Source organism: Oceaniradius stylonematis, assembly GCF_003149475.2.
Lineage (GTDB): Bacteria > Pseudomonadota > Alphaproteobacteria > Rhizobiales > Rhizobiaceae > Roseitalea > Roseitalea stylonematis.
In genome coordinates, this window is sequence record NZ_QFWV02000004.1 from 676,488 (window position 1) to 789,649 (window position 113,162).

Here is a 113,162-nt window from a genome sequence, read left to right on the forward strand (position 1 = left end):
GCGTCCATGATCGACCGCCAGGCGCCGGCGGCCATGCCGTCCTGCACCCAGACGCCGTCAATATCGGGATAGGTGGCGAGAAGGTTCTGCATCGCCTGCTGACCCTGCGCCTGATCCCAGTTGGCGTTGACCTCATTGACGATCTCGATGCCGTCATATTCGCCGAAAACCTCCGTGTAGCCTTCAACGCGCATCTGGTTGGCCGGATGGCCGGCGACGCCGTTGATGGCGACCACCGTACCCTCACCGCCCAGCGTCTCGGCCAGCCATCGGGCGCTCGCCTCGGCCCAGCCCTTCTGATCGATGCCGACATAGATGGCGTCCTGGGAGGACACTTCGGCGTCGGTCGAGATCACCAGGATCCCGGCACTGGCGGCCTGCGCGAAGACCGGATCGAAAGCGGTCGGGCTGTTGGGGTTGATGATGATGGCATCGACGCCCTGACTGATGAAGTTGCGCACATGCGCGATCTGGCCGGGCACATCGACGTTCGAGCTTTGGACGACCACCTCGACATCGACGCCGCGCTCACCCCACGCCGCGGCGGCGGCCTGCGCTTCCTCGATCATCTGGGTGCGCCATTCCGAACCGACCCAGCCATTGGTCAGGCCGATGGTAAAGTCGTCCGCAAGCGTGGCACCGGTGGCTGCTGCCAGAACCGAGACCGTTGCGAGCGCCTTCTTCATGAAATGTGACATCACTTTCCTCCCTTGGTGACGGATTTGGGAAGTTAAACTGAGAATGAAATCGATTTCAACGAGATTCTGCACTTTGTCGGATTGCATTGTCCCGGTCCGAACGACTTGAGTTGCGCTGATATGGTTTGCGACGGCCGACATTGGCCGTTCCGTCGGTCGCGCAGATCGCTGTCTCGCACAATCCCTGCCCTTAGGACATGACGTCCCGGTCGCCGTCACCGGTACCTTCCAGCAAGTCCGCGACCCGTTGCCGATGGACCCCGAGGCCGTTTTGCGGCCCGGTTCAGCCGATCGTCTCCTTCAGGACCCGCAACCAGTTGCCGTGACAAACCGCTTCGATCTGTGCCGCATTCAGGCCGCCGGCTTCCATCCGACGGACCAATGAGGGCAGGGCGCTGCAGTCGGCCAAATCGCGGGCGACAGGGCCGCCGTCGAAATCAGAGCCCAACGCTGCGGCCTCGATGCCGGCGACATTGATGACGTGGCGGATGTGGTCGACGAACGACGACAGGTCGGTATCGGGATCGGCCCGCCCGTCGCGGCGGATGAAATCGGTGTTCAACACGATGCCGACCAGTCCGCCGGAGTGGGCGATGGTTCGCAGTTGATCATCGGTGTGGTTTCGAGACGCGGGGCAGATGGCATGCACGCCCGCATGGCTGGATACGAACGGAGTTTCCGCAACGGACGCCACATCGGCAACACCAGCCGCATTCATGTGGGCGACATCGACGAGGATACCCATTTGCTGGCATATCTCGATCAGTTCGAACCCGGCGGCGGTAAGGCCGGGTCCCGTGTCCGGATCGCAAGGGTAACGGAACGGCACGCCGTGACCGAACCTGTTCGGCCGTGACCAGACTGGCCCGATGGAGCGGACGCCCAGATCGTAGAGCTCCGGCAATTGCGCCCGGGGATCGTCGATCATTTCCAGCCCCTCGACATGGAGCACGCAGGCCACCGCGCCATCGGACATGGCCTGCCCGATCTGGCCGGTGGATGAGCAAATGCGGAGCGCATCGGGCCGCGCCGCACTCATACGGCGGACGATCGCAATCTGCTCATGACAGATGGCAGAAGCATGTGTCAGGCCGATCGGCTCGATATCGTCCATGGAAAGGGGCATGGCCGAGGCATCGGTCGATGCGAGGGTCTGCTCGAACTCCGGGCTGTCGGCAAACACCGCAAAAAGGCCGCCTGAAAAGCCGCCGATGCGTGCCCGTTCCAGATCGATATGGCCTTGCCCATCGCTTGTCAGAAACGCCGCGCCATCCCGGTCCCCGGTTTCCCATAACCGATACAGCAGATCATTGTGGCCGTCGAAAACGCGCATGGCGCATCGTCATATCCCGGGGCCTACATCGCTTCCTTCGCCGTTTGCCGAAATGAACTTCGCAAACGCTCCATTAAGGTGCCGCTCGCGTCCCGTTAGGCTTCGGTTCCGCAGAACACCGCCGGGCCACCCGTCCCGGTGCGAGCGAAAAGGAGACACATGATGAAAACGCTAACCGGAATGGGCGCCGCCGCGCTGGTCGCCCTTGGCCTGTCGGCCTCGGGCGCAGCCGCGGAAAAGATACTCGTCGCCACCGAGGCGTCCTACCCGCCCTTCAGCCAGACCGAGGCCGATGGCTCCTATTCGGGCTTCGAGATCGATCTGGGCAACGAGGTGTGCGCGCGCATCGAAGCCGAGTGCGAATGGGTCAAGCAAGATTTCGACGGCGCCATCGCAGCGCTGCTCGCCGACAAGTTCCGGATGATCTTCTCGGCCATGTCGATCACCGACGAGCGCAAGAAGGTCGCCGATTTCTCTCTGGCCTATTTCAACGTCAAGGACGCATTCGTCGCGCGCAAGGGCGAGGTGACCACCTTCCCCGACGATCTGGCGGGCAAGACGATCGGCGGCTATGAGGCGTCGGCCGGCGTTCGCGCATTCATGGCCGAGAACTATCCCGATATCGAGTTCCGAGGCTATCAGCGTTTCGATCAGATCGCCGCGGACATGCAGGCGGGGCGGATCGTCGGCGCGCTGGAGGCCGAAACGCCGATCCGGGAGTTTCTCGGCAAGCCAGAGGGCGCCGATTTCGAGATCGTACACAGCGGCTTTTGCATCACATGCAGCGGCGCGGGCGCGATGTTCCGCAAGGGCGATGACGAATTGCGCGAGCGGGTGAACACCGCCCTGCGCGAAATCTATGCCGACGGCACGTTCGACACGATTGCCGCCAGATGGTTCCCGGAAGGCATGAACCTGCGCGCCGACATGCTCTGGGACCAATAGTCCCGGAGCATCGAAACGGGCGGGGCTGCGGCCCCGCTCCGCCTTTTTCCCAATCCACAGGACGGCCATGTATCTGCATCAGTGGTATCAATCGCTTTACGACGCGATTCCCGACATCGAACGCGAGGCGGCGGATTTCGCCCAAGCCGAGGGCCTTGACCGGTTCGCCGGCGCGGTCGGAACCTACCAGGGGTCGTCCGGCTGTCCGGCCCGGCTTCCCGACTATGTCATGGACGCGATCGCCGAGGCCAACCGGGTCGATGTGCTGCCGGCGGTGCAGATCGCCGACGAGATGCGGGTGTTGGTCAAGGACGTTTATGGCGACGAGTACGATGTGTGCGTGACCAACACCGCCGAGGCGTCGCTGCGCGTCGCCTTCGAGACGCTTGTTGCGCCACCTTCCATGCGCAAGGGCGACCAGTACCGCGCCCGCTCGCTGCAGATCTACGGTGAAGACGCCGAATGGGGCGGCGGCTATGGCCGGGCGTTTCCGCCCAAATACCGGCACTTCGCCATGGACAGGACCGTCGCCGGCGGCGAACTCGGCATTGACGGCAAGAGCCTTACCAATCTCGATACGCTGTTCGTCCGGGCGCCGGGCGTCAAATACGAGATCCATGGCGTGCGCCAGAACACGGTGGCCCTGATGACGGGTCTTGATGTCGACGGCACGATGGCCGCGATGGAGCGTACGGCGAGCCGCCACAGCGCCTATGTTTCGGCGGTGCATGCGGTTGGCTACGACACGCCCGGATGGGGTTTCGGCCAGACGGGCGAGGGGGCTCCCGAACTGATGAAGCGGCTGGGCGGCCTGGCGCGCGACTGGGACGTGCCGTACATCGTCGATTGCGCGACTTGTCTGCCGATCGTCGGCATCGACCCGCGCGCCATCGATGCCGACATCATGATCTATTCGATGGACAAGGCCGGCCGGTCACCCATTGGCGGGCTGATGATCGGCAAGGCCGAACCGATGAATGTGATCCGCAAGTCGATGGGATGGATCGGCCCGCGCAGCGGCGGCACCTCGTCCTATGGCAAGGGCGTCTTTTCGATGCACGATCCGGGGCGCGATTCGCTGGTTGGCATGCTCGCCTTCCTGCGCATGATGGTGAACGAGCCGACGCGCGTCACCGATCCGGTGGACGGCATGCACCGCATCTTGATGGAAGAACTCGACGGGTTTCCCNACATGGAAGGGCGGCGACAAGGGACTGCCGCTCTACAATCTGGAGGATCTGGTGGCCGGAACCAATGCGATCGATGCGGCGTGCATGGCGATGGGGCAGGCCGGCACCACCATCTATGGCGGCAATGTGCTGATCGGGCCGGGCCTCGGCATGATCGACGGTGACGGCCGGCTGCGCGAGGACGCGACCCGCGCCACGTTCCGCGGGCTCGTCAAGGCCTTCGAGATCGTGGCCCGCCACGCGGGAGTTGCGTGATGACGGTGACATCGGTCTTTTCTCTCGACGAGATCGTCGCGGCGCTGCCCGATGTGGACGTTGTGTCCGAGGTGGAAGCGGGCTTTGCGGCCTTTTCGCGCGGCGAGGTGACGGTTCCGCCGGTCGGCGAGCTGTTGTTTCCCGACGTGCATGGCGAGATGCACATCAAATATGGCGCGGTGCGCGGCGACGATGTGTTCGTCATCAAGGTCGCGACCGGCTTCTTCGGCAATCCCGCGCTGGGACTGCCGCCCTTTGGCGGCTGCATGCTTGTGCTGAGCCAGAAGACCGGCATGGTCGAGGCCGTGCTTCTGGAGGAGGGGGAACTGACCAACCACCGGACGGCGGCCGCCGGCGCAGTCGCAGCCAAGCATCTGGCTCCGAAAAATGTCGGTTGCATCGGCATCATCGGAAGCGGCGTTCAGGCAAGGTTGCAGGCCGACTATCTGCGGCGGGTCACTCCATGCCGCAGGCTGATGATCTGGGGACGGCGCGACGCCTCGCGCAACGCGGCTGCGCGCGACATCGCGGCGATGGGCTATGCGGTGGAGGAGGCTGGCTCTCCGGACGACGTTGCCAGACACTGCCGGCTGATCGTCACGACGACACCGGCCGAGACGCCGTTGCTGTCGGCCGACATGATCGCGCCGGGCACACACATCACCGCGATGGGTTCGGACACGCCGGACAAGAACGAACTGTCGCCCGATCTTCTCGGCCGCGCCGATCTTGTCGTCGCCGACAGCATCGCCCAGTGCCAGGAACGGGGCGAAATCTTTCATGCACTTGGTGCCGGTGCGATCGGCGAGGACGATGTGATCGAACTTGGAACCATCATCGATGGCGGCCATGCGGGCCGGGTCGGTGACGATGCGATCACGGTCAGCGACCTGACCGGTGTCGCGGTGCAGGACATTGCGATCGCCAAGGCGGTTCTCGCGCGGCTGGCGCGATCGTTGGAGGCGGCGCAGTGAAGATCGACACGTTTCTGCTCGAACGCAGCCAGACGCTCTACGAAAACGAGGTCGAGATCAATCTGACCGAAAGCGGCGTCCATCACGCGACCATGGCCGATCTGGTGCCGCCGGACGAGATGGACGCCATTCGCGACCTGCCGCTGGGCTATGGCTACACGGACGGGACGCCGGCGCTGCGGCAGGCCGTGGCCGACTGGTATCCGGCGTCGTCGGCGGAAAACGTTCTCATCGCCAACGGCACCAGCGAGGCCAACATGCTGGCGCTGATGAGCCTCGCCGACCCGGGCGATCACATGGTCATGCTGACGCCCAACTTCATGCAGCTGGACGGACTTGCGCGGGCGCTCGGGGTCGAGGTCACGCGCGTTCCGCTGCGGCCGGAAAACGGTTGGCAACCGGACATGGACGATGTTCGCGCGGCGATAGGGCCGGCGACAAAGCTGGTTACGCTGTGCGACCCCAACAATCCCACCGGCGTGCTGATGCGCGGCGAGACGCGCCGCGCCCTGGCCGCGCTGACGGAGAAGGCCGGTGTCTGGCTTCTGGTCGATGAAATCTACCGCGGATCGGAAATCGACGGGCGACCGCCCGCCACCGCATGGGGCCTTGGCGGCAAGGTGATCGCCACCGGAGGTCTTGCCAAATCGTTCGGGTTGCCGGGTCTCCGCATGGGATGGTGCATCGCGCCGCCCGATCTGGTCAAGCGCATGCATGAACGGCAGGACTACACGACCATCGGGACAGGACCGCTGGCCCAGGAACTGTCGCGGCGGGCGCTGACCAATCCGGTGCGCGACCGGCTGCTGGCGCGCGGCCGCCAAATCCTGTCGGCTGGACGCGGCCGGGTCGAAGATTGGTTGCGCGGACGCAACGGCTGGTCATTGGTGCAACCTGAAGCCAGCGGCATGGCGTTCGTGGCATACGATCTCGACATGGACTCCGAACGGTTCGTGCACGAACTGCGGGACCGGACCGGTGTCTTCGTGTGCGCCGGCGACTGGTTCGGCATTCCCCGGCACATCAGGATCGGGTTCGGCGTCGACCGGTCCGATTTGGACATGGGGCTGGAGCGCATCGACGCGTTCGCCAAATCCCATGCCGGGTGAACCGGTTGTCGAGGCCGCCGGGCTGAACGTCCGGATCGGGGATTTTCCGGTCCTGACCGACATCGATCTGACGATCCGCAAGGGCGAGAAGATCGTGCTGATCGGCCCGTCCGGTTCGGGCAAGACCAGCCTGTTGCGCGTTTGCGCAGGGCTGCTTTCGGATCGAAGCGGGCGGTTCGAGCTGTTCGGATCGGTACCGGCCACGCCCGGGCAGTGGAGCAAGGCGCGCCGGCGCATGGCGATGATCTTTCAAAGCTTCAATCTCTATTCGATGCGCACGGCGTTGGACAACATCACCTTCGCGGCTCGTGAATTGCGTCTGGGTAGCGAAGCAGAACTGAACGAACGCGGCAGGGACCTTCTCGAACTGGTGGGTTGCCATGGATTGGCGGACAGATACCCGTTCGAAATGTCGGGCGGCCAACAGCAAAGGATCGCCATCGCACGGGCACTGATCGGCGATCCGGAATTGCTGCTGCTCGACGAGCCGACGGCGTCGCTCGACCCCGAGACCATCGCCGGCATTCTCGATCTCTTGACGCAAGTGGCCGAAGGCCGGTTCAGCGGACGCCCGATGACGGTTCTGTGCGCCACCCACGAGATGGGCTTCGCCCGGCGTATCGCCGACCGCGTGCTCTTCATGGAAAAAGGATATGTGGTCGCATCGGGAACCAGCCGGCAGATGTTCGGCGGCGGTGTCAGCGACCGGTTCCTGGAGTTTGTGGGAGCGATGGCCCATCAACGGCCGTAAGCCCGGGGGCGGTCTTTCCGGCGCGCGGCCGGGCCCTTTCCGCCTTGCGCCGGAGTTCCGGCGACAAGCGGACCTCCAGCAAGGCCATGAAACTGCTAAGCGCCAGGATCAGAACCAGGAAGATCGCGCCGGCGATGAGCAGCGGCGTGATCGGGTCGTAGGTCCGATAGTAGACACCGCTTGCTCTGGCCATCAATTCCTGGATTGTCACCAGGCTGGCGATGGAAGTCGCCTTGACCACGAAGATCATCTCGTTGCCGTAGTTGCGCAGACCCAATCGGATCGCGTTGGGTGCGATGATCCCCTTGATGACGGTCCATCGCGACAGCCCGGCGACATGGGCCGCTTCGATCTCACCCCGGGGGACGGCACGCACTGCCCCGACGATGACTTCCGTCAGATAGCCGGCGGAATTGAGCGACAGGGCCAGGATCGCGCAGAAAACGGGATGTTGGAACGCATGCCACAGAAACGTGTCGCGCACGATCGGCAGTTCGGGCACGCCATAGTAGATCAGGAACAACAGAACGAGCAGCGGCGCGCCGCGAAAAACGAAGACGAACGTCAGGCCGAACCCGTTTGCCGCCCGGTTCCGCGAAAGCCGGCAGGGCACGATCATCAAGGCGATGATCATCCCGAAGAACAGAACCGACACGGTCAGGAAAAGCGTCCAGGCGAGACCCTCGGCGAAGCCCGGCAGGGTGGAGAGAAGCGTCTCGAAATCCATGATCATGGCGACCAACTCCCCTGTTTGGGCAAATGGCGCGTCAGGTTGCGTTCGAGCCGGATCTGCCCCCAGAGCGAGACGGCGGACACAAGCAGATATGCGATCAGCGCAGCGGTGAAGAACGCGAAATAGTGTTTGGTGTTCTGCCCGGCGGTGTTGGCCTGCCCGATCAGATCGGCAAGACCGATCGCGGAGACGAGCGGGGTGTTCTTGATCATCACCATCCACAGGTTGGACAGGCCGGGAAAGGCGTATCGCAGGGCGACGGGAAAAACGATCCTGTGGAATGTCACGAACGGTGTCATGCCGAGCGAGCGGGCTGCTTCACGCAGTCCGGTCGGCACGGATATGATCGCGCCGCGAAACACCTCGGCCGTATAGGCGCCATGCACGAGCGCCAGCGCCACGACGCCGGCCGTGAAAGCATCCAGCGATACGCGCAGGTCGATGCCGATCAGCGCGAACGTCGAACGGATCATCAGCGCGGCGCCGTAGTAGGTCAGAAACAGGATGAGAAGCTCGGGCACGCTGCGAAAGATCGTGCCGTATGCCGCTGAAACCGGCCGCAGGATGCGCGATTTCGACAATAGCGCCAAGGCCGCAAAAAGCCCGATGACCGTGCCGATCACATAGGCGGCAATGGCCAGCGTCATCGTCAGGGCAAAGCCCCAGAGCAGTTCGTCGCCCCAGCCGTTGGCGCCGATCGAAAACAGTGTCCAGTTCATCGCGCCGGCCAGCCCTTGGTGATGGTCTCGCAGACATAACCGATCACAGTGTTGCCCTCCATATCGGCATCGCATCGTCCTGTTGCGGCGATGCAGGCAAAAATGCCAGTGCATTGCGCGGTCAGATCGACCGGCGCGGAAAGATCGTCGGGATGAAGTCGGGCGACCGTCTGGCCCCTGGTCACCGCATCGCCGAGTTGCGCCACCGGCTCGATCACGCCGGCCGCAGCGCAGGTCACCGTGTGCCGTTCGCCGCTCATTTCGAGCAGCGGGCCCGGCGATGGCGGCGGCGCGCCCCCCTCCATCAGGCCGATCGCGCCCAGAAGCCGCATGACGCCATCGCGTGCCGCCGCCATCGATGCCGCGCTGACGCGGCCGCCGCCGCCAAGTTCGGTTGAAACGGCATGGGCGCCAAAACTCTTTGCGTGATGCTCCAGCGTGCCGGTGTGCGGCATGGAATGATCCGATCCATCGAACACCAGCGAGAAGGGCGCTCCGAACGCATGCAGATAGGGCCGCATGGTCAGGTCATCGTCCGATCCGACGGCAGCCTGGACATTGCCGCTGACAACGAACTCGTGGCTGACCCCGCCCGAATGCAGGTCGATTACCCAATCGGCACGGGGCAATATGGCGTCAGTCACAAAGTCCGAGATGAGCTTGGCGCGGCCGGTGGCCGATCCCCTTCCGTAGACGCGGTTGATATCCTGTCCGGCATCCGCCGGGTCGGTGCGGCGTCCGGCGAGACATGCCCCCGGATTGTGGCGGGGCAGGCAGATGAGGGTGCCGCTTATGTCCAGCGCGTCGAGACGGCGCACCATCTGTGCAACGACGATCTGGCCTTCATATTCGTCGCCATGTGTGCCGCCGACCAGAAGAACGGTCGGCCCCTCGCCCTGGCGCTTGACGCTGACGGGCAGATCCCCGGGGCCGATCCCGTGCCGGACGCCCTGCGTACCTGTGATGTCGGATATCTGCATCGGCGTATTTGCAGCCATGGCCGAACCCTATCAGCGGGTGCGACCGCCTTGACCCGGGATGGTGCGGATTGTACTTCGATTTTGTCGAAGTAATCGAGTGAACCATGGTCGGTCGCGTCAGCGACATCGATATACGCCTGCTGCGGATCTTCGTCGCGGTGGTTGACGCGGGCGGCTTTTCGCTGGCCGTGGCGCGCCTCAATCTCGCCGAATCCACGGTCAGCCAGCACATGGCCGATCTGGAGACGCGTTTGGGCCTGCGCCTTTGCGAGCGCGGTCGCGGCGGCTTTCATGTCACGCCCGCCGGCGAGGAAGTCTACCGGCTGGCCATCAACATGCTGCTCGATCTCGAGGAGTTTCGCGACCAGCTCACCTCGATCCGATCGGGGGTGGCCGGCACGCTGCGGATCGGTTTGCCCGACGGGATCATCGGCGACCCGCACTTTCCGATTGGCCGGCAACTGGCCCAGTTCCTCAAGCGCTATCCGGAGATCCAGCTTGAGATCAACATGCGCTCGCCACGGGTGCTCGAGCGCTCGGTTCAGGATGGCGATCTCCTTTTGGCGATCGGGCCGCGCCATCGTCGCGTTTCCGGCCTGCGCTTCGTGCCGATCTATGCCGAAGCCAATTCGCTTTATTGCGGGCGCGGCCACGACCTTTTCGGCGTGCCGCCCGAGAAGCTGGCGGCCAAGGATGTCGAGCAGTTCGACCGGATTGCGCGCGGCTATCTGGACCGTTTCGATGCCCAGTTCTTCCGCGACCAGACATATCGGATCACCGTTCATCAGGTGGAAGCGGCGGCCATGATGATCCTGGCGGGCGCCGGCATCGGCTTCCTGCCCGATCATTTCGCGGCCGCCTATGTGGAGCGGGGCGAGTTGTGGCGGGTCAAACCCGACCACTTCCGGTTCGACAGCGACATGGGCGCGATTTTGCATCCGTCGAAATCGGACGAACCGAAGGTCTCCCGCCTGCTAAAGATGCTGGATATCGGCTGACCGGACCGAGGGTGGTGAGCTCGGCACGAAAGTTGTGCCGATGGTCGCCGGTCTGGCCCCTCGATGACAAACTCGCAGCGATCACCACGCCTCGCCGAACTGCGCGAGCGTGTGCGCTTTCCGACCGGGCCAGGCATGGCAAGGCCGTGAGCCGCGCCCGGCGACAGTCTTGTCCCGCATCGTTCGCGCCGGACAATTCCGTAACTGTGGCAGTCGCCTACCATGCGACTGGTCAGGCCTGCTGAGCGCCGGCCCAAGCCGGAAAGCCTGCCGCACGGCAGCCGATCAGCGATTTCACACGCCGCTTTCTCGGCGCGAGCGGCGACCAGACCAAGGACACAGGTCCAGTACGCTCGTTCCAGCCGGGAAGCAGGTTGCGAAGGCGCCCGTCGCGCAGTTCGGAGACGACTGCAAAGCTGGGCAAAATGACCGATGCCAGCGCCCTTGGCGACAAGCGTGAGCGCACAAAGGCCGCTGTTGGTGCGACAGCGCGGATTGATCGACAGGCGACGCTGGCGGCCTTCCGGGCCCGACAGGAGGACTTCGGGAGCCGTGATTGCCCCGCCTGAACGGTCCGGTTTGATTGTGGTTTATGACCAGCCAATGGTCCATCGAGACTATGGTTTCCGGGGCCGATGCTCGGACAGGCGCCGCATTTACACAGTCATGCCCGGGCCAACCGCGTCGATATCCCCCTGCGACGTCGAGCGGTATGTCGGTGAAGCACGCAGGTGCCACGAGGTCATGGAAACGCGGCCCGCCGGCCGTCAACGGGTCGCCGATGCCCTGACCGCTGATGGCGATGTGCTTGCACACCTTTTGTCGCGGGAACAGGGCAAGCCATCGGCCAAATCGCAGGCCGGGGTCAGTGGCGCCGGCTTCTTCATCAACGGCTTTGCCGATCTCGATCTCGCACCGACGGTCCATCGCGATGCGGACGCGCAACATGTACGCGCCGAGCGGCGCCCCATCGGCGTCGTCGGCGCAATCACGGCCTAGAACTATCCGGTTCTGCTCGGCGCATGGACGATCGTCCCTGCCGTCCTGACCGGCAACGCCGTGATCCTGAAACCGGCGCCAACAACACAGCTGGCCACGCTCAGGAAGGCCGAGATCGCCGATCGGATATTCCCGCCGGGCATGGTCACAGTGCTTGCAGGCGACGACAATCCCGCCATGGCTGGAAGCCGGTTCGGTCTGGATCAACCAGCACCCCTCCACGGGACCCGAGATCACGTTCGGAGGCATCAAGCAGTCCGGCATCGGCGTTGAATGCGGTGTTCGGGGTCTGGAGGAGCAGACTTTCCGTTCGTCCTGAACGTCAAGAAGGGATGACCGGGCCGGGACGCGATCCGGTCGGGCGGGTCAGAACTCGCCGAACAGGCCCGCCCGCGCCGCCGGCAGGCCGTCGGCGTTGAGGCTGAAGGCGGCCGTGATGCCGCTGGGCCTCGGCGTGTCCAGCCGGTGTGCGACGGCGAAGCCGCTGGCCCACTCGGACTTGTAGACCCCCATATTGGCCGCCCAGGTGGTGCGGCCGGGGGCCGACGGCATCGGCGCATTGGCCATTGCCATAACCGCTGCGATGCCGCGCCGCGATTCGGTCTGGACCTGGTCGATGCGGCGGTTCAGATTGTCGATGTCCGCCCCGACCGCGCTGGCAAGGTCGCCCAGCAGCGACTGCAGCGGCACGGCGGCGAGGTTGCCGCCGGCGTCGGTCGTCACGATCTGCGTCGGTCCCGATTGCGCCGCACGGCTTGCGTCCGAGGCAATGCCCGGCATCGTGTATGTGTTGGCCGCCGTTCCGATGACGATCTGGTTGGCGCGGCCGGTGCTGGCGCCGGCGCCCAGCGCGGCCGACCCCGCATGGGTCGCCGATGCGCCATGCCCGACAGCGGTCGCGCCGCTGCCCGAAGCGACCGAGCGCGCACCTTGGGCCACCGACCGGTCGCCATTCGCCTGGGCGCCGGCGCCGGTTGCCGTCGCATCGGTGCCCGCGGCCCCGGCGCCCCAGCCAACGGCCAAAGCGTCGTCGCCCGTTGCCGCCGCTGCCGCAAGGCCCGACGTATTGTTGGCGGCGATCACGCCGAAGTCGCCATCGACCACCGTCAGCGCCGTATCGAGGGCGGCCAGCGCCGATCCGACATCGTTGTGGGTCGTCCCGCGGATCGTGAAACCGGGATCGGTGAAAAGGCCTGTGGCGGGGTCGAACGCCGCGCCGCCTCCGAGCGCGCCGGCCAGATTGTCGCCGACCGCACGCAACTGGCGCAGATTGACCGCATCGGTGTCGGCGGTACCGCCGGCGACGTTGGTGATCTGCCGTTCGCCGCCCGCCGTGCCGACCGAAACCGCGCCGGCCGACGAGGCCACGGACGTGCCGGAAAACGCCTCATCGGCGCCCGCCATGCCGGTTCTGCCGGCCACCGAGCCCGCACCGAGGGCAAGACCGCCCGCCGTGGTGACCGTGCTGTCGCGGCCGATCGCCACGCCGTCGATGGCGGTCACGGTGCCACGCAGACCAAGCGCAACGGCACCGGTCGCGCCGGCTGCGGTGTTGGCGCCGTTGCCGATCGCGATCGCGTCCGCTTCACCTGCCGATGCCAGCGGGTTGCCGGTGCCGCCAAGACCGTCGATCGAGCCGCCGCCCATGGTGATGCCTTCGCCGTTGTCGATGTCCACGCCCTGCGTGCGCAGCTGGCAGCCCGACCCGAGAGCCACAGCATTTCCGTCCGTGTCCAGAACGCTCAGCCCGATGTTCTGGCCGCTCAGCGGCGCCTGAATGTCGGTGTTGATCTCGCCGATGATGAGATTGAGCACCGGATCGAGCAGGCCGCTCAGCAGGCCGGACGCCGCGTTGCTGACAGGATCGAGCACCGGCAGATCGACGCTCAAGCCCGAGCAGACATCGACAAGCGCCTGCGAACGGGCCGGTCCGGCGAACCATGACAGTGCGGAGGCGCAACAGGCCAGGGAACAGATGACGATACGGACGCGACGCATGGGCAGGCCTCGATACACGCAAATGTTGCACTTGACGCTACGTCATCAACCTTAACGATTATTTCCAGCGACGTTCCCGCATGAGGCGAATTCGGTTGTGTTCTTCCCCCTCGTCAACCTGCCATTAACCCTCATCGCAGCGCATGGCCGTTGCGATCTCCGGTTAACCCTTTGTCACCGGCAGCCCGCGCATAATGGCGCCAGATCAATCTGGACAGCGGCAATGCAGACCCTTTCGACAACCAGGCAAGGCGCCGTCGCGGTCAAACCGGCCGATGCGGCCGGTGACGGTCCCGATCACGCCGTGTGGCTTCCGGCGCTGGCGTTTGCCGGGGCGGCCGGCACATTTGCGCTCGGCCAGTTTTCTTTTGCTGCGGCGTTGAGCGTGGCCGTGGCCGCATCGGCCGGTTCTGCACTGATCGCGGTCGGGCGCGGTTCGGAACGGTTGCGGGCGCCACTGTTCGTGGACCGCCTCGCCCAAGGCTGCCTCTGCGCGGCGCTTCTGTGGGCCGCCCAGCTGCTGACCGCCGGATTGCTGCCGGCGGGCATGGGCCTTGTTTCAACCGGCCTGACCGTTCTGGCCCTGTTCATGGCCCTGTCGGCCCTCGAAGCGATGGCGGCCGCCGGGCTTTGCCTTGCTGCCCGGCGTGGCCTGGGCGGGTCGATCGCCGCGGCGATCGTGCTCGACAATCGCGGCTTTGCGAGCCTGGGCGCGCTTCGCCGCTGACCGACGGCTTTCCGGTTCACCGAGAACGCAAAAAAATGCCGGGCGCGGACAACTCTTTCCGCGCCCGGCATATGTCTGCTGGTGTCGTGTTCGTTCTTGAGCCGGAATTTGTGTGTCGCGCCGCTTGTCAGAAGCCGTAGTCGAGCTTCGACATGGCGATCGCCGTTTCCAGTGCGAGTTGCCCGGACACGGCGAGCGGCACCTTCTTCTCATACATTGCCGCCGCCTTGACCGTCGCCAGCGCAAAGGCCTTCTGGGCGGTCGTTTCGGCCTCGGGCGCGTTGCGCAGGCAGGTCAGTGTGTTCTCCCACAGCATGATCAGCAGGGCCTGTGGCGGGATTTCCGGCATGTGCTTTTCGGCAACCGTATAGTCGGGATAGGCGGGCGCGTTGATGGCCATGAAATTGTGCTGGATCATCGCGTTGATGTGCGGCAGCCAGCCGGCACCGGCGGCCATCATCTCGGGCACCAGCGTGGCGGCGTAGCTGTCGCCGGTCAGATCGTGAACGTGGCGGTCGACATGAGCGGACACGGTGACACCGGGCCGGCGGACACCGGACGGCGTGCGGAAATCGTCCGCGATCAGTCCGGCCTCGATCTCGCGGCGCACGATCCAGCGGGCCGAGCGGCCGGCGAGCGCACCGAATGCGGCAATAAAGCTCTGCGGGTGAATGCCCTTCGGACCGTCCAGCGACGTCGACACCAGTTGAAAGAGCTGCGCGGAGAGGCGCGCCGGATCGGGAAGACCGGCATCGGCCGGCGTCCTGCGATTGGTGTTGGCCGGACCGGGTCTTTCGGCGGCCATGCCGGCGAGAACCGGATTGAGTATCGTTGCGCTCGCAGCAACCATTGTTGCGTCCCCCTGAAGCAAGTGAGGCCACGATAACAGGCAAACGCCAAGCCCCGGCTAAGGCGATGTTTACAATTTGATGAAAAAATTAACGGGACAGTAAGCACGCCCCATGCGCGTGCCGACCATGCAGGATGAGCCGATGAACGCCCTAACACAATTGATCGACCGCTGGACCGAGGCGCTGACGCCGGAGCATCTGCGCCAGGACATCCAGGTCTACAAGCGCGTGCGCATGTTCATCCTGTCGCACCTGTTCGGCCCGTTCCTCGGCCATCCGGTCACGATCTACCTGTTCCTGAACGACCCCAATCCGTGGCCGCATGTGCACATTCTGGGCCTTTCGGTGACCTTGTTCTGGTTCTTCCCGATCGCCCTTCAGTTCTTTCCCCGGCGGTACGAGCTGCTGGCCATCACCTCGGTCGCCAACCTCAATTTCGCGATCCTGATCACCGCCTATCATTTTGGCGGCGTCTCCTCGCCGCTCTTGATGTGGTTCCTGGTCGTGCCGCTGCTCGCCTTTTTCTATCTGGGCTCCGGCGTTCGCACATCGGTCGCGATCTTCGCACAGATCGTCATCGGCCTTGCCGCGTTCTACGCCGTCTACCTGATGAACCGCTCTTTCCCGATGCACATTCCGCTCGAGGAAATGGTCGATGTGACGATGATCTCGATGCTTTGCGCCTCGCTCTACATCTTCTTCATGGCGAGCTATTATGCCTCGGTCGTCGACTCCCAGTCCGAACTGCTCAAGGAGATCGACCGGCACCAGGCAACGATGGACGATTTGACGGCTGCCAAGGAAGAGGCCGAACGGGCCAACGGCGCCAAATCGGAGTTCCTGGCCAAGATGAGCCATGAGCTGCGCACGCCGCTCAACGCCGTGCTCGGCTACAGCGAAATCCTGCTCGAAGACGCCGAACTGGACGGCAATGGCGAGCAGATCGCGGACCTGCAGAAGATCTCGGCGGCGGGCAAGCACCTTCTGGCCATGGTCAACGACATTCTGGACATCTCCAAGATCGAGGCGGGCAAGACCGAACTGTTCCTTGAAGATGTCGATCTCGACCAGCTGATCGAGGAGATCGAGGTGACCGCGCGTCCGCTGGCCGCCAAGAACACCAATGTCTTCGAGGTGATCAAGGACGGCGAGCTGGGCACCGCCCATCTCGACCTGACCAAGCTGCGTCAGGCGACGTTCAATCTCCTGTCGAACGCATCCAAGTTCTGTCAGAACGGCAAGATCACGCTGGAGGTCAAGACGATCGAGCAGGATGGCCGGCCGATGCTTTCGATGGCCGTTCACGACACCGGGGTCGGCATCTCCGAGGAGGCGCTTGCCAGCCTGTTCCAGAACTTCACCCAGGCCCATGCATCGATCAACGCCAAGTTCGGCGGCACGGGTCTGGGCCTGTCGCTGTCGAAGAATTTGTGCCGTCTGATGGGCGGCGACATCACCGCCGACAGTGTGCTCGGCGAAGGTTCGGTTTTCACCATCACGGTACCGATGCGGGTGGAAGCGCTCGCGCCGGCGGAGATGAGCGAGGAAGCGGTGGACGAAACGCTGAAGGACGCGGCCGCCGAACTGCGCAAGCTCAACGAGGCCGACCAGATGCTGTCGACAAGCGCCGACGCGAACTCCCCGTCGCTGGGCACCGTGCTCGTTGTCGATGACGACCCGGAATATCTCGAGATCATGGACCGGATGCTGCGCAAGGAAAACCTCAACCCGATCCTGACGTCCGATCCGGCCAGTGCGTTGCATCTGGCCCGGACGGTTCGCCCGGCGCTGATGCTGATCGACGTGCTGATGCCCGATGTCGATGGCTGGGAACTGGTCGAGACGATGAAGAACGACCCGGTCACGCGCGACGTTCCCACGATCATGGTTTCGATCATGGACGATCCGAAAAGCGGCGCGCCGCAACTGGCCGACGGCTTCATGAGCAAACCGGTCGATTCGGCCAAGCTGCGCAAGGCGCTGCAACTCCATCTCGGCAAGAAGGCCGCGTAGACAAGAGCAGGACGAGACGATGACGACCGTACTGATTGTGGAAGACCATCCGACCAACCGCGACATAATCGGGCGACGGCTGGGCAAGCGCGGGTTTACGATCCGTTTCGCCGTCGACGGACTGTCGGCGATCGACAGCGTCCAGGAAATCAAGCCCGACATCATCCTGATGGATATCGGCCTTGGCGACGGCATCGACGGCTGCGAGACGACGCGGCGGATCAAGACCATTCCCGAGGTGGCCCACATTCCGGTGATCGCGCTGACGGCGAGCGCGTTCGAGACCGATCGCCAGAACGCCCTGTCCGCCGGCTGCACGGATTTCGACACCAAGCCGGTCGACCTGCCGCGCCTTCTGGGCAAGATGAACCAGGCGCTGCACGCCTGACGCCGATCGACCGCCGGGCGCACGATGGCCCGGGCTGTCGACGGGACGTCTCACACCTTTGACGACGTACGAAAAACCCGGCGCGAATCTCGCGCCGGGTCTTGTCTTTCGGGCTTGTCCGCCGTGGCGCTCGATCAGGCTGCCTTGGCCATATCCCGGTCGAGCAGAATGTTGCGCAGAACCGATATGTCGAGCGGCTTCTGCAGGCTGTGCGTGGCGTCCAGGCCCAGTTCAAGCGCACGCTGGCGCGTCTGTTCCAGAACGGCCGGCTCCTGTCCGCTGACGATCAGAATGCGGCCGGCATAGCCGTCGTGTGCCAGAAGCTCGAACAGATCGTTCGCGTCGAGGTTCGGCATGCAGATGTCGACTGCCAGGATTGATGGCTTGAGTGCCGTCGTCAGGTTCATCACCCCGCGCGAGTCGGAGGTGGCGAACGCTTCATAGCGGCAGCGCTCGGCGATTCTCACGATCAGCTCGGCCGACGACACGTCGTCGTCAATGGCCAGCAGTCGTTTGGCTGTCTCCAACATGATCAGGCAGCGTCCCGCACACAGTCTGCGAACTGTGCGGCGGCACGCTGGTTCTTCATCAGCGAGGGGTGGTCATCGCACAGAGACAGATATTCCTTCTCCGCGCTGCGCATCGCCTGGAGCATCAGGACGACGAGTTTGTCGACGTCCTCGTGGCTGTGGTCGGACATGACCTGGACGCGGAAACGGGCGCCGCCCTGCGGCACGGCCGGATATTCGACCAGATTGGCGATGGCACCCAGATTGCTCAGATCGCGCGAGGCGATGCGGGCCAGACCTTCGGCGCCCACGCGCACCGGCACGATGGCGGACGGGTCACCCAGCGTTTCAAGACCCACCTTGCCCATCTCCGAGCGCATGTAGAGGATGTTGTCCATCAGCTTGCGCCGGCGATCGCGGCCTTCGGCCGAGTCGACGATCTCGAACGCCGCCAGAACCGTTGCGGCCTGCACCGGCGACAGCGCGTTCGAAAAGGTCTGGGTGGCCGAATAGTATTTCAGATATTCCGCCGTGGCCCGATCCTTGACCGAAATGAAGCCGCCATTGGATGCGAACGTCTTGGAAAAGCTGCCGATGATGATATCGACATCGTGCAGCACGTTCTGCAGGCTCATGTGACCGCGTCCGTCGTCGGCCATCGACCCGAAATCATGGGCACAATCGACCAGCAGGACGGCGTTGTATTCGTCGCACAGCGCGCGCATGGCGGCGATGTCCGGCGTGTCCGAGTGCATCGAGAACAGGCTCTCGGTGACCAGAAGAATGCCGTTTTCCGTGTCGTTTGCGCGGATCTTCTGCAGACGACGTTCCATGGCCCGGACATTGAGGTGGCCATGGAAATGAATGTTGCGGGTCGAGGCGCGGGCGCCTTCCTGCAGGCACGAATGCGCCAGAACGTCCATGACGACATGGTCGTCGGGGCGGACAAAGCCCTGGATGGCGGCAAAGCCGGCCGACCAGCCTGTCGGATAGAGAACCGTCTCGCGGCCGTCGAGAAATTCGGTGATGCGCTTTTCGAGCAGCAGCGAATGGCGCGTGTTGCCCAGAAGCGCTGCCGAACCGGCGCTGTGCACGCCATATTCCTTGATCGCTTCGGTTGCCGCCTCCTTGATGGCGGGATGCGAAGACAGGCTCAGATAGTCCTGGCTGGCGAAGTTGACGCCTTCCATGAGCGCGCCGCCATCGGTCTTGGCGGCACAATGGGTCCGCGGCGCGGTCGCCGTCGATTTGGCATAGGGCCAAAGATCGCAGCGCCGGCGCTCTTCCTGCCAGTGAAAGAAGCCGTCGGTACGGCCCAGCATGTCCGTGCCCTGCTTGGCCTTGAAGTCGCGCAGGCTGCCGGTCAATGCGCCAAATGAAATGTCGTCGAACTGGTTCGCTTGAATGGTTTTCGTCATGGTCGCCCCCATCGTTTTTGTGCGGCGAGACTAACCCAGCGGCGTGAAGTCCGGCTTAAGTGCGAGGGTAAACGGTCGCTGAATGCCGCAATGGTGAATCGATGATGACCGCTGTCCGAAATCGAACGATCCGGAACCCGTTTGCGGAACAATTGCTTAACCCGGCAACGCTAGATTGCATGCCGCGGGGGGACTGGATGTTCGGCATGAGTTTGACCAATCGGGTCAGCACATTTTTGCAAGACCTGACCGGTGGCGCCGATCTGGTCGAAGCGCAGAAGACGGCTGTCGTTGCCGCGCAGGTCATGACGATACTGCGTCACCTGCCGGTGATGGCCATTTCCGGCGTGATGATTGCGCTGATCACCGCCTATGTGGCCTGGGACCATGCCAACTTCACCGTGTTCGCCATCTGGCTTGGCGGCTTTGTCTGCCTCGAAGCGGTGATGCTGGCGCTTTGGTGGAAGAATAGAAACCGGGCGCCCGAAACCCTCGCCGAAACGGCAATCGCGGTGCGCAGGACGGTCTGGTATGCGGCGGCGATCGGCCTGTCCTGGGGCAGTCTTGCCGCACTGCTCATTCCTTACGTCGCCGCGGACAACACGATCTTTGCGACAGCACTGATAACCTCCGCGATCCTGGTGACGGCATTCAGCCTGATGGCGCTTCTCCCGGCAGTGCTCGTGTTTGTTCTGATCAGCGGGTCGCTGGCGATCGCATCGGCGCTGTTCCATCCGCATGCCGAGGAGTGGCCGCCGATCGTCGGTCTGATTGCCGCTTACATGCTTTTCATTCCGTGGCTGGCCGTTTCGTACGGCCGCGCGTTTCTGCGGCATCTGAAGACCGACATCGAGAACCGGGAGAACGCGCAGGTCATCGGCTATCTGCTCGATGAATATGAGGAGACGGTCTCGGAATGGATCTGGGAGACCGATCCAGCGGGGTGCACTGCGCGCATGTCCTCGCGTCTGTCGGCCAAGCTGGGCACGACCGGTGAAGGGACCGCGCGCGTGCCGTTCGCCACGCTTTTGGGCCTTGTTGCACGGGTGGACGATGCCGGCTTCCAGGAGGTGCGATCGGCTCTCATCGAAGGCCGGGCTTTCTCCGGGATCGAATGCCAGGTCAGGAGCGGCGGCACGGATCAGTACTGGCGCATCTCGGGCCGGCCGATCCGTGACGATGCGGGCACCCCGGCCGGCTTTGTCGGCACGGTGCGCGACATCACCGCCGAAAAGGAAGCCAAGAACCAGATCATCCGTCTGGCGCATCGCGACACGCTGACCGGGCTCTACAACCGCGCCAGCTTCACCGAGCGGCTGGAAAATGCGGTTCGCACGCTGGAACGCTACGGCACGCCGTTCACGCTGCTTTTTCTCGATCTGGACAAGTTCAAGCTGGTCAACGACACCTATGGCCACCCGGTCGGCGACCGCCTTTTGGCCGAGGTGTCCAAACGCATCCAGGCGATCGTGCGCAAGGATGACTGCGTGGCACGGCTGGGCGGCGACGAGTTCGCCATCATCCTCGAGCAGAGCAATGACGCCGTCTTCGCCGCCAAGCTGGCCTCGCGCCTGATCGCCAGCGTGCTCGAAGCTTATGTGATCGACGGCGAAACGCTTTGGATCGGCGTCAGCGTCGGCATTGCGCTGGCGCCCCAGCACGGCACACGGCCCGAACAAATCCTGCGCAATGCCGATCTGGCGCTCTATCGCGCCAAGGAGGACGGGCGCGGCGTGTTCCGCTACTTCGAAGCGCAGATGGACTTTGCCCAGCGCGAGCGGCGTATCCTAGAGCAGGAGATGCATCAGGCGCTGGAGGACGAAGAGTTCCGCCTGTGCTACCAGCCGCTGATCGGCAGCGAAAGCGGCCGCATACGCGCCATGGAAGCGCTGATCCGCTGGGATCATCCGATCCGCGGCGAGATTTCGCCGGTGGAATTCATCTCGATCGCAGAACAGTCGAACCTGATCGTCGCTATCGGCAAGTGGACGCTTCGCACGGCCTGTGAGGCGGCGACGGCCTGGCCCGATGATGTGTGTGTTGCGGTCAATGTCGCTGTCCCGCACTTCATGCGTTCGGACATCGTCGCCGATGTCGAGGCCGTGCTCCAGGCGACGGGGCTGCCGGCATACCGGCTCGAAATCGAGATCACCGAAAGCCTGCTGATCGAGGATTCCGATGACGTCCTGAACCGGCTCATCGCGCTGAAGAAGCTGGGTTGCGCCATCGTCATGGACGATTTCGGCACCGGCTATTCCAGCCTGTCCTATCTGCTCAAATTCCCGTTCGACCGGCTGAAGATCGACCGTTCCTTCACCAGGGACATCGATACCGGCGAAAGCGCCAAGGCGATCCTGATGGCGATCGCCTCGCTGGGTGAGAATCTCGGCATCAAGATCACCGCCGAGGGCGTCGAAACGGCCGATCAGCTCGATTTTCTGGTCGACATTGGCTGCGACCAGCTTCAGGGCTTTTACTTCTCCCAACCCGTCCGGCACGAAGACGTCGCGCCGATCATGCTGCGCAACTTCATGGATTCCCGGCAGATGTCCCTGCATGCGGAAATTCGCGACGAGCGCGAGACCAGGCGCAACCGCTCTGCGGGCTGAGGCCCGCGGGACAGCCGCGCCTTGTCCGGAATAACACAATCTGGCGGTGCGCGTTTACTTGCTGGCAACCATATGGATTTACCGTGATGGCATATCCACCCTGAAAGGTCGTGATATGCGTAGACTTGTGATCGGTGCACTTGCCCTTCTTCTGACCAGCGGCACGGCCACCGCAATGGACCATTCGGGTTCGGCGAGCGGCCAGTGGACGGGTGCGCAGCTCGGTGTCCTTTACGGCTACAGCTGGATGAAGGACATGAACAATGTCCTGCGGCTGACGGCCGAGGGCGACGGCGATGTGATGGGTGTTTACGCGGCCTACAACCACCAGGTGGGGCATTTCGTCGGCGGCGGCGAAGTCACCTACAGCCGGCACGACAACATGTTCACTGACGGATCGGGTGTGCGCGTCGGCGATGTCTTCGCCGCAAAGCTGCGCGCCGGTGTCGGCTATGACCGTTACAATGCCTATGGCATGGTCGGCGTCACGCACGGTACGACCAACCTGGCCGGTGACGACTGGGGCGCGGTGTTCGGTGTCGGTCTGGATGTGCTCCTGACCCATTATCTGGTCGCCGGCATCCAGTACAACTACTACAACTATGTGGACTTCAACCACACCAAGATCGACGCCGACCTGTCCGAGGTTACCGTCCGTCTCGGCTACAAGTTCTAAAGCGCCGGCAACCGCCCTCAAAATGCGGCCTGCCCCTTGGCGCCGCCCGCGCCAAGGCCTAACTCCGTGGTCCGTCAAACGATCATGAGGCAGGGCAATGGGCGATACGAACCGGGTCAATCCGGCCATAGAGACATGGGACGGACCGCTCGGCCTGCCCCGGCAGGAGGCGATCGCCGACAGCGACCTGCCGCCGGCCATCAAGGCCGGTTTCGCCCGTGACCTTGCGGAAGCCGAAGCGGTTGCGGCGAATCCGGAGCCACCGACCTTCAACAACACGATCGAGGCGCTCGAACGGGCCGGCGACCTGCTTGGGAAGGCGGCATCGATCTTCTTTGCCCGCGCCGGCAATCACACCAACGAGACCATCCAGGCCGCCGAGCGGGAATTGGCGCCGCTTTTCGCGCGGCATGCCGGCACGATCGCCCAGAACAAGGCCCTATTCAGCCGCATCCAAACGCTGTGGCGGAACCGCGACGCGCTGGATCTGACGACCGAGCAAACCGAGGTGCTGCGCCGCTATCGCCGGACATTCGTGCGGCAAGGCGCGGCGCTGGAAGGCGAGGCGCAGGCCCGTCTCATCGCCATCAATGAGCGCCTTGCGGAACTGGGCACGGCTTTCGGGCAAAACGTTCTCGCCGACGAAGCCGGCTGGGCGCTGATGCTGGACGGCGACGGCGATTTGGCCGGTTTGCCGCCCTCGACAGTGGCCGCCATGGCCGCCGCGGCCGCTGAACGCGGCGAAGAGGGCAAACACGCGGTGACGCTGTCGCGGTCGATCATCGAACCGTTCCTGACCTTTTCGACCCGCCGCGACCTGCGCGAAATCGCATTCCGCGCCTGGACCGGACGCGGCGAGACGAACGATGTCACCGACAATCGCCCGATCATCGCCGAAACGCTCAGGCTGCGTGCCGAGAAGGCGCAATTGCTTGGTCATGGCAGTTTCGCCGCGCTCAAGCTCGACGGAACCATGGCCAAGACGCCCGAGGCGGTGAACACGCTGCTTGAAACGGTCTGGGAAAAGGCGCGCGCGCAGGCCGAGACCGAGGCCGCCGACATCGCCGCGCTGATGCGTGAGCAGGGGACCAATCACGATCTCGGCGCGTGGGACTGGCGGCATTATGCCGAGCAGATCCGCGCTGCGCGCTACGCCTATTCGGACGACGAGATCAAGCCATACATGGCGCTCGAAAGAGTGATCGAGGCGGCGTTCTACGTCGCCAACCGGCTGTTCGGGCTGACCTTCGAGGAGGTGCCGGGCATTGCCACGCATCATCCCGATGCCCGCGTGTGGCGCGTCAGCGACGCCGATGGCGCACACCGTGCCGTCTTCATCGGCGACTATTTCGCGCGCCCGTCGAAGCGTTCCGGCGCATGGATGAGCGCGCTTCAGGTGCAGTCCAGGCTGCTCGGGCGCCATCCGATCATCACCAACACGATGAACTTCGCCAAGCCGCCGGCCGGCGAGCCGGCGTTTTTGTCGTTCGACGATGCGCGCACGCTGTTTCACGAATTCGGCCATGCGCTGCACGGCATGATGTCCGATGTGACCTATCCGTCCGTGTCGGGCACCAATGTCGCGCGCGATTTCGTCGAGTTGCCATCGCAGCTGTTCGAACACTGGCTGACCGTGCCCGAGGTTCTGAACCGGTTCGCGCTGCATCACGAGACCGGCGAGCCGATGCCGGAGGCGCTTCTGGACAAGGTGCTCGCCGCGCAAACCTTCAATGCCGGGTTCGACACGGTCGAGTATACGGCGAGCGCGCTGGTCGACATGGCCTATCACCAGGGCGCCGATGCGCCGGCCGATCCGGCTGTCTTCGAGGCCGAAAAACTGGACATGCTCGCCAAACCGGCGGCGATCACGATGCGCCACCGCTCGCCGCACTTCCAGCACATTTTCTCAGGCGATTCCTATGCGGCGGGCTATTATTCCTACATGTGGTCGGAAGTGCTCGACGCGGACGCCTTTTCGGCCTTCGAGGAAGCGGGCGACCCATTCGATCCCGCGCTCGCCGAAAAGCTGGGGCGGCACATCTATGCGTCCGGCGGCACCGCCGATCCCGAAGACGCCTATATCGCCTTTCGCGGCAAGCTGCCGACGCCGGACGCCATGCTGGAAAAGCGCGGGCTGACGTAGCACAGTGACCCGAGAAAACGGACCAGCAGGAGACGGCCCATGCAATGGTCATTTTCGATCGGCACGGTGGCGGGCAGCCAGATCCGCATCCACCTGACCTTCTTTCTTCTGCTGGCCTGGGTCGCGCTGGTCTACATGCAGGAAGGCGGTGCGTCGGCGGCCATTGAGGGCGTTCTGTTCATCTCGGCGATTTTCGCGTGCGTCGTGCTGCATGAACTTGGCCATGCGCTTGCCGCGCGGCGCTACGGCATCAAGACGCCGACCATCACGCTACTGCCGATCGGCGGCGTCGCCTCGCTCGAGCGGATGCCCGAAGACCCGCGCAAGGAGATCGTCGTCGCGCTGGCCGGACCGCTGGTCAATGTCATCATCGCGTTCGTGCTGATCGTCTTTCTGGGCGCCGGGTTGGATCTGTCGACAGCGGCAGTGCTGGAAGACCCGGCCGCCGGCTTTCTGGCCCGGCTCGCCGCCATCAATGTGATCCTTGTGCTGTTCAACCTGATCCCGGCCTTTCCGATGGATGGCGGGCGGGTTCTGCGCGCACTTCTTGCCACCCGCTACTCGCGTGTGCGCGCCACCGAGATGGCCGCCCGTGTCGGCCAGGCCGCGGCTTTCGTCTTCGGCTTTCTGGGCCTGATGAGCGGCAATCCGCTGCTCGTCTTCGTTGCGATCTTCGTCTACATCGCCGCCGCCGGCGAAGCGCAGGCCACCGGCATGCAGGACATTGCCCGTTCGCTGCGGGTGCGCGATGCGATGATCACCAGGTACGAAGCGCTCGGGCCCGGTGCGACGCTCGGCGAGGCGGCCGAACTGCTGCTCAAGACGACCCAGCACGAGTTTCCCGTTCTCGACATGAACGGCACGATGACCGGCGTCCTGCTGCGGCGCGATCTCGTCGCCGGCCTCGAACAGGCCGGGCGCGACGGGCTCGTCGACGGGTTTGTCAATCGCGACGTTCCGGCCATCGCCGAGACCGAAGGGCTGGAGATGGCGCTCGATCTCATCCAGCAAAAGGGCAAGCCGGCGGTTGCCGTGCGCGGCCGCGACGGCATGCTCGTCGGCTATGTCACGATGGAAAATCTGGCCGAACTGATGCTGATCCGCACGGCGGTCGATCACGCGGACTGAGGTTCCACTCGTCTGGATGCCGCCCTAGATTGGTGCGATGACCGGTCGTCTCGATCCACTTTTTTCCCGAACCCTGCCGGAGGGCGACACGCATCAGCGCGATGTGTGCGACCATTGCGGCTTTGTCGCCTACGAAAATCCGAAGATCGTCGTCGGCTCGGTCGTCACCCATCGGGGCAAGGTGCTGCTGTGCCGGCGGGCGATCGAGCCGCGCCACGGCTACTGGACCGTTCCGGCCGGCTACCTGGAACTGGGCGAAACGCCCGAGGAGGGTGCCCGGCGCGAGGCGCGCGAAGAGGCCAATGCGGATCTCGAACTGCACGGTCTTCTGGCGGTCTACACGGTGCGCCGCCTCAGCCAGGTGCAGTTGATCTACCGTGCGACGCTCGCCGACGGCGTGTTCTCGCCGGGCATTGAGAGCCTTGAGACACAGCTTTTCGACTGGGACGCCATTCCCTGGGACGATCTTGCTTTTCCGACGGTGCACTGGATGCTGGGCCATCAGCGGGCCTTCGAAGCCGGAAAGGGCGTCGGGCCATTCGGCAATCCTGTCGGCGCCGATTGATCCCGCGCAAGAACTGCCGGCGCGGATCGCGCATGATGGGTTACCGGATCACAAGGAGGCCCGCATGCCCGCAGCGACAAATGCGCAAGACCTTCTCGCCGTTTTCGACAAGGAACTGGCCAGGCTTCAAAAGACGCTTGACGGCGTCGACGAAGCCATGGCCAGCCGGCACACGGCGGACGACGCGGNTTGCCGGAAAGGCCGTCGAAACGCCGGCGCCGGGCGTCAAGTGGAACCAGCTCAAGGCCTACAACGCACCGATCTACGAGGCTGCCAATGGGCGGCGCTGGTCGGATCTCCGGGCCGAATTCGACGCCGCTACGGCGCGCCTGCGGGCGTTCATCGCCGAGAGCGATGACGCGTTGCTCTATGAGCCCGGTCTTTATGACTGGATGAACACGTGGACCATTGGCCGGTGGGCCGAGGCGTCGGGGCCTAGCCATTTCCGCTCGGCCAACAGCTACATCCGCAAGGTGCTGCGCGAGAGCGGCGCCCGGTGAAGCGTTACTCGTCCTTGTCGAGCGAATGGCGCACGATCAGCGGCATCTGCGCCAGCGTGAAGGCGATGGTGATGGGCAGATTGCCCCACACCTTGAAGGCGACCCAGAAATCGGTCGAGAAGTTCCGCCACAGCACCTCGTTGACGACCGCCATGACCGCGAGGAACAGCCCCCAGCGGATCGTCAGCTTGTGCCAGCCTTCCTCGTCGATCTGGAACGCCGCGTCGAACACGTAGCGCAGAAGCGAAACGCGGAAGATGAACAGGCCGCCCAGCAAAAGCGCCGAGAACAGGCCATTGACGATGGTCGGCTTGATCTTGATGAAGAGGTCGTCATGCAGCCAGAGCGTCAGCGCGCCGAAGATCAGCACGACAACTCCGGCGACCAGCGGCATGATCGGAATGGTGCGCGTCAGGAGCCATGACAGCGACAGCGAGATGATCGTCGCCACCATGAAGACCGCGGTCGCCACGAAGATCGGTTCGCCCAGCGCGCCCAGAAAGCCGACGCGCTCGGACAGCCATTCGCCACGCGCATTGGCAAAGAAAAACGCCAGAAGCGGGCCGAACTCCAGCGCGAGCTTCAGTCCCGGGCGGACCGCCGGCTTCTCCTTGGGTGTAGGCGCAATCGCTGCTTGGTCAGCCATTCAGGCATCCTCACGGGCGGGCGCGCCGGTGCCGGCGATCGCACGCGCAAAATCTGTGGCGCGGAACGGTTCGAGATCGTCGACGCCCTCGCCCACACCTATAAAGTAGACAGGTAAATTAAACTTTGCAGATATGGCGACGAGAATTCCGCCGCGCGCGGTTCCGTCGAGCTTGGTCATCACCAGGCCGTTGACGCCGGCGACGTTGCGGAAGATCTCGACCTGGCTCAGCGCGTTCTGGCCGGTCGTCGCGTCGAGCGTCTGCAGGACCGTGTGCGGCGCGTCCGGGTCGTGCTTTTGCAGAACGCGGACGATCTTGGCCAGTTCGTCCATCAGTTCGGCCTTGTTCTGCAGGCGTCCGGCCGTGTCGATGATGACCACGTCCGAGCCGTTGTCGCGCGCCTTTTCATAGGCCTCATAGGCAAGGCCCGCGGCGTCCGCGCCCAGTTTCGTGCCGACAAAGGCCGAGCCCGTGCGTTCGGACCAGATCTTGAGCTGCTCGATGGCCGCCGCGCGGAACGTGTCGCCGGCGCCGAGCGTCACCGAAAGCCCGGCTGCGCGCAGCTTGGCGGCAAGCTTGCCGATCGTCGTCGTCTTGCCGGTTCCGTTGACGCCGACAACCAGGATGACGTGCGGCTTGACCGACAGGTCGAGTTCAAGCGGCATGGCCACAGGACCGAGTACCTTTTCGACCTCGGCCGCCATCACATGGCGCACCTCTTCGGGCGTGACGTCGCGGCCAAGCCGCGTCGAGGCCAGCGAATCGGTGACACGCATTGCCGTTTCGACGCCAAGATCGGCCTGGATCAGGATGTCCTCAAGTTCCTCGAGCGTCTCGTCGTCCAGCTTTCTCCTGGTGAAGACGCCGGCAATGTTGTCGCCAAGCTGGCGCGAAGAACGCGACAGGCCCGAGGTCAGCCGGGCCAGCCAGCCCTTCTGCTCGTCCGACGGAGAGGGCGCGACGGGCTGCGGCTCGTCGCCGATCGTCACCGTGCGGGCCGTCGCGGGCAGGTCGTCGGGCGCCAGCTCCGGTGGCGTGACCGGCACCGATGGCGGCTCGACCGGCGGCAGCGGTTCCGGCGTCTCCGGAACTTCCGGGAAAATGGGTTCGGGCGGTGCCGGCGGGGTCGGCTCGGGCTCGGCGGGCACTTCGGGCGGCGCCTCGGGGGCCGGCTCGGCAGGCACCTCTTGTGGCTCGGCCGGTTGCGGCTCCGGCGCCTCGGGGATTTCAGGTTCCTGTGGCGTCGGTGCGGGTGAAGGTTCGGCGGGCACTTCGACAGGCGCCGGCGCCGGCACTTCCGCGGGCTGTTCGGGGTCTCCGGCCTGCGCGTTTTCGGCTTCGGCGACCGGCTGATCGGTTGCTGCAGCTGCGTCGGCGGCCAGTTCTTCGGATGCCACGGCAGGGTCGGGCGTCTCCTCGACCTTGCCCTTGCCGAACGAGAAGATGCGCTTGAGAAAGCCGGCCATCGCGTTACTCCGCCGCCTCTGCCATGGCGGCCGAGCCGGTCAGTGCCGTGCCGTCATGGCCCGTTATGGACGTTGCCACCATGTCGCCGGGCGCGCCGGCATGACCGGTAAGCCGCACTGGCGTGAAATCCGGCGCGCGGCCGAAGCCGGGTTTTTCGAGCAGAACCGGCTGGACCGTGCCGGCGAAAGCCGCCAGATGGGCATGCCAGGCTTGCTCGGCCTTCAACCGCAGGCAGGCCGCGCGGTCCTTGACCAGCGCGCGGTCGAGCTGCGGCATCTTCGCCGCCGGGGTGCCATTGCGCGGCGAGAACGGGAACACATGGACCCGCGCCAGTCCGCACGCGTCAATGATCGACAGCGCATTTTCGAACATCGTCTCGGTCTCGGTCGGAAAACCGGCGATCATGTCCGCGCCGAACGAAGCGTCCGGGCGGAGCCGGCGGACGGTGTCGCAGAATTCGATGGAATGGTCGCGCAAATGGCGCCGCTTCATGCGCTTTAGAATCAGGTCGTCACCATGCTGCATCGACAGGTGGAAATGCGGCATCAGCCGCTGTTCGGTGGCGATGGCTTCGAACAGTGCGTCGTCGGCCTCGATGGAGTCAATGGAGGACAGACGCAGGCGCCACAAGTCAGGCACTTGACTGAGTATTGTCTTGACCAGTCTGCCGAGCGTTGGATGTCCGGGAAGGTCCGGCCCGTAGGACGTCAGGTCGACGCCGGTCAGCACGACTTCCCGGTAGCCGTTCTCGACCAGCCGGCGGATCTGCTCGACCACCGCGCCCATCGGCACGGACCGCGAATGACCGCGGCCATAGGGGATTATGCAGAAGGTGCAGCGGTGGTCGCAGCCGTTCTGAACCTGCACGAAGGCGCGCGTGCGGCCCTCGATGCTCTCGACCATGTGCGACGCGGTCTCGCGCACCTCGAAAATGTCGTTGACCCGCACTTTCTCGGAGCTGTTGACGCCAAAGTCGGGCATGGCGCGGTAGGACTGGGCCTTGAGCTTGTCGTCATTGCCGATGACAAGGTCGACCTCGTCCATGCCGGCGAAGCTCTCCGGCTCGGTCTGGGCGGCGCAGCCGGTGACGATGATGCGGGCGTCGGGCGCCTCGCGCCGCGCGCGCCGGATGGCCTGTTTGGCCTGGCGGACCGCTTCGCCGGTCACCGCGCAGGTGTTGATCACCACCGCGCCGCCCTCCAAGGCGCCGAGGCCGGCCGCGTCGGCCTGGCGCCGCACGATCTCGCCCTCATAGCTGTTGAGGCGACAGCCGAATGTCTTGACGTCGACGCCCATCAGCCGGCCCCGGCGCCAGCATTGTCGTTGGCGCCTTCCACCTGCCGCTGCCACTGGCCGGTGGCGGGGTCGAGCAGGCCCGCGAACTCGTACTCGGCCGGCCCGGTCATGATCACATGATCGTCGTCGCGCCATTCGATCAGAAGATCGCCGCCGGGAACCGTGACGGTGGCGGTGCGGCCGGTCAGCCCCTTGCGGGCGGCGCAGACCAGCGCCGCGCAGGCGCCCGAACCGCACGCCTTTGTCAGCCCGGCGCCGCGCTCCCAAGTGCGGATGACGATGTGCTCGGGATCGACGACACGCGCGATCGTGATGTTGGCGCGGTCGGGAAAGATCGGGTGGTTTTCAAGCAGCGGGCCGAACCGTTCGAGATCGTAGGACCAGACGTCCCTGTCGACCCAGAAGACGGCATGCGGATTGCCCATGCTGGCGACCGACGGCGTGTGCAGGACCGGTGCGTCGATCGGGCCGATCTGCAATTCGATGCCGGTGGTGTCGGCGAATTCTTCCTCGAGCGGGATCTGGTCCCAGCGGAAGCGCGGCCGGCCCATGTCGACCGACACCATGCCGCCCTCCTGTTCGGCCGCGTCCAGAAGGCCGGCAATGGTCTGGAATGTAAACGCGGTCTTGCCAGTTTCGGCGGCGAGCGCCTGGACGACGCAACGCGTGCCGTTGCCGCAGGCGCCCGCTTCGGAGCCGTCATTGTTGTAGATGCGAAGAAACGCGTCCGTTCCGTCGGTCGCCGGATCGTGGATCGCCATGATCTGGTCGAACGCGGTCGCCGGATCGTGGTTGATCGCGACGGCCGCGTGCGGGGTGAACGCATCGGCGCGGCCGCGCATGTCGGCCACGATGATCTGGTTGCCCAGACCGTTCATCTTCGCAAATTGGACGTCGATTGCCATGTCGCCAGAACTTCCGCAGGGTACCATCCCCATATGGAGGAAAGCGGCGGCGAGTTAAACCCTGCGTTGGCCGTCAGGCGATCGCGACAACGCCCAGAAGCACTAGAAGAAACAGGACCAGGACCACGGCAATCAGGATCTTGGCGCCGCTCAGGGCGATTCCCGACAGGCGGCCAAAACCGAGAAGGCCGGCAATGGCGGCCACCACGAGAAGGATGAGAATGAGTTCGAGCATGGAAGTGTCCTTTCACCTATCATCCGCCCTCCAACGTGGAAACCGCTGTCGTGGTTCCCTTATTGGCTTGCGGCGGAACGGCTCACGACCTTTCCGCGGGCGGCACGTCCCAGACCTGGCCGGGGCGCATGGGCTGAAATCGCGCCGGTGCGATGCCGACATTCTGCAGCGCCGCTTCAAGCGCGTACAGCGGCGCCTCTACGGCTTCGTTGGTCAGCCGGAACGTGCCCCAGTGATGGCCGACCGTATGGGCGGCCCGGCACAGGGCCATGCCTTGCGCTGCCTCCAGCGGAGTCTGGTGCTGGCCTTGCATGAACCAGCGCGGCTCATAGGCGCCGATCGGCAACAGGGCGAGACGGAACCCGCCATGCTTGTCGCCGGCGGCGCGATAGTTGATGCCGTCGTGGAACCCGGTGTCGCCGACATGGTAGATGCGGCCCGCCGGCGTTCCGATCACGAAGGCCGACCACAGCGCCATGCGGCGGTCGCTGCCGCCGCGCGCCGACCAGTGATGGGCGGGCTCGATATGCACGCGGGTGCCGTTGCCGATACGCACCACATCGCCCCAATTGCCGGTGGAGACCCGCGCGGTCGGCGCGGTCTGGCGGATGATCGTGTCGTTGCCGAGCGGCGTGACGATGTGCGGGTCGTGCGTTGCGACAAGTCGGTCGAACGTCGCCAGATCCAGATGGTCGTAATGATTGTGCGTCAGAAGCACCGCGTCGATCGGCGGCAGATCGTCAAAGGCGATGCCCGGCGCATTGCGCCGATAGGGGCCGGCAAAGGAAAACGGGCTCACCCGTTCGGACCAGACCGGATCGGTCAGTATGTTCAGCCCGGCGATTTGCACCAGCATCGTCGCATGGCCGACCATGGTGACCCGCAGACCGTCGCCATTGACACGCGGCTCGGGCCGCGCGGCCGGAAACGGGCTCGGATAGGTTTCCGGCCAGGGTTCCTTGCCGCCGCCGAGCTGCCAGCGCAGCAGATCGGTGAAGCCGCGCGGCTCTGCGCCGCCGGGATTGAAAAATGTCCGGCCGTCGAAATTGGAAGCCGCCGGCCCCGAATAATAGGGGTTGCCGGCATTGGCGCGGCGCACGGCGAACGTGCCGCCCGCCGCCAGAAGGCCGCCGATTCCCAGCCATTTGAAGAAGCCGCGCCGCGTCATGACGGCAAAGATGGCGATATGGCGGTCAGGATCAAGGGGCCAATCCGCATGCGCTCCGGCTTGTGCGGTATCCGGCGCGTCTCTATAGAAGCGCCACCTTTTCCGCCGCGCGGGGGCGTGGCGTTGCCCAGTTCACGGAAATCGCGTCCATGGAAGCCATCCTGCAGCTTGCCGCGGCCAACATCCTGTCGCCGCCCGTGCTGTTCTTCATTCTGGGCTTTGCCGGCTCGATCGCCGGCTCGCAGCTGACGCTGCCCGAGGCGGTCGCCAAGACGCTGTCGATCTATCTGATGCTCGCGATCGGCTTCAAGGGCGGCGTGGCGCTCGCCGCCGAGGGGCTGACGCTGGCGCTGATGCTGGCGCTTCTGGCCGGCATCGTCCTGTCGGCCCTGATCCCGCTGGTCGCCTTCTTCATCCTGCAGCGGATCTCCAAACTGCCGCGCATCGATGCGGCGGCCGCTGCCGCCCATTACGGATCGATCTCGATCGTCACCTTCGTAGCCGCCACCCAGGCCGTGCGCTCGATCGGGCTCGAGCCCGAGGGCTTCATGGTCGCCGTTGCCGCGGCGATGGAGACACCGGCAATCCTCGTTGCGCTGTTTCTGGCGCGCTCGGCGGCCAAGCAGAGAAAGGCCGCCGACCCCGACGCCGGCGAAGGGCTGCTGCAGGAGGTGTTCCTGAACTCGTCCGTGGTCGTGCTGATGGGAGCGTTCGTCATCGGCGCGGTGACCGGCGCCGAAGGCATGGCGGCCATCGAAGGCTTCATCGTCGTGCCGTTCACTGGCGTCTTGTGCCTTTTCCTGCTCGACATGGGCGCGGTGGCCGGACGCGGCATGGCGCAGGCGCGCAAGGTGCTCGATGCGCGGCTCGTCGGCTTCGGCCTTTTCATGCCGTTCATCGGCGCGGCGATGGCCTTGCCGTTCGCGTTGATCGCCGGCCTGTCGACCGGGGGTGTCGCGCTTCTGATGACGCTTGCCGCCAGCGCCTCCTATATCGCGGTGCCGGCGGCGATGCGCCTGGCGCTGCCCGAAGCGCGGCCGTCGATCTACCTGTCGCTGTCGCTCGGTGTTACCTTCCCGATGAACCTGACCATCGGGATTCCGGCCTATGCGGCGGTGGCGCGCCTTGTGACCGGTGGATAAGCGAGCGATGCGATCATGAAGACCCATGCCAAGAAACAGATGACCGTGATCTGCGAAATGCCGGTCATGCACCGCATCACCCGCGTTCTCGACAAGGTTCCGGTCACCGGATACACGGTCTTTCCGGCGCTTTCGGGCCGTGGGTCGGAAGGGACGTGGGACCGCGACCGGATCATCGGCGACGCCGGCCGCATGGTGATGATCGTGTCGGTCATGTCGGTGGAGCAGGCCGATGTCGCCATCGACCGCATCTATGAGGCGCTGGAGCCGCAGATGGGCATCATCACGGTCGCAGACGTGGACGTGCTGCGGCCCGAACGGTTTTGAGGCCGTAGACGGTCGCGTTGAACTGGCCCTTCACTCGCCAGGCACCGGCAGGTCGGTAATTTCCCAGCGACCCGCGTCGCCATTTTCGCAACCCAGACGGCCTCCCTCGTGGATCGTGCAGGTTGTTCTGGGCCCTCGAAAAGTGAGCGACTCCGGAGTGTGTTCGACAATACGCGTGGGGCCGAAGAATTGGCTCCCGGCTCTATATCCGTGAACGAAACGTCCCAATCCCTGGCTGCCTTTGCGCTGGCTTGCAGACCCTTCCTCGACGATTAGCAGAACATTCTGGCCCGTCTGAAGCAAAAGGGCTCGCTGATCGACCTCTTCCGCCTGATTTAATGCCGTGCCGTCATCATCGGTGGTTGAGCATGCACCAAGTCCCATAATCAGAAATGCACTTATGCCAATCCCGAACGCAATGCGCATTACGTCTTCTCCCGATCGATCTCTTCGGCCACGACCTCCATATACATTTCCAGCGGCATTTTCGTACAGAATTTTCTGTGCCTAATCTTGACGGGCGCAAGGTTGGCAAGCCCGCGTTTCGCGACCTTGCGTCAGGTTGGCCGATTGTCAAACGACGCACAGTGCAGATGCGCCGTTAGCCGAAAAGCGCAATTGCCGTCGGCGGCGGCCCGGCGCTAAATCCGTCTACGTGGAAGGGCGGGACCATGCGCACATTTCCTCTCCGGCTTCTGGACGGCTATCGCGGCTTTCGCGGCCGCGCGGCACAAAAAGGCAGCTATCAGCATGCCCGGCTGGCCGACGAGGGCCAGAAGCCCGACACGCTGGTCGTTGCCTGCTGCGACAGCCGGGTGACGCCCGAACTGATCTTTTCGGCCGATCCGGGCTCGCTGTTCGTCCAGCGCAATGTGGCCAATCTGGTGCCGCCCTACACCACCGACGGGCGCAACCTGTCGACCGCCGCCGCGCTTGAATTTGCGGTCAACGGGCTGCAGGTTCGTCACATCGTCGTTCTGGGCCACGCGCGCTGCGGCGGCATCCGTGCCTTTGTCGAGGGAGCGGGCGAGGCCGGGCCCCTGTCGCCCGACGATTTCATCGGGACATGGATGAGCTGGCTCGACCGCGACCCGATCGATCATGTCTGTGCCGATCCTGACGACCATGACAGCTACCGGGCGGTCGAGGAGGAGGGAATTCGCCAGTCGATCGCCAATCTGAAGAGCTTTTCGTGTGTCCGAGACCGGCTCGACCGTGGCGAATTGACGGTGCATGGCGCCTGGTTCGACATCGCCCGCGGCGAATTGTGGGTGATGGACGGGCCGACCGGCGAGTTCCACTGGACCGATGGCGTCGAGTTCCGGTGAGCCGCGCCGCCGGCGCGGACGCGTCTCTCCGGTTCACGCGCCAGCGCGCCAGCGCGGACCAGCGACCAGCAGGCTCGACGCGATCGCGTTTCCCTAGGTCTTCGGCCGGAACTTGCGCCAGGAAAGCACCGCCGCCTCGTTGCGCAAATGGAACAGGTCCAAGCTTGCCGAGATCACGGCGTTAAGGCGGTCATCGGTCGTATTTGGCCGGCTCTGGCGGACCATGAGGTCGAAGAATCGGCCGCTTTCAATCGTACCGCGCGTCGCCTGCAACTGATCGAGGAGCGCCTGACCGCGTTCGTGAGCCACCGCAACCAGGTCCAGTTCGCGTTTGGCGGCGTCGGCCATGCTGCCGTGCTTGGCCAGCGCGTCGAGGCGTTCTTCCAGCGGGCGAAAACGGCTTTCATCCATCTGAAGCGCACCCATGAACGACACGTCGTGGCGTGTCACCGCGCCAAGCGGTTTGCCATAACCTTCAAACACGGACATCCGTTCGTGCTCGACCTCGAGTTTGCCGCGCAGGCTCTGGCAGGTCTCGACGAAGCGCCTGGCCGCGCGCCCGGCCTCGGCAAACGATTCCCGCGAACCGCCGGCATCCTTGTTCCAATATCGTGTCGCGCTGTTCTCGAGCAGGCGGGCGATGGTCATGGAAAGCGCGACCAACTCGTATGTTTCGCTGCTTGCCTCGTTGCCGGCCATCATGGCCTGCAGCTGATCGACATCGGAGTCAGTATCGCGGTCGTCCTCGGGCGGATCGCGGTCGCCGTCCGGATCCGTGCCGCTCTCATCGTCATCACGCGGCGGATCGGGCGGATCCGGTGGGTCCTGGTCTCCAGGTCCATTGATTGGAGCCTGCTTGTTTCCCCAGCTGAACATGCTTGTCTCCCGCCATTACATCAGGGTCGAAGTTGAACACTTGGCGGTAGTCAAATCAAGCAGCCGTTCTTGACTTCCGAAGCGGTTTGCCGCATAGCCGCGCCGATCAGCGACGAGACCCGTCTCCGAGCCGCCGACCGGGGCGCCTGACAGGCACGACCCCGGAGGTCCACACCCGACAGCGCGATGCGCCCTCGGGTGCGTTCGTGCTTTGGCGTTTGGGTTTGCGTGCGCGGATGCTTATCTCGACGCCATGGGTCCGGCACCGCCGGAGCCGGTGAAATCGGGGATGGAACGAACAGATGTTTGAATCGCTTCAAGACCGTTTGGGGTCGATTTTCGGGTCGCTGACCGGTCGCGGCGCGCTGTCGGAGAAGGATGTCTCCGCGGCGCTGCGCGAGGTGCGGCGCGCGCTGATCGAAGCCGATGTGTCGCTGGAAGTGGTGCGCGGCTTTGTCGAGCGCGTGCGCGAAAAGGCGGTCGGCGTCGATGTCCTGAAATCGGTCAAGCCGGGCCAGATGGTCGTCAAGATCGTCCATGACGAACTTGTCGAGACTTTGGGCTCGGACGCCGAGACGATCGACCTGAATGCGCCGGCGCCGGTCGTCATCATGATGGTCGGCCTTCAGGGCTCGGGCAAGACGACGACGACGGCCAAGATCGCCAAGCGGCTGACCGAGCGCGACAAGAAAAAGGTCCTGATGGCCTCGCTCGACACGCGCCGGCCCGCCGCCCAGGAACAGCTCCGCCAGTTGGGCGAGCAGACGGAGGTGGCGACCCTGCCCGTCATCGAGGGACAGGACCCGGTGGCGATCGCGGGCCGTGCCGTGCAGGCCGGCAGGCTCGGCGGCCACGACGTCGTCATTCTGGACACCGCCGGCCGGACGCATATCGACGAGCCGCTGATGGTCGAGATGGCCGACATCCGGAAGGCCGCCGATCCGCACGAAATCCTGCTGGTCGCCGACTCGCTGACCGGTCAGGACGCGGTCAATCTGGCCAAGAGCTTTGACGAGCGCGTCGGCATTACCGGTTTGATCCTGACCCGGATGGATGGCGACGGGCGCGGCGGCGCGGCGCTTTCCATGCGGGCCGCAACCGGCAAGCCGGTCAAGCTGATCGGCACCGGCGAGAAGATGGATGCGCTGGAGGAATTCCACCCCAAGCGCATCGCCGACCGTATTCTGGGCATGGGCGACATCGTTTCGCTGGTCGAAAAGGCCGCCGAGACGATCGACCAGGAAAAAGCCGAGGCCATGGCCAAGAAGATGGCCTCGGGCAAGTTCGACCTCAACGATCTCGCCGACCAGTTGCGCCAGATGCAGAAGATGGGCGGCATGGGCGGNCCTGATGGGCATGATGCCGGGCATGAGCAAGGCGAAGGACCAGATGGCCGCCGCCGGACTGGACGACAAGATGTTCGGCCGTCAGCTCGCCATCATCTCGTCGATGACGCCGAAGGAGCGTGCCCAGCCGGACCTGCTCAAGCATTCGCGCAAGAAGCGCATCGCGGCGGGCTCGGGCACCAACGCCGCCGAGATCAACAAGCTTTTGAAAATGCACCGCCAGATGGCCGACATGATGAAGTCCATGAAGGGCAAGAAGGGCGGCGGCATGATGGGCAAGCTGATGGGTGGAATGGCCGGAAAGATGGGCATGCCGGGCGGCATGGGCGGTGGCATGGGCGGCATGCCCGACCCCTCGCAGATGAGCGAAAAGGACCTCAAGAAGCNTGCAACAGCAGGCCGAACAGCTTGGCTTGGGCGCGCCGGGCGTCCCCGGTGGCGGCCTGCCCGGCCTGGGCGGCCCGAAACTGCCCGGCCTTGGCGGCCCGGGCCTGCCGGGTCTTCCGAAAGGGCCCAAGAAGTGAGCTACGGCGCCGTCGATATCCCGGTGATCGAGACCGAACGGCTGCGCCTGCGCGGTTTTGAGCTGCGCGATTTCGAGGCGGTGGCCGGCTACAAGGCCGATCCGCACGTCATGCGCTACACGGGCGGACCCGAATCCGGCTTCAACGCGTGGAAATCGTTTGCCGCGATGGCGGGCAGCTGGGTCCTGCTGGATTCGGGCTATTTCTGCATTGCCGAAAAGGACAGCGATGTCTGCATCGGCCATTGCGCGCTGTTCAAGCCGCCGGGCTGGCCCGAGCACGAGGTCGGATACACGCTGGCGCGGCAGGCCCAGGGCAAAGGCTATGCCGTGGAAGCGGCAGGCGCCGCGCTGCGCTTTGCCTATGACGAACTGGGCTGGGACACGGCGATCAGCGTGATCGACCCGGCCAACACGGCTTCGCAAGGCGTGGCGCGCAGACTTGGCGCCTCCAAGGAACGCGAAAGCGTTCCGATCTGGGATTTCACCGCCGACATCTGGCGCCATCTGCCGCCGGCGCAGGTTCTGGCGCGCAAGGGCGCCGCATGAGGCGCGCCGCGCCGCCTGAAAAGCTCACGGACAAGGAAACCATGCACGACAAGGACGATGACATCGAAAGTGCCCGCTCATTGCTGGCCGTCCAGCGCGCGTCGATCGACAATATCGACGCGGCGATCGTCTACATGCTGACCGAGCGTTTCCGCTGCACCGAGACCGTCAGCCGGCTCAAGGCCGAGCATGATCTGCCCTCGGCCGATCACGTGCGCGAGGCCGAACAGGCGGACCGCCTGCGCGGGCTTGCGCGCGAAGCCGGTTTCAGCCCCGACTTTGCCGAAGCCTATCTGCGTTTCGTCATCGACCATGTCATGCGCCACCACGATGCCATCGCCGCCGGCGAAACCGGCGTCGATCTGGTTCGGCGCGCCGATCATCATCATTCCAACGCCATTTGAACCGACAGGAGAAACACCATGGCACTGAAACTGCGTCTGGCCCGTGCGGGCTCCAAGAAGCGCCCCTACTACCACATCGTCGTCGCCGACGTGCGCTCGCCGCGCGACGGCCGCTTCATCGAGCGCGTCGGCGCGTGGAACCCGATGCTGCCCAAGGACGGCGAGGCCAAGCGCGTGACGCTCGACGAGGAACGCGTCAAGCATTGGCTCGGCGTCGGCGCGCAGCCGACCGATCGCGTGCTGCGTTTCCTCGACGAGGCCGGCATCGCCAAGCGCGAGGCGCGCAACAACCCCAACAAGGCCAAGCCCGGCAAGAAGGCGCAGGAGCGTCTTGAAGAGCAGCGCATGAAGGAAGAGGAAGCCGCCGAAGCGGCAAAGGCGGCTGAGGAAGAAGCCAAGGCCGCCGCCGAGGCTCCCGCTGAAGAAGCCCCGGCGGAGGCTCCCGCCGAGGAAGAGACCAAGGAAGCGGCGGCCGAATAAGCCCCGCCTTTCCGGTCACGCAAGGGCGGGGTCTATGGCCCCGCCCTCGCTTGTGGTCTCATGGCGACCAGGCGGCTTCGAGATCGGCCCGCAACTGGTCGGCATCGCCTATCGTCCAGCCCTGGCGCGTACCGCGCACATAGGTGACCAGTTCCAGCGGCGCCCGGCCCCGCAGGGCGGCGGAGGCGATCTCGTCGGGCAGGATCATCGTGCGTCCGTAGATGCGCCGTTTCGGCAAGCCGGCTTCCGGCATGACATGATTGACCAGTTCGGCGCAGAACAGGCAGGTGTCGTCATCGGCGTTGAAGTGGAAGTCGAAGCGTGTGCCGACATGGCCGAAAAAGTCGACCAGTTTGCCGGCCCGGTCGCCCGGTGCAAGACCGGTTGGCCGCAATATCACCACCCGGTCGACATCGAACACGGTCCGCGGCGTCGATAGATGAACGCCCCGCTGATCGGATTCGATGAAGCCGGCCCCGGCCTTCACCGCATCGCGGTGAGGAACCACCGCCGGATCGTTCCAGACGCCGAACCGCTGCAGCGCCCGCTCATCGCCCAGCCGGGCCGCGACATGGGCGAAAGCGCCCGGAATGATGTTGTGGCTCATGCGCCCCTTGGCGCCGACAAGGACGACATCGAGCGGCTGGACGACGGCCATCAGGTGCGCGATGGCCGCCTCGTCCTCATGCAGGTAGCCATGCCGGCCGGTCATGTTGGCGGTGACGCGGCCCAGGACGGGCGCGCCGGGAGCCAGCACATTGACCAGAAGCGGTGGAAACCGCTCGGGATCGGCGCAGCAGGTGTCGGTGACCGCACCGGGTTTTCCGGCCTCATCGGCGACGGACGGCTCGGCGGTCGTCGAACATCCGCTGATACCAAGCCCGATCACAAGCAGCAGCATCGCGGCGACGTATGAACGCCGTCCCCGCTGGCCGCAACGTTCCGCTTGACGAATAACCGGCATTGCCCCTGTCCCCGTTTCCTGCCTTGGGACGAATGCAACAGCATGTCTTCGACCGCCGGGCTTTGACACGGGTCAACCCGGCGGCATGGCGCCGGGCAGCTCGCGCGCCGTGACCGAATTGTCACGAAGGTCGTGCAAGTGAAACGGCCAAGCGGCTGTTAAGCTTGTTTTTTCTTTCTTTGGCCGTTTTATTGGACGAGGAAGGGCGCAATCGCGGCGCGAACAAACGCATGCCGCGCAAGTGGAGATGGGACATGGGCAGGAACGTTTCGGGCAGGAACCTTGCGGGCCCGATCGCGACCGCGGCATTGGCGGCAGTCGCCTTGTCGGGCTGCACGAGCAACCGGATCGGCGCGTTGAACACGCAACCGGCACCGCTGAACCCGGCGCCGGCCGGCACCGTGACCAGCGGCCAGTTGCCGCCACCCTCGCAGCCCGGCGCGGGTGCCGGCGCGCCGGTGCTGGGGCCTGACGGTTTCCCGGTCGCACCGGGCGGTACGGTCGTGGCCGGCACCGATCCGACGCTCGACGCCGACACGGCCGATGCCACCGATCCGAACGCGGACCCGACCAGCATCCAGCAGGTGGCATCGGCCGAGCCGGTGACCCGCGAGGCGATGGTCGGCGCGTGGCGCGTGTCGACCGAAGGCGCGAACTGCCAGATGTTCATGGCGCTGACGCGCTGGTCGACGGGCTTCAGGGCTGCCTCGCGCGGTTGCCCGGGCGATGCGGCGAACGTGTCGTCGTGGACCATCAACGGCAATCAGGTGGTTCTCAGCGATTCGGGGGGCAATCGCGTCGCCACCCTGTTTTCTTCGGGCAGCGACCGCTTCGACGGCCAGACGACCAGCGGCCGGGCCATCAGCCTGGCCCGGTAGGCACGCAAAGGACGGGACCGCGACCGGCGATGCCCGACAGGATCCGCCCCGGCGATTCGGTTGCCTCGCGCTATCGCGAACTGGTGCGCGAGGGCGCGATCAGCGACGATGCGGCGCAGCATGCGCTGGCCAATCGTCTTGACGCGCTGAACACGCAGATCGGCTCGATGCGGCTGGCGTCGAAATCCTCGTCGCTCGGCTGGCTGTTCGCCAAGAAGGCGCCGAAATTCAACCAGGTGCACGGTCTTTACATCCACGGCTCGGTTGGCCGCGGTAAGACCATGCTGATGGACTTCTTCTTCCGCGCCTGCCCCGCCAAGCGCAAGCGCCGGGCCCATTTCCACGACTTCATGGCCGACGTGCACGACCGGATCGGCGCCCATCGCGCGGCGCTCAAGGAGGGAACGGTCAAGGGCGACGATCCGATCCCGCCGGTGGCGCGGGCGATCGCCGACGAAGCGCGCATATTGTGTTTCGACGAGTTCACGGTGACCGACATCGCCGATGCGANCGTCCGAACTCTACAAGGACGGGCTCAATCGCGGCCTGTTCACGCCATTTCTCGACATTCTGGCCGCCCATGTCGACGTGTTCAGCCTCGATGCGGATCGCGACTATCGGCTTGGCCGGCTGTCGCACACGCCGCTCTACATGACGCCGCTCGGACCCGAGACCGAGATGGCGATGGAGGCGGCCTGGGTGAAGATCACCGGCGGCATCGCCTCGCCGCCCGCCCAGGTCGCGGTCAAGGGCCGCAGCGTGCCGGTTCCGGCCGCCGCGATGGGCGCGGCGCGCTTTGCCTTCGCCGACCTGTGCGAGGCGCCGCTCGGCGCGCGCGATTTCCTCGCCATTGCCCGGCAGTATCACACGCTGATGGTCGAAAACGTGCCGGTGATCGGCGACGGCAAGCGCAACGAGGCCAAGCGCTTCATCACGCTGATCGACACGCTCTATGACAATCGCAACAAGCTGGTGGTCTCCGCGGCCGCCCATCCGCACGAACTCTATCGGGCAAAGTCGGGCACCGAAGCGTTCGAGTTCGACCGCACGGCATCGCGGCTGGTCGAGATGCGCTCGGATGACTGGATCGCGGCGAAGAAGCCGATGGCGGCGGCTTCGTGACCCGTCGCCTCTTGTGCCTGACCGGTGACATCTGCCTGGCCGGTGACATCACAACTATCCAAAGTTGAATTTGCCGAAGGGCGGACCCGTGCTTTGCTGTGGGCGACGGGTTTCCGGCGTTCGGGCCGGATCGCGGCGTCGATCATCGCCCGATGCGGTTGTGTTTTACGTTTACGTAAGACCCGTAAAACCCAAGCCATTGAAATCATTGATTACGAAAGTTTTGGTTGATTTTTCGGGGCCCATGGGCCACGCGGTAGTCCTGATCGGGGGAGGGGCCACGCAGCGGCGGGGCGCATTCCCGTTCAACACAACAAAGGCGACAAACGGGAAAACCGCTAATGGCACGCAACAAGATCGCACTCATCGGTTCCGGCATGATCGGCGGAACGCTTGCACACATGATCGGCCTCAAGGAGCTGGGCGATGTGGTGCTGTTCGACATTGCCGACGGGATCCCGCAGGGCAAGGGGCTCGACATCGCCGAATCCGCCCCGGTCGACGGCTTCGACGCAAAGTATGTCGGCGCCAACTCCTACGAGGCGATCAAGGGTGCCGATGTCTGCATCGTCACCGCCGGCGTGCCCCGCAAGCCGGGTATGAGCCGCGACGATCTGCTCGGCATCAACCTCAAGGTGATGGAGCAGGTGGGCGCAGGCATCAAGAAATATGCACCCGATGCGTTCGTGATCTGCATCACCAACCCGCTCGACGCGATGGTCTGGGCATTGCAGCAGTTCTCGGGCCTGCCCAAGAACAAGGTATGCGGCATGGCCGGCGTGCTCGATTCGGCGCGCTTCCGCCACTTCCTGGCCGAGGAGTTCGACGTCTCGGTCGAGGATGTCACCGGGTTCGTGCTCGGCGGCCATGGCGACACCATGGTGCCGCTGACCCGCTATTCGACCGTTGCCGGCATTCCGCTTCCCGACCTTGTGAAGATGGGCTGGACCACCAAGGAAAAGCTCGACGCTATCGTCCAGCGCACGCGTGACGGCGGCGCGGAGATTGTCGGCCTTCTGAAGACCGGTTCGGCCTATTACGCGCCCGCCTCGTCGGCGATCGCGATGGCCGAGAGCTATCTGAAGGACAAGAAACGCGTCCTGCCCTGTGCCGCTCATCTGAACGGCCAATATGGCGTCAAGAACATGTATGTCGGCGTGCCGACCGTGATCGGCGCCGGGGGCGTCGAGCGCATCATCGAGATCGATCTGAACAAGACCGAGCAGAAGATGTTCGACAAGTCGGTGGCGTCGGTGGCGGGTCTGTGCGAGGCCTGCGCAAACATCGCGCCGAACCTGAAATAGCAGCGGGCCGGAAACCAGCAGTGCCAGGCGAGCAACATCGGGGGCAGAACGGGCCACGGCACGCGGCAGCGTTGCTGCTCGCTGGCGTGTGGCTTCTGGCGGCAGGCCATGCGCACGCCGCCGAAAGCGTCTACACCACGCTCGATCTCGATGCCTGTGCGGTGCTGGACCAGGATGACGAGTCCGGCGGCATTTCGCTGCAATGCGACGGCCTGCCGGGCCATCCGGTCTTCGCATCGGAGGGCGATCTGCGCTTCGATGTCGATTATGGCGTGCCCAACGACCGATGGGAGAGCTTCGGCCCGTTCAACTCGGTCAACCAGACCGTCGAATGGCGCGTCGTCGACGGCTTGCCCCATGCGGCGATCCTGCGCTTCTTCATCGACACGGGCATGACGGGCGGTGCCGAGGACAAGGGCGAAGCGCTGGTCGTTTCACGCGTCGGCACCGAAGCTGTGCCGGGCTGCGTCGTTGCCGTCATCGACGCCAAGGTCGAACAGGCCAATGGCGTGGCGCGCGGTGCGGCCGCCATGGCGACCCGTTTCGCCTGCGGTACCGACATGCCGGTCGCCATCGGGCCCGAGGACAGTTTCGCCCGCAGCTTCAATTCCATCGTGCCGGAAGGCCAATGAAACCCACGCTTGATCAAAGGCAGACGCAATGAACATTCATGAATATCAGGCCAAGCGCCTTCTGCATTCCTACGGCGCGCCGGTGGCGGCCGGGGTTGCCGTCTATTCGGTCGAGCAGGCCGAGGAATGGGCGCAGAAGCTGCCCGGACCGCTCTATGTGGTCAAAAGCCAGATCCATGCGGGCGGCCGCGGCAAGGGCAAGTTCAAGGAACTGGGCGAGGATGCCAAGGGCGGCGTCCGGCTGGCGAATTCTGTGGAAGAAGTGGTCGAGAACGCCAGGGAAATGCTCGGCAACACGCTGGTCACCAAGCAGACCGGCCCGGCCGGCAAGCAGGTCAACCGCCTTTATATCGAGGACGGTGCCGACATCGACCGGGAGCTCTATCTGTCGATCCTGATCGACAGGACGACGGGCCGGCCGGCCTTTGTCGTCTCGACCGAGGGCGGCATGGATATCGAGGCGGTCGCGGAAAAAACGCCGGACAAGATCACCACGCTGCCGATCGATCCGGCCAAGGGCATGACCGAAGCCGATGCCAAGAAGCTCAACCGGGCGCTGAAGCTGACCAAGCAGGCGGCCAAGGACGGGCTGGAGCTGTTTCCGACGCTCTACAAGGCATTTACCGAGAAGGACATGAGCCTTCTGGAAGTGAACCCGCTGATCGTCATGAAGGACGGCCATCTGCGCGTGCTCGACGCCAAGGTGTCGTTCGACAACAATGCGCTGTTCCGCCACGACGACATCGTCGAACTGCGCGATGTGACCGAAGAGGACGACAAGGAGATCGAGGCGTCCAAGCACGATCTCGCCTATGTCGCGCTCGACGGCAATATCGGCTGCATGGTCAACGGCGCGGGGCTCGCCATGGCGACCATGGACATCATCAAGCTCTATGGCGCCGAGCCCGCCAACTTCCTCGATGTCGGCGGCGGCGCGTCCAAGGAAAAGGTGACGGCGGCGTTCAAGATCATCACCGCAGACCCGAACGTCAAAGGCATTCTGGTCAACATCTTCGGCGGCATCATGCGCTGCGACGTGATCGCCGAAGGCGTGGTTGCAGCCGTCAAGGAAGTCGGCCTTGAAGTGCCGCTGGTCGTGCGCCTCGAGGGCACGAACGTCGATCAGGGCAAGGCCATCATCAATGAAAGCGGGCTGAACGTCATCGCTGCGGACGATCTGGACGACGCCGCACAGAAGATCGTCGCGGCCGTCGAGGGGAACTGAAATCCATGTCCATCCTGATCAACAAAGACACCAAGGTTCTGGTTCAGGGCCTGACCGGCAAGACCGGCACCTTCCACACCGAACAGGCGCTGGCCTACTTCGGCACGCAGATGGTTGGCGGCATCCATCCCAAGAAGGGCGGCGAGACATGGACGGCCGGTGAGGGCGCCGGCGAAAAGGCCGGCACCGAACTGCCGATCTTTGCCTCGGTCGCCGAGGGAAAGAAGGCGACCGGCGCCAACGCCTCGGTCGTCTATGTACCGCCGGCGGGCGCCGCCGCGGCGATCATCGAGGCGATCGACGCGAAGATCCCGCTGATCATCTGCATCACCGAGGGCATTCCGGTGATGGACATGGTCCAGGTCAAGGCGAAGCTCGACAAGTCGAAGTCGCGCCTGATCGGCCCGAACTGCCCCGGCGTTCTGACGCCGGAGGAATGCAAGATCGGCATCATGCCGGGCCGCATCTTCAAGAAGGGCTCGGTCGGCATCCTCTCGCGCTCGGGTACGCTGACCTATGAGGCGGTGTTCCAGACGACCAATGAGGGGCTCGGCCAGTCGACGGCGGTCGGCATCGGCGGCGACCCGGTCAAGGGCACCGAGTTCATCGACATGCTCGACCTGTTCCTCGACGATCCGGAAACCGAATCGATCATCATGATCGGCGAAATCGGCGGCAGCGCCGAGGAAGATGCCTGCGAATGGCTCAAGGAACAGGCGGCCAACGGCCGCAAGAAGCCGATGGTCGGCTTCATCGCAGGCCGCACCGCACCGCCCGGACGCACCATGGGCCATGCGGGCGCGGTGATCTCGGGCGGCAAGGGCGGCGCCGAAGACAAGATCAAGGCGATGGAGGATGCGGGCATCCGCGTCTCGCCGTCGCCGGCACAGCTCGGCAAGACGCTGGTCGAGGTGCTGAAGGGGTAACGTATTGACCGACAGGACGCCCATCGCGGTCGAAAACTGGTACGCGGCCATCAAGGCCGGCGATTGGGCAGCCTTGCGTGCCGCAGCCACGCCGGATGTCGTCATTGACTATCCTGCGCCCGACGGTGTGCTGCCATGGTCCGGTGAATGGAAGGGTCCGGATCAGTTGCAGGCATTCTTCAGGACGGTTGGCGAGCATCTGAGTGTCGAGCGGGTCGATGTGACCGAGACTTTTGAGACCGGGGATGCGTTCATCACGGTCTTGAAGGGGCGGTGGACGATCCGCAGCAACGGCAGGAACGTCAACGCTCGCGTTGTCAATATATTCAAGATCAAGAACGGGCTCATTGCCCGTTATCAGGTGCACAACGACACGGCCGCCTTTGCCATCGCGCTGGGCTGAAACGTGGCTTTTGGGAGAAAGCGGAAACGCTTGAAGGAGTTGAAATGGCACGCAAGGACCAGGCCAACGACATCTTCGCCGGAACGTCGTTCCTTTATGGCGGCAATGCGCTCTACATCGAGCAGATGCAGGCACGCTTCGAGGAGGACCCCGCTTCTGTGTCGGCCGAATGGCGGGAGTTCTTCGAAGGGCTGGCCGACAATCGCGACGATGTGATCAAGATCGCCGAAGGTCCGTCATGGGAACGCGATCACTGGCCGATCCCGGCCAATGGCGAGCTGACATCGGCGCTCGACGGCGACTGGGGCGAAGTCGAAGCCCACATGAACGGCAAGATCGCCGAAAAGGCGCAGACGGCCGGCGGCATCTCCAGCGAGGAACTGGTGCGCGCAACGCGCGATTCGGTGCGGGCGATCATGATGATCCGCGCTTACCGTATGCGCGGCCATCTGCACGCCGATCTCGACCCGCTCGGCCTTGCGGGTCACAAGGAGGACTATAACGAGCTGCATCCGTCCTCCTACGGGTTCCAGGAGAGCGACTACGACCGGCCGATCTTCATCGATCATGTGCTCGGGCTCGAATATGCGACGATCCCGCAAATGCTCGACATCCTCAAGCGCACCTATTGCGGCACGATGGCGGTCGAGTTCATGCACATCTCCCATCCGGAGGAGAAGTCGTGGATCCAGCAGCGCATCGAGGGGCCGGACAAGGGTGTCGAATTCACGCCGAACGGCAAGAAGGCGATCCTGCAGAAGCTGATCGAGGCGGAGGGCTTCGAACAGTTCATCGATGTCAAGTACAAGGGCACCAAGCGCTTTGGTCTCGACGGCGGCGAATCCCTGATCCCGGCTCTCGAGCAGATCATCAAGCGCGGCGGCCAGCTCGGCCTCAAGGACATCGTGTTCGGCATGGCGCACAGGGGCCGGCTGAACGTCCTGACCCAGGTGATGGGCAAGCCGCATCGGGCGCTTTTCAACGAATTCAAGGGCGGTTCGTTCGTGCCCGACGATGTGGAGGGCTCGGGCGACGTCAAATATCACCTCGGCGCCTCGTCGGACCGCCAGTTCGACGAAAACAGCGTCCACCTGTCGTTGACGGCCAACCCGTCGCACCTGGAGATCGTCAATCCGGTGGTGCTCGGCAAGGCGCGCGCCAAGCAGGACCAACTGGCGGGCGGGGCGCACCGTCCGGAGATCGTTCCGCTGGAGGACCGCGCCGAGGTGCTGCCGCTGCTGCTGCACGGCGATGCGGCATTTGCCGGACAGGGCGTGGTCGCCGAGTGCCTCGGCCTTTCGGCCCTGCGCGGCCACAGGGTGGCTGGTTCGATCCACTTCATCATCAACAACCAGATCGGCTTTACCACCAACCCCTATCTGTCGCGCTCCTCGCCCTATCCGTCCGACGTCGCAAAGATGATCGAGGCGCCGATCTTCCATGTGAACGGCGACGACCCCGAAGCGGTCGTCTATGCGGCCAAGGTGGCGATCGAATTCCGGATGAAGTTCCACAAGCCGGTGGTCATCGACATGTTCTGTTACCGGCGGTTCGGCCACAATGAGGGCGACGAGCCGGCCTTCACGCAGCCGATCATGTACCGGACGATCCGCAAGCACAAAACGGCGGTGCAGATCTATTCCGACAAGCTGATCTCCGAAGGCCATGTGGCGGTCGACGATGTCGAGAAGATGAAGACCGACTGGCGCGAGAAGCTGGAGATCGAATTCCAGGCCGGCGACGACTACAAGCCCAACAAGGCCGACTGGCTGGACGGCAAATGGTCGGGCCTTCAGCGCGCCGACAATGAGGATGAGCGGCGCCGCGGCAAGACCAATGTGCCGCTCAAGACGCTCAAGGAAATCGGCAAGCAGCTCACCACAATCCCGAAGGACTTCAACGTCCACCGCACCATCCAGCGCTTCCTCGACAATCGCGCCAAGATGATCGAAAGCGGCGAGGGCATCGACTGGGCGACCGCCGAGGCACTGGCGTTCGGCTCGATCCTGCTCGACGGGCAGGGCGTGCGGCTATCGGGTCAGGACTGCGAGCGCGGCACGTTTTCGCAGCGCCATTCGGTGCTCTACGATCAGGAGACCGAGGCCCGCTACACGCCGCTCAACGACATCAAGGCCGGCCAGGGCCGCTACGAGGTCATCAATTCGATGCTGTCGGAAGAGGCGGTGCTCGGCTTCGAATATGGCTATACGCTGGCCGAGCCGAACGCGCTGACGCTGTGGGAGGCCCAGTTCGGCGACTTCGCCAATGGCGCGCAAGTGCTGTTCGACCAGTTCATCTCGTCGGGCGAGCGCAAATGGCTGCGCATGTCGGGCCTCGTTTGCCTCTTGCCGCACGGCTATGAGGGCCAGGGCCCCGAACATTCGTCGGCGCGGCTCGAGCGCTTCCTGCAGATGTGCGCCGAGGACAACATGCAGGTCGCCAACTGCACCACGCCGTCGAACTATTTCCACATCCTGCGGCGCCAGCTCAAGCGCGAGTTCCGCAAGCCGCTGATCCTGATGACGCCCAAATCGCTGCTGCGGCACAAGCGGGCGACATCGACGCTGGCCGAGATGTCCGGCGAGAGCGCGTTCCACCGGCTGTTGTGGGACGATGCCGAATATCGCAAGGATGAATCGGAGATCAAGCTGGTCACCGATTCCAAGATCCGCCGCGTCGTGCTGTGCACGGGCAAGGTCTATTACGACCTTTACGAGGAGCGTGAAGCGCGCGGCATCAACGATGTCTATCTGTTGCGGGTCGAACAGCTTTACCCGTTCCCGGCAAAGGCGCTGATCACCGAACTGTCGCGGTTCAAGAATGCCGAGATGGTCTGGTGCCAGGAAGAGCCCAAGAACATGGGCGCGTGGGCATTCATCGATCCGTATCTGGAATGGGTGCTGGCCCACATCAACGCCAAGCACGCGCGCGTGCGCTACACCGGCCGGCCGGCCGCCGCATCGACGGCCACCGGTGTGATGAGCACGCACAAGGCACAGCTCGCCGCGTTCCTTGAGGATGCGCTGGGCGATTGAGAAAAGTGACACAAGCTAACTGACTGACTTTCAAAGTCCGGGGAAGACCGAAATGGCAAAAGAAATCCGCGTACCGACGCTCGGTGAATCGGTCACCGAGGCCACCATCGGCCAATGGTTCAAGCAGCCCGGCGACGCGGTCGCCGACGGCGAGACGCTGGTCGAACTGGAAACCGACAAGGTGACGCTGGAGGTGCCGTCGCCTGGCGCCGGCACGCTGGGCGAGATCGTCGCCAATGAGGGCGACACGGTCGAGGTGGACGCGCTTCTGGGCATGCTGACCGAGGGCGACGGCGCCGGGGCGGCTGCGGCTTCCGGGGGCAAGACCGCCGACGCCAAAAAGGACGAGGAGACCGACGCGACGCCCGAACCGGCGCCTTCGGGATCGGAGACCGAATCGCCGGGCATGAAGGATGCAAAGGGCGACATGCCGCCGGCGCCGTCGGCCGCGAAGATGATGGAAGAAAAGGGCATGTCCGCCGATCAGGTGGACGGCTCGGGCAAGCGCGGCCAGGTGCTGAAGTCCGACGTGCTGGAGGCGGTGGCCAAGGGCGGCCAGGCCGCACCGGCGCCAAGCCCCGCGCCGCAGGCGGCGCGCCCGCCGTCGAGCGCCGACGACCAGGTGCGCGAGGAACGCGTGCGCATGACGAAGCTGCGCCAGACCATCGCGCGGCGGCTCAAGGATGCGCAGAACACGGCCGCCATGCTGACCACCTACAATGAGGTGGACATGAGCGCGGTCATGGCGATGCGCAGGAAGTACAAGGATCTGTTCGAGAAGAAGCACGATGTGAAGCTGGGCTTCATGGGCTTCTTCACGAAAGCGGTGACCCACGCGCTCAAGGAGATACCGTCGGTGAACGCGGAGATCGACGGCACCGACATCATCTTCAAGAATTATGCCCATATCGGCGTGGCCGTGGGCACCGACAAGGGGCTGGTCGTGCCGGTGGTGCGCGATGCGGACCGGATGTCGATCGCCGAGGTGGAGCTTGAGATCGGCCGGCTCGGCAAGGCGGCGCGCGACGGCAACCTGTCGATGGCCGACATGCAGGGCGGCACGTTCACCATCTCCAATGGCGGCGTCTACGGCTCGCTGATGTCCTCGCCCATCCTCAATGCGCCGCAATCGGGCATTTTGGGCATGCACAAGATCCAGGAGCGGCCCGTCGCGATCAATGGCGAGGTGGTGATCCGGCCGATGATGTATCTGGCGCTCAGCTACGACCATCGGATCGTCGACGGCAAGGAAGCGGTGACGTTCCTGGTGCGCGTCAAGGAGAGCCTGGAAGATCCCGAGCGCTTCGTGCTCGATCTTTGACGGGCTGATTACGACAGGAAGGACCCGCAGCGAACTGCGGAGGGATGCAAGATGGCTTATGATGTTGTGGTGATCGGCTCGGGACCGGGCGGGTATGTGTGCGCGATCAAGGCGGCCCAGCTGGGCCTGCGGACGGCGATCGTCGAGAAATGGCCGACGCTCGGCGGCACCTGCCTGAACATTGGCTGCATTCCGTCGAAAGCGCTGCTGCACGCCTCCGACATCTTTCACGAGGCCGGGCACAGCCACAAGACGCTGGGCGTCGATGTCGGCACGCCGAAGCTCGACCTCAAGGCGATGATGGCGCACAAGGATGCCACGGTGAAATCCAATGTCGACGGCGTTTCCTTCCTGATGAAGAAGAACAAGATCGACGTCAAAAAAGGCACCGGTTCGGTACTCGGCGAGGGCAAGGTGGCCGTCACCGGCGATGACGGCAAGGTCGAGGAGATCGAGACCAGGAACATCGTCATCGCCACCGGATCGGATGTCGCCGGCATTCCCGGCGTCGACGTGGAATTCGACGAGAAGGTGATCGTGTCGTCGGAGGGCGCGCTGTCGCTTGCCAAGGTGCCGGGCAAGATGATCGTCGTCGGCGGCGGCGTGATCGGACTGGAACTGGGCTCGGTCTGGGCGCGGCTCGGCGCCGAGGTCACCGTGGTCGAATATCTCGACACGATCCTTGGCGGCATGGACAGCGATGTCGCGCGCCAGTTCCAGAAGATGCTGGCCAAACAGGGGCTTGCCTTCAAGCTCGGCGCCAAGGTTACCGCCGTGCAAAAGGCCGGCAAAGGCGGCAAAGTCACTTTCGAACCGGTCAAGGGCGGTGACGCCGAAACGCTGAACGCCGACGTCGTGCTCGTCGCAACGGGCCGCAAGCCCTACACGGAGGGGCTCGGCCTCGAGAAGGCGGGCGTCGTCCTGGACGATCGCGGCCGCGTCGAGATCAACGAGCACTGGCAAACATCGGTGACCGGCGTCTGGGCGGTTGGCGATGTGGTCAAGGGACCGATGCTTGCCCACAAGGCCGAGGACGAGGGCATGGCGGTTGCCGAACGGATCGCCGGCCAGGCCGGCCACGTCAATTACGGCGTCATCCCGTCGGTGGTCTACACCGAGCCGGAAGTCGCCTCCGTCGGCAAGACCGAGGACGAATTGAAGGCCGAGGGCGCCGATTACGTCGTCGGCAAGTTCCCCTTCTCCGCCAACGGCCGCGCCCGCGCCATGCTGGCCACGGACGGCTTCGTCAAGATGCTGGCCGACAAGGCGACGGACCGGGTTCTGGGCGTGCATATCGTCGGCAAGGGCGCCGGCGACCTGATCCACGAATGCGCGGTGCTGATGGAATTCGGCGGCTCTTCGGAGGATCTGGCGCGCACCTGCCACGCCCACCCGACCATGAGCGAAGCCGTGCGCGAGGCTGCGCTTGCCACGAGCACCGGCAAACCGCTGCACATGTGAGCCATGCCATGCCCGGATCGGCGACCGAACGCACCGTGACGCTGCCGCATCCGGCGCTGTCCGGTGCCGACTGGGCCGATGCCTGGACCGCAACCCCGCGCCGACGGTTCGACACCGCAAGACAGGCGGCCGAAGCCGTGCACCGGGCGACACCGGGCTGGGTGGGGCCGCTGATGGGTCTGCGGACGCTGGCCGTCGCGCCCTTCGGTCTCAAGAGCGGCCTGTCAAACCGCGGCCTTGCGCCTGCGGACAGGATCGGGTTGTTCGCGGTGCGCGATGATTCAGGCGACCGGGTTGTCGTCGGCATGGACGACAGGCATCTCGATTTTCGCTGTGTGCTCGATCTCGATGAGGCCGACGGCCAGCAGACCGTTACGGTGACCACCCTGATCCGCCGGCACAACCGGCTGGGCCGCGCCTATCTCGCGACCATCCTGCCGTTTCATCGGCTGATCCTGCAAGCCTGTCTGAGCCGGCTATAGGGCGGTTCAGGCGATCCGGCATGCTTTGGCCGACTACGGCATGGCCGATCGGTGCGATGAACGGATTGTAACTTTGCCGACCGTTCCTGATCGGGTAGACATCCAAAGGCTCGCTGCGGCCGTATGTGGTGAGACACGTCCCATGTGTCGCGTTCCTGTGTCGAAACGGAAATCCAGATGACCGCCATTCGTTCTTTCTCCGCCGTGGCATTCGCCGCCGCCGTCACCGTCGCCGTGCCGGCAACAACGGCACAGGCCGCCGATGACTATGGCGCGTCGGCGCCTCCCGGTATCGAGTTCGAGCTCGGCGCCGCCGCCAATGTCGCCCCGCGCTATGAGGGCGCATCGGAGATGCTGGTCACGCCGGTGCCGCTGATCAAGATTAACCGGCTGACGCTGCCGAACGGCTTTCAGATCGGCGGACGCGATCGTGGCGGCTTGTCCGTCTCGCCGTCGTTCAACGTTCGCGGCGCGCGCAAGTCGGCCGACACGCCGGCGCTGACCGGGCTTTCCGATGTCGATCTAGCGATCGAGTTCGGCGCGGAGATCTCCTACGAAGCGGAGTATTTTCGTCTGCACGCCAATCTGCGCCGGGGTTTCGGCGGCCACGAGGGCTGGGCCGGTGAAGCGGGAGCCGATCTGATCGTGCGTCCGATGGAAGGCTTGCGCGTGTCTGCCGGGCCGCGCATCTCCTATGCAGACAATCGCTACATGGACACCTATTTCAGCGTTCCGGCCGGAACCGCCGGCTTTGCCGCGTTCAATGCCGATGGCGGCATCAAGAGCTATGGCGTCGGGGTCGGCTTGCGCCAGGACTTCGACAATTCATGGGCGATCATCGGCGAAGCGGGCTATGACCGGCTGACAGGCGATGCCGGTTCGTCGCCGGTCACCGCCGTGGGCAGCCGCGACCAGTTCAGCGTCCGGCTGGGCGTCGTCCGCAAGTTCCGCTTCGATTTCTGACGTGTTCCGAAAAAGAAAACCCGGCGACCAGATCGGCCGCCGGGTTTTCGTGCTTGGAGGCCGGAAACAGGCGCTCAGGCTTTCTCCCAAGCGTCCAGATACTTGATGAGCCAGGCGTCGACCGGCGCTTGCGCCACCTCCACCTTGGTCACCTTGCTGTAGTCGACGGGTGTCTGCGCCACGCTCTGCTTGCTCCAGTTGCAAGCCGATGCGGCGGTCGCGCCAGCCAGAAACAACGCGGCTGCCACGGACAGGGTCGTCATCCGCATTGACAGTCTCCTCGGTTGCGGTCCCACACCGGGACAATTCGAGGTTAGGGCGCAACGGTTGTTTCGCAAAGGGCGCAAATGACCAAGGATTGTTGCCGCGCGTTTCGTGCGGCCCGGCATTGCGTTTCGCAAGGTTCAGTTAACCCCGATGGCGCTAGATGGACCCAATCGAGGTGGCGGTGGCGCGGTGATTCCCTCCGGCGACGACATTGTTGACGTGCAGTTCGAAACGGTCGGGCCGGCGGCGCCGACCGCGCGGAAACCGCGCCGGCCCGCCGACCCTGCGCCCGATCGCGGACTGGGCCTCTTTCGCACGGCCGAACGCCGGCCGGCAGGCCCGCGCAAGCCGATGCCGCTGCCCATGTTCGCATTCATCGCGACGCTCAGCGCCTGCGCATCCTTCTATGTCGCCGGCGGCCACGCCCTGTTTGCCGCAACGGCCGCCATCACGAAGCCGGTGACACCATCGGGCATCGTGCTCGAGGATACCGCGACCCGCATCGACACGTCGGGCGGCCGCGCCGTCTTCGTGATCCATGCGACGATTGCCAATGCGCTTGATGTGGCGGGCATCGTCCCGCCCGTCGCCATCACTTTCGAGCGTTCGGACGGCGCCGGCTCGGTCACCCACACGATCACGCGCGGAGAACGGCTCGCGCCTGGAGAGCGCATGGCCTTTACAACACGCGTTCCGGCGGGCGACTATGCCGGGACAGAACCGCGAATCGCGCTTGTCACCCGCCGCTGAGCCCATGCAGATCGTTCGAGGAAAGCGTATCGACGTGCTCTTCTCCGCTTCGGCGATTGCCCGGCGCAATCTCGAGCTGGCCAAGGAGATCGCGGCGCGCGACTACAAGGACCTCCTGGTCATTTCGATCCTGAAAGGGTCGTTCATCTTCGCCGCCGACCTCATTCGCGCCATGCACGATGCGGGGCTGGCGCCCGAGGTCGAGTTCATGATGCTGTCGGCCTATGGGGCGGGCACCGAGGCGGGCGAGGTCAAGATGTTGCGCGACATCGACAGCGACGTGAAGGGCCGCGATGTCCTTTTGATCGACGATATCCTGGAGTCCGGCACCACCTTGACCCACGCGCGAAAGATCCTGATGGACCGCGATGCCAATTCGGTGGCCATCGCCGTGCTTCTGGACAAGCGGACACGGCGCAGCGCCAAGACGCCGCTCGATGCCGATTTCACCGGCTTTGAATGTCCCGACCATTTCGTGGTCGGCTACGGCATGGATGTGGGCCATGCCTTCCGCGAACTGCCCTTTGTGGGCGTTGTGACAGGAGATGCCTGACCGATGGCGCAGATTCTCGTGGTTGATGACGATCATTCGGTCCGTAGCTTTACCGCCCGCGCGCTGACGCTGGACGGCCATGACGTCGACCAGGCCGACGATGGCGATCTGGCGCTGGAGCGGATCGCCGAAAAGTCGGGCGCCTACGATCTGGTGCTGTCGGACATCCGCATGCCGGCGATGGACGGGATTGCCATGGCGCGGACGGCGGTTAAGGACTTTCCCGATCTGCGCATCCTTCTGATGACCGGCTATGCCGAACAGCGCGAGCGTGCTGCCGATGTCGAGAAGATCGTCATCGACGTTGTATCCAAGCCCTTCACGCTCGCCGACATTCGCGGCGCGGTGACCGAGGCTCTGGCGGCGTAGTCACACCACTCCGATTTCAGACATAGGTCGCGGCGACGGCGGGATTGTCGCGCATCAGCGCGGCACGCAGCTTTTCCAGCGCGCGATTCTCGATCTGGCGGACACGCTCCTTGGAAATGCCGAGTTCGATGCCCAGCGATTCAAGCGTTGCGCCGTTCTCGGCCAGGCGCCGCTTGGCAATGATGCGCATTTCGCGCTCGTTGAGCACATCCATCGCTTCGCGCAGCCATACCGAGCGGCGTTCGGTGTCGATGTGCTCCTCGACCAGTTCGTCCTGCAACGGACGATCGTCGACGAGGAAGTCCATGCGCGTCGAGGTGGTGCTCTCGTCGTCCGCCACCGGCTGGCTCAGCGAGGTGTCGGGGCCCGACAGGCGCGAATCCATCAGCGCCACATCCTTTTCTGCGACACCGAGCGCGTCGGAGATCTGCCGGTACATCGCGGCCTTGGAGACCGGCGCGCCGGACCGGCTGAGCTTCGCGCGCAGCCGCCGCAAATTGAAGAACAGGGCCTTTTGCGCCGACGAGGTGCCGCCGCGCACGATCGACCAGTTGCGCAGGATATAGTCCTGCATGGAGGCGCGAATCCACCACGTCGCATACGTCGAAAAGCGGACCTCGCGCTCCGGCTCGAACCGGGCCGCCGCTTCGAGCAGGCCGACATAGCCCTCCTGGACGAGATCGCTCATCGGCAGGCCGAAGCTGCGGAACCTGGAGGCCATCGAAATGACCAGACGCATGTGGGCCACGGTAATCTGGTGCAGCGCTTCCTGGTCCCGGTCGTCTTTCCAGCGCACTGCGAGAGCGTGTTCCTCATCGCGCTCCAGATAGGGTGCATTCATGGCCATGCGGACCATGTCGCGTCGTGCCGGTTCCGACTTCATCATGCTCTCCCATGCGCGGTTCTGAGCCCGCTACTGGAAGGGTTACGTCACCGATGGCGCTCCGGTTCAGTCCGGACGCAGAAAAATTGCCGTCAAGGTTGCAAAATGCCCGGTTGGCGCGACGAAAACGCCGCGCTGCGGGCACGAAAAAACCGGCGCGGAATGTGCCGCGCCGGTGCGTCATGGATCTGGTCTGAACCGGGGCTGGCCGGATCAGGCGGCCTGTTCCTGCGAACCACCCTCGTCGTTTTCAGCCTTGTTCGCCCGCTTCGGGCCAAGCTTGAGATTGGTTTCGATGAGGCGCACCGCCTCGGTTTCCGACACCTTCTTCACCGCCGCGATTTCGCGCGCCATGCGGTCCAGCGCGGCCTCGTAGAGCTGGCGCTCGGAATAGGATTGCTCCGGCTGGTTCTCTGCGCGGTACAGGTCGCGCACGACCTCGGCGATCGAGATCAGGTCGCCGGAATTGATCTTGGCGTCATACTCCTGCGCGCGGCGCGACCACATGGTCCGCTTGATGCGGGCGCGGCCCTGAAGGACCTTGAGCGCGCGGTCGACGAAACCGCCTTCGGCGAGTTTGCGCATGCCGATCGACAGCGCCTTTGCAACCGGAACCTTCAGGCGCATCTTGTCCTTCTGGAACTCGATAACGAACAGTTCCAGCGTGTGGCCTGCGACTTCCTGTTCCTCGATGGCCGTGATCTGGCCGACACCGTGGGCGGGATAGACGATGAACTCGTTGGTCCGAAACCCTTGGCGCTGCGAGGCTTTCTTGGGCGAAGATGCCATGTTTTTCATACTCCCTGCCGGACGAGACACATGCCGGGCTTTGTTTGCGGCGCGAGCCGATTGGCAATGACGCAGGCGCACGACAAAGCCGGGAGACCATCGGTTGTCGAGGGCGAAAACCCACGAGACGACCGATCTGACCCGGCTTTAGGACCTCTTGGAAATGCGCGGCAAGGCGCAGAGCATCGTGGCGGAAAGCGACATTATCTGACCATATAGCATGAATCGGCGGTTTTTTCAACGCCGCGACCGGCTGCGTCGCGCTGCGGTAAGAATTCGTCAACCATGTGGTTAATGCGATGGTGCGCTGCAACAGGCGCTGCTGCGCGCCAGCCGGCGGCCTATGTCGTCATCTGGTGGCGACCAGCCTAGTCGCCCTCGCCGGGCTCGGCCGAGAAGAATTCCTCGAACTTTCCGGACTTGCCGTCGTAGGCGTCCGCGTCGGGCATCGGATCACGCTTGATGGTGATGTTGGGCCACTTTTCGGCGTATTCGGTGTTGACTTTCAACCACTTGTCGAGACCCGGTTCGGTGTCGGGCTTGATCGCGTCAGCCGGGCATTCCGGTTCGCACACCCCGCAATCGATGCATTCGTCGGGGTGAATGACGAGCATGTTCTCGCCTTCGTAGAAGCAATCGACCGGACACACTTCCACGCAATCGGTGTATTTGCAGCGGATGCAATTGTCGGTCACGATGTAGGTCACGGTCTCACTCCAGATCTGCGCGCCGCAAAAGCTGACGTAAAAGGTTTTGTTATCGCGCACAAGGCTCGGCCGGGTCCAAACGGGTCGGCATGGACGCGACTTTCGGCTCGTGGCGACGACTTGCCGCAGGCACCGGCTTTCACCATGGTTCGCCGTCGCGATCAAGCTTGTCGATGGCGCGCCGCTCCTTCTTGGTCGGCCGTCCGCTGCCGCGTTCGCGCAACGGCACGGCACCGTCGAGCGGCGACAGCGGCCGTTCGGGCGGTGGCGGGCTGATATCGTCGTAAAGAAGCCGCGCTTCAGGCGCCGGGCCGCGCCGTGTTCCGCAATCGAGGATCTTCAAGACGAGCACGCGGCGGTCGGTGGCGATCGTCAGCACGTCGCCGACGGCAACGGCGCGGCTCGGCTGGGTGATCTTGGAGGCATTGACGCGAACGCCGCCGGCGCCGACGAGCTTTGCGGCAAGGGAGCGCGATTTGACGATGCGGGCGAAGAACAGCCATTTGTCGATGCGCTGCCGGTCCGGGCCGGCAGCGGGCAGGCGGGGTTCGGCCGGCGGCCGTTCGCTCATTTGTCGAGCCGGTCCTTGAGCGCCTGCAGCTTGGCGAACGGCGAATCCGGGTCGGCCACTTTCTCGCGCGGACGTGGCGGTTTGGCGGTGGTCACGCGCGGTCCGCCACCCTGCTGGCCGTTGTTGCGCGGCGGACGCTTGCCCTTGTGGCGTCCGGCTCCGGCATCGGCACGTTTGCCTTTTTGGCCATCGCCCCTTCCACCATCGGCCTTGCGATCCTGATCGCGGCGGCCATGGCGGGCATTGGCGGGCCGGTCGGGACGGCCCTGGCGCCAGACCAGAACAGGTGCCGGCGGTTCGGTTTCCGCTTGGGGTGCCGCTTCGGCGCCGGTGGCGGTTGCCGGTGTCTCTTCCGGCGCCGTGCCTGCGGTATCCGTCTCCGCCGCGGTGTCCGTTGCGGGCGCCGAAGCCGTGTCGGCTGTGGGGGTTTCCGTCTCGCCGCTCTTGGCTGCCGGCTCGACCACCGGTGCCGGCTGATCGCCATCGGCAGGCGTGCCGGCTGCGGCATTCGGTTCGGCTTCAGAATCGGGCGCCGCTTCATCGGCCGCCTCATCGGTTGCTGCTGTGGCCTCGGGGGCCGAAGCGGGGTCTTCAGCGGCGGGCTCGGTCGCCGCTTCGGGTGCCGGTTCGGCTGGCGCCGGCGCATGTTTTGCGCGCAGAGCTTCGAGCGCCTGTTCGGCATCGGTGGCTTCGACCGCCTCGTGCCGGTAGCCCAGCGCCTTGAGCACCTCCGTCATGTCGTCCATCGTTGCGCCGAGGATCGACAGCATGGCCGGGGTGACGACGAACCGGCCACCGCCGTACGCGCCCTCGGGCAGCGCATCGCCGCCGGGCTTGAAGAAGATGCAGGGGCGGATCAGGTCGGCGAGCCGTTCGAGAATGTCGACCCGCACCGCACGCGGGCCCAGATGCCGGTAGCCGGCGAGCTTGAAGAAATCGCGGTCATAGCCCTGGTCGGTGAGGAGCGAGGTGCGACCGCTGGCAAGCAGCGTGACCACTTCGCCATAACCGGGCTTGTCACGGGTGTCGGTGGCCAGCGCCCACAGTAGCGTCACAAGGCCGGCAGGGGCCGGCTTGATCAGCGCCGGCACGAAGATGTGGTAGAAGCCGAACCGCACGCCGTAGCGGCGCAGCGCGGCGCGGCCGTCCTGGTCGAGCGATTTGAGGTCGGCGGCGATGTCGCGGCGCTGCACGATGCCGAAATTCTCGATCAGCCGGAACGCGATGCCACGGGCGATGCCCGACAATTCGTCCGCCTTTTTGAGATCGGTCAGCGGCTTGAGGTGCGTTTCGATATGGAAGGCGACGAAGCGCTCAGCGCGGGCGCGCACCTTGTCCAGCGCCGGCCCGCTCAATTGCTCGTCCGCCAAGAGGATCAGGCGCGGCGACAGCCAGTCTTCGCCGGCGGCGAGCGATCCCACCGGGGCACCGAGCCAGCGCAGCAGGCCATCCGTGCCGATCGCCAGATCGCCGTTCGGGCTGGCTGCGAACCGCTCGGCGCGAGCCTCGAACTCGCTGGCGAGCGCCTTTTGCGCCGCCGCGCGGACTGCCTTGGCGTCCTCGCCCTGCGCGCTCTGGTCGGCGGTGAAGCGGAAACCGTCCAGCTTGCCGATGTGGTGGCCTTCGACGGTCACGTCTCCTGACGGGCTGATTTCCGCTTGCATGGTCATGTTCTCTTTGAGCCGCTTCATGAGCACGGATGTCCTGCGATCAACGAAGCGTTTCGTCAAGCGCTCGTGCAGCGCGTCGGAGAGTTTGTCCTCGATCTGCCGCGTGCGTTCCTTCCAGTGGTCTGCGTCGGCCAGCCAGCCGGGCTGGTGCGACACGTAGGTCCAGGTGCGGATCTGCGCGATCCGGTGCGACAGCGTGTCGATCTCGCCGTCGGTGCGGTCGGCGCGGCGCACCTGCTCGGCCATGAAGTCCTCGTCGACATGGCCGGTGCGGACCAGTTCGAGGAAGATCGACGAGATGATGTCGGCATGCTGGGCCGGCGCGATCTTGCGATAATCGGGCAGCGCGCAAACGTCCCACAGCCGTTCGACGGCACGTTCGTCGGCGCACAGGCCCATCACGTCATCGTCGCGCGACAGGAATTCGAGCGCCCGCTGGTCCACGGCGGGAAGCGCCCGCGTCAGGCCGGGAAGCGCCGGGACGATATCGAGCGATGCCTTCAAGTCGGCAACCGATGAAAAGTCCAGCCGGCGGTTGCGCCATTGGAGGACGGACAGCGGCTGGAAATCGTGTCCCTCGATGCGCCGGACCAGCTCTTCGTCCAGCGGCGGAACGCGCGAGGAAACGCCAAACGTGCCGTCGCGAATGTGGCGGCCGGCGCGTCCGGCGATCTGCGCCATCTCCGGCGGGGTCAGGTCGCGATAGGTGCGGCCGTCGAACTTGCGAAGCTGCGCGAAGGCGACATGGTCGACATCGAGATTGAGACCCATGCCGATCGCGTCGGTGGCGACCAGATAATCGACATCACCGGATTGGAACAATTCGACCTGGGCGTTCCGCGTGCGCGGGCTCAGCGCGCCCATCACCACCGCCGCGCCGCCGCGCTGCCGGCGGATCAGTTCGGCCACCGCATAGACCTCATCGGCGGAGAAGGCGACGATGGCCGACCGGCGCGGCAGGCGCGTCAGCTTGGCGGGCCCGGCATAGGACAAGTGCGACATGCGCGGCCGCGCCGTGATCGTGATTCCCGGCAGAAGCTGGCGCAGCAGCGGCGCGATTGTCGCCGCGCCCAGAAGCAGCGTCTCTTCGCGCCCGCGCACATTCATCAGCCGGTCGGTGAAGATATGGCCGCGTTCGAGATCGCCGGCCAGTTGCACCTCGTCGATCGCGACGAAGGCCGCATCGGGGTCGCGCGGCATGGCCTCGACGGTGCAGACGGTGAACCGCGCCTTTTCCGGCACAATCTTTTCTTCGCCGGTGACCAGCGCGACACTGGCCGCGCCGACCTTTTCGGCCACGCGGCCATAGACCTCCCGCGCCAGCAGCCGCAGCGGCAGGCCGATGACGCCGGACGAGTGCCCGACCATCCGCTCGATGGCCAAATGCGTCTTGCCGGTGTTGGTCGGCCCCAGAATTGCGGTGACCGCGTGGCCCGAGACCGCGTTCTGCGCCCGGTCTCCGGACGATGGCGATGGCGATGGCGTGCGCGTTTGGGAGAGCATGAGAGATCGTGTTCCGTGTGCCGCGCAGATAGGGCGAGCGTGGCGCCGATACCATGGCGGACGGCAAATTGCAGCGCTCGACGCGCCGGTTTTCGTCCACAGCCGTTAACAACCGGAACGAGTCTGGAACGAATCGCTGACGAATCGCTGACTCGCATGGGTTGTGCATTTGTTCCCCACCATATGTGGTGATCGGAGCCCTTGCGGCCACCATGGCTAGATTCGGTGGAAAGCGTCACGGGGCTGTCACGCGCCCCAGCGTTAACCTTTGGCGGCGGCGCGCGCCAACGTGACGGGTCGTGATGATAACCGCTTGAATTTGAACGATGAAGTTTACACTTGGTTAACCATGAATGGCGCGGATTTGCTGTTTTCCGTTAACTTTCGGAACCGGGCGGGAACGAACCGGCGACGAATCGCTGATTGGGCAAGGTTGGCGCTTTGTTCTCTCAAGATGTGGTGGGTCGCTGCCCTTGCTGGATACAACCATAGCGTTTCATGGCGATGTTCGGAGGCCGGATGCGGGCGTCCGCGTTAACGAAATGCGCGGGAAGCGGGTACGTGGCCCGGCGTTCAACTGCCGGGCCGGGCCGCCAGCGCACCGTCTATCAGCGCAAACGCGTCGGGGCTCGACCAATGGGCCGGGCCGTTCATGTTGGCGATCACGCAGCCGGCCTCGTCGACCAGCAGCGTCACCGGAAGCCCGAACGCCAGCCCGTCGCGCTTGAGCGCGTTGAACACGCCGATCGTCGGGTCGTGATAAAAGGCAAGGCCGTCCACGCCGATCTCGTCGAGAAAGGCGCGCGGTTTGTCGTCCGAGCCGCCATCGACGGAAATCGCCACGACCTCGAAACCTTCGCCGCCGCGCTCCTGCTGCAGCGTTTCAAGCCAGGGCATTTCCTCTCGGCACGGCGCGCACCAAGTGGCCCACAGATTGATCAGGCGCAGCTTTTTGCCCGTGTCGGCCAGCGTGATGGGAGTCCCGGCATTGTCGTTAAAAGCGAGGGCCGACAGGCTCTCCGGCTCGTCGCGGATCGCCATCGCCGCCATGTCGCCGGCCAGAAGCGGGTCGATCGCGGTCTGATAGGCTGCCGTCGCCGTGCATTGCGCGTTGGCGGCCTGACCGGCATGGACAGAGGCGCCGCCGCTCCCGTATATCCGCGCAGCGCCGATGGCGGCGCCCGCCACAAGGCCCAGCGCGACGAAGACGCCGATCGTCAGCGGCCAGCGGCGGGCCGAGCCTTTTTCATTCTTGTCCGGGGACGGATTGTCCATGTCCAGCTCATCCAAACCTGCAAACGACGCAAACGAAACGTCCAACCTGATGTGGGGCGGCCGTTTCGCCTCCGGCCCCGCCGCCATCATGGAGGAGATCAACGCATCGATCGATTTCGACCGCGCGCTCTACACCCAGGACATTGACGGGTCCATCGCCCACGCCACCATGTTGGAAGCCACCGGTATCATTTCCAGTGGCGACCGTGACGCGATCATTGCCGGTTTGACCGCGATCCGCGGGGAAATCGAGGCCGGAACGTTCACTTTTTCGCGCGCGCTCGAGGACATTCACATGAACATCGAGGCGCGGCTGGCCGAAACGATCGGCCCTGCGGCGGGCCGCCTGCACACGGCGCGCTCGCGCAACGATCAGGTGGCGCTCGATTTCAGGCTCTGGGTCAAGACCGAACTGAAGAAGACCGAAAGCGCGCTCAAGACGCTGATCGGCACCTTCGTCGACCGGGCCGAGGAGCATGCGGGTACCGTAATGCCCGGCTTCACGCACCTTCAGACGGCGCAGCCGGTCACCTTCGGCCATCATCTGATGGCCTATGCGGAAATGTTCGGCCGCGACCTGTCGCGGGTTCGCGACGCGCTGGAACGGCTGGACGAATGCCCGCTGGGCGCAGCGGCGCTGGCCGGCACGGGCTTTCCGATCGACCGGCACATGACCGCCGAGGCGCTCGGTTTCCGCGAGCCGACACGCAACTCCATCGACACGGTCTCGGACCGGGATTTTGCGCTCGATTTCCTGTCGGCGTCGTCGATCTGTGCAACGCATCTGTCGCGGCTGGCCGAAGAGATCGTGATCTGGTCGACACCGCAATTTGGCTTCGTGACCCTGTCGGATGCGTTTTCGACCGGCTCGTCGATCATGCCGCAGAAGAAAAACCCCGATGCGGCCGAGCTGGTGCGGGCCAAGACCGGGCGGATCAATGGCGCGCTGATCGCCCTGTCGACGGTGATGAAGGGGCTGCCGCTGGCCTATTCCAAGGACATGCAGGAGGACAAGGAGCAGGTGTTCGATGCGGCCAAGTCGCTCGAACTGGCGCTTGCCGCGATGACCGGCATGGTGGCCGATCTGACCGTCAACAAGGCCGCCATGAAGAAGGCGGCGGGGTCGGGCTATTCCATCGCCACAGATCTCGCCGACTGGCTCGTGCGCGAACTCGGACTGCCTTTCCGGGAAGCCCATCACGTGACGGGCCGTGCGGTGGCGCTGGCCTCCGAGCGGGGGGTCGGTCTCGAAAAGCTGACGCTGGACGATCTTCGCTCGATCCACGAGGGCATCACTGACGATGTGTTCTCGGTGCTCTCGGTCACGAAGTCCGTCGCGAGCCGGACCAGCTTTGGCGGCACGGCACCGCGCGAGGTCAGGCGGCAGGTGCGCTATTGGCGCAAGCGGCTCAAGAAGATGGGCTAGGCAAGCCGCGCGCCGGCCCCTTGCAACGCTTCACCATTTGCCGCACACAGACGCCGGTTGCCAGAAACGAGACCGACGCCATGACCGCCCGTACAGTCCTGACCCGCACGGCCCTTGCCGCGCTTCTTCTCGCGCTCGCCGCCTGCGGACGGGCAGGCCCGCTTGAGCCGCCGCCCGCGCGTACCGCGCCGGACGGCACGCCGGAACAGGCGCAGCCCGAAGAGGCCGACCGTCCGTTCATCCTCGACGGCCTGATCCAGTAGCTTGGACCACGCACCGTGAACCATTTCGACTATCGCGATGGCGTTCTGCACGCCGAGGGCGTGCCGTTGCCGCTGATCGCCGAGCAGGTCGGCACGCCGTTTTATTGCTATTCGACGGCGACGCTTACCCGCCATTACCAGGTCTTTGCCGGTGCGTTTTCCGATATCGACGCGCTCGTCTGCTATGCGATGAAGGCCAATTCGAACCAGGCCGTGCTGGCCACGCTGGCAAAGCTCGGCTCGGGCGCCGACGTGGTTTCCGAAGGTGAGTTACGGCGCGCGCTGGCCGCCGGCATCGCGCCCGACAAGATCATGTTTTCCGGTGTCGGCAAGACCGCCGCCGAGATGGATTTCGCGCTGTCGGCGGGCATTCATTGCTTCAACGTGGAGTCCGAGCCCGAACTCGAACTGCTTTCGGCGCGCGCCGTTGCCGCCTGCAAGACCGCGCCCGTGTCGCTGCGCATCAATCCCGATGTCGACGCCAAGACGCATGCCAAGATCTCGACCGGCAAGAAGGAAGACAAGTTCGGCATTTCGTGGACCCGCGCGCGCGACGTCTACCGCCGCGCCGCCAGTCTTCCCAGCCTCGCCGTCATCGGCATCGACATGCATATCGGCAGCCAGATCACGGCGCTGCAGCCGTTCGACGATGCATTCGCGCTGTTGACCGATCTGGTCGGCCAGTTGCGCGCCGATGGACACGCGATCGAGCATGTCGATCTGGGCGGCGGTCTGGGCATCCCCTACCGCATGGACAACGACCCGCCGCCGCTGCCTGACGATTATGCCGACATCGTCAAAAAGCATGTCCGCCCGCTGGGCGTGAAGACGATCTTCGAACCGGGCCGGCTGATCGCCGGCAATGCCGGCATTCTCGTCACGTCCGTGATCTTTCTGAAGGCGCTCGCGACCAAGAGTTTCGTCATTGTCGATGCGGCGATGAACGACCTGATCCGGCCGACGCTTTACGATGCATGGCACGATGTCTTCCCGGTGATCGAGCCGTCGCCCGACGCGCCGCGCGTGGTGGCCGATCTTGTCGGTCCGGTGTGCGAATCGGGCGATTATCTGGCGCATGAACGCGATATGGCAAAGCCCGCGCCGGGCGATCTCTTGGCGATCGGGTCGGCCGGTGCCTATGGCGCGGTGCAGGCGGGCACCTACAATTCGAGGCTTCTGGTGCCCGAGGTGATCGTTCATGGCGATCAATGGCATATCGCCCGCCCGCGCCCGTCCTATGAGGCGCTGATCGGGCTCGACAGCGTGCCGGACTGGCTCTGACCGCCGGCATCTGCCCACAGGCAATCGGCCAGTGACAAAAGCGTGAGCCGCTTTCGCCTCGCCAACGCCACATAAGCTGCTATCTTTTCTCAGGTGAGCAGAGGGCACAGCGCCATGTCCGACCATCAGCCTGCGCCATCCGGCAAAAACCGGGGACGGGGCCTGAAACGCGCCGATGCCGGTGCGGGGCTTGGCTTTGCCCGATGGTTCAGCCGTGCCGTGATCGCCGCAGAACGGCTGGCGCCTTTGGTCCTTCCGCTCGCCATCATCGTCTGCCTTTATGCGATCCTGTCATGGTTCGGCTTTTTCCGGGCGGTGCCCGACGCGGTGCGGATCGGCACCGGCGCGGTCCTCGCCGTTGCCGCGGTCGCGGCGCTCTGGCCGCTGCGCCGCCTGACCCTGCCAGTCGAGCGCGATGTCGATCACCGTCTCGAGCGCGAGAACCACCTGCTGCACCGGCCGATCACGACCCAGGACGACCGTCTGGCGCGCGATGACGATCCGTTCGCACGCGCACTCTGGAAGGCGCATCAGGACAATATCGCCAAGGGGCTCGGCCGCGTCGATCCGGTGCGCGCGCGCACCACGCTGCCGGCGCGCGATCCTTGGGCCCTGCGGGCGCTGGTGCCGCTTTTGCTGGTGACGGCATTCGCCTATTCGTTCGCGCCCGACGGCGGCCGGCTGACCGATGTCGCGCGCACCCATGCGGCCGAGATCGTCGTGCCGGCGCGCGTCGATGTGTGGATCACGCCACCGGCCTATACCGGCATTGCGCCGATCTTCCTGACCTCCGAACTCAACGCCGAAAAGACCCAATTCACCGCGCCCGAAGGCAGTGGCATCACCGTGCGGATTGCCGGTGGAACCGGCGCCGAGACCGTCAGCTTCCCCGGTCCCGGGGCGCCGATAGAGGCCGAAGGCGGCGCGCAAGGCGAAGCGCGCGCGTTCGCCGCGACGGTGGATACGGGCGGCGCGCTGCAGATCGCCGACGGCGAGGAAACGCTCGGCGCATGGTCGATCCTGATGACCGAGGATCATGCGCCCGAGATCGCCTTTGCGCCGGAAGAGCCGTTCGAGCGGGCCGCCAACGGCACGATGACCCTCCGGTACGCGGCGACAGACGATTATCGGGTTTCCGCCGCGCGCGGTCTGATCGAACTGGCCGACCCGGACGCGCAAGGCGCACGACCGCTTTACGACGCGCCGGAACTGCCGCTGACATTGCCGCGCCGCAACGCCGAGGATGGCGCGGCGCGCACCATGCGCGATCTGACCGAGCATCCATGGGCCGGGGCGCGGGTGCGGCTGACGCTGGAGGCCGAGGACGATCTGGGCCAGACGGGCCGCAGCGGTCCGCGCACGCTGGTTCTGCCGGGCCGCCCGTTTTCCAACCCGCTGGCGCGCGCATTGATCGAGCAGCGCCGCATTCTCGCGCTCGATGCCAACCGGCAGGCGGAGATCGTCGACCTGCTCGATGTGCTGATGCTCTATCCCGAGGAAACCATCGACAATGCCTCGCACTTTCTGGGCATGACGACGGCGCGGACGCGGCTGGCCGATGCGCGCAATGACGACCAGCTGCGCGCCGTGGTCGACTATCTGTGGGAAGTGGCGCGCCAGATCGAGGATGGCGGTCTGACCGACGCAGAGCGCCGGCTGCGGCAGGCGCAGCAGGCGCTTCAGGACGCGCTCGAAAACGGCGCCTCGGAGGAAGAGATCGCGCGCCTGATGGACGAATTGCGCGAGGCGATGAACGAATTCATGCGCGAATTCGCCGAGCGCGCCATGAACGATCCGGACCTGGCGCAGCGGATGCCCGAGGCGAACGGTGAGGAGATCGACCGGCAGACGCTGGACGAGATGATGGACCAGATCGAGGAAATGGCCCGTTCGGGCGCCCGCGAGCAGGCGATGGACATGCTGCGTCAGCTCGAGAACATGATGAACAATCTGCAGATGGCGCGCCCGAATCAGCAGGGCGATAGCCAGAGCCAGGCGCAGCAGCAGATGAACGAGCTCGGCGAGATCCTGCGCGAGCAGCAGCAATTGATGGACGAGACCTTCCGCCAGAACCGGCAGGGGCAACAAGGCCAGCAGCAGCCCGGGCAGGGCCAGATGGGTCAACAGCCGCCGCCGGGTCAGGGCCAAGGTCAGCAGGGACAGCAACCCGGACAGGGCCAGATGGGCCAGAACGGCCAGGGCGGCCAGCAGGGACAGCCCGGCCAAGAGGGGCAGGGCCTTGAGGGTCTGGCACCCGGCCAGCAGGCCCTGCAGGACCGGCTCGACCAGTTTCTGGACGGCCTGCGCGGCATGGGGATCGATCCGGGCGAGGATTTCGGCGAGGCCGGACGATCGATGGGCGAAGCCGGCGAAGCGCTGGGCGGCAATGAGGGCGAACAGGCACTGGCCGAACAGGGCAATGCGCTCGACGCGCTGCGCCGCGGCGCCGGCGACATGATGCAGCAGATGCAGCAGCAGGCGCAGAACGGCCAGGCCGGCTCGATGGAGCCGGGCGGCAACCGGAACGGCGAGGATCGCGATCCGCTCGGGCGGCCGCAGCGCTCATCGGGCCCCGATTTCGGCGAATCGGTCGATATTCCAGACGAAATCGATGTCCGCCGCGCCCGCGAGATCCTCGAAGCGATCCGCGAGCGGCTCGGCAACGCCCTGTCGCCGCAGCTTGAGCGCGACTATCTGGAACGGCTTCTGGAACTGCGCTGACCCGGTTTCTGGCCCGGCGGGCCCGCCGGCCTGTCGAAAAGGCTTAGTGGGTGACGGTCTTGTAGTACTGACCGGCGACGATGGCCTCGCCCGGCTCGAGACCGTTCAGCACGCGGAAGAAGCCCGGCCCGTCGGTCGTGCCCAGCATGGTCTGCGACAGGCTCTCCACCGTGTCGCCATTGCCGGCTCGGACGATGCGAATGCGCAGCGGCTTGAGGCTGGCCTTTTCGGCGGCCGACAGCATCCGGAAGCCCGTCCGGCTGTTCTGCGCCAGCGCGTCGAGCGCGCCCGACCCGACCGGCACCGCCACCAGGATGCGATAGACCTGCCCGCCGCCCCGCACCACCGTGACGTCGAAATCCCATCGGCCGACACGGGCGCGCGCGGCCGCGCCGTCCAGACCGTTGATCGATACGGCGCGAACGGTCGACGGATCAAGACCCTCCACCCAGCCGCTGGCGAGATAGTCGGTCAGCGACTGGCGCGGCGGCACCTCGACGCCGTCAAAGCGGATGCCGGCGCCGTCGCTTGCGCGGGCCGCAAGCACGGCCTCGGGCCGGTTTTCGATGTCAAAACCGGGCGGAAACTCGAACGCGATGCCCAGATCCGCATGGGCATAGGTGCGGCCGCGCACATAACCCTCATCGGGGCTGTCGCCGAACAGCATGCCGTCAATGCCCGCCAGATATGCCTGCCGATTGCGGTCGCCGACTCCGCGCGCACCGAATTTGCGCGCATGGCCGAGCGCCAATGCCACGCGCTGCGGCGTCGAGGGGTGGGTCGACAGGAAGTCGAGGCTGTTTACCTGTGCGTCCGTCCCGCTGTTGAAGGCGTTGAACGCGCTCATCGCGGCCTGGAAATCGGCTGCCGCATAGGGGTCGAAGCCCGCTTCGCCCATCGCCGCGATGCCGATGCCATCCGCTTCCAGCTCCTGGTTGCGCGAGAACTGGGCCAGCGCCACCTTGCCGCGCGCCAGCGCGCGCTGGCCGGCTGCCTTGTCGGACAGGACCTCGGAAACGACGCGGCTCGCCAGGACGGCCTCGGCTTCGCGCTGCTGACGCAAGACGCCGTGGTTTGCGGTCACATGGGCCATTTCATGGGCGATGACGGCCGCAAGTTCCGCCGAATCGTTGGCGACGGCGAGCAGCCCGCGCGAGACATAAAGATAGCCGCCCGGCAGCGCGAAGGCGTTGATCACCGGCGAATCGAGGATCGAGATCTGATAGACTTGGCTGGGATTGTCGGAGACCGTGACCAGACGACCGACGATGCCGGCGACCATGCGTTCGAGCCGCATGTCGGAATATTCGCCGCCATAGGAGGCAAGGATGCGCGGATGCTGGGCAGCGCCGATCCGGGCAAGCCGGCCGGAGCGCACATTGTCGGCGATGACCGGACGCGCGGACGGCGCCAGATCCTCGTCCAGCCCCATATTGCTCAGCGATGTGCAGCCGGCGAGCCCGAACAGCGCCGCGACGGCGAGCACCGTCCGCGCCCGCCGCCGGGACGTTCCGTTCCAGTTCCGCATCACACTACGCATGGGCGCGCCGCCTCTTGCGCGGCATCTCCGGTCGCCGCAATTGGATCAGGGCCACACAGCCCGCTTCATGGTTAAGGCACGGTAAAAAGGGCCGTGTCCACGGCTCCCTGACGCCACAATTGGGCGAAAGCGCGTCACGATGGAAGCCTCTGCGACCCCAGATAGGCATTGACCTCGGCATTTGCATGGCCGTTGAGCAATTCGCTGACCGGGCCCTGCGCGCCGACGGTGCCGTCCTTGAGAAAGACCAGATCGGTGGCGATTCGCCGGGCGTCGGCCGGATCGTGGCTGACCATGACGACGGTCATCGCCGTCCGGCGCTGAAGATCGGCGACCAGATCGAGCATGGATTCGCGCAGGGCCGGCCCGAGCGAGCCGAACGCCTCGTCGAGCAGCAGCACCGGCCGCTCGCGCACAAGCGCGCGTGCGATCGCGACACGCTGCCGTTCGCCGCCGGACATGGAGCCGGGCATGCGCGCGCCATAGCCGGCAAGGTCGACCGCTTCGAGCGCCTGGGCGACGCGCGCCTCGTCCTCGGCGCTGCGTTTCAGCGCCGGCGATATGCCGAGCGCGACATTGGTGCCGGCATCGAGATGGGCGAACAGATTGTTGTCCTGGAAAACGCAGGAGACCGGCCGGTTGCCGGGCGCCTTGCCGGTGATGTCATCGCCGCCGATCAGGATGTGGCCCGATTCGGCACGCTCGAACCCGGCGATCAGCGACAAAAGCGTCGACTTGCCCGAGCCGCTCGGACCCATCACGGCGGTGATCGTCCGTGGCGCAAACGTGCAGTCGAACCGCATGGGCGCCGCATCCGGCCCGTAGCGGAATACAACGCCGTCGCATGTGACCGGCAGGCCCTTCATTCGCTGCTTCCTTCCGTCACCATCGTTCGTGATCGGCGCGCGAAATGCTCGGCGGCCAGCATCAGCGCCATTGTCATGACCATCAGGATCAGCGCCAGTCCGGCGGCATCCTGCGTGCGATAGGCGCCCATGCGCTGCATGATCAGATAGGGCATGGTCTGCACCTGCTCGGAGCCGAACAATGCGATCACGCCCAGATCGCCAAGCGACAGGGCGAGCGCGAAGGCGAGCGCGGCGACCAGCGGCGCGCGCAGCACCGGCCAGGTGACGAGCCGCCAGCGTGCCATGCCGGCAAGGCCGAGATGGGCGCAAAGACGTCCGTTGCGCTCTTCGGCGGCGAGCATGGCCGGATGGATCAGCCGCGCGGCGAACGGCATCGCCATGGCCGCGTTGACTGTGATGACGAGATAAGGTGCTGCGTCATAGACGTTGGTCACCGTGCGCAGGGCGATGAACCAGCCCGCCGCGATGACGATCGGCGGCACCACGAGGATCAGCGACGGGGCGCTGGTCAGAACCGTCTCCGTGAAGGCCGGCCGGCCGGAGAAGCGGCGCCCTGCGGCCATTTCCGCTGCGCCGCGCGACAGCGCATAGGCCAGCCCGACGGCGAGGGCCGCGGCGCAAAGGCCGAGGCCGAGCGAGGTCAGCATGGCCCGCCGGACACGCGGCTGGACGATCAAATCCGTCAGGTCGCTGGCCAAGCCGCTTGCAAGGATCGCAACAAACGGCGCGCCGACGTAAAGGACCGCCATCAGGGTCAGCGCGCCGCCCAAGATGGCGCCAGCGGGCCGGTCGCCGGCAAAGCGGCGTGACGCGCCGGCCGAAATGGTCATGCCGGCTTCCACCGATCCGCCGGCGAATGCGAACAGGGCAACGGCCCCGATGGTGACGGCCAGCTGAAGAAGCGTCAGCACCACGGCGCGGACAATGTCGAAATCGAAAGTCAGGGCCTGATAGAGCGCCACTTCCAGCGTCGTTGCGCGCGGCCCGCCGCCCAGGATCAGCACGACGGCGAAACTGGTCACACACAGCATGAAAACCAAAGCCGCCGCACCGGCGGCAGCCGGGCGCATGGCCGGCCATTCGATCAGCCGAAAACGCGCCAGCGCGCCCATGCCGAGCTGCGCGGACAGGCGCTCATATTCGGCCGGCACGAGGGCGAGCGCGCCGTGCATGATGCGCGCGGCCAGCGGCAGGTTGAAGAAGGTGTGGGCGATCAGGATGCCGGTCAGGCCGTATATCGATGGCGGGTCGAAGCCGGCCCGTTCGGCCAGCCCGGTGACGAAGCCGCGCTGTCCGTAAAGCGCGACCACGCCAAGCACGGCGACGATCTGCGGCAGGGCGAGCGGCAGGGCGAACAGGGCGAGGACGGCGCGCCGGACCGGCCCGTCGGCCATGCGGGTGATCGCGATGGCAACCGGCAGGGCAAGCCCGACCGAGAGCACGGTCGACCAGAACGCCTGCCACAGGGTGAAGCGCACGATGCGCCAGACGACCGGGTCGGTCAGAACCGCGCCGGCGCCGCCGGCGCCGCCCGCCTGCACGACAAGCGCACCGACCGCGACGAGGCACAGGGCCGCCAGCAAGATGCCCGCCAAGGCTGCGCCGGCAAGCGGAGCATGGCGGGCGTTCGAATGGATCACCGGACCTTCACCGTCAGCGGCTCATCACTTCGAGCCACTCGGCGGTCCAGGCCGCGCGGTTTTCGGCGACGGTCTGCGGATCGAACAGAAGCGTGATCTCCGGCTCGACCAGCCCGTCAAAGGCGGGATTGAGCGGTTTGGACGTCTCGCCGGCGGGCATCATCCAGTTGGTTTCGGGGATGATGTCCTGGAAACCGGGTCCGGTCATGAAGCTCAGAAACTGCGCGGAGAGCGGGTTTTCGGCTCCGGCGGTCGTCTGTGCGGCCACCTCGATCTGCATGTAGTGGCCCTCCTCGAACGCCATCGCCTGATAGCGGTCGGTGCCGTCGAGCACGATATGGACAGCCGGCGAGGTCGTGTAGGAGAGCACCATCGGGACCTCGCCATTGGTGAACAGGCCATAGGCTTCCGACCAGCCCGGCGTCACCGTCAGCACCCGGTCGGCGAGCTTGGCGTAGGCATCGGGCGCCTCGTCGCCATAGAGCTTTTTCAGCCAAAGCATCAGCCCGAGCCCGGGGGTCGAGGTGCGGGGGTCCTGGATGGCGATCTTGTGCCCGTCTTCATTGGCCAGGAACTCGGCCATCGATGTCGGCGGGTTTTCGATCGTCTCGGTGTCGTAAACGATGGCGAAGTGGCTGTAGTCGAACGGCACGAAGACGTCGTCATTCCATCCGCCGGGCACCGAGACCGCGTCGAGCGAAATGCCGTGCGGGGCGAAAAAGCCCGTCTCGCGCGCCTCGGCCGTCAGATTGGTGTCGAAGCCGAGCACGATGTCGGCGTCGGTGTTGCCGCCTTCCAGGCGCAGCCGGTTGAGAAGCGCGACGCCGTCGGCGACCGAAACAAAGCGCAGGTCGCAGCCGCATTCGGCTTCGAACGCGGTCTCGACCTGCGGGCCGGGCCCCCATTCGGCGGTGAAGCTGTCATAGGTGTAGACGGTCAGCGTTTCGGCCGCATCGGCCGTGTGCACCGCGCTTGCCAGAAGGCCGGCGGCGAGCAGGGGAAGAAGGAGACGGACGGACGGACGGGTGTGCATTGCGGCACCTCCTTTGGTTCGAGTTGAACGGGAAAAGGCGCCTGCGGGTCCGACCGCGTCGATCGCGTCTAATCCCTACGCCGGTGCTAACCGGATCAGGTTCTTCGGGTTGGCATGACGCCTCTCAGCCGTTTCCGGCACCCCGTTAGAGCAGGTTCGATCTAGCATCACCGCCGGCCCGGTTCAAGCGCCCGGCCAGCGAAATCGGTCTGCCGCACTGGCCAAGCCCTTGGCCTGCTGCCGCAAATCGGTCTAGGCAGAGCCATGAAGGCAGCGAAAGCCACCGCCCGCGACGCGCGGTTCGCAATTCTCATGGACGGCGACCTGACGCCCACCGACCGGCTGCGATCACAGGTTGCCGGTGCTCGTGCGATTGCCGCCGACGGCGGCATGCGCCATGCGGCAGCGCTCGGTCTCGAGCCGGAAGTCTGGGTCGGCGATTTCGATTCGACGCCGGATGAACTGCTCGGCCGGAACGGCCATGTTCCCCGGCATGACCTTCCGGCGCGCAAGGCGATATCCGACGGCGAACTGGCGGTGATGCGCGCGCTCGAGGCCGGCGCCCGGTCGCTGGTTCTGTGCGGCGCGATGGGCGGTGCGCGCAGCGACCACATGCTGTTTCACATCATGATGGCATTGCGCATAGCGCGCGAGAGGGACATCGAGGTGTTGCTGACGAGCGGGACCGAGGAGGCATCGCCGTTGTTGCCCGGCAAGCCCGCCATGCCCGACTGGCCGGCCGGTACGCTGTTTTCAGTGATCCCGTTTTCGCCACTGTCCGGCCTGTCGATCGAACGGGCAGACTGGCCGCTTGACGCCGTCGAGGTCGCGATGGGCAGTTCCCTGACCCTTTCGAACGTGTCGGCGGACGGTCTGCGCATTCTTCTGGGCAGTGGAACCGCGGCGCTGGTTGCATCGTTTGATGTGTGATATCGAACACACTGCAAGCCCTGATGGGGTGTTTAGATCGGCGCAGGCAAAATAGGAGACTGAGCCCATGAGACTTGGATTGACCATTGCGGCGGTGGCGACGGCAGGCATGCTTGCTGCCGGCTGCACGACCACCGAACAGACCACGGCGGCGGGTGCGCTGATCGGCGGCGGCGCGGCAGCCGTTGCAGGCGGCAACACCGGACAGATCATCGCGGGCACGGCCGTCGGCGCGGGCGCCGGCCTGCTCGTCGGTACGCTTGCCAACGGAAACTGCCGTTACCGCAATCCGGACGGCTCGACCTACATCGCCCGCTGCCCCTGACCGGGAGCCAATGCGATTACCGGAGAAGCCCGCCTCACCGGCGGGCTTTTTCGTGGGCGCGCGTTCCGGGAGCGCCATGGGTCGTCCCTTTGCCACCCTTGATTTCCGCTGGCCAAGACGGCACATCCGCCTTCTCACCCGGACGGACCCGCCATGGCCATTGCCGCGCCCCTGATGCGTCTCGAAGACATTACGCTGACCTTCGGCGGCAAGCCGCTTCTGGAGGCGGTTTCCTTTTCCGTCCATCAGGGCGACAGGATCGCGCTGGTCGGGCGGAACGGATCGGGCAAGTCGACGCTTTTGAAGATCGCGGCCGGTCTGGTCGAACCAAGCGGCGGCACGGTGACCGCCGAGCGCGGGACGACCGTGCGCTATCTGCCGCAGGCACCCGATCTGGACGGTCATGCCGATCTTCACGCCTATGCCGCCGCCGGGCTTGGCCCGCTCGACGATCCGCACCGTGCGGATCGGCTTCTGGCGGAACTCGGTCTCGATCCGGCCCGTTCGCCCGCCAACCTGTCGGGCGGCGAGGCGCGCCGCGCGGCGCTGGCGCGGACGCTGGCGGCCGCACCCGATCTCCTGCTGCTGGACGAGCCGACCAACCATCTCGACCTGCCGGCGATCGAATGGCTCGAAGGTGAACTGGCGCGGTCCGCGTCGGCGATGGTGATCATCTCGCACGACCGGCGCTTTCTCGAGACTCTGACCCGCAAAACGGTTTGGCTCGACCGGGGCACAATCCGCGAAAACGCCAAGGGGTTTGCCGGCTTCGAGGAATGGCGCGACCGGGTTCTCGAGGAGGAAGAGCGGGATCTGCACAAGCTCAAGCGCAAGATCGTGCGTGAGGAGCACTGGCTGACCTATGGGGTGACCGCGCGGCGCAAACGCAACCAGCGCCGCCTGTCGGATCTGAAGTCGCTGCGTCAGCGGTTTCGCGATCACGACAAGGCGCCGGGCGCGGCGAAGATGGAGGCGAGCGATGCCCGCGCATCGGGCAAGCTGGTGATCGAAGCCGACACTGTGTCAAAGACGCTCGGCGGAAAGCCGCTGGTGCGCGATTTTTCGCTGCGCATCCATCGCGGCGACCGGATCGGGCTGGTCGGGCCGAACGGGGCCGGCAAGACGACGTTGATCAATCTGCTGACGGGAGCGGTCCAACCCGATGCGGGCCATGTGCGCCTCGGCGCCAATCTCGACATCGCCGTCCTCGACCAGCGCCGCGCCGCGCTCGATCCCGACGAGACGCTGGAGCATTTCCTTACCGACGGGCGGGGCCAGTCGCTGGTCGTCAATGGCAGCCAGAAGCATGTTGCCTCCTACATGAAGGATTTCCTGTTCAAGCCCGAGCAGGCGCGCACGCCGGTGCGCGAACTGTCGGGCGGCGAGAAGGCGCGGCTCGTGCTCGCGCGCCTTCTTGCGCGGCCGGCCAACCTGCTGGTGCTGGACGAGCCGACCAACGATCTGGACATGGAAACGCTCGATCTGCTGCAGGAGCTGATCGCCGGGTTCGACGGCACGGTTCTTCTGGTCAGCCACGATCGCGACTTTCTCGACCGCACCGTCGGCGCCGTCATCGCGCCCGATCCGGCGCAGCCGGGCCATTGGCTGACCTATGCGGGCGGCTATTCGGACATGATTGCGCAGCGGCGCGAGCGGACCGCCAAGACCGATGCGTCACCGGCCAAGGCAAAGCCGGCAAGAACCGGCGAAAGCCCGGCCCAGCCGGACACGAAGTCCGCGCCGGCACGGCGGAAACTGTCCTTCAAGCAGAAGCACGCGCTGGAGACGCTGCCGGGCGACATGGAACGTCTGGCCGAGGAAATCGCGGGGCTCGAAACGCAAATGGCCGATCCGGACTTTTTCGCGCGCGATCCGTCCGGCTTTTCCGATGCGGCGAAAAAGCTCGAGGCGGCGCGTTCGCGCCATGCGGCGAAGGAAGAGGAATGGCTTGAACTCGAACTGATGCGCGAGGAAATCGAAGGCGCCTGAGTCCGGGGCGTTTGCGCAAAAAAAAGCGGAGCGGGATGCCCCGCTCCGCCGATCAGCGAGTTTTGCCGGTTCAGCCGAAGAACTGGGCGCCGTTGGCCGAGATCGTCGAGCCGTTGATGAAGCCGGCATCGTCGGAGGCCAGGAAAGCCACGCAGCGCGCAATCTCCTCGGGCTCGCCGAGCCGGCCTGCGGGAATTTGCGCGATGATGGATTCGCGCACCTTTTCGGGCACGGCCATGACCATTTCGGTCGCGATGTAGCCCGGGCAGACCGCATTGGCCGTGATGTTGTTGCGCGCGCCTTCCTGGGCGAGGCTGCGCACGATGCCGATGTCGCCGGCCTTGGTGGCCGCATAATTGGTCTGCGCGAACTGGCCCTTCTGGCCGTTGACAGACGAGATGACGATGACGCGGCCGAACTTGCGCTCGCGCATGCCGGGCCAGACGGGGTGGATGGTGTTGAAGACGCCGGTCAGGTTGGTGTCTATGACATCCTTCCACTGCTCTGGCGTCATCTTGTGGAACGGCGCATCGCGCGTGATGCCGGCATTGGCGACGACGATTTCGATCGGGCCCAAATCGGCTTCGACCTTTTCGATGCCGGCCTTGGACTCGCCATAGTCGGCGACGTTCCACTTGTAGGTCCGGATGCCGGTCGCATCGGTGAAGGCCTTGGCCTTTTCGTCATTGCCGGCATAGGTGGCTGCGACCGTGTAGCCGGCCTCCTTCAAGGCCTTGGAGATTGCCTCCCCGATGCCGCGCGTTCCGCCGGTGACAAGCGCCACTCTGCTCATGATGTCTCCTCCCTTTGAATTGCGATGGCGTGGCGGCGGAGCGGGCGGACGACAACCTCCATGCCATCCACCGCCCGCCGTCCGTTGGTGCTGTCAGGTCAATCCCGCTCGACGCAGAGCGCAACGCCCATGCCGCCGCCGATGCACAGCGTGGCCAGGCCCTTTTTGGCGTCGCGGCGCTGCATCTCGAAGAGCAGGGTGTTGAGGACGCGGGCGCCGGATGCGCCGACCGGGTGACCGATCGCGATCGCGCCGCCATTGACGTTGACGATGTCCGGGTTCCAGCCCATGTCCTTGTTGACCGCGCAGGCCTGGGCGGCGAATGCCTCGTTGGCCTCGACCAGGTCGAGATCGTCGATCTTCCAGCCGGCCTTCTCCAGTGCCTTGCGCGATGCGGGGATCGGCCCCGTGCCCATGATCTGCGGATCGACGCCGGCGGTCGCCCAGGAGACGATGCGCGCCATCGGGCTGATGCCCCGCTTTGCGGCTTCTGCGGCACTCATCAGCACCGTCGCTGCGCCGCCATCATTGATGCCCGACGCGTTGGCCGCGGTCACCGTGCCTTCCTTGTCGAAGGCGGGACGCAGCTTGGCGATGCCGTCGATCGTGACGCCGTGCTTGATGTATTCGTCGTCTTCGACCACGGTCTCGCCCTTGCGGGTCTTGACCGTGTGCGCGACGATTTCGTCCTTGAACTTGCCCGCCTTCTGGGCGGCCTCGGCCTTGTTCTGGCTGGCGACGGCGAATTCGTCCTGCTGTTCGCGGGTGAGCTGCCACTGGCGCGCAACGTTCTCGGCCGTGTTGCCCATGTGGTAGCCGTAGAAGGCGTCCATGAGCGCGTCCTTGAGCATCGTGTCCATCAGCTTGACGTCGCCCATCTTCACGCCGCCGCGCAAATGCTGGCAGTGCGGCGACATCGACATCGATTCCTGGCCGCCGGCCACCACGATGTTGGCATCGCCGGTGGCGATCTGCTGCATGCCGAGCGCCACCGCCCGCAGGCCCGATCCGCAAAGCTGGTTGATGCCCCAGGCGGTGGTTTCCTGCGGACACCCTGCGGCCATCGCCGCCTGCCGGGCCGGGTTCTGGCCTTCGCCGGCGGCCAGTATCTGGCCCATGATCACTTCATCGACGTCGGCCGGATCGACGCCGGCCCGCTCGAGCGCGCCCTTGATGGCCGTTGCGCCCAACTCGTGCGCCGGCACATTGGCAAATGACCCGTTGAACGAGCCCACTGGCGTGCGGGCTGCGCTGGCGATGACGATCGGCTCCATGATGTGTCTCCTCGACAAACTGCAATATACAAGCGGCAAAACGCGTGGTTCGGCCTTCGTGTGCCACAGATATCGGCCATTGCCTATTGGTTAAAGGGATAGGGTGGGCTGCGGTTCCGCAGCGATTTGGTGCGATGCGAGAAACGTTTTGAATTTGACCAGATCAGGGTTTACTGTTTCGCCCACGGACAAGATTGTCAGGGCGCTGGCAAGAACCCGGAAGGCCGATCAAGGAGATGTCCATGGGCAAAACCGATGGCGCGACAATCATCAAGAAATATGCAAACCGTCGGCTCTACAACACCGGCACGAGCACCTATGTGACGCTCGACGACCTGGCCACCATGGTCAAGGAGGACGAGGACTTCACGGTCCAGGACGCCAAGTCCGGTGAGGACATCACCCATTCGGTCCTGACGCAGATCATCTTCGAACAGGAGGCCAAGTCCGGCCAGACCATGCTGCCGGTCTCGGTGCTGCGCCAGCTCATCTCGTTTTACGGCGACCAGATGCAGATGGTGGTGCCGAGCTATCTCGAACATTCGATGGCCGCCTTCGCCCAGGAACAGGAACGCATCCGCGAGCAGATGACCTCGATGATCGGCAAGTCGCCGATTGACGTCGTGGCCTCGGGTCAGCAGATGTTCGGCGAGCAGGCGCAACGCAACATGGCGATCTTCCAGGAGGCCATGAAGATGTTCAATCCGTTCGCGGCGATGGCCGACACCCAGCCCAAGAACGGCGCGCCGGCCGCGGCGCCGGCCGAGAGCGAAGCCGGCGACCAGAACGATCTGCAGTCGATGCGCGACCAGATCGCCGAAATGCAGCGCAGGCTGGACAAGTTGGGCTGACCGGACAGCTCGGCTTCAGAAGCCCGCGCAGTCGTCGGCGATCTGTTCGAACACGGCGTTGACGATCAGCCCTTGCTCGATGGCGAAGGTCTCGCGGTTCAGCACTTCATTGTCCGCAAAGCGGAAGCAGACCGTCGCCGACACGCTGCTCTCGTCAAAGCCCGGCTCGATCCGATGGGCGACGGTGCCGCCGGCGACCGCATCTGCCCACACATCGAGACTTTCGAGATATTCCTCGCGCGTCTGCGTGATGCCCAGATCGCGCAGGTCGATCACCGCGCCCTCGGCCAGAAGCGTGCCTGCCCGTGCCGCCATGGCCTGGGCATCCTGTCCGGGCAGGAGGCTCGCATACCAGCCATTGACCGCTGCGACCGCGTCCACCTGACCGGCGTGGGCGGCCGATAGGCCGCCGGCCAGCACCATGACCAGGCTGACAATGCATCCGCTTTGCCGTCGTCGCATCTCGTTCATCCTCCAATCGTGATGTCTTCGGACCGCCGCCCGACGGAACGGACATCGATGTCGGACACCGGCTCGGACAGAAGGGCGGCATCGGCCGCCAGGGTCAGCTCATCCGCTCCGCGGGCACGGGTGTTGGCAAGCACGTCATGCACGGATGCCGTCGCCCGCCGCAACGCCTCCAGATGGCCGCGCCCGTTGACAAGGTGCGCCAGAAACAGCGCTGCGGTCAAATCACCGGTGCCGTTCGGCGCGCGGTCGAAGGCGGCGTGTTCGGCAAGATGGGCGGTTTCGCGGAGGACGAGCAGGTTTCCGGTCATGCCCGGCTGCGCGGCGAACGCGCTGGTCACCAGCACGGCAGGCGGGCCGAGCGCCCGCGCGGCATCGATGATCGCCTCATTGTCTTCAAGCACGCGGCCCGAAAGCCAGGCCAGTTCGAACCGGTTCGGCGTCGCCAGATCGGCGACGGGCACCAGCGTGCCGGCGATGGCGCGGGCGACCTGCCCGGACACGTAAAGCCCGCTCTCGTCGCCGATCACCGGATCGCAGGCGTAGACCAGATCGGGCCGCACCGAACGCAGCGCGGCCACCGATGCTGCAATGGCCGCAGCCTGGCCGGCATCGCCCAGATAACCCGAAAGCACCGCGTCGATCTCGCCGGCGAACGGACCGTGGGCGAGATCGGCCATGAAACCGGCAAACTGGCGATTGTCATGGACGATCCGCGTCGCCGGTCCATGACCGGGATGCCAGGGCAGAAGGACGGTCGGCACGGCGATCACAGGGTGGCCGAGGGTCTCGATGGCGAACACCGCCGCCCGGTTGCCCACCGCGCCGCGCGCCACATGGCTTGAGATCACGGCGACCGAACCGGGCTGGCCGCCCGATCGCACGTCCGCTTTGTGCGCCGTGCCGCTCATCGCGTCAGATACGCAAGCAGCCATAACGCCAGACCGATGAAGGCGATCACCGAAAGGGCGCGGCCGACCCGCCGGCCCCACACTTCGACCGGATCTCCGCCCTCGGCCTCGGTCGCCGTCAGATGGTCGCGCGCCTTGCCTGCGGCGCGCACGAAGGATGAGCGGCCGACGATCTCCGATTCGCGTTCGACGCGCTCGATCACCTTGCGCGCTTCCTCTTCGCGCGCGTCATGTGGAGGCTTGCTGCTCATCGACCCGTCCGTCGCGTGGCGTTGCCCGTGTGGCGTGCAATTTGTGCTGCAAACTGCAATCGCGCTGTTATGGTGACGACCTAAACGCCAACAGAGCGTGAGTAAACGAAAATCGCGGACGGGATGGGGACATGGCAAAGGCATTGAACGCGGCTTCGCGGCGTAAACTGGCCCGAATCGCGGACCGGATCAGCGACAAGGCCAAGGTGCTCGCCGAACACCTTCTGCTCGATGCCCATGGCGAGGACATGGCGGTCCTGTCCGACGACGTGCTCGCCGGCGCGCTGAAACTGGCGGCATCGGCGGTCGCCGATCATCGCGCCGGCAAGTCGATCGTCCGGACCCAATCGCTGCCCGACGGTCCCGGCCGGCATTGCACCGTGATGGCGATCGTCAACGACAACAAGCCGTTCCTGTTCGATTCGGTGCTGGGCGAAATCAATGCCGCCTCGTCGACGGTCGAGTTCGTCGTCCATCCGGTCCTGGAGGTCCAGCACAGCAAATCCGGTTTCGAGATCATCGACAAGTCGCGGCCGGGCATGGCGCTCGAATCGACGGTGCGCACCAGCGTGATCTCGGTCGTCATGTCGGGTCTGGACGACCGCGCCGTCACCGAACTGGAGGCGGGCATCATCGCCACGCTCGGCCAGGTTGCCGCCGCCGTGCGCGACTGGCCGGTGATGCTGGATCGGCTCGATGCGATCGTCGCCGAGCTTCACGATGGCATCCTGCCGGCGCGCAAGGGCGATGTTGCCGAGGCGCTGGAGTTCCTGCACTGGCTGCGCGACGACAATTTCACCTTCCTCGGCATTCGCGAATACGATTATGTCGGCGGCGAAAAGCGCGGCAAGCTGCAGCGCGCGGACCGGCCTTCGCTCGGCATTCTCAGCGACCCCGACGTCCGGGTTTTGCGGCGCGGCGACGATGCGGTGACAACGACGCCTGAGATCCGCGCGTTCCTCAACAGCCGCGATATCCTGATCGTCACCAAGGCCAATCTGAAATCGGTGGTGCACCGCCGCACCTACATGGATTATGTCGGCATCAAGCGCTACGACGAGAAAGGCAGACTGTCGGGCGAACTGCGGCTGGTCGGCCTTTTCACATCGACGGCCTACACGCGTTCGGTGCAGCGCATTCCCTACATCCGGTCCAAGATCAAGGCGGTCCTCAAACGCTCGCATCACGATCCCGACAGCCATTCCGGCAAGGCGCTGCTGAACGTCCTTGAATCCTATCCGCGCGACGAACTGTTCCAGATCGAGGTGCCGGTCCTGACTCGCCACGCCGAGGCGATCGTGGCCCTGGCGGACCGGCCGCGCGTGCGCGTGCTCAGCCGCATCGATGCGTTCGACCGCTTCGTCTCGGTCATCGTGTTCGTGCCGCGCGACCGCTACGATTCCGAAATTCGCGAACGCATCAGCGCGCATATGGCGGATGTCTATGAGGGCCATGTCTCGGCCTTCTATCCCGCTTTTCCCGAGGGCACGCTGGCGCGGGTGCACATCATCATCGGCCGCCGGTCCGGCAAGACGCCGACGCCGACGCAAGCCTCGCTGGAACGCGGTGTCGCGGCGATCATCCGCACCTGGGAGGACGCCCTGCGCGATGCGCTGGCGGCGAAGGGCGCGGCGATCGACAGCGACCGATTCGCCTTTCCGGAAGCCTATCGGGACACGGTGTCGCCCGAGCAGGCCGTGTCGGACATCGGCTTCATCGACACGATCGGCGCCGACAATCCGATCGCCGTCGATTTTCTGCGCGACGAGGACGACGCCGACGACCAGGCGCTGTTGCGCGTCTTCCATGCCGAAGAGCCCGTGGCCTTGTCCGAGCGGGTGCCGCTTCTGGAAAACATGGGCTTCCGGGTGATCTCCGAACTGACCTACCGGGTCGGCTGCGCGCCGGGCGAGGGCAACCGGCCATCGTGCATCTGGCTTCACAGCATGCGGATCGAAAGCGCCTCGGGCGCGCCGGTGAACCTGGACGATGAAGGGGCGCTCTTCGAGGACGGGTTCCGGTCAGCATGGGCCAAGGAGATCGGAGACGACCGCTACAATGCCCTGATGCTCGCATCGGGCATGGGGGCGCGGACGATCCGTGTGCTGCGCGCCTACGGCCATTATCTGCGCCAGGCAGGCTCGGCCTACAGCCATGCCTATATGGCCGCCACGCTGGAACGCCATGCCCAATTGACCCGGCAGCTCTACGAACTGTTCGATGCGCGGTTCAATCCAACGCGACAGGCGGACCCCGACGAGGACACGGCGGTGACCGAAAAGCACCTGCTATCGGCGTTCCGTGACGCGCTGGCCGACGTGCCGTCGATCGATGAGGACCGCATCCTGCGGCGGTTCTGCAACGTGATCACCGCCACGCTGAGAACCAATTTCTATCATCCGGAGGCGGACGGCCGACCGCGCCGGACCCTTGCCTTCAAGCTCGATCCAAAGGCGATCGACGCCCTGCCGGAACCGCGGCCGCATCGCGAGATTTTCGTCTTCGGTCCGGAGGTCGAGGGCGTGCATCTGCGCTTCGGCCCGATCGCGCGCGGCGGCCTGCGCTGGTCGGACCGCTCGGAGGACTACCGGACCGAGGTGCTGGGGCTGGTGAAGGCGCAGCAGGTCAAGAACGCGGTGATCGTGCCGGTGGGCGCCAAGGGCGGTTTCCTGCCCAAGCGCCTGCCGCGCGACGGTTCGCGCGACGAGGTCTTCGAGGCAGGCAAGAACGCCTATGTCACCTTTGTCGCCTCGCTTCTGTCGGTGACCGACAATCTGGACGGCGAGACGGTCGTGCCGCCGCCCCTGACCGTGCGCCGCGACGGCGAGGACCCCTATCTGGTGGTCGCCGCCGACAAGGGCACGGCGACCTTCTCCGACACCGCCAACGGCATTTCTCAGGCGCACGGCTTCTGGCTCGACGACGCGTTCGCCTCGGGCGGTTCGGCCGGCTACGACCACAAGAAGATGGGCATCACCGCGCGCGGCGCGTGGGAAGCGGTCAAGCGCCATTTCCGCGAGATGGACAAGGACATCCAGAGCGAGCCGTTCACCGTCGTCGGCGTCGGCGACATGTCCGGCGACGTTTTCGGCAACGGCATGCTTTTGTCAGAGCAGATCAGGCTTATCGCCGCCTTCGACCATCGCGACATCTTCATCGATCCCGATCCCGACCCGGCTGTCAGCTTCGCCGAGCGCAAGCGCCTTTTCGAGATGGGCCGGTCGTCCTGGCAGGATTACGACACCGCCAAACTGTCGCGGGGCGGCGGCATCTACCCGCGCAACTTGAAGCAGATCACCCTGTCCAAGGCGGCCGCAGATGCCATCGGGCTCGACAAGGTCAAGGCGACGCCAAGCGAGATCATGACGGCGATCCTGACTGCGGACGCCGAATTGATGTGGTTCGGCGGAATCGGCACCTATGTGCGCGGATCGGCCGAAAGCAATGCCGAGGCCGGCGACCGCGCCAATGACGCCATCCGCATCACCGCCAAACAGTTGAGGGTCAAGGTAATCGGCGAGGGCGCCAATCTGGGGCTTACGCAGCGTGCCCGGATCGAATACGGCCTGGCCGGCGGGCGATGCAATTCCGATGCGATCGACAATTCGGCCGGGGTCAATTCCTCGGACCTTGAGGTCAACATCAAGATCGCCTTTGCCGGGGCGCTGGCCGACGGCAGTCTCGAGCGCAAACGGCGCGACAAACTGCTGGCCTCGATGACCGACAGCGTGGCCGATCTGGTGCTGCGCAACAATTACGAGCAGACGCTGACCATAAGCCGTGCCGAGCGCAGGAAGGACGCCAATCTGGCGCTTCAAGAAAGGCTGATGACGTCGCTGGAAGAGCGCGGGCTTCTGGACCGCGCGGTCGAACTTCTGCCCGACGAAGAGGCGCTCGCCGAGCGCCGGCAGGCCGGCCAGGGTCTGGCGCGGGCGGAGATCGGCGTTCTTCTGTCCTATGCCAAGATCGTCCTGTTCGACGATCTGGTGCGGTCGGCACTGCCGGACGAACCTTATCTCGAAGCAGATCTGTTCGGCTATTTCCCGCCGCGCATGCATGGCGATTTCGGCGACCGGATCAGGAACCACCGGCTGCGCCGCGAGATCATCGCCACCGTCCTGGCCAACCAGATCGTCAATCGCGGCGGCCCCTCGGTGATCAGCCGGTTCGAGGACGCGACCGGCATGCTGCCGTCCGGCATCGCGCGCGCCCACGTCATTTGCCGCGACGCCTATGACATCGAGGCGCTGCACGCGGCGATCGACGGGCTCGACAACCAGGTGCCGGGCGATGCGCAGATGGCGATCTACGACGAACTGGCCGAGGCGCTGCGCGGCGCGATCGGCCAGTATCTGAAATCAGGCGACATGACCGGCGATCTCGGCGCTGCGGTCGCCGCGCTGAGCGAGGCGCGCGCCGCGCTCGAGCCGGACCTGCCAAGGATCGTGCCGGACTATCTGGCCAACTGGGCGCAGCAGCGCCGCGAGCGTTTCAAGCAGGCCGGCATGGCCGACGGGCCGGCGCAAAGGCTGGCGCTTCTGCCCGTCGCGGCCGTGACGCCGGACATCATGGCCGCTGCCGCTGCCACCGGCCGGCCGATCGGCGAGGCGGCGAAGGGCTATTTCGACGTGACCAGGAGCTTCCGCATCGGCCGGCTCGAACATCTCGCCCACCAATTGCCGGCGCACGACTATTTCGACGGGCTGGCGCAGCAGCGCGCGCTCGACACGATTCATTCGGCGCGGCTGGCGATCACAACCGCGGCGCTCAAGGGCAACGGCGCCGATCCGTCCGCTGCCGTCGAAAGCTGGGTCGATGCCAACAAGGTGCGGATCGCCCGCGTGCAGGACCGGATCGTCGAACTGACCGATCATGGCGATCTGACGGTCTCGCGCCTGACGGTCGCCGCCGGCCTTCTGGCCGATCTCGTCGGCTGAACCCGATGGCGTAGAACTGTGATGAAAGAACGATACGGGGTAAAGGCATGAGCGCAGTGACCGACGATCTCACCCCGGCGCCGACGGCAAGCCGGCGCGGCATCTGGAGCTGGATGCTGTTCGACTGGGCCGCGCAGCCGTTCCACACGCTGATCATCACGTTCGTCTTTGCGCCCTATTTCGCCGGTCAGGTGGCGGCCAATCCGGTGGACGGGCAATCCGACTGGGCGTTTGCCGCCACCATCGGCGGCCTTCTGATCGCGTTTCTGGCGCCGGTTCTCGGTGCACTGTCGGACGCGACGGGTCCGCGCAAGCCATGGATATTCGGGTTTTCGGCGATTGCCGCCGTGGCGGTCTTTTCGCTGTGGTTCGTCACGCCCGATCCGGACCCGGCCAACATCACGCTGGCGCTGGTCGCGTTCGTCGTCGCGCTGATCGGTTTCGAGTTCGCCGCCATCTTCAACAATGCGATGATGCCGGGCCTTGTCGGACGGGACAAGCTGGGCAGCCTTTCGGGCAACGCGTGGGCGCTCGGCTATGCGGGCGGCCTGATCTGTCTGATCGCCATGCTGGTGCTGATGGTCGCTTCTCCCGACAGCGGCAAGACACTGGTCGGCCTCGATCCGATCCTCGGTCTCGACCCCGCGCAGCTTGAAGGGGATCGCGCGTCCGGACCGCTGACGGCGATCTGGTTCGTCATCTTCATCATCCCATTGTTCCTGTTCACGCCGGATACGGCCCGCCGCATCGGGGTGAAGAACGCTGTTTCCAAGGGCCTGCGGGAACTCATCGACACGATCCGCACCCTGCCGAGACATCCGAGCCTTTTCGCGTTTCTGGGTTCGTCCATGTTCTATCGCGACGCGCTCAACGGTCTCTACACGTTCGGCGGAATCTATGCAGTCGGTGTCTTGGGCTGGTCGACGATCCAGCTTGGCGTCTTCGGCATTCTTGCCTCCGTCACGGGCATTTTCGGTTCCATCGCGGGCGGCTGGCTCGATACGCGGCTCGGCACCAAACGGGTCGTCACACTGACCATATTGGCGCTGATCGCGGCGAGCGCGCTGGTGATCTCGACCACCGAGACGCATGTGCTGTTCGTCGCCGTCGCCGAGGGATCGAGCGTACCGGACATCATGTTCTACTGCGCCGGAGCGCTGATCGGCGCGGCCGGCGGCGCGTTGCAGGCCGCATCGCGGCCGCTTCTGGTCGATCAGGTGGAGCATCCCGAACGGATGGGCGAAGCGTTTGGCCTTTACGCGCTGTCGGGCAAGGCGACCGCGTTCCTGGCGCCGCTCGGCATCTACATCTTTACCGAACTGTCGGGCAGCCAGCGGATCGGGATCACGCCGATCCTGATCCTGTTCGTTGTCGGGCTTTTGCTGCTGATCCCGGTCCGGTCGCGGACGTGACGGGCTCTAGCGCTGGTACTTGATGAAGGGCGTCAGCGTGGCGATGCGGTCGTAGAGCTTGCGCGCGGTGGCGTTGAAATCCTGCGTCATCCAGTAGACCGACGGACAGCCGGCCGCATCGGCCTTTTCATAGACCGCCTCGATCAGCGCGCGGCCGACGCCGGTGCCGCGCACGTCCGGGTCGGCGTAAAGATCCTGCAGATAACAGACATTGTCGGTGCGCCAGCAATGGCGGTGGAAGATGTAATGGACCAAACCGGCAGGCTTGCCGTCGACAAGGGCGACCAGACCGTTCGGATCGTAGAGTTCATCGCCCAGAAGGCGGGCCCACGTCGTTGCATAGACCTCCTCGGAGACCGACGACTCATAGAACTCCAGATAGGCTGTCCATAGCGCGCGCCACGCCTCATGATCACCTTGTTCGAGCGGACGGATGGTCAGGCTCATTGGGCGGCCTCCCGGTCATGGCCGATCTCGGCGAGATCGAACGAGGTGGTCTGGTAGACCTGGTTGATCCAATTGCCGAACAACAAGAACGCATGGCTGCGCCAGCGGTTCAGCGGCGTGCAGGCCGGATCATCGCCCGGATAGTAATTGTGCGGCACGTCGATCGGCGTGCCGCTGGCGACATCGCGCTCATATTCCTCGGCGAGCGTGGTTGAATCATATTCGATGTGATTGAAGATGTAGAGCCGGTTGGCAAACGCCTCGTGCAGCAGGCATAGGCCCGTTTCGGCCGATTCCATCAGCACTTCGAGCGATCCGTCCGCCGGCAGTTCGTTGCGGCGCACTTCCGTCCAGCGCGACACCGAAATCTGGAAATCGTCGGAAAAGCCGGCGAGATAGGGCGAGGCGGGGCTGAGGTTCCTGTGCCGGTAAACGCCGAACGCCTTGTGCGGGAGCGTGTGCTTGGGCACTTTGTGGAAATGCCAGGCGGCGGCCATCGCACCCCAGCAGATAAAGAAGGACGAATGCACGTGCGTCGTCGTCCAGTCGAGGATCTGCTCCAGTTCTTTCCAATAGGTGACCTCCTCGAAGGGCAGCGTCTCGATGGGCGCGCCCGTGATGATGAAACCGTCGAACTTTCGGTGACGGACATCCTCCCAGGTCTCGTAGAAGGAGATCAGATGGTCCTCGGACGTGTTCTTCGACTTGTGGTTGCCGATCCGCACGAGCGTCAGATCGACTTGCAGCGGCGTTGAGCCGACAAGACGGGCGATCTGCGTTTCCGTCTTGATCTTGTTGGGCATCAGGTTGAGCAGGCCGATCTGCAGGGGCCGGATGTCCTGCCGCGTCGCCGTCTTCTCGTCCATGACCATGACACCCTCGCGCAGCAGCGTGTCGCGGGCGGGCAGGGCGTCCGGGATCCTGATCGGCATCGTCTCAACTCTCCAAACAACAAAAAACCGGCGGCGAAACATCGCTGCCGGTCCAACACATTCGGCCCTTTAGCGACTTGTTTAACGTGGCTGCAAGCCGACCGGCCAAATCACCACGGACGCCATTCCTAGACCCGCAATCGGTCAGCGTCAAATGCGTGGCGCGCTGTGCAATCGGTCACACCCGTCGTCGGATGGGCATGCCAAAAGGGTGCAGCCGGTAGTTCGTTATGGACCATGACGGGCTGTCTCCCCGGTGTGGGTGCACCGCTCTGCCCTTAATGCCCCAAGGGCGGGGCGGTGTCCTGCGAACGTTCCGTGCAAATCAAGGAATTTTTGTGCGGCGCACAAAAACTCCTTGATTTGGCCATCGATTTGCTTAGCCTTGAGCGTATCCGGGAGGGCACATGCAACGGAGACTGTCATGGCGACCGGACACGCATCGTCAAATGTCATCACCTTTCCCGGGCAGTCCCGCTTTCGCGCGCCTGCCGCGCCGACTGCCGGCCCCGTTCGTCAAGGCGGCTTGAGGGGCGCGCTCGCCGGGCGCCTCGCCCGGCTGTCGTCGCTGCGCGATGCCGGGCTGCCGCAGCGACCGGACGTGCCGAACGGCAGCGTTTCACCGCTTTATTGAACCGGAAGGACCGCGTCCGGCCGGTCAGCGTGTCGGGACCGGCGTCTCGCCGCGATAATCGTAGAAGCCGCGACCGCTCTTGCGGCCCAGCCATCCGGCCTCGACATATTTCACCAGAAGCGGACAGGGGCGGTACTTGGAATCGGCCAGCCCGTCATGCAGCACCTGCATGATCGCCAGACAGGTGTCGAGACCGATGAAATCGGCCAGTTCGAGCGGACCCATCGGATGGTTGGCGCCCAGCTTCATCGCCGTGTCGATGGCCTCGACCGATCCGACGCCCTCATAGAGCGTGTAGATCGCCTCGTTGATCATCGGCAACAGGATGCGGTTGACGATGAAGGCGGGAAAATCCTCGGACACGGTCGACGTCTTGCCGAGCCGGTCCACATAAGCGCGGGCAAGGTCGAACACCTCGTCTGCGGTGGCGATGCCGCGCACCAGTTCGACCAGCTTCATGCGCGGCACCGGGTTCATGAAATGGATGCCCATGAAGCGCTCGGGCCTGTCGGTGGCCGCGGCCAGACGCGTAATCGAGATCGAGGAGGTGTTGGACGCGATCAGCGCTTCGGGCTTCAGGACCGGGCACAGTTCGACGAAGATCTTGCGCTTGACCGCTTCGTTTTCGCTCGCAGCCTCAATAACCAGATCGCAGCCGGAGAGCCCGTCCATGCCGCCCGCCACCGAGATGCGGGCGACGATCGCATCGCGATCGCCGGACTGCATGCGGCCGGCATCGACGGCCTTCTGCATCTGGGTCTTGAGCCTGTCCAGGCCCGCCTGTGCCGCCTCCAGGGAGATGTCGGCGATCACCACATCATAGCCGGCCGCCGCCGAAACCTGGGCAATGCCGCTGCCCATCTGGCCCGCACCGATCACACCGATCGTTTCCAACTGTTCGATCATCGCTCTCATCCCGCTTTTCTTGTGTTTTGGCGGAAGTGTGCGGTTGTTGCGACGCAATGTAAATCATTGCATCGCACCAAACCGGCGCCTTGCGACGTTTCAGTCGCTTATTGTGACTTTCACGCCACGGCGCACCAGACGGGCCAGTTCCAGCGCGTCCCAATTGGTCAGCCGGATGCAGCCGACACTCTCGGCAAGGCCGATGCGCGAGGGTTCAGGCGTGCCGTGAATGCCGTAGGTGGGCTTTGACAGGCCGATCCATGCATTGCCCACCGGTCCGTTCGGCCCCGGCGGCAGAAGCACCAGACCTTCGGCCAGACCCGGCTGGGCCGATCCGCGCGGATCGTAGGTGTAGCGCGGGTCCTGCGCCTTGTTGCGCACGGTGAAGCTGCCCGTCGGCGACGGTGTGGCGGCCGAGCCGATCGATGCGGGATAGATGGCGACCAGCGCCCCTTCGGCATCGAATGCGCGCACTTGCCGCGTCCGCTTGCCGGCTTCGATGCGCGCGATGCGCCGTTGCAGGTCGCGTCCCGGATCNCATGTGAAACCGCTCGGCCAGCATTTCGCGCGTATCGCGGAACCCGATCTCGGCAAGGCTGGCCTGATGCACGTAGAGATGCGGGATTTCCGGCGTGAACGGCCCGGCAATGTCGTCGGCGGTGATCGCATACGTCCGGAACGCGTCACCGCCAGTGTTCGCGAGGGCGTCGGCGATGGCCATCGCGTCGCGCGTGCCGGCGATACCGTCGCCGGCCGGGTTCGTCCGCAGCACCGAAAAGGCGGCGCGCAGGCGCGGCGTGTCGCGGCCGTCGATGACACCCGGGGAAATGCCGAGCCGATCCATCAGCACCTGCAGCGCCGCGATGGTCCGGCTGGCTCCGGCGATTGGCGCCGCCACGGGCGATGCCGGGTCGTAGAACTGGCTTCCGCCGATCACCCGGCGGTCGAATTCGTCGCTGGTCGGCGGCATCGCGCCGGACGGCGCGGCAAGGCCGGCCAGAAGCAGCGCGGCGATCGGCAATGACAGGAGGTTCGGCAAGCGGCGGCTCCGGGCGAGGTGTCTCCTATCGCATCGCCCGCCTTGGCTTGCAACGGAAACGCGGGCCGGAAGGCCCGCGCCGTTACTGCATTGTCAGGGAGCCGATCAAGATCAGGCGGCTTCTTCCGCCTGGTCCTCGTTGGCGGCCGACACCGGCTTGAAGTTGAGCCGGTCCGAGCCCTCCAGCACCTTGACGAGCGAGCCGTCGGCGATCTCGCCGGCCAGAATGCGCTCGGCAAGCGGGTCCTGCACGTTTTTCTGGATCACGCGCTTGAGCGGCCGCGCGCCATAGGCGGGATCGTAGCCCTTGTCGGCCAGCCACCGGCGGGCGTCCCCGTCGAGCTGCAGCGTGATCTTGCGCTCGGCGAGCAGCTTTTCGAGACGGCCAAGCTGGATGTCGACGATCGCGCTCATGTCGGCCTTCTGCAGCCGCTGGAACAGGATCACCTCGTCCACCCGGTTGAGGAACTCGGGGCGGAACGAGGCCCGCACGACGTTCATGACATCGTCGCGGACAGTATCCACCTCCTGGCCCTCTCCCAGATTGACAAGGAACTCCGCGCCAAGGTTGGAGGTCATGATGATGACAGTGTTGCGGAAGTCGACCGTGCGGCCCTGACCATCCGTCAGGCGGCCATCGTCGAGCACCTGCAGCAGGACGTTGAAGACGTCCGGATGCGCCTTTTCGATCTCGTCGAACAGGATCACCTGGTAGGGCCGGCGGCGGACCGCCTCGGTCAAAACGCCGCCTTCCTCATAGCCGACATAGCCGGGCGGCGCGCCGATCAGCCGGGCGACCGCATGCTTTTCCATGAACTCGCTCATGTCGACGCGCACCATCGCCTGGTCGTCGTCGAACAGGAACTCCGCCAGGGCCTTGGTCAGCTCGGTCTTGCCGACGCCGGTGGGACCGAGGAAGATGAACGAACCGATCGGCCGGTTGGGATCCTGAAGCCCTGCCCGCGCGCGGCGCACGGCTTTCGAGACGGCCTGGACCGCTTCGCCCTGGCCGACGACGCGCTCGGCGATCTCGTCTTCCATGCGTAGCAGTTTCTCGCGTTCGCCCTCGAGCATCTTGTCGACGGGAATGCCGGTCCAGCGCGACACGATGTGCGCGACATGATCGGGCGTGACCGTTTCCTCGACCATGGAGGACGCATTGTTGTCACCGCCCTTTTCGGCCTCTTGCAGCTTGCGTTCAAGTTCAGGAATTTTGCCGTAGGCCAACTCGCCCGCACGCTGGAACTCGCCCGAGCGCTGGGCGATGGCCAGTTCGTTGCGGGCTTCGTCGAGTTCGCGCTTCAGATCGGCGGCGGTGCCGAGCTTTTCCTTTTCGGCCTGCCAGGCGGCGGTCAGCCGCGCCGATTCCTCCTCAAGGCCGGCCAGGTCCTTTTCCAGCGATGCCAGCCGGTCCTTCGACGCCTGATCGGTCTCGACCTTCAGAGCCTCGCGCTCGATCTTGAGCTGGATGATCCTGCGGTCGAGCTCGTCAAGCGCCTCGGGCTTGGAATCCACCTGCATGCGCAGGCGCGAAGCGGCTTCGTCCACCAGATCGATCGCCTTGTCGGGCAGGAACCGGTCGGTGATGTAGCGGTTTGACAGGGTCGCAGCCGCGACAAGGGCGGTGTCCGAGACGCGCACCTTGTGGTGCTGTTCATATTTCTCCTTGAGGCCGCGCAGGATCGACACCGTGTCCTCGACGGTCGGCTCGCCGACGAAGACCGGCTGGAAGCGGCGGGCGAGCGCGGCGTCCTTTTCGACATGCTTGCGGTATTCGTCGAGCGTGGTCGCACCGACACAGTGCAGTTCGCCGCGCGCGAGCGCCGGCTTCAAAAGGTTGGAAGCGTCCATCGCGCCGTCGGCCTTGCCGGCGCCGACCAGCGTGTGCATTTCGTCGATGAACAAGACGATGTTGCCGTCGGCGCTTTGCACTTCGGACAGGACGGCTTTCAGCCGTTCCTCGAACTCGCCGCGATATTTGGCGCCGGCGATCAGCGCGCCCATGTCGAGCGCCATCAACTGCTTGTCGCGCAGGCTCTCGGGCACGTCGCCATCGATGATGCGCAGGGCCAGCCCCTCGGCGATGGCGGTCTTGCCGACGCCGGGCTCGCCGATCAGCACGGGATTGTTCTTGGTGCGCCGCGACAGGACCTGGATGGTCCGGCGGATTTCGTCGTCTCGGCCGATCACCGGGTCGAGCTTGCCTTCGCGCGCATCGGCGGTCAGGTCACGCGCATATTTCTTCAGCGCGTCATAGCCTTCCTCGGCGCTTGCCGTGTCGGCCGTGCGGCCCTTGCGGATGTCGTTGATGACCTGATTGAGCGCAGTCGGCGTGACGCCGGCCTTGGCCAGAATGTCGGCGCTTTTGGCCGACTTTTCCATCGCAAGCGCCAGCAGCAGCCGTTCGACGGTCACGTAGGTGTCGCCGGCTTTCTTGGCGATGTCTTCTGCGGTGGTGAACACCTTGGCGAGCGGCTGGGCGAGATAGAGCTGGCCGTTGCCGCCCTCGACCTTGGGCAGCGCGTTGAGTGCCGTCTCGACACCCATGCGCACATCCCTGGCGTTGCCGCCGGCGCGCTCGATCAGAGAGGCGGCCATGCCTTCCGAATCGTCGACCAGCACCTTGAGAATGTGTTCGGGCGTGAACTGCTGATGGCTCGAGCCGAGAGCAAGCGTCTGCGCGGACTGGATGAAGCCGCGCACGCGTTCGGAATAGTTTTCCAGATTCATGGTCTTGTCGTCTCCAATCTTCCCCGCATCCCTCAAAGGCAATGCGCGGCTTCAATCGATGACGGGCCCCCGCCAGGCGGCGAGCCCCTGATGTGATCACGATATGGTGACGGGTTGGGCGCGAATAAAGGGGAAAAGGACGCAAAAACAAACCGGCACGCCCGAGGGCGCGCCGGTTCGCATNACGATGCCTCGATGTCGGCCGGCTTCTTGCGCGGCTTGCGTGGACGCTTGGGCTTGGCGGGTTCGTCGGCGTTTGCGGTCTGCTGGGCCTCTTCCTCGCGCACCTCGGCGGGGGTTCCGTCGATCACGGGCTGAGGCTGCGCGCCGGCATCGGCTTGGCTGTCACCGGTTTCGGCGGTGGCTCCGTTCTGTTGCTGGCCGTCCTCGGCGTCCTCGTTCCGTTCGTCGCGGTCACGGCGGTTGCGGTTGCGGCGGCCCTGTTGCTGTTGGCCATCGTCGCGTCCCTGCCGGTCATCGCCCGAGGCCTGCTGCGGGTTGTCGTCCTGCTCGTCATCGTCCTCGCGCGGCTGCGGCTGCGCGGCCAGGATGATGCGGTTATAATGTTCGGCGTGCTGCAGATAGTTCTCGGCCATCACCGTATCGCCCGACGACAGCGCATCGCGCGCGAGCGTTGCGTATTTGTCGGCGATGACCTGGGCATTGCCGCGGATCTTCACGTCAGGACCGTTGCTCTCGTAACTGCGCTGGAGCGGGTTCTGATTGCGCCGTCCGCTTCCACGATTGCGCGAACGGCGTCCTTGTTGCTGTGGTCTCATCAATCTCTCATGTTCGGGTTATTCGGCTTGCATTGCGCAATTTGTTGGTGAGGAAACGTTTCGGCGCGCGGGTCCAATGGTGTTACCGTCAAAGCAAGCCCTCGGCTTGCGATTGGTCATCATCGTGTCAGATCGCCCCTGCGACTAAACATGTCGGAACCGTGCGCCGCCGGCCTTCGGGCCACGCGGGAAAAATCTTGGTGCTGTCGGTTGCCTGACTGCCGATCAGTCTCGTGTATCGGCCTGTTTGCCTAGTGGTAGCGAGCGCGGGACAGATTGCCAAGGCATTTTTTCGCTTTTTGGCACGAATTCGTGTCAGCAACTGAACAATATCGCCCTTTCGAGGCCGTTCAGGTCCTGTGCGCTGGCTGCAACCTGCATGCCGGCGGCCGCAAAAAGTCCGGCGACCGCCGATCTCTGGCCCTTGCCGATCTCAACGGCGATTCGCCCGCCGTCGGCCAGATGCGGCAGTGCCCGGGCGGCGATCAGCCCGTAGGCGTTGAGCCCGTCCGAGCCGCCGTCGAGCGCCGCAAGCGGGTCATGATCGCGCACATCGGGGTCCAGCGTCGGGATGACCGCCGTCGGAATATAAGGCGGGTTGGAGACGATCAGGTCGAACTGTCCCGAAAGCGCCGAGAACCAGTCCGAGCGCAGCGCGGTGAAGCGCTCGGACAGGCCGAGCCCTTGCGCGTTGCGCGTGGCCATCTCAAGCGCTTCGGCGGACACGTCGGTGCCGGTCGCGACCGCTTTGGGCACCTCGTTGAGGATGGCGAGTGCGATGGCGCCACTCCCGGTGCCCAGATCGAGCACCCGGCAGCTGCCGGTTTCGCCGGCGCGGTGGCGGGCGAACGGCAGAACCAGATCGATCAGCGTCTCGGTGTCGGGGCGCGGCACCAGCGTGTGCGGGTTCAGCGACAGGGGCAGCCCGTAGAATTCGCGCCAGCCGATGATCCGGTGGACGGGTTCGTGGCTCATGCGCCGGGCGATCGCCGTCCTGAGCGCCTGGTGCTGGCGCGGGTTGAGCGGCTTGTCGGGCTGGGTCAGCCGGTCCAGCGCGGTCATGCCGGTCGTGTGCTCGACCAGAAGCGTCGCATCGAGATCGGGCGTCGGCGAGCCGGCGCGGGACAGATGGGCGACCGCATCGTCATAGGCGTCCTGAAGGCTTGCCGACCCGGTCATCTCATGCCGCCGCCTCTTCGGTGAGCAGCCTGGCCTGATGATCGGCGGTCAGCGCATCGACGATTTCGTCGAGATCGCCCTCCATCACCCGGTCCAGCTTGTACAGCGTCATGTTGATGCGGTGGTCGGTGACGCGCCCCTGCGGAAAATTGTAGGTGCGGATGCGCTCGGACCGGTCGCCGGAACCGACTTGCAAGCGCCGCGCCTCGGAGCGCTCCTCGGCCGCCTTGCGCCGTTCTTCGTCATACAGGCGGGCCCGCAATATCTCCATGGCCCGGGCGCGGTTCTGGTGCTGCGACTTCTCCGCCTGAACGACGACGATGCCGGACGGAACATGGGTGATACGCACCGCCGAATCGGTCGTGTTGACATGCTGGCCGCCGGCGCCCGACGCCCGCATCGTGTCGATGCGTATGTCCTCGTTGCGGATGTCGACATCGACCTCTTCGGCCTTGGGCAGGACGGCAACGGTCGCAGCCGAGGTATGGATGCGGCCGCCGGCCTCGGTTTCGGGCACGCGCTGGACGCGATGGACGCCGGACTCGAACTTCAGCTTCGAGAAGACGCCCTTGCCCTCGACCTGCGCGATGATCTCCTTGTAGCCGCCGGCATCGCCGTCCGATGCCGAGACAATCTCCATCTTCCAGCCATGGGCGGCGGCGTAGCGCTCATACATGCGGAACAGATCGCCGGCGAAAAGCGCGGCTTCCAGCCCGCCCGTGCCGGCGCGGATTTCGAGGATCGCGCTGCGCTGGTCGGCGGCGTCGCGCGGCAGCAGAAGCAAACGTATGTCCTGCCCAAGCGTTTCGAGCCGTTCGTCCAGCTCGGGCCGTTCCTCTTCGGCAAGGGCGCGCATCTCGGCGTCGATCTCGGCGTCGGACAGCAGCGCGTCGAGATCGTCGCGTTCGGCCTCGACCTGGCGATACTCGCGGATCTTGCCGGCGATTTCTTCTAGTTCCGCATATTCGGCGGCGAGCCGCACATAGGTCTCGCTGTCGGGGCCTTCGGCCATCTGCGCCTCGAGCATGTCGAAGCGCTTGACCATCTGGTCCATCTTGTCGGCTGGCAGATCGAGCATGGCGGGTTGATAGCGGCCCCTGACCGCCTGTCAAAGGGCAATGGCGTGGGCTTCGGCATATTCGCGGATAATGTCACGGATATCGGCGCCCGTGCTGCCGTTTTCAAGCGGATCGGCAATCGCGGCGCGCAGGGCGGCCATGTCCGTCTTCAGAATGGCGGCCTTGACCGGGCCGATGGCCGCCGGCGACATGGACAGGGTTGTGATGCCGAGCGCCGCAAGGGCGAGGGCCTCCAACGGCCGGCCGGCGATTTCGCCGCACAGTGTCAATGGCGTCTCGTGCCGGGCGGCGGCGTCGGCGATCGATTTCAGCGCGCGCAGAAAGGTCGGCGACAGGGTTTCGAACCGGTCGGCGACACGGCTGTTGCCGCGGTCGGCGGCATACATGAACTGGAACAGGTCGTTCGAGCCGATGGACACGAAGTCGACCTTCTCCATCAGACCGTCCAGATCGAACAGCAGCGAGGGCACTTCCAGCATGGCGCCGATCCGCAACGTCAGCGGCAAGCCGTGGCCGAAACGCGACAAGTGCTTGACCTCGCGCATGATCAGCGCGCGCGCCTGGTCGATCTCGTGCAGTTCGGTGACCATCGGCAGCATGAGCCGCAATTCGCGGCCCGACGCGGCCTTCAGCAGCGCCCGCACCTGAGTCCGCAGCAGGCCGGGACGGTCCAGCGCCAGCCGCATGGCGCGCCAGCCGAGCGCAGGGTTCTCCTCGTCGGGGGCGTTGCGGAAATAGGGGAGCACCTTGTCGCCGCCGATATCGAGCGTGCGGAAAGTGACCGGCCGGCCGGCGGCGGCATCGAGCACCGACCGGTAAAGCCGCTCCTGCGCCTCGGCGCGCGGAAAGGTGGCAGCGATCATGAATTGCAGTTCGGTCCGGAACAGGCCGATGCCGGCCGCACCCGACTGCTCGACCTGCGGCAGGTCGACCAGAAGACCGGCATTCATCAAGAGCGAGACGGGATGGCCGTCGGCGGTGACCGAAGGACGGTCGCGCAGCGTGCGATACTCCTCCTGGCGGCGGGCGCGGAAACGGACTTTTTCGGCGTAAGCCGCCTCGACATCGGGCTGGGGCCGCAGATGCACATGGCCGGACAAGCCGTCGACGATGATTGCGTCGCCCGAATCGGACATGGCGACGACACCCTTGGCGCCGCCGGCGACCGGTATGTTCATGGCGCGCGCGACGATCACCACATGGCTTGTCGGCGCACCCTCCTCCAGGACCAGCCCGCGCAGCCTGTCGCGCGGATAGTCGAGCAGTTCGGCCGCGCCCATGTGGCGGGCGACGATTATGGCGTCCTCGGGCAGGGACTTTGCGCCGTGGGACGGCTCGCCGCTGATCAGTTGGCGGAGCAGACGATTGGCCAGATCGTCGAAATCGCTCATGCGCTCGCGCAGATAAGGGTCGGTGACCGTGCTCAGCCGCGCGCGCATGTCGCTCTGCACCTTCTCGACTCCGGCCTCGGCGGTCAGGCCGTTGCGGATCGCCTCCTCCATGCGCTGCACCCAGCCCTTGTCGTGGGCGAACATGCGATAGGTTTCCAGCACGTCGCGGTGTTCGCCCTCGAATGCCACATCGCCGCGCGACAGCATGTCGTCGATGGTCAATCGCAGGCTGGAGAGCGCGGCCGCCAACCGCTCCAGTTCGGCCTGGGTGTCATCGTTGAACATGGCCGTGACGACGACGCGCGGTTCATGCAGGACGACATGTCCCAGCCCGATGCCTTCGGACAGGGGCTGGCCGTGATGTGTGACCGGCTTGGCGAGATCGAGTTCGACGCCGGCTGAAGAAAGGCTTCTCAGATCGCCGGTGGCGATCATCTCGCCGATCACCATGGCGACCGTTTCCATCGCCTCGCCCTCATCGTCGCCATAGGCGCGGTGGGCTTCGTTCTGAACGACGAGCACGCCCAGCGTCCGGCCGGCTCGCAGGATCGGCACGCCGAGGAAGGAATTGTAGAGTTCCTCGCCGGTTTCGGGGAGGTATTCGAAGGCCGGGTGCTTTTGCGCTTCGGCAAGGTTCAGCGGGCGCGAGGATGCGGCGATGGTGCCGACGAGGCCCTGGCCGAGCCGCAACTGGGATTGGTGGACGGCCTTGGGATTGAGGCCGACGGTGGCATAGAGTTCGAGAACGCCGTCGGCGCGCAGCGCATAGACCGAGCAGACCTCGGCGACCATCGACTGGGCGATCTGGGCGACGATCCGGTCGAGGCGCTGCTGCGGCGCCATCGGCTCGGCCATGATTTCGCGGATGCGCTTGAGCAGCACGCGGGAGCCCGCGTCCTTGTCGCGGGTCGCGGGCGGCCCGTCGGGTCCGGCAAATCGGTTGGCGCTCATGGCGCCAATCTGGACCGCCGGGTCAGGCCTTGTCGAGCCCATAGACGCCGTGCAGCGTCCGCACGGCCAGTTCGGCATAGTCGCCGTCGATCAGGATGGAGATCTTGATTTCGGACGTGGTGATGGCGCGGATGTTGATCGCCTTGTCGGCCAGCGCCTGGAATGCGGTCGCGGCGACGCCGGCATGGCTGCGCATGCCGATGCCGATCACCGAGACCTTGGCAAGGCCCGTTTCGGACTGGACGGTATCGTAGCCGATTGCCTGCTTGTGCTGTTCGAGCGCGGCAACGGCCTTGTCCACATCGCCGGACGGCACGGTGAAGGTCATGTCGGTGTAATCGCCATCGGCGGAGACGTTCTGCACGATCATGTCGACATTGATGCCGGCCTTGGCGAGCGGGCCGAAGATGGCGGCCGAAATGCCGGGACGGTCGGCGACGCGGCGCAGCGAAATCTGCGCTTCGTCCTTGGCATAGGCGATGCCGGTGACGGTTTCATGTTCCACGATCTCGTCCTCACTGCAGATCAGCGTTCCGGGCGGGTTGTCGAAGTCGTTCATGCCCGGCGCGTCGGGTGCGTCGAAACTGGAGCGCACGAAGGTGCGCACATTGTGCACCATGGCCATTTCGACCGAGCGCACCTGGAGAACCTTGGCGCCGAGCGAGGCCATTTCCAGCATCTCCTCGAAGGAGACCCTAGCCAGACGGCGGGCGGCCGGTTCGATGCGGGGATCGGTGGTGTAGACCCCGTCGACATCGGTGTAGATGTCGCAGCGGTCGGCGCGAACCGCCGCAGCCAGCGCCACCGCCGACGTGTCCGATCCACCGCGCCCGAGCGTGGCGATGCGATTGTCGGGACCGATGCCCTGAAAGCCGGCAACGACAGCCACCTGGTCCATCGACAGGCGCTCGTTCAGCGTGTCCGCCTCGATGTCGGCGATGCGGGCGGCGCCGTGGGCATTGTCCGTTTTGACCGGGATCTGCCAGCCCTGCCAGGAGCGTGCATCGACGCCCATCGATTGCAGGGCGATGGCCAGAAGCCCGCTCGTCACCTGTTCGCCCGAGGAGACGATCGTGTCATATTCGCGCGCATCGTAGAAGGAAGCGCCGGCGCCGGCCGTCACAGGCATCTGGCGCACCCATTCCACCAGCTCGTTGGTCTTTCCGGCCATGGCGGAGACGACCACGGCGACCTGGTGGCCGGCATCGACTTCGCGCTTGACGTGCCGCGCCACATTGCAGATGCGGTCCAGATCGGCGACGGACGTGCCGCCAAATTTCATCACGATGCGGGCCATTTTGGGCGGGTCCGGCGGGTGGGTGTTCACGAAACGCGCGGTCCATAGCGGACTATGCCGCACCCCGCAAGCAAGCGCATGGGTTGACTTGGCCGCCCTTCCGCCCGACTTGCATCGGCGGACGACAATGCGGAGCATCAGATGAGCGACAGCGCCACCACGATCGATCAGGCCGAAGTGGACCGGTTTTCCCGGCTGGCGGCGGAATGGTGGAACCCGAAGGGCAAGTTCAAGCCGCTGCACAAGTTCAACCCGGTCCGCCTGACCTACATCCGCGACACGGTGTGCGCCCATTTCGGTCGCGATCCGAATGCGCCGAAACCGTTCGAGGGGCTGCGGCTGCTCGACATCGGCTGCGGCGGCGGGCTCTTGAGCGAGCCAATGTCACGTCTGGGGGCCGATGTGGTCGGCGCGGACGCGTCCGAGACCAACATCGAAGTTGCGAAAATCCACGCCGATCAATCGGGAGTTGACGTCGACTATCGCGCCACGACCTCCGAGGCGCTCGAGGCGGCCGGCGAGACGTTCGACATCGTGCTCAACATGGAGGTGGTCGAGCATGTCGCCGATGTGGACCTGTTCATGAAGAGCTGCGCGGCGATGGTGCGGCCCGGCGGGCTGATGTTCGTGGCCACGATCAATCGCACCACCAAGGCCTGGGGGCTGGCGATCGTTGGCGCCGAATATGTGCTGGGTTGGCTGCCCAGGGGCACGCACCAGTACGAAAAGCTGGTCAAGCCATCGGAAATCGATGCGGCGCTTTCCGGAACAGGTGTCGAAGTGTTCGACCGCAGCGGCGTCTTCTACAATGTGCTGGCCGACGAATGGCGCCTGTCTCGCGACATGGATGTCAACTATATGGTGGTTGCCAAGCGCGTTGCCGACGCTGGATAGATTGGCAGACTAGTTCAAATCCTCGGGCAGATCCGGCAGCGGCATGATGTCGATGCCCTCGTCGACCAGGCTTTCGACATCGTCTGGCGAAGCCTTGCCGTAGATCGGCCTGGCATCGGTCTCGCCATAATGCATCTGCCGCGCCTGCTCGGGAAACTTCTCGCCGACATCCTCGGCCTGCGCCTTCACCTGCCGCGTCACTTCGCGCATCTTCTCGACCATCTCGCGACGCATCGCCTGGCCGGCGGCGACCATGACCGCCTCCTTGCGCGCATCCTTGGCGCGGCCGGTTGCCACCTGCGGCGCCATCAGGGCCTTTGAAACCTTGATCGATCCGCAGGCGGGGCATTCGACGAAGCCCCTTTTTGCCTGGGTTTCATAGTCCTCGTTGGAGCGGAACCAGGCCTCGAATTCATGGCCCTTGTCGCAATGCAGCGCGAATTTCATCGTGTCGTCTCGTCCGGTCTTTTCTCGTGCACATAGGACCGCGCATTCCGCAGGTTGGGTATTCTGCCACGCGCCGCGGCCGGCGCGGATAGATCGATGTCGGCGACGACGATGCCCGGTTCGTCATCATCCTTTTCGGCGATGATCGCGCCCCAGGGATCAATGACAAGCGAATGGCCGTAGGTCTCGCGGCCATCTTCGTGGACGCCGCCCTGGGCGGCGGCGATCATGAAAGCGCCGTTCTCGATGGCGCGGGAGCGCATCAGGACATGCCAATGGGCCTCGCCGGTCTGGCGGGTGAAGGCGGCGGGCGCCGTCAGGACGGTGGCGCCGGCGCGGGCCTGATCGCGGAACAGGTGCGGGAACCGGACATCGTAGCAGATGGCAAGGCCCAGCGTGGCGCCGTCCATGTCCGAGGTTACAAGTGCCTCGCCCGGCGCGTAGATCGCCGATTCCCGCCAGCTTTCGCCATTGGGAAGATCGACGTCGAACATGTGGATCTTGTCGTAGGTCGCCGCGCGGGAGCCGTCCGGCGCGAAAAGCGCGGCGCGGTTGGCCACCTTGCCGTCCTCGCGCAGGATCGGCGTGGACCCGACATGCAGCCAAATGCCGTGGGTGGCCGCCGACCGGGCGGCGGCGGCGAACACCGGATCGTCCTGCTCGGGCCCTACGGTTCGCATCAGCGCGTCGCGGTCCTTCTGGACCAGGCCCGTCATTTCGGGCGATTGCACATAACGGGCGCCGTCAGCGGCGGCCTCGGCGACCAGCCGCGCGAAGTCCTCGGTGTTGCGGTCCGGATCGGTGCCCGACCGCATCTGGATGCAGGCGACACGCATCGTGGTCACGCCGCCAGGAGCGCGTCCAGCTTGCCGGCGCGCTCCATCGCCATCAGATCGTCGCAGCCGCCAACATGGGTGTCGCCGACGAAGATCTGCGGAAAGGTGGCGCGGCCATTGGCCTTCTGGATCATTTCGCGCTTCAGCGCCGGATCGAAGCTTGCATCATGCTCGACATAGGCGATGCCCTTCCTGTCCAGCAGCCGCTTGGCCGCGGTGCAAAAGCCGCACAATTGTCGTGTGTAGATTGTCACGTTTGCCATGTGTCGTCTTTCCGAAACGATCATCCGTCTGGCCGCGATATAGGCCGTGCGGCGTTCAAGTGAAAGGCTTGCGGCTCAGGGGCCGGATTGGCCCGGATTACGCCGTCCGCCGACGACGCGCGAAAAGGTCAGCACCAGGACCGACATGGCGCCGGCCTTCTTCAGCGCTCTGGCCGCTGCATCGACGGTCGCCCCCGTGGTCAGAACGTCGTCGACCAGCAACACCCGACGGCCGGCCACGGCGATCTCCTGGCCTGGCGGTACCTTGAAGACACCGCGCACATTGACCTGGCGCTGATTGGCCGTCAGGCCGACCTGCGGCCGGGTGCGCTTTTGCCGCGTCAGCGCACCGGCAGCCATGGGCAGATCGCTTGTCGCGGAAAGCGCCCGGGCCAGTTCGGCGGCCTGGTTGAAACGGCGGCGCCACATGCGGCCGCGGTGCAGCGGCACCGGTATGATCACGTCGGCCTCTCCGATCAGTTCGGCGCCGGCCCTGGCCATGAAACGGGCCATCCAGGGTGCAAGGTCCGTGCGGTCGCCATATTTAAGGCGCGTGACGAGCTGTCTGGCGGCGCCCGCATGTACGCATGCCGCGCGCGCCCTGTCATAGACCGGCGGGTTGGCGAGGACGTCGGCGCTGACCATCCGGCTGCCGAAATCGTGCGCGAAGGGCACGCCACTGACGTCGCACAGCGGCTGCTCGATAAAGGCGATGTCGGGCCAGCACCGGGCGCACATCGTTCCGTGCCGCGCCACGTGCCGGCCACAGGCCAGACACGCGTCGGGGAACAGGACCGCGCCTGTTGCGCGGCCGGCCGTTATCGCCCATTGACGCCCAAGGCTCATCATGTCGCCTGTCAAAGAGAGGTATCGGCCGCCCATGCGCGCCATTATCGATCAAAAGCAACGCGCCGCCAACCATGCGCGGGCGGCCCGGCTTGGTGTTGCCGGAGCCGATTTCCTGCTGGTGCATGCGCTCGACGAGTTGGCCGACCGGATTGCGGTGACGACGCGGTCTTTCGACCGTGCGCTGGCGATCGGTCCGCATGCGGACCGGATTGCCAGGACGCTCGCCGCCACCGGCAAGATCGCATCGGTCGATCGGGTCGTCTTCGATGGTGACGAGACGCTGGATGTGCCGGAGGCGGGGGCCGATCTGGCCGTCTCTATCCTCGACCTGCACGAGATGAACGACGTGCCGGGAGCGCTGGTGCAAATCCGGCGCGCCCTGCGCCCGGACGGACTGCTGCTCGGTTGCGCGCCGTCCAGCGGAACGCTGAGCGAACTGCGCGAATGTCTGACCGAGGCGGAGACGATGGTCTCCGGCGGCGCGGCGCCGCGCATCCTGCCGTTCATGGATGTCCGGGATGGCGGCGGGCTTCTGCAAAGGGCCGGGTTCGCGCTGCCCGTCGCCGATCATGACACGGTCACGGTGCGCTACGACAGCGCGCTCGATCTGATGCGCGATCTGCGCGCCATGGGAGCGGCCAACGCGCTGGTCGCCCGCCCAAGGCACGTCACCCGGCGCGCTGTGCTTTTCGAGGCGGTGCGTCTTTATGCCGAGCGCCATGCCGATCCCGATGGCCGGGTGCGCGCGACGTTCTCGTTTGTCTGGATGTCGGGCTGGGTGCCGGACGCAAGCCAGCCAAAGCCGCTCAGACCCGGCAGCGCAACCCACTCCCTGGCCGAGGCGCTTCGGTCCAAGCTCTGATCGCGATAGCCGTGAACGGGCTATCAGTCGAGCGCCGCGCCGATCTCGCCATTGTTGGTGTCGTAAAGCTCGTTCAGGCTCGTGCCTGTGGCGGTCATTCCCGCAATCACGCCTACGGCAATGAGCGCGGCAATGAGCCCATATTCAATGGCTGTCGACCCGCGTTCGTCTTTCAGGAAGTTAAGGAACATTGCAATCACCTCTCGCTACGTCACACTAGCGCGGCAGGGTTAACGCGATGTTCGGCCCATCGGCCCGCGGCACGTGTTTACGAAGCGTGGTTAAGCGATGGTTGCATACCCGACGATACCTTAACGCGAGCAGTCGCCCGTCCGAGTTCCATTGGCATGGATGATGCAGACGGCGTTTGGCGAATTCTGCAGGACGCTGCGGCGCATGGTATAGGCCGCGCGCTGTTGCGGCGTCGATGCGGTGGTCATGAAATCGATGCCGGGATTGGACCGCTCTGCGGCGATGCGCGCGCTCGATCTTTCAAGATAGGGTGTCGCGAACATGGCCACGGCGACGGCCAGTACACCGAAAAGCAAGGTCGCCCGCAACAGATTGTTGCCCCAGTCGAGCACGGCCGACCGCTTGGGTTCGACCGGCGCGTACCACTGATTGTCATCACTCATGACCGTACCCCGATGGCGGCCGGCGATTGTCGCTGGCAGGCCGCACGGCGATCATTGTCCCGCGATCCCATAAACGATTGCTTAACGCTAAACGCAGCCGACACGCCGCGTCCGCCGGTTCACAAAAGGTCCTGCAGCACCGGCACGAGCGGGGCGTCGGCTTCCGGCATCGGATAGTCGCGCAGGTCGCGCGCGCGCACCCATTTGAGCGTCTGCCCTTCGCGCGAAACGGGGATGCCATCGAACTTGCGGCAGATGTAAAGAGGCATCAACAGGTGGAAGTCCGCATAGGCATGGCTGGCGAAGGTGAGCGGCGCAAGGCACGCGGCCTGGGTCCGAACGGCCAGTTCTTCCTCAAGTTCGCGGATGAGCGCCTGTTCGGGCGTCTCGCCGGGCTCGAACTTGCCGCCGGGAAACTCCCACAGGCCCGCCATCGCCTTGTCGGGCGGCCGTTGTGCCAGAAGGATACGGTTTTCGCGGTCGACCAGCGCGCAAGCGGCGACCAGCATCAGGGGTTTGGTGTTCACCGCTCAGTCGCCCCGCATCCGATAGACATAGCGGTAGACCTCTTCAAAGCCCATCCGGCCGTAAAGGCCGTTGGCAGCGGTGTTTGCCGCTTCCACTTGCAGCCAGCCGGTTGCCGCGCCCTGGGCTGCGGCCCATCTGAGGGCGGCGCGCACGATCGAGCGGCCATAGCCCTTGTTGCGCAGCCCATCGCGCACGGCGATCTCGAACAGGCCGGCCATTTCATTGTCGTGGACACACAGGGCGGTGGCCGCTGGCCCCTGATCGTCCTCGACAACGAACATCCCGAAGGGCGGACGGATGCTTTCCAGCAGCTCGGTCAGTCCCGGCTTGTTGACACGCTCGTCGGCATTGAGGGTGATCGCCGCATCGACGAAGCGCCCGATATCGCGCACCGGCAGCAATTCATAACCGCCTTCGAGATCGATCTGGCCGAGCGAGGCGGCAAGCACCCTTGTCTCGTCCGCCCGAGTCCATCCCATCGCGTTCAGATGCGCTTCCAGTTCGGCCGGCGCCAGCGGCGACATGCGGAAGACGATGGGCCGTTCATAGGCCTTGAAGCGCTGTTCGATGCGGGCGATGCGATGTTCGATTTCGCGATTGTCGGCCGGATCGAGCGGATTGACGGAATTGAGGCGCCGCGAGGGATGGCTGGCGGTCAGGCGGACCGCCCAGCTTCCGTCATAATGGACCGATGCGGCCGGCCATGCGCGAAACCCGACCGCTTCCATGCGCCTGACCATCGACAATTTGGGCATCGGTCCTCCAACCCTAGCTGCGGTAGTCGCCATTGATGGTGACATAGTCCTTGGTCAGGTCGCAGCCCCAGGCGGTAAAGCGGCCCTCGCCCAGGCCGATATCGACACCGATCGTGATTTCGTCCTGCTTCATGTAGGCGCTCATCGCGCCCTCGTCATAGCCGGGCGCGCGTTCGCCGTCCGTCGCCGCGGCGAGATCGCCGAACCGGATGGCGAGCCTGTCCCGGTCTGCCGGTTCGCCGGCCTTGCCGACGGCCATGACGATGCGTCCCCAGTTCGCATCGCCGCCGGCGAGCGCGGTCTTGACCAGCGGCGAATTGGCGATGGCCAGCGCGATCGTTCGCGCCGAGGCGTCCGATTGCGCGCCGGTGACCTCGATCCGCATCAGCTTGCTGGCGCCCTCGCCATCGCGGACGATCTGCAGGGCGAGATCTTCCATCAAATCCTTGAAGGCGGCCTCGAACGCGGCGAGGCGGGAATCGCCGGCGGTCTTGATCGCGGCAACATCGGCCGCGCCGGTGGCGAAGGCCAGAACCGTGTCGGAGGTGGAGGTGTCGCTGTCGACCGTGATCGCGTTGAAGGTCGCATCGACATGCCGTGTCAGGAGCGTCTGCAGCGCTGCCGCCGACAGCGGTGCGTCGGTGACGATGTAGGCGAGCATCGTCGCCATGTCCGGGGCTATCATGCCCGAGCCCTTGGCGATGCCGTTGAGCGCGACGGTGACGCCGTCGATCTCTGCCGTTCGCGTCGCCAGTTTGGGAAAGGTATCGGTCGTCATGATCGCGCGCGCGGCGTCTTCCCACCGGTCCGGGTTCGCGTCGTGCACGACTTCCTGCAGCACGCCATCGAACTTTTTGGCCTCCAGCGGCTCGCCGATCACACCCGTCGACGACAGGAAGACCTCGGAGACCGGGCAGCCGATTACGGCGGCCGCCATTTCGGCAGTCAGGGCCGTGGCGTCGGCGCCCTTCCTGCCCGTAAAGGCGTTGGCGTTCCCCGAATTGACGACGAGAATGCGCGCCTGACCGCCTGGCAGGTTGGCGCGGCACCAGTCGACCGGCGCCGAAGGGCAGAGCGAGCGGGTCAGAACGCCGGCGACGGCGGCCTGTGCATCGAACACCATGGCCATCAGATCGGTGCGGCCGGCATACTTGATACCCGCGGCGGCGGCACCGAGCCGGACGCCCTCAATCGGCGGCAGAACGGCCAGCTTGCTGGGTGCGAGCGGAGAAGTCTTGATCGGCATGTATGGCGGTCCGCGAGCTATTCGGCCGCGTTGACGCCGGCGCTGATCGCCGCGTCATAGGCGGCCTTGAGCTCGGGGTCGGTGATCTCGATCGTCGCATCGGTGCGCAGCGTGGTCAAAAGCTCGAAATAGCGTTCCCGCAAAAGCACGGAGCGGACCTGCGCCTCGACCTGTTCGAAGGGCGGCGGCTGGACGGGCCGACGGTCCTCCAGCTTGATGACGTGCCAGCCAAACTGCGTCTCGACAGGATCGGCGGTGACGCCGCCGGGCTCGAGTGCGAATGCAGCTTCCTCGAAGGGCGGCACCATCCGACCGCGCGTGAAATAGCCCAGATCGCCGCCATTGGGACCCGAGGGGCCGGTCGATCTCTCGGCGGCCAGTTCGGCGAAATCGGCGCCGTCACCCAGTTCGGCGATCACGGCGCGTGCCTCTTCCTCGGTTTCGACGAGAATATGCCGCGCGCGGATCTCGTTCTCGGGCGGCGTGGCGGCGATTTCCGCGTCATAGCGGGCGCGCACGTCCGCATCGCTGATCGTCTCGACGACCTGATCGCGGAAATAGCTGTTGTGCAACGCCCGCGACCGCAGGAATTCGAGGCGCTGGCGGAATTCGTCCGTATCTGCAACGCCTTCGCTTTCTGCCTTGTCCGCCAGCAGCTCGATGTCGATCAGGGCCATCATGGCTGCAAAACGCTGCTGGTCCGGCGGAACCTGGCCGAGCTGGTCCTCCAGATCGCCAATGGCGAAGCCGATGTCGCGATTGGTCACGTCGCGGCCGTTGATCGTGCCGATCACGGTTTCCGGATCGGGCGCCTGCGCCTGCTGGGACAGCGCGGCGCCGGCGAGCGGTATCGAGAGCCACACCGCCAGCCCGGCGGCAAGAAGTGGACGGACGCGTTTGACACGGTGAGACATCTTGAAAGACCTTGTAGCGACGGCGATCTGCCGTTGGGATCGAGGAACCTGCCGGGTGGCCGAACGGCGAGCGAAAGCGTGGCCGGCGGCGGCGTTGACAAGCATTTGTGCCACTCTTATCTGTCCACCCAACCGGCGTCCACCGTGCAGTTGGCCTGTTTTCCGGGTTGGGGCGCCGCAATCCGCCCGGGACGCGGGCAGCAGAATTGCATGACCTAGACCGTTCTTACGAAAGGGCCGCCATTCATGGTCAGTCTTGGGGGCATTGCCCGCTCACTCTTCGGATCCGCCAACGACCGGCGCATCAAGTCCGAGCGGCCGCGCGTCGCCGCCATCAATGCTCTGGAAGCGGAGATGGAGGCGCTGAGCGACGAGGAGTTGCGCGGCAAGACGGAGGCTTTCCGCGAGCGGATCAAGGGCGGCGAAAGCCTCGACGATCTCCTGGTTGAAGCCTTCGCCGTCGTGCGCGAGGGTTCCAAACGGGCGCTGGGCATGCGGCCGTTCGACGTGCAGCTCATCGGCGGCATGGTGCTGCATGAAGGCTCGATCGCCGAAATGCGCACGGGCGAGGGCAAGACGCTGGTCGCCACGCTGCCGGTCTATCTGAACGCGCTTTCGGGCAAGGGCGTGCATGTCGTCACGGTCAACGATTATCTGGCCGGGCGCGATGCGGAATGGATGGGCAAGCTCTACCAGTTCCTGGGACTGAGCGTGGGCGTCATCGTCCACGGCATGGACGACGCCCAGCGGCAGGCGGCGTACGAGTGCGACGTCACCTATGGCACCAACAACGAACTTGGCTTCGATTATCTGCGCGACAACATGAAATATGAGCGCGCGCAGATGGTGCAGCGCGGTCACAATTTCGCGATCGTCGACGAGGTGGACTCGATCCTGATCGACGAGGCGCGCACGCCGCTGATCATTTCCGGGCCACTCGAGGATCGTTCGGAACTTTATGTGCAGATCGACACCTTCATTCCCGGGCTGGTCGCCGAGGATTACGAGATCGACGAGAAGCAGCGCTCGGCGACCTTCACCGAAGAGGGGACGGAGAAGATCGAGCGCATGCTCGCCGAAGCCGGCCTCTTGAAGGGCGAGAACCTCTATGACGTCGAGAATGTCTCGATCGTCCATCATCTCAACAATGCGCTGAAGGCGCACAGGCTGTTCCAGCGTGACAAGGACTACATCGTCAAGGGCGACGATCTGGTCATCATCGACGAGTTCACGGGCCGCCAGATGCCGGGCCGGCGCTTCTCGGAAGGCCTGCACCAGGCGTTGGAAGCCAAGGAGAAGGTGACCATCCAGCCCGAGAACCAGACGCTTGCCTCGGTCACCTTCCAGAATTACTTCCGCATGTATGACAAGCTGGCCGGCATGACCGGTACGGCGGCGACGGAGGCCGAGGAGTTCGGTAACATTTACGGGCTCGGCGTGGTCGAAATCCCGACCAACCTGCCGGTCAAGCGCATCGACGAGGATGACGAGGTCTACCGCACCGTCGAGGAAAAATACGATGCGGTGGTGATCGACATCATCGATGCGCAGCAGCGCAAGCAGCCGGTGCTGGTCGGCACGACGTCGATCGAGAAGTCGGAAATGCTGGCCCGCATGCTGGGCGACAAGAAATTCCTCAAGGCGCTGCGCGACAGGCTGCAGGGCCGGCTGGACGCCCTCAAGGAGGGCAAGGAGCCCGAACTGCGCCAATGGCTGGAAGAGGGGCTGGCGCATGTCGACCGCGCGATCAAGAATGGCGGCGTGACGCATGAAGTGCTCAATGCGCGCCAGCACGAGCGCGAAGCCTTCATCGTCGCACAGGCCGGTGTTCCGGGCGCGGTGACGATCGCCACCAACATGGCCGGCCGCGGCACCGACATCAAACTGGGCGGCAATGCCGAGATGCGGGTCGCGCAGGAACTTGGCGACATGCCCCAAGGGCCGGATCGGGATGCCAAGGAAAAGGCGATCGAGGCCGAGGTCGAAAAGCTGAAGCAGGAGGCGCTGGACGCGGGCGGCCTTTACGTCCTGGCGACCGAGAGGCACGAGAGCCGGCGCATCGATAATCAGTTGCGCGGCCGGTCGGGCCGTCAGGGCGACCCCGGACGGTCGAAATTCTACCTGTCGCTGGCCGACGATCTGATGCGCATTTTCGGTTCGGACCGGATGGACGGCATGCTGCAGAAGCTCGGCCTCAAGGAAGGCGAAGCGATCGTCCATCCCTGGATCAACAAGGCTTTGGAAAAGGCGCAGAAGAAGGTCGAGGCGCGCAATTTCGACATCCGCAAGAACCTTCTGAAGTTCGACGACGTGATGAACGACCAGCGCACGGTCGTGTTCGAGCAGCGGCTCGAACTGATGGACGGCGTCAATGTCGCCGAAACGGTCGCGGAAATGCGCCACGAGGTCATCGAGACCTTGGTGACCGATCACATTCCGGAAAAAGCCTATGCAGAACAATGGGATGTAGAGGGCCTGAAGGAAGAGGTGGTCAAGTCGCTCAATCTCGATCTGCCGGTTGATGAATGGGCCGCCGAGGAAGGCATTGCCGAAGACGACATTCTCGAACGGCTGCGCGAGGCGGCCGACAAGGCGGCCTCCGAACGGGCCGAGCGTTTCGGCCCGGAGATCATGGCTTATGTGGAGAAATCGATCATCCTGCAGACGCTCGATCATCTGTGGCGCGAGCACCTGGTCAAT

The 113,162-nt window shown here is 65.0% G+C and carries 103 protein-coding genes, 5 pseudogenes and 2 riboswitches (2 of these 110 cut by a window edge); of the genes and pseudogenes, 54 read left to right on the forward strand and 54 right to left on the reverse strand.

Features of this window, described 5'->3' with window-relative positions; all coding sequences use genetic code 11:
- Together DEM25_RS06985 and DEM25_RS06990 are read right to left on the reverse strand one after the other, a co-directional pair.
- Positions 1–686: the 5' portion of an ABC transporter substrate-binding protein gene (locus tag DEM25_RS06985; RefSeq protein ID WP_109765677.1), read on the reverse strand. Its footprint begins 328 nt before the window's first position; 686 of the gene's 1,014 nt are visible here — the first part of the coding sequence; its start codon is at positions 684–686; the stop codon falls past the left edge of the window.
- Between the two features lie 295 nt (positions 687–981).
- Positions 982–2,031 (reverse strand): dipeptidase, encoded by a 1,050-nt coding sequence (locus DEM25_RS06990; protein ID WP_109765676.1) that lies wholly within the window; start codon positions 2,029–2,031, stop codon positions 982–984.
- 162 nt (positions 2,032–2,193) lie between these two features.
- On the opposite strand from DEM25_RS06990, the gene DEM25_RS06995 reads away from it, so the two are divergent.
- From DEM25_RS06995 to DEM25_RS07015, 4 genes are all read left to right on the forward strand, one after another.
- Positions 2,194–2,976 (forward strand): transporter substrate-binding domain-containing protein, encoded by a 783-nt coding sequence (locus DEM25_RS06995; RefSeq protein ID WP_158585192.1) that lies wholly within the window; start codon positions 2,194–2,196, stop codon positions 2,974–2,976.
- Positions 2,977–4,420: 1,444 nt separating this feature from the next.
- Entirely contained in the window at positions 4,421–5,395 is a 975-nt protein-coding gene (locus DEM25_RS07005) for a Rossmann-fold NAD(P)-binding domain-containing protein (RefSeq protein WP_245412787.1), read from the forward strand.
- Positions 5,392–6,504, forward strand: coding sequence for an aminotransferase class I/II-fold pyridoxal phosphate-dependent enzyme (locus DEM25_RS07010; protein WP_109765673.1), 1,113 nt, complete (start codon positions 5,392–5,394; stop codon positions 6,502–6,504). The genes DEM25_RS07005 and DEM25_RS07010 overlap by 4 nt, the downstream gene beginning before the upstream one ends.
- Positions 6,494–7,255, forward strand: a complete 762-nt coding sequence (locus DEM25_RS07015) for an amino acid ABC transporter ATP-binding protein (RefSeq protein ID WP_109765672.1) — start codon at positions 6,494–6,496, stop codon at positions 7,253–7,255. The genes DEM25_RS07010 and DEM25_RS07015 overlap by 11 nt, the downstream gene beginning before the upstream one ends.
- Here DEM25_RS07015 and DEM25_RS07020 read toward each other — a convergent pair.
- Genes DEM25_RS07020 through DEM25_RS07030 form a run of 3 tightly spaced genes read right to left on the reverse strand, consistent with a single transcriptional unit; the run spans position 7,203 to position 9,705 of the window.
- Positions 7,203–7,988: an ABC transporter permease gene (locus DEM25_RS07020; RefSeq protein ID WP_120222657.1), complete on the reverse strand. Its 786-nt coding sequence runs from the start codon at positions 7,986–7,988 to the stop codon at positions 7,203–7,205. The two genes, DEM25_RS07015 and DEM25_RS07020, sit on opposite strands and share 53 nt — an antisense overlap.
- Positions 7,985–8,707: an ABC transporter permease gene (locus DEM25_RS07025; protein ID WP_158585193.1), complete on the reverse strand. Its 723-nt coding sequence runs from the start codon at positions 8,705–8,707 to the stop codon at positions 7,985–7,987. Before DEM25_RS07025 ends, DEM25_RS07020 begins: the two co-directional genes overlap by 4 nt.
- The gene (locus tag DEM25_RS07030; RefSeq protein ID WP_109765669.1) at positions 8,704–9,705 is read right to left on the reverse strand and encodes a succinylglutamate desuccinylase/aspartoacylase family protein; all 1,002 of its coding nucleotides are present in this window, start codon (positions 9,703–9,705) and stop codon (positions 8,704–8,706) included. Before DEM25_RS07030 ends, DEM25_RS07025 begins: the two co-directional genes overlap by 4 nt.
- An 86-nt stretch (positions 9,706–9,791) precedes the next feature.
- Here DEM25_RS07030 and DEM25_RS07035 point away from each other — a divergent pair, with 86 nt between their 5' ends.
- The 3 genes and pseudogenes from DEM25_RS07035 (at position 9,792) to DEM25_RS18115 (ending at position 12,003) form a co-directional block, all read left to right on the forward strand.
- A complete protein-coding gene (locus DEM25_RS07035; RefSeq protein ID WP_109765668.1) occupies positions 9,792–10,685 on the forward strand; it encodes a LysR family transcriptional regulator in 894 nt (297 codons plus the stop codon).
- A gap of 744 nt (positions 10,686–11,429) precedes the next feature.
- Positions 11,430–11,778, forward strand: a pseudogene (locus DEM25_RS18110) (aldehyde dehydrogenase family protein); the annotation flags it as partial.
- 60 nt (positions 11,779–11,838) lie between these two features.
- Positions 11,839–12,003, forward strand: a complete 165-nt coding sequence (locus tag DEM25_RS18115) for an aldehyde dehydrogenase family protein (RefSeq protein WP_245412788.1) — start codon at positions 11,839–11,841, stop codon at positions 12,001–12,003.
- A 47-nt stretch (positions 12,004–12,050) separates the two neighbouring features.
- Here the strand turns inward: DEM25_RS18115 and DEM25_RS07050 are convergent, their stop codons facing one another.
- A complete protein-coding gene (locus DEM25_RS07050; RefSeq protein ID WP_109765664.1) occupies positions 12,051–13,682 on the reverse strand; it encodes a hypothetical protein in 1,632 nt (543 codons plus the stop codon).
- Between the two features lie 223 nt (positions 13,683–13,905).
- Between DEM25_RS07050 and DEM25_RS07055 the strand changes: the two genes are divergently transcribed.
- Positions 13,906–14,409 carry a hypothetical protein gene (locus DEM25_RS07055; RefSeq protein ID WP_109765663.1) on the forward strand — a complete coding sequence of 168 codons (504 nt, stop codon included), beginning with the start codon at positions 13,906–13,908 and terminating at the stop codon, positions 14,407–14,409.
- 127 nt (positions 14,410–14,536) lie between these two features.
- Here the strand turns inward: DEM25_RS07055 and DEM25_RS07060 are convergent, their stop codons facing one another.
- Positions 14,537–15,259 carry a hypothetical protein gene (locus DEM25_RS07060; RefSeq protein ID WP_109765662.1) on the reverse strand — a complete coding sequence of 241 codons (723 nt, stop codon included), beginning with the start codon at positions 15,257–15,259 and terminating at the stop codon, positions 14,537–14,539.
- A 142-nt stretch (positions 15,260–15,401) separates the two neighbouring features.
- Between DEM25_RS07060 and DEM25_RS07065 the strand changes: the two genes are divergently transcribed.
- Both DEM25_RS07065 and DEM25_RS07070 read left to right on the forward strand, forming a co-directional pair.
- Entirely contained in the window at positions 15,402–17,273 is a 1,872-nt protein-coding gene (locus DEM25_RS07065) for an ATP-binding response regulator (protein WP_158585195.1), read from the forward strand.
- A gap of 19 nt (positions 17,274–17,292) precedes the next feature.
- Positions 17,293–17,661, forward strand: a complete 369-nt coding sequence (locus DEM25_RS07070) for a response regulator (protein ID WP_109765660.1) — start codon at positions 17,293–17,295, stop codon at positions 17,659–17,661.
- 134 nt (positions 17,662–17,795) lie between these two features.
- Here the strand turns inward: DEM25_RS07070 and DEM25_RS07075 are convergent, their stop codons facing one another.
- Both DEM25_RS07075 and DEM25_RS07080 read right to left on the reverse strand, forming a co-directional pair.
- The gene (locus DEM25_RS07075; RefSeq protein ID WP_109765659.1) at positions 17,796–18,191 is read right to left on the reverse strand and encodes a response regulator; all 396 of its coding nucleotides are present in this window, start codon (positions 18,189–18,191) and stop codon (positions 17,796–17,798) included.
- A gap of 2 nt (positions 18,192–18,193) precedes the next feature.
- A complete protein-coding gene (locus tag DEM25_RS07080; protein ID WP_109765800.1) occupies positions 18,194–19,588 on the reverse strand; it encodes an aminotransferase class I/II-fold pyridoxal phosphate-dependent enzyme in 1,395 nt (464 codons plus the stop codon).
- A gap of 206 nt (positions 19,589–19,794) precedes the next feature.
- Here DEM25_RS07080 and DEM25_RS07085 point away from each other — a divergent pair, with 206 nt between their 5' ends.
- From DEM25_RS07085 to DEM25_RS07110, 6 genes are all read left to right on the forward strand, one after another.
- Positions 19,795–22,197 (forward strand): putative bifunctional diguanylate cyclase/phosphodiesterase, encoded by a 2,403-nt coding sequence (locus DEM25_RS07085; protein WP_158585196.1) that lies wholly within the window; start codon positions 19,795–19,797, stop codon positions 22,195–22,197.
- Between the two features lie 115 nt (positions 22,198–22,312).
- Positions 22,313–22,873, forward strand: coding sequence for an outer membrane protein (locus DEM25_RS07090; protein WP_109765657.1), 561 nt, complete (start codon positions 22,313–22,315; stop codon positions 22,871–22,873).
- A gap of 97 nt (positions 22,874–22,970) precedes the next feature.
- The gene (locus tag DEM25_RS07095; protein ID WP_109765656.1) at positions 22,971–25,016 is read left to right on the forward strand and encodes a M3 family metallopeptidase; all 2,046 of its coding nucleotides are present in this window, start codon (positions 22,971–22,973) and stop codon (positions 25,014–25,016) included.
- Between the two features lie 39 nt (positions 25,017–25,055).
- Complete coding sequence (locus DEM25_RS07100; protein WP_109765655.1) at positions 25,056–26,144, forward strand: site-2 protease family protein; 1,089 nt, start codon at positions 25,056–25,058, stop codon at positions 26,142–26,144.
- Positions 26,145–26,181: 37 nt separating this feature from the next.
- Positions 26,182–26,709, forward strand: coding sequence for an NUDIX hydrolase (locus DEM25_RS07105; protein ID WP_109765654.1), 528 nt, complete (start codon positions 26,182–26,184; stop codon positions 26,707–26,709).
- An 80-nt stretch (positions 26,710–26,789) separates the two neighbouring features.
- Positions 26,790–27,209 (forward strand): ClbS/DfsB family four-helix bundle protein, encoded by a 420-nt coding sequence (locus DEM25_RS07110; RefSeq protein WP_439650654.1) that lies wholly within the window; start codon positions 26,790–26,792, stop codon positions 27,207–27,209.
- Between the two features lie 4 nt (positions 27,210–27,213).
- On the opposite strand, the gene DEM25_RS07115 is transcribed toward DEM25_RS07110, so the two are convergent.
- The 6 genes from DEM25_RS07115 to DEM25_RS07140 all read right to left on the reverse strand — a co-directional run bounded on the left by DEM25_RS07115 (position 27,214) and on the right by DEM25_RS07140 (position 32,927).
- Positions 27,214–27,855: a septation protein A gene (locus DEM25_RS07115; RefSeq protein WP_109765652.1), complete on the reverse strand. Its 642-nt coding sequence runs from the start codon at positions 27,853–27,855 to the stop codon at positions 27,214–27,216.
- A complete protein-coding gene (gene ftsY, locus DEM25_RS07120) occupies positions 27,856–29,322 on the reverse strand; it encodes a signal recognition particle-docking protein FtsY (RefSeq protein ID WP_109765651.1) in 1,467 nt (488 codons plus the stop codon). It abuts the gene before it with no gap.
- A gap of 4 nt (positions 29,323–29,326) precedes the next feature.
- Positions 29,327–30,619 (reverse strand): tRNA (N(6)-L-threonylcarbamoyladenosine(37)-C(2))-methylthiotransferase MtaB, encoded by a 1,293-nt coding sequence (mtaB, locus tag DEM25_RS07125; RefSeq protein ID WP_109765650.1) that lies wholly within the window; start codon positions 30,617–30,619, stop codon positions 29,327–29,329.
- Positions 30,619–31,524 carry a diaminopimelate epimerase gene (gene dapF / locus DEM25_RS07130; protein ID WP_109765649.1) on the reverse strand — a complete coding sequence of 302 codons (906 nt, stop codon included), beginning with the start codon at positions 31,522–31,524 and terminating at the stop codon, positions 30,619–30,621. The genes mtaB and dapF overlap by 1 nt, the downstream gene beginning before the upstream one ends.
- Positions 31,525–31,597: 73 nt before the next feature.
- Entirely contained in the window at positions 31,598–31,759 is a 162-nt protein-coding gene (locus tag DEM25_RS07135) for a DUF1328 family protein (protein ID WP_109765648.1), read from the reverse strand.
- An 82-nt stretch (positions 31,760–31,841) separates the two neighbouring features.
- Positions 31,842–32,927 carry an MBL fold metallo-hydrolase gene (locus tag DEM25_RS07140; RefSeq protein WP_109765647.1) on the reverse strand — a complete coding sequence of 362 codons (1,086 nt, stop codon included), beginning with the start codon at positions 32,925–32,927 and terminating at the stop codon, positions 31,842–31,844.
- Positions 32,928–33,076: 149 nt separating this feature from the next.
- Here DEM25_RS07140 and DEM25_RS07145 point away from each other — a divergent pair, with 149 nt between their 5' ends.
- A complete protein-coding gene (locus DEM25_RS07145) occupies positions 33,077–34,069 on the forward strand; it encodes a sodium-dependent bicarbonate transport family permease (protein ID WP_109765799.1) in 993 nt (330 codons plus the stop codon).
- Between the two features lie 15 nt (positions 34,070–34,084).
- A complete protein-coding gene (locus tag DEM25_RS07150) occupies positions 34,085–34,396 on the forward strand; it encodes a P-II family nitrogen regulator (protein ID WP_109765646.1) in 312 nt (103 codons plus the stop codon).
- A 30-nt stretch (positions 34,397–34,426) separates the two neighbouring features.
- Here DEM25_RS07150 and DEM25_RS17580 read toward each other — a convergent pair whose 3' ends face one another.
- Positions 34,427–34,822 carry a hypothetical protein gene (locus DEM25_RS17580; RefSeq protein ID WP_109765645.1) on the reverse strand — a complete coding sequence of 132 codons (396 nt, stop codon included), beginning with the start codon at positions 34,820–34,822 and terminating at the stop codon, positions 34,427–34,429.
- Between the two features lie 245 nt (positions 34,823–35,067).
- Here DEM25_RS17580 and DEM25_RS07155 point away from each other — a divergent pair, with 245 nt between their 5' ends.
- Entirely contained in the window at positions 35,068–35,724 is a 657-nt protein-coding gene (locus tag DEM25_RS07155; protein WP_109765644.1) for a carbonic anhydrase, read from the forward strand.
- 93 nt (positions 35,725–35,817) lie between these two features.
- On the opposite strand, the gene DEM25_RS07160 is transcribed toward DEM25_RS07155, so the two are convergent.
- Positions 35,818–36,600, reverse strand: coding sequence for a hypothetical protein (locus tag DEM25_RS07160; RefSeq protein WP_109765643.1), 783 nt, complete (start codon positions 36,598–36,600; stop codon positions 35,818–35,820).
- 302 nt (positions 36,601–36,902) lie between these two features.
- Between DEM25_RS07160 and ffh the strand changes: the two are divergent.
- The 4 genes and pseudogenes from ffh (at position 36,903) to rpsP (ending at position 39,902) form a co-directional block, all read left to right on the forward strand.
- Positions 36,903–38,470 (forward strand): annotated as a pseudogene (gene ffh, locus DEM25_RS07165) (signal recognition particle protein).
- A gap of 50 nt (positions 38,471–38,520) precedes the next feature.
- Positions 38,521–39,018: pseudogene (locus tag DEM25_RS07170) on the forward strand (GNAT family N-acetyltransferase); the annotation flags it as partial.
- A gap of 41 nt (positions 39,019–39,059) precedes the next feature.
- Positions 39,060–39,422 carry a chorismate mutase gene (locus DEM25_RS07175; protein WP_109765798.1) on the forward strand — a complete coding sequence of 121 codons (363 nt, stop codon included), beginning with the start codon at positions 39,060–39,062 and terminating at the stop codon, positions 39,420–39,422.
- A gap of 18 nt (positions 39,423–39,440) precedes the next feature.
- Positions 39,441–39,902 (forward strand): 30S ribosomal protein S16, encoded by a 462-nt coding sequence (rpsP, locus tag DEM25_RS07180; RefSeq protein WP_109765640.1) that lies wholly within the window; start codon positions 39,441–39,443, stop codon positions 39,900–39,902.
- A 58-nt stretch (positions 39,903–39,960) separates the two neighbouring features.
- Here rpsP and DEM25_RS07185 read toward each other — a convergent pair whose 3' ends face one another.
- Complete coding sequence (locus tag DEM25_RS07185; RefSeq protein WP_109765639.1) at positions 39,961–40,803, reverse strand: C40 family peptidase; 843 nt, start codon at positions 40,801–40,803, stop codon at positions 39,961–39,963.
- A gap of 254 nt (positions 40,804–41,057) precedes the next feature.
- Here DEM25_RS07185 and DEM25_RS07190 point away from each other — a divergent pair, with 254 nt between their 5' ends.
- From DEM25_RS07190 to DEM25_RS07245, 12 genes and pseudogenes are all read left to right on the forward strand, one after another.
- Complete coding sequence (locus DEM25_RS07190) at positions 41,058–41,744, forward strand: protease inhibitor Inh/omp19 family protein (RefSeq protein WP_210210103.1); 687 nt, start codon at positions 41,058–41,060, stop codon at positions 41,742–41,744.
- Positions 41,745–41,842: 98 nt separating this feature from the next.
- A pseudogene (zapE, locus tag DEM25_RS07195) lies at positions 41,843–42,866 on the forward strand (cell division protein ZapE).
- Between the two features lie 341 nt (positions 42,867–43,207).
- Positions 43,208–44,170 carry a malate dehydrogenase gene (gene mdh / locus DEM25_RS07200; protein WP_109765637.1) on the forward strand — a complete coding sequence of 321 codons (963 nt, stop codon included), beginning with the start codon at positions 43,208–43,210 and terminating at the stop codon, positions 44,168–44,170.
- Between the two features lie 71 nt (positions 44,171–44,241).
- Positions 44,242–44,802 (forward strand): hypothetical protein, encoded by a 561-nt coding sequence (locus DEM25_RS07205; protein ID WP_109765636.1) that lies wholly within the window; start codon positions 44,242–44,244, stop codon positions 44,800–44,802.
- A 28-nt stretch (positions 44,803–44,830) separates the two neighbouring features.
- A complete protein-coding gene (gene sucC / locus DEM25_RS07210; protein ID WP_109765635.1) occupies positions 44,831–46,027 on the forward strand; it encodes an ADP-forming succinate--CoA ligase subunit beta in 1,197 nt (398 codons plus the stop codon).
- A gap of 5 nt (positions 46,028–46,032) precedes the next feature.
- Positions 46,033–46,953, forward strand: a complete 921-nt coding sequence (gene sucD / locus DEM25_RS07215; protein ID WP_109765634.1) for a succinate--CoA ligase subunit alpha — start codon at positions 46,033–46,035, stop codon at positions 46,951–46,953.
- A 4-nt stretch (positions 46,954–46,957) separates the two neighbouring features.
- Complete coding sequence (locus DEM25_RS07220; RefSeq protein ID WP_109765633.1) at positions 46,958–47,356, forward strand: nuclear transport factor 2 family protein; 399 nt, start codon at positions 46,958–46,960, stop codon at positions 47,354–47,356.
- A gap of 44 nt (positions 47,357–47,400) precedes the next feature.
- Positions 47,401–50,391 carry a 2-oxoglutarate dehydrogenase E1 component gene (locus tag DEM25_RS07225; RefSeq protein ID WP_109765632.1) on the forward strand — a complete coding sequence of 997 codons (2,991 nt, stop codon included), beginning with the start codon at positions 47,401–47,403 and terminating at the stop codon, positions 50,389–50,391.
- Positions 50,392–50,443: 52 nt separating this feature from the next.
- A complete protein-coding gene (gene odhB, locus DEM25_RS07230) occupies positions 50,444–51,712 on the forward strand; it encodes a 2-oxoglutarate dehydrogenase complex dihydrolipoyllysine-residue succinyltransferase (protein ID WP_109765631.1) in 1,269 nt (422 codons plus the stop codon).
- Positions 51,713–51,763: 51 nt separating this feature from the next.
- Positions 51,764–53,173: a dihydrolipoyl dehydrogenase gene (gene lpdA / locus DEM25_RS07235; protein WP_109765630.1), complete on the forward strand. Its 1,410-nt coding sequence runs from the start codon at positions 51,764–51,766 to the stop codon at positions 53,171–53,173.
- An 8-nt stretch (positions 53,174–53,181) separates the two neighbouring features.
- The gene (locus DEM25_RS07240; protein WP_120222660.1) at positions 53,182–53,655 is read left to right on the forward strand and encodes a DUF2867 domain-containing protein; all 474 of its coding nucleotides are present in this window, start codon (positions 53,182–53,184) and stop codon (positions 53,653–53,655) included.
- Between the two features lie 177 nt (positions 53,656–53,832).
- Positions 53,833–54,618 carry a MipA/OmpV family protein gene (locus tag DEM25_RS07245; RefSeq protein WP_147393283.1) on the forward strand — a complete coding sequence of 262 codons (786 nt, stop codon included), beginning with the start codon at positions 53,833–53,835 and terminating at the stop codon, positions 54,616–54,618.
- Between the two features lie 74 nt (positions 54,619–54,692).
- Here DEM25_RS07245 and DEM25_RS07250 read toward each other — a convergent pair whose 3' ends face one another.
- Positions 54,693–54,887, reverse strand: coding sequence for a hypothetical protein (locus tag DEM25_RS07250; protein WP_109765627.1), 195 nt, complete (start codon positions 54,885–54,887; stop codon positions 54,693–54,695).
- 187 nt (positions 54,888–55,074) lie between these two features.
- Between DEM25_RS07250 and DEM25_RS07255 the strand changes: the two genes are divergently transcribed.
- From DEM25_RS07255 to DEM25_RS07265, 3 genes are read left to right on the forward strand one after another with little or no spacing between them, the layout of a single operon-like run.
- Complete coding sequence (locus DEM25_RS07255) at positions 55,075–55,635, forward strand: hypothetical protein (protein WP_109765626.1); 561 nt, start codon at positions 55,075–55,077, stop codon at positions 55,633–55,635.
- 4 nt (positions 55,636–55,639) lie between these two features.
- On the forward strand, positions 55,640–56,188 hold the full coding sequence (gene hpt / locus DEM25_RS07260) for a hypoxanthine phosphoribosyltransferase (protein WP_109765796.1): 549 nt from the start codon (positions 55,640–55,642) through the stop codon (positions 56,186–56,188).
- Positions 56,189–56,191: 3 nt separating this feature from the next.
- A complete protein-coding gene (locus DEM25_RS07265) occupies positions 56,192–56,557 on the forward strand; it encodes a response regulator (RefSeq protein WP_109765625.1) in 366 nt (121 codons plus the stop codon).
- Between the two features lie 16 nt (positions 56,558–56,573).
- Here DEM25_RS07265 and DEM25_RS07270 read toward each other — a convergent pair whose 3' ends face one another.
- From DEM25_RS07270 to tlpA, 6 genes are all read right to left on the reverse strand, one after another.
- Entirely contained in the window at positions 56,574–57,440 is an 867-nt protein-coding gene (locus DEM25_RS07270) for an RNA polymerase factor sigma-32 (protein ID WP_109765624.1), read from the reverse strand.
- 213 nt (positions 57,441–57,653) lie between these two features.
- Complete coding sequence (locus tag DEM25_RS07275; protein ID WP_109765795.1) at positions 57,654–58,229, reverse strand: CarD family transcriptional regulator; 576 nt, start codon at positions 58,227–58,229, stop codon at positions 57,654–57,656.
- Positions 58,230–58,597: 368 nt separating this feature from the next.
- On the reverse strand, positions 58,598–58,936 hold the full coding sequence (fdxA, locus tag DEM25_RS07280) for a ferredoxin FdxA (protein ID WP_109765794.1): 339 nt from the start codon (positions 58,934–58,936) through the stop codon (positions 58,598–58,600).
- Positions 58,937–59,075: 139 nt separating this feature from the next.
- Entirely contained in the window at positions 59,076–59,507 is a 432-nt protein-coding gene (locus DEM25_RS07285; protein ID WP_109765623.1) for an RNA-binding S4 domain-containing protein, read from the reverse strand.
- Positions 59,504–62,680, reverse strand: coding sequence for a helicase-related protein (locus DEM25_RS07290; protein WP_109765622.1), 3,177 nt, complete (start codon positions 62,678–62,680; stop codon positions 59,504–59,506). The genes DEM25_RS07285 and DEM25_RS07290 overlap by 4 nt, the downstream gene beginning before the upstream one ends.
- Before the next feature lie 573 nt (positions 62,681–63,253).
- Complete coding sequence (tlpA, locus tag DEM25_RS07295) at positions 63,254–63,955, reverse strand: thiol:disulfide interchange protein TlpA (protein WP_109765621.1); 702 nt, start codon at positions 63,953–63,955, stop codon at positions 63,254–63,256.
- Here tlpA and argH point away from each other — a divergent pair.
- The 4 genes from argH to DEM25_RS07315 all read left to right on the forward strand — a co-directional run bounded on the left by argH (position 63,954) and on the right by DEM25_RS07315 (position 69,646).
- Positions 63,954–65,381 carry an argininosuccinate lyase gene (argH, locus tag DEM25_RS07300; RefSeq protein ID WP_109765620.1) on the forward strand — a complete coding sequence of 476 codons (1,428 nt, stop codon included), beginning with the start codon at positions 63,954–63,956 and terminating at the stop codon, positions 65,379–65,381. The two genes, tlpA and argH, sit on opposite strands and share 2 nt — an antisense overlap.
- 80 nt (positions 65,382–65,461) lie before the next feature.
- A complete protein-coding gene (lptM, locus tag DEM25_RS18345; RefSeq protein WP_147393285.1) occupies positions 65,462–65,644 on the forward strand; it encodes an LPS translocon maturation chaperone LptM in 183 nt (60 codons plus the stop codon).
- A gap of 15 nt (positions 65,645–65,659) precedes the next feature.
- A complete protein-coding gene (gene lysA / locus DEM25_RS07310; RefSeq protein ID WP_109765618.1) occupies positions 65,660–66,925 on the forward strand; it encodes a diaminopimelate decarboxylase in 1,266 nt (421 codons plus the stop codon).
- Between the two features lie 114 nt (positions 66,926–67,039).
- Positions 67,040–69,646, forward strand: a complete 2,607-nt coding sequence (locus DEM25_RS07315; protein WP_109765617.1) for a TIGR02302 family protein — start codon at positions 67,040–67,042, stop codon at positions 69,644–69,646.
- Between the two features lie 43 nt (positions 69,647–69,689).
- On the opposite strand, the gene DEM25_RS07320 is transcribed toward DEM25_RS07315, so the two are convergent.
- From DEM25_RS07320 to thiB, 4 genes are all read right to left on the reverse strand, one after another.
- A complete protein-coding gene (locus tag DEM25_RS07320) occupies positions 69,690–71,186 on the reverse strand; it encodes a M48 family metalloprotease (protein WP_109765616.1) in 1,497 nt (498 codons plus the stop codon).
- A 134-nt stretch (positions 71,187–71,320) separates the two neighbouring features.
- Positions 71,321–72,052: a thiamine ABC transporter ATP-binding protein gene (locus DEM25_RS07325; RefSeq protein ID WP_109765615.1), complete on the reverse strand. Its 732-nt coding sequence runs from the start codon at positions 72,050–72,052 to the stop codon at positions 71,321–71,323.
- Positions 72,049–73,695: an ABC transporter permease subunit gene (locus DEM25_RS07330; protein WP_245412789.1), complete on the reverse strand. Its 1,647-nt coding sequence runs from the start codon at positions 73,693–73,695 to the stop codon at positions 72,049–72,051. Before DEM25_RS07330 ends, DEM25_RS07325 begins: the two co-directional genes overlap by 4 nt.
- 13 nt (positions 73,696–73,708) lie before the next feature.
- On the reverse strand, positions 73,709–74,728 hold the full coding sequence (gene thiB, locus DEM25_RS07335) for a thiamine ABC transporter substrate binding subunit (RefSeq protein ID WP_109765614.1): 1,020 nt from the start codon (positions 74,726–74,728) through the stop codon (positions 73,709–73,711).
- Positions 74,729–74,783: 55 nt separating this feature from the next.
- A riboswitch (TPP riboswitch) is annotated at positions 74,784–74,883 on the reverse strand.
- Between the two features lie 109 nt (positions 74,884–74,992).
- Here thiB and DEM25_RS07340 point away from each other — a divergent pair.
- From DEM25_RS07340 to DEM25_RS07350, 3 genes are all read left to right on the forward strand, one after another.
- Entirely contained in the window at positions 74,993–75,658 is a 666-nt protein-coding gene (locus DEM25_RS07340; RefSeq protein ID WP_109765613.1) for a thiamine diphosphokinase, read from the forward strand.
- 67 nt (positions 75,659–75,725) lie between these two features.
- The gene (locus DEM25_RS07345) at positions 75,726–75,983 is read left to right on the forward strand and encodes a hypothetical protein (RefSeq protein WP_109765612.1); all 258 of its coding nucleotides are present in this window, start codon (positions 75,726–75,728) and stop codon (positions 75,981–75,983) included.
- A 159-nt stretch (positions 75,984–76,142) separates the two neighbouring features.
- Entirely contained in the window at positions 76,143–77,972 is a 1,830-nt protein-coding gene (locus DEM25_RS07350) for an ABC-F family ATP-binding cassette domain-containing protein (RefSeq protein WP_109765792.1), read from the forward strand.
- Positions 77,973–78,042: 70 nt separating this feature from the next.
- Here the strand turns inward: DEM25_RS07350 and phbB are convergent, their stop codons facing one another.
- Together phbB and DEM25_RS07360 are read right to left on the reverse strand one after the other, a co-directional pair.
- Complete coding sequence (gene phbB / locus DEM25_RS07355; protein WP_109765611.1) at positions 78,043–78,765, reverse strand: acetoacetyl-CoA reductase; 723 nt, start codon at positions 78,763–78,765, stop codon at positions 78,043–78,045.
- A 98-nt stretch (positions 78,766–78,863) separates the two neighbouring features.
- Positions 78,864–80,039, reverse strand: coding sequence for an acetyl-CoA C-acetyltransferase (locus DEM25_RS07360; RefSeq protein WP_196780296.1), 1,176 nt, complete (start codon positions 80,037–80,039; stop codon positions 78,864–78,866).
- Positions 80,040–80,281: 242 nt separating this feature from the next.
- Here DEM25_RS07360 and phaR point away from each other — a divergent pair, with 242 nt between their 5' ends.
- Positions 80,282–80,890 (forward strand): polyhydroxyalkanoate synthesis repressor PhaR, encoded by a 609-nt coding sequence (gene phaR, locus DEM25_RS07365; RefSeq protein ID WP_109765610.1) that lies wholly within the window; start codon positions 80,282–80,284, stop codon positions 80,888–80,890.
- 15 nt (positions 80,891–80,905) lie between these two features.
- Here the strand turns inward: phaR and DEM25_RS07370 are convergent, their stop codons facing one another.
- Genes DEM25_RS07370 through DEM25_RS07380 form a run of 3 tightly spaced genes read right to left on the reverse strand, consistent with a single transcriptional unit; the run spans position 80,906 to position 82,520 of the window.
- Positions 80,906–81,352 carry a hypothetical protein gene (locus DEM25_RS07370; RefSeq protein ID WP_147393286.1) on the reverse strand — a complete coding sequence of 149 codons (447 nt, stop codon included), beginning with the start codon at positions 81,350–81,352 and terminating at the stop codon, positions 80,906–80,908.
- A 5-nt stretch (positions 81,353–81,357) separates the two neighbouring features.
- Positions 81,358–82,269, reverse strand: a complete 912-nt coding sequence (pdxY, locus tag DEM25_RS07375) for a pyridoxal kinase PdxY (RefSeq protein ID WP_109765608.1) — start codon at positions 82,267–82,269, stop codon at positions 81,358–81,360.
- Positions 82,266–82,520 carry a hypothetical protein gene (locus tag DEM25_RS07380; RefSeq protein WP_109765607.1) on the reverse strand — a complete coding sequence of 85 codons (255 nt, stop codon included), beginning with the start codon at positions 82,518–82,520 and terminating at the stop codon, positions 82,266–82,268. Before DEM25_RS07380 ends, pdxY begins: the two co-directional genes overlap by 4 nt.
- 131 nt (positions 82,521–82,651) lie before the next feature.
- Here DEM25_RS07380 and DEM25_RS07385 point away from each other — a divergent pair, with 131 nt between their 5' ends.
- Positions 82,652–87,457, forward strand: coding sequence for an NAD-glutamate dehydrogenase (locus DEM25_RS07385; protein WP_109765606.1), 4,806 nt, complete (start codon positions 82,652–82,654; stop codon positions 87,455–87,457).
- A gap of 47 nt (positions 87,458–87,504) precedes the next feature.
- Entirely contained in the window at positions 87,505–88,869 is a 1,365-nt protein-coding gene (locus tag DEM25_RS07390; protein ID WP_109765605.1) for an MFS transporter, read from the forward strand.
- 6 nt (positions 88,870–88,875) lie between these two features.
- On the opposite strand, the gene DEM25_RS07395 is transcribed toward DEM25_RS07390, so the two are convergent.
- Together DEM25_RS07395 and DEM25_RS07400 are read right to left on the reverse strand one after the other, a co-directional pair.
- A complete protein-coding gene (locus DEM25_RS07395) occupies positions 88,876–89,316 on the reverse strand; it encodes a GNAT family N-acetyltransferase (protein WP_109765604.1) in 441 nt (146 codons plus the stop codon).
- A complete protein-coding gene (locus DEM25_RS07400) occupies positions 89,313–90,248 on the reverse strand; it encodes a homoserine O-succinyltransferase (RefSeq protein WP_109765603.1) in 936 nt (311 codons plus the stop codon). Before DEM25_RS07400 ends, DEM25_RS07395 begins: the two co-directional genes overlap by 4 nt.
- 49 nt (positions 90,249–90,297) lie before the next feature.
- A riboswitch (SAM riboswitch) is annotated at positions 90,298–90,375 on the reverse strand.
- 297 nt (positions 90,376–90,672) lie between these two features.
- Between DEM25_RS07400 and DEM25_RS17585 the strand changes: the two genes are divergently transcribed.
- Positions 90,673–90,882 carry a hypothetical protein gene (locus tag DEM25_RS17585; protein WP_109765601.1) on the forward strand — a complete coding sequence of 70 codons (210 nt, stop codon included), beginning with the start codon at positions 90,673–90,675 and terminating at the stop codon, positions 90,880–90,882.
- A 24-nt stretch (positions 90,883–90,906) separates the two neighbouring features.
- Here DEM25_RS17585 and DEM25_RS07405 read toward each other — a convergent pair whose 3' ends face one another.
- Together DEM25_RS07405 and DEM25_RS07410 are read right to left on the reverse strand one after the other, a co-directional pair.
- Entirely contained in the window at positions 90,907–91,788 is an 882-nt protein-coding gene (locus DEM25_RS07405; RefSeq protein WP_109765600.1) for a 3-hydroxybutyryl-CoA dehydrogenase, read from the reverse strand.
- Between the two features lie 99 nt (positions 91,789–91,887).
- Complete coding sequence (locus tag DEM25_RS07410; RefSeq protein ID WP_342633469.1) at positions 91,888–92,436, reverse strand: L,D-transpeptidase; 549 nt, start codon at positions 92,434–92,436, stop codon at positions 91,888–91,890.
- On the opposite strand from DEM25_RS07410, the gene DEM25_RS17755 reads away from it, so the two are divergent.
- Positions 92,330–92,812: a hypothetical protein gene (locus tag DEM25_RS17755; RefSeq protein WP_158585200.1), complete on the forward strand. Its 483-nt coding sequence runs from the start codon at positions 92,330–92,332 to the stop codon at positions 92,810–92,812. The two genes, DEM25_RS07410 and DEM25_RS17755, sit on opposite strands and share 107 nt — an antisense overlap.
- Positions 92,813–92,938: 126 nt before the next feature.
- On the opposite strand, the gene clpB is transcribed toward DEM25_RS17755, so the two are convergent.
- The 6 genes from clpB to DEM25_RS07445 all read right to left on the reverse strand — a co-directional run bounded on the left by clpB (position 92,939) and on the right by DEM25_RS07445 (position 102,233).
- Complete coding sequence (clpB, locus tag DEM25_RS07420; protein WP_109765598.1) at positions 92,939–95,557, reverse strand: ATP-dependent chaperone ClpB; 2,619 nt, start codon at positions 95,555–95,557, stop codon at positions 92,939–92,941.
- A 32-nt stretch (positions 95,558–95,589) separates the two neighbouring features.
- Positions 95,590–96,336, reverse strand: a complete 747-nt coding sequence (locus tag DEM25_RS07425; protein WP_120222667.1) for a DUF4167 domain-containing protein — start codon at positions 96,334–96,336, stop codon at positions 95,590–95,592.
- Positions 96,337–96,651: 315 nt separating this feature from the next.
- The gene (prmC, locus tag DEM25_RS07430; protein ID WP_109765596.1) at positions 96,652–97,515 is read right to left on the reverse strand and encodes a peptide chain release factor N(5)-glutamine methyltransferase; all 864 of its coding nucleotides are present in this window, start codon (positions 97,513–97,515) and stop codon (positions 96,652–96,654) included.
- Between the two features lies 1 nt (position 97,516).
- Entirely contained in the window at positions 97,517–98,593 is a 1,077-nt protein-coding gene (gene prfA / locus DEM25_RS07435; RefSeq protein ID WP_109765595.1) for a peptide chain release factor 1, read from the reverse strand.
- Positions 98,594–98,623: 30 nt separating this feature from the next.
- Positions 98,624–100,936 carry a phosphoenolpyruvate--protein phosphotransferase gene (gene ptsP / locus DEM25_RS07440; RefSeq protein WP_420578871.1) on the reverse strand — a complete coding sequence of 771 codons (2,313 nt, stop codon included), beginning with the start codon at positions 100,934–100,936 and terminating at the stop codon, positions 98,624–98,626.
- A gap of 22 nt (positions 100,937–100,958) precedes the next feature.
- Positions 100,959–102,233 (reverse strand): aspartate kinase, encoded by a 1,275-nt coding sequence (locus DEM25_RS07445; protein ID WP_109765789.1) that lies wholly within the window; start codon positions 102,231–102,233, stop codon positions 100,959–100,961.
- Positions 102,234–102,374: 141 nt separating this feature from the next.
- Between DEM25_RS07445 and ubiG the strand changes: the two genes are divergently transcribed.
- Positions 102,375–103,127, forward strand: coding sequence for a bifunctional 2-polyprenyl-6-hydroxyphenol methylase/3-demethylubiquinol 3-O-methyltransferase UbiG (gene ubiG, locus DEM25_RS07450; protein ID WP_109765594.1), 753 nt, complete (start codon positions 102,375–102,377; stop codon positions 103,125–103,127).
- Between the two features lie 9 nt (positions 103,128–103,136).
- On the opposite strand, the gene DEM25_RS07455 is transcribed toward ubiG, so the two are convergent.
- From DEM25_RS07455 to DEM25_RS07470, 4 genes are all read right to left on the reverse strand, one after another.
- Positions 103,137–103,574 (reverse strand): DUF1178 family protein, encoded by a 438-nt coding sequence (locus DEM25_RS07455; RefSeq protein ID WP_109765593.1) that lies wholly within the window; start codon positions 103,572–103,574, stop codon positions 103,137–103,139.
- Positions 103,571–104,419, reverse strand: coding sequence for a carbon-nitrogen hydrolase family protein (locus DEM25_RS07460; protein WP_109765592.1), 849 nt, complete (start codon positions 104,417–104,419; stop codon positions 103,571–103,573). The genes DEM25_RS07455 and DEM25_RS07460 overlap by 4 nt, the downstream gene beginning before the upstream one ends.
- Positions 104,416–104,673: a glutaredoxin 3 gene (gene grxC / locus DEM25_RS07465; RefSeq protein ID WP_109765591.1), complete on the reverse strand. Its 258-nt coding sequence runs from the start codon at positions 104,671–104,673 to the stop codon at positions 104,416–104,418. The genes DEM25_RS07460 and grxC overlap by 4 nt, the downstream gene beginning before the upstream one ends.
- Before the next feature lie 75 nt (positions 104,674–104,748).
- Positions 104,749–105,519 carry a ComF family protein gene (locus tag DEM25_RS07470; RefSeq protein ID WP_245412790.1) on the reverse strand — a complete coding sequence of 257 codons (771 nt, stop codon included), beginning with the start codon at positions 105,517–105,519 and terminating at the stop codon, positions 104,749–104,751.
- Positions 105,520–105,553: 34 nt separating this feature from the next.
- Here DEM25_RS07470 and DEM25_RS07475 point away from each other — a divergent pair, with 34 nt between their 5' ends.
- Positions 105,554–106,384, forward strand: coding sequence for a methyltransferase domain-containing protein (locus tag DEM25_RS07475; RefSeq protein WP_109765590.1), 831 nt, complete (start codon positions 105,554–105,556; stop codon positions 106,382–106,384).
- A gap of 23 nt (positions 106,385–106,407) precedes the next feature.
- Here the strand turns inward: DEM25_RS07475 and DEM25_RS07480 are convergent, their stop codons facing one another.
- The 6 genes from DEM25_RS07480 to DEM25_RS07505 form a co-directional block, all read right to left on the reverse strand.
- A complete protein-coding gene (locus tag DEM25_RS07480; RefSeq protein ID WP_109765589.1) occupies positions 106,408–106,575 on the reverse strand; it encodes a Flp family type IVb pilin in 168 nt (55 codons plus the stop codon).
- Positions 106,576–106,695: 120 nt separating this feature from the next.
- A complete protein-coding gene (locus DEM25_RS07485) occupies positions 106,696–107,019 on the reverse strand; it encodes a hypothetical protein (RefSeq protein WP_109765588.1) in 324 nt (107 codons plus the stop codon).
- Between the two features lie 119 nt (positions 107,020–107,138).
- Positions 107,139–107,528 carry an 8-oxo-dGTP diphosphatase MutT gene (gene mutT, locus DEM25_RS07490; RefSeq protein WP_109765787.1) on the reverse strand — a complete coding sequence of 130 codons (390 nt, stop codon included), beginning with the start codon at positions 107,526–107,528 and terminating at the stop codon, positions 107,139–107,141.
- A gap of 21 nt (positions 107,529–107,549) precedes the next feature.
- A complete protein-coding gene (locus tag DEM25_RS07495) occupies positions 107,550–108,302 on the reverse strand; it encodes a GNAT family N-acetyltransferase (protein WP_109765587.1) in 753 nt (250 codons plus the stop codon).
- 13 nt (positions 108,303–108,315) lie between these two features.
- Entirely contained in the window at positions 108,316–109,548 is a 1,233-nt protein-coding gene (gene argJ, locus DEM25_RS07500; protein WP_109765586.1) for a bifunctional glutamate N-acetyltransferase/amino-acid acetyltransferase ArgJ, read from the reverse strand.
- Positions 109,549–109,565: 17 nt separating this feature from the next.
- On the reverse strand, positions 109,566–110,462 hold the full coding sequence (locus DEM25_RS07505; protein ID WP_109765786.1) for a peptidylprolyl isomerase: 897 nt from the start codon (positions 110,460–110,462) through the stop codon (positions 109,566–109,568).
- Positions 110,463–110,708: 246 nt separating this feature from the next.
- Between DEM25_RS07505 and secA the strand changes: the two are divergent.
- Both secA and DEM25_RS18485 read left to right on the forward strand, forming a co-directional pair.
- A pseudogene (gene secA / locus DEM25_RS07510) lies at positions 110,709–112,655 on the forward strand (preprotein translocase subunit SecA); the annotation flags it as partial.
- Positions 112,638–113,162 carry the 5' portion of an SEC-C metal-binding domain-containing protein gene (locus DEM25_RS18485; protein WP_439650664.1) on the forward strand. 414 nt of this gene lie beyond the right edge of the window, so 525 of the gene's 939 nt are visible here — the first part of the coding sequence; its start codon is at positions 112,638–112,640; its stop codon lies off the right edge, out of view. The pseudogene secA and the gene DEM25_RS18485, both read left to right, overlap by 18 nt.

Coding starts and splice junctions, on each gene's coding strand:
- DEM25_RS06990 (WP_109765676.1), bottom strand. CDS start 2,031: ATGCGCGTTTTCGACGGCCACAATGATCTGCTGTATCGGTTATGGGAA.
- DEM25_RS06995 (WP_158585192.1), top strand. CDS start 2,194: ATGAAAACGCTAACCGGAATGGGCGCCGCCGCGCTGGTCGCCCTTGGC.
- DEM25_RS07005 (WP_245412787.1), top strand. CDS start 4,421: ATGACGGTGACATCGGTCTTTTCTCTCGACGAGATCGTCGCGGCGCTG.
- DEM25_RS07015 (WP_109765672.1), top strand. CDS start 6,494: ATGCCGGGTGAACCGGTTGTCGAGGCCGCCGGGCTGAACGTCCGGATC.
- DEM25_RS07020 (WP_120222657.1), bottom strand. CDS start 7,988: ATGATCATGGATTTCGAGACGCTTCTCTCCACCCTGCCGGGCTTCGCC.
- DEM25_RS07025 (WP_158585193.1), bottom strand. CDS start 8,707: ATGAACTGGACACTGTTTTCGATCGGCGCCAACGGCTGGGGCGACGAA.
- DEM25_RS07030 (WP_109765669.1), bottom strand. CDS start 9,705: ATGGCTGCAAATACGCCGATGCAGATATCCGACATCACAGGTACGCAG.
- DEM25_RS07035 (WP_109765668.1), top strand. CDS start 9,792: ATGGTCGGTCGCGTCAGCGACATCGATATACGCCTGCTGCGGATCTTC.
- DEM25_RS07050 (WP_109765664.1), bottom strand. CDS start 13,682: ATGCGTCGCGTCCGTATCGTCATCTGTTCCCTGGCCTGTTGCGCCTCC.
- DEM25_RS07055 (WP_109765663.1), top strand. CDS start 13,906: ATGCAGACCCTTTCGACAACCAGGCAAGGCGCCGTCGCGGTCAAACCG.
- DEM25_RS07060 (WP_109765662.1), bottom strand. CDS start 15,259: ATGGTTGCTGCGAGCGCAACGATACTCAATCCGGTTCTCGCCGGCATG.
- DEM25_RS07065 (WP_158585195.1), top strand. CDS start 15,402: ATGAACGCCCTAACACAATTGATCGACCGCTGGACCGAGGCGCTGACG.
- DEM25_RS07070 (WP_109765660.1), top strand. CDS start 17,293: ATGACGACCGTACTGATTGTGGAAGACCATCCGACCAACCGCGACATA.
- DEM25_RS07075 (WP_109765659.1), bottom strand. CDS start 18,191: ATGTTGGAGACAGCCAAACGACTGCTGGCCATTGACGACGACGTGTCG.
- DEM25_RS07080 (WP_109765800.1), bottom strand. CDS start 19,588: ATGACGAAAACCATTCAAGCGAACCAGTTCGACGACATTTCATTTGGC.
- DEM25_RS07085 (WP_158585196.1), top strand. CDS start 19,795: ATGAGTTTGACCAATCGGGTCAGCACATTTTTGCAAGACCTGACCGGT.
- DEM25_RS07090 (WP_109765657.1), top strand. CDS start 22,313: ATGCGTAGACTTGTGATCGGTGCACTTGCCCTTCTTCTGACCAGCGGC.
- DEM25_RS07095 (WP_109765656.1), top strand. CDS start 22,971: ATGGGCGATACGAACCGGGTCAATCCGGCCATAGAGACATGGGACGGA.
- DEM25_RS07100 (WP_109765655.1), top strand. CDS start 25,056: ATGCAATGGTCATTTTCGATCGGCACGGTGGCGGGCAGCCAGATCCGC.
- DEM25_RS07105 (WP_109765654.1), top strand. CDS start 26,182: ATGACCGGTCGTCTCGATCCACTTTTTTCCCGAACCCTGCCGGAGGGC.
- DEM25_RS07115 (WP_109765652.1), bottom strand. CDS start 27,855: ATGGCTGACCAAGCAGCGATTGCGCCTACACCCAAGGAGAAGCCGGCG.
- ftsY (WP_109765651.1), bottom strand. CDS start 29,322: ATGGCCGGCTTTCTCAAGCGCATCTTCTCGTTCGGCAAGGGCAAGGTC.
- mtaB (WP_109765650.1), bottom strand. CDS start 30,619: ATGGGCGTCGACGTCAAGACATTCGGCTGTCGCCTCAACAGCTATGAG.
- dapF (WP_109765649.1), bottom strand. CDS start 31,524: ATGGCAATCGACGTCCAATTTGCGAAGATGAACGGTCTGGGCAACCAG.
- DEM25_RS07135 (WP_109765648.1), bottom strand. CDS start 31,759: ATGCTCGAACTCATTCTCATCCTTCTCGTGGTGGCCGCCATTGCCGGC.
- DEM25_RS07140 (WP_109765647.1), bottom strand. CDS start 32,927: ATGACGCGGCGCGGCTTCTTCAAATGGCTGGGAATCGGCGGCCTTCTG.
- DEM25_RS07145 (WP_109765799.1), top strand. CDS start 33,077: ATGGAAGCCATCCTGCAGCTTGCCGCGGCCAACATCCTGTCGCCGCCC.
- DEM25_RS07150 (WP_109765646.1), top strand. CDS start 34,085: ATGAAGACCCATGCCAAGAAACAGATGACCGTGATCTGCGAAATGCCG.
- DEM25_RS17580 (WP_109765645.1), bottom strand. CDS start 34,822: ATGCGCATTGCGTTCGGGATTGGCATAAGTGCATTTCTGATTATGGGA.
- DEM25_RS07155 (WP_109765644.1), top strand. CDS start 35,068: ATGCGCACATTTCCTCTCCGGCTTCTGGACGGCTATCGCGGCTTTCGC.
- DEM25_RS07160 (WP_109765643.1), bottom strand. CDS start 36,600: ATGTTCAGCTGGGGAAACAAGCAGGCTCCAATCAATGGACCTGGAGAC.
- DEM25_RS07175 (WP_109765798.1), top strand. CDS start 39,060: ATGCACGACAAGGACGATGACATCGAAAGTGCCCGCTCATTGCTGGCC.
- rpsP (WP_109765640.1), top strand. CDS start 39,441: ATGGCACTGAAACTGCGTCTGGCCCGTGCGGGCTCCAAGAAGCGCCCC.
- DEM25_RS07185 (WP_109765639.1), bottom strand. CDS start 40,803: ATGCTGCTGCTTGTGATCGGGCTTGGTATCAGCGGATGTTCGACGACC.
- mdh (WP_109765637.1), top strand. CDS start 43,208: ATGGCACGCAACAAGATCGCACTCATCGGTTCCGGCATGATCGGCGGA.
- sucC (WP_109765635.1), top strand. CDS start 44,831: ATGAACATTCATGAATATCAGGCCAAGCGCCTTCTGCATTCCTACGGC.
- sucD (WP_109765634.1), top strand. CDS start 46,033: ATGTCCATCCTGATCAACAAAGACACCAAGGTTCTGGTTCAGGGCCTG.
- DEM25_RS07225 (WP_109765632.1), top strand. CDS start 47,401: ATGGCACGCAAGGACCAGGCCAACGACATCTTCGCCGGAACGTCGTTC.
- odhB (WP_109765631.1), top strand. CDS start 50,444: ATGGCAAAAGAAATCCGCGTACCGACGCTCGGTGAATCGGTCACCGAG.
- lpdA (WP_109765630.1), top strand. CDS start 51,764: ATGGCTTATGATGTTGTGGTGATCGGCTCGGGACCGGGCGGGTATGTG.
- DEM25_RS07240 (WP_120222660.1), top strand. CDS start 53,182: ATGCCCGGATCGGCGACCGAACGCACCGTGACGCTGCCGCATCCGGCG.
- DEM25_RS07245 (WP_147393283.1), top strand. CDS start 53,833: ATGACCGCCATTCGTTCTTTCTCCGCCGTGGCATTCGCCGCCGCCGTC.
- DEM25_RS07250 (WP_109765627.1), bottom strand. CDS start 54,887: ATGCGGATGACGACCCTGTCCGTGGCAGCCGCGTTGTTTCTGGCTGGC.
- hpt (WP_109765796.1), top strand. CDS start 55,640: ATGCAGATCGTTCGAGGAAAGCGTATCGACGTGCTCTTCTCCGCTTCG.
- DEM25_RS07265 (WP_109765625.1), top strand. CDS start 56,192: ATGGCGCAGATTCTCGTGGTTGATGACGATCATTCGGTCCGTAGCTTT.
- DEM25_RS07270 (WP_109765624.1), bottom strand. CDS start 57,440: ATGAAGTCGGAACCGGCACGACGCGACATGGTCCGCATGGCCATGAAT.
- DEM25_RS07275 (WP_109765795.1), bottom strand. CDS start 58,229: ATGGCATCTTCGCCCAAGAAAGCCTCGCAGCGCCAAGGGTTTCGGACC.
- DEM25_RS07285 (WP_109765623.1), bottom strand. CDS start 59,507: ATGAGCGAACGGCCGCCGGCCGAACCCCGCCTGCCCGCTGCCGGCCCG.
- DEM25_RS07290 (WP_109765622.1), bottom strand. CDS start 62,680: ATGCTCTCCCAAACGCGCACGCCATCGCCATCGCCATCGTCCGGAGAC.
- argH (WP_109765620.1), top strand. CDS start 63,954: ATGTCCAGCTCATCCAAACCTGCAAACGACGCAAACGAAACGTCCAAC.
- tlpA (WP_109765621.1), bottom strand. CDS start 63,955: ATGGACAATCCGTCCCCGGACAAGAATGAAAAAGGCTCGGCCCGCCGC.
- lptM (WP_147393285.1), top strand. CDS start 65,462: ATGACCGCCCGTACAGTCCTGACCCGCACGGCCCTTGCCGCGCTTCTT.
- DEM25_RS07315 (WP_109765617.1), top strand. CDS start 67,040: ATGTCCGACCATCAGCCTGCGCCATCCGGCAAAAACCGGGGACGGGGC.
- DEM25_RS07320 (WP_109765616.1), bottom strand. CDS start 71,186: ATGCGTAGTGTGATGCGGAACTGGAACGGAACGTCCCGGCGGCGGGCG.
- DEM25_RS07325 (WP_109765615.1), bottom strand. CDS start 72,052: ATGAAGGGCCTGCCGGTCACATGCGACGGCGTTGTATTCCGCTACGGG.
- thiB (WP_109765614.1), bottom strand. CDS start 74,728: ATGCACACCCGTCCGTCCGTCCGTCTCCTTCTTCCCCTGCTCGCCGCC.
- DEM25_RS07340 (WP_109765613.1), top strand. CDS start 74,993: ATGAAGGCAGCGAAAGCCACCGCCCGCGACGCGCGGTTCGCAATTCTC.
- DEM25_RS07345 (WP_109765612.1), top strand. CDS start 75,726: ATGAGACTTGGATTGACCATTGCGGCGGTGGCGACGGCAGGCATGCTT.
- phbB (WP_109765611.1), bottom strand. CDS start 78,765: ATGAGCAGAGTGGCGCTTGTCACCGGCGGAACGCGCGGCATCGGGGAG.
- DEM25_RS07360 (WP_196780296.1), bottom strand. CDS start 80,039: ATGGAGCCGATCGTCATCGCCAGCGCAGCCCGCACGCCAGTGGGCTCG.
- phaR (WP_109765610.1), top strand. CDS start 80,282: ATGGGCAAAACCGATGGCGCGACAATCATCAAGAAATATGCAAACCGT.
- DEM25_RS07370 (WP_147393286.1), bottom strand. CDS start 81,352: ATGCGACGACGGCAAAGCGGATGCATTGTCAGCCTGGTCATGGTGCTG.
- pdxY (WP_109765608.1), bottom strand. CDS start 82,269: ATGAGCGGCACGGCGCACAAAGCGGACGTGCGATCGGGCGGCCAGCCC.
- DEM25_RS07380 (WP_109765607.1), bottom strand. CDS start 82,520: ATGAGCAGCAAGCCTCCACATGACGCGCGCGAAGAGGAAGCGCGCAAG.
- DEM25_RS07385 (WP_109765606.1), top strand. CDS start 82,652: ATGGCAAAGGCATTGAACGCGGCTTCGCGGCGTAAACTGGCCCGAATC.
- DEM25_RS07390 (WP_109765605.1), top strand. CDS start 87,505: ATGAGCGCAGTGACCGACGATCTCACCCCGGCGCCGACGGCAAGCCGG.
- DEM25_RS07395 (WP_109765604.1), bottom strand. CDS start 89,316: ATGAGCCTGACCATCCGTCCGCTCGAACAAGGTGATCATGAGGCGTGG.
- DEM25_RS07400 (WP_109765603.1), bottom strand. CDS start 90,248: ATGCCGATCAGGATCCCGGACGCCCTGCCCGCCCGCGACACGCTGCTG.
- DEM25_RS17585 (WP_109765601.1), top strand. CDS start 90,673: ATGGCGACCGGACACGCATCGTCAAATGTCATCACCTTTCCCGGGCAG.
- DEM25_RS07405 (WP_109765600.1), bottom strand. CDS start 91,788: ATGATCGAACAGTTGGAAACGATCGGTGTGATCGGTGCGGGCCAGATG.
- clpB (WP_109765598.1), bottom strand. CDS start 95,557: ATGAATCTGGAAAACTATTCCGAACGCGTGCGCGGCTTCATCCAGTCC.
- prmC (WP_109765596.1), bottom strand. CDS start 97,515: ATGACCGGGTCGGCAAGCCTTCAGGACGCCTATGACGATGCGGTCGCC.
- prfA (WP_109765595.1), bottom strand. CDS start 98,593: ATGCTCGATCTGCCAGCCGACAAGATGGACCAGATGGTCAAGCGCTTC.
- ptsP (WP_420578871.1), bottom strand. CDS start 100,936: ATGAGCGCCAACCGATTTGCCGGACCCGACGGGCCGCCCGCGACCCGC.
- DEM25_RS07445 (WP_109765789.1), bottom strand. CDS start 102,233: ATGGCCCGCATCGTGATGAAATTTGGCGGCACGTCCGTCGCCGATCTG.
- ubiG (WP_109765594.1), top strand. CDS start 102,375: ATGAGCGACAGCGCCACCACGATCGATCAGGCCGAAGTGGACCGGTTT.
- DEM25_RS07455 (WP_109765593.1), bottom strand. CDS start 103,574: ATGAAATTCGCGCTGCATTGCGACAAGGGCCATGAATTCGAGGCCTGG.
- grxC (WP_109765591.1), bottom strand. CDS start 104,673: ATGGCAAACGTGACAATCTACACACGACAATTGTGCGGCTTTTGCACC.
- DEM25_RS07470 (WP_245412790.1), bottom strand. CDS start 105,519: ATGAGCCTTGGGCGTCAATGGGCGATAACGGCCGGCCGCGCAACAGGC.
- DEM25_RS07475 (WP_109765590.1), top strand. CDS start 105,554: ATGCGCGCCATTATCGATCAAAAGCAACGCGCCGCCAACCATGCGCGG.
- DEM25_RS07480 (WP_109765589.1), bottom strand. CDS start 106,575: ATGTTCCTTAACTTCCTGAAAGACGAACGCGGGTCGACAGCCATTGAA.
- DEM25_RS07485 (WP_109765588.1), bottom strand. CDS start 107,019: ATGAGTGATGACAATCAGTGGTACGCGCCGGTCGAACCCAAGCGGTCG.
- mutT (WP_109765787.1), bottom strand. CDS start 107,528: ATGCTGGTCGCCGCTTGCGCGCTGGTCGACCGCGAAAACCGTATCCTT.
- DEM25_RS07495 (WP_109765587.1), bottom strand. CDS start 108,302: ATGCCCAAATTGTCGATGGTCAGGCGCATGGAAGCGGTCGGGTTTCGC.
- argJ (WP_109765586.1), bottom strand. CDS start 109,548: ATGCCGATCAAGACTTCTCCGCTCGCACCCAGCAAGCTGGCCGTTCTG.
- DEM25_RS07505 (WP_109765786.1), bottom strand. CDS start 110,462: ATGTCTCACCGTGTCAAACGCGTCCGTCCACTTCTTGCCGCCGGGCTG.